Raw genomic sequence first — 113826 nt, 5'->3', positions numbered from 1 at the left:
TGATGACCAGAAGTATCGCAGAACTCGCCGCAGTCGGCGCCCTTGCCCTTATGGGTCTTGGCGTTGTTGCAACCGGAACCGTTGGCTTTACTGGAATCGCCACCATCGAGATCCTCGGTGTTACTGTTTACAATGCATCCTATCTTGGTGCAGGTGTTATTGCAGTTTCATTCATGCTCGGTGCAATCGCTCTCCAGCACCCGTTCAACGCGTGCCTCGGTCCAGGCGAGAAACAGGACAGAACCAACATGCTCGCTATCGAATGCGGTTTCCTTTCCATGATCATCATGGCAGTGATTTCCTTCGTTTTCGTTTCATTAGCAGCAGCTTGGATCTCACTTATCGTGGCCATCATTGGATGGTTCGTGTCCTATGTCAAATATCTCGCCTTATCCAAGCGCGATGCAGCAGCCTGGCTTGATGCCAAGCCGTTCTCCGACGCGGAGGAGTAAGTTAGGAGGAAACAAAAATGGGATATGTATTAGTATTACCGGAATTTGGCCTCGTAGCTGACCCCATAGCAGGTATCGTAACGACTGCCGGTGTATCCTATCAGCCGGTTATCGATCAGGTGGTAGAACTCGAAACAATTGCTGAAGATCTTGTCGGCATGCTTTCGGGTGAAGGCAACTTCTTAAACAGCTTCCCCGGCCGTGAAAAGACTCTCATGAAAGCAGGTATGGTTACCTCTCTCTGGTATGGTCTTGCGGTTGGTCTGTTTGTAGCCTTCGTCCTCGCATTTGCCCTCTACTTCGGAGGTATCTAAAATGGTAGACAAGAAATCCCCGGCAGGCGGATGGCCGATCATTCAGGGTGATTACCACACCGGTGATGCAAACAGCCCTGTTGCTGTCATAACCATGGGTTCACACCTTGACGAGACCGCCATCTGTGTTGCAGGTGCAGCTCTTGCAGGATCCTGTAAGACTGAAAACCTCGGTATCGAAAAGATCGTTGCAAACGTCATTTCAAATCCGAACATCCGTTTCGTTCTGCTTTGCGGTACTGAAGTGAAAGGTCACCTTTCAGGTCAGTCTATCGAAGCAATGCACAAAAATGGTGTTGAAGGCGGAAAGATCGTTGGTTCTACCGGAGCAATTCCGTTCCTTGAAAACCTTGGCGATTCCGATATCAAACGTTTCCAGGAACAGGTTGAACTTATCAACATCATGGAAACCGAAGATCTCAATGTCATTGCAGCAAAAATCAACGAGCTCAAGGCACGGGATCCCGGAGCATTCGGTGCAGACCCGGTTGTCATCCAGTTATCCGATGATGACAGCAGCGGTGGAGCAGGTGCTGAATCCGGCGAAGAAGAACCTTTGACCGGTGAAATGGCCTTAATTACCGCCCGCATCAAAGCGATCCAGATGATGGTCACTGATATCGGTTACCGTAACAGATTCGCATCCGGTCTCTACGGAGGCAAGATCGAAGGTCTCATGATCGGTTTGATCGTCTCTCTGGTTATTCTTGGTGCACTTATCGGTGTTCAGGTGATCTAAAATGGCAGGTTCGATTATTAGAATGGCCGCCATCGACAAGATGGTGGATAATATCAGATACAAGGGCCAGATTCTTGCCAGAACAAACAAGGTCGACTCCGCAATCTCGAGCTCAGGTCTTGTTGGATTTGCCGCAGGTCTCGTTCTTGCTCTCGTTCTGATTCTTGTACCAGTGCTGGTGTTACTCTGAGGTGAAAAAAATGGCAGATAAAAAATCACCAGCAAATGGATGGCCGATCATTCAGGGAGATTACCACACCGGTGATGCAAACAGCCCAGTCGCTGTAATCACCATGGGTTCCCACCTTGATGAAGCCGGAATCTGTGCCGCAGGTGCAGCTCTTGCAGGTTCCTGTAAGACTGAAAACCTCGGTATTGAGAAAGTTGTTGCAAACGTCATTTCAAACCCAAACATCCGGTTTGTTCTGCTTTGTGGTACTGAAGTTAAGGGTCACCTTTCCGGTCAGTCCATCGAAGCAATGCACAAGAATGGAGTTGAAGGCGGAAAGATCGTCGGTTCTACCGGTGCTATTCCGTTCCTTGAGAACTTGACGGCAGAACACATCAAACGTTTCCAGGAACAGATTGAACTCGTTAACATCATGGAGACCGAAGACATGGGTCAGATCTCCGCAAAGATCAACGAGCTCAAGGGACGTGATCCTGGAGCATTCGCTGCTGACCCCATCGTCATTCAGTTAACTGATGATGCCGGCGGAGCAGAAGGCGGTGCAACGGTTGCAAGCGCCAACCCCCAGTTCCTCGAGATCGAGAAACGTCTTGATGCAATCGAGCAAAAGATTGAGTTCACGGACGCAGAAATTGCGATGCGTGTCGGAAGAAAAATTGGCCGTGACATCGGTATCCTCTACGGACTTGTAGCAGGTATCATTGCCTTCCTGGTAATCATTTACTGGATGTCAGGGTTATTATTCATGTAATGAGGTGCCAATATGTTCAAGTTTGAAAAAGAACAGCAGGTCTTTGACTTTAATGGAACGAAGATCGGTGGACAGCCCGGAGAGTATCCGCGTGTGCTTTCACCCTCCATCTTCTACAACAAACACGAGATCGTTTTAAACGATCACACCGGTGAGATTGACAAAGCAAAAGCAGAAGCACTCTGGAACCGCTGTCAGGAACTTTCTGACATTACCGGCAACAAGTACTTCCTCCAGATTCTCGCAGAACACGGCGAGGCTTTCGAGTCATACTTCTCCTGGTTCGACAGTATCGACAACAAGACCGCATTCCTGATGGACTCCTCTGCTCCTGCAGCACTTGTCCACGCAACGAAATACGTTACGGAAGTCGGTCTTGCAGACCGCGCTATCTACAACTCGATCAACGGTTCAATCCTTCCGGAGAACGTTCAGGCACTTGCAGAGTCCGATGTGAACTCCGCAATCGTTCTGGCATTCAACCCAGGTGACTCATCCGTTGCCGGACGTGAGAAAGCACTCGTCGACGGTGGTGTTGCAGGTCAGGCAAAAGGTATGCTTCAGATCGCAGAAGAATGCGGTATCACCCGCCCGATTCTCGACACTGCAGCAACTCCCCTTGGTCTCGGCTCATTCGGTTCCTACCGTGAAATCCTTGCATGCAAGGCAATCCACGGTATGCCTACCGGTGGTGCATACCACAACATGACTGTGTCCTGGACCTGGCTGAAACGCTGGAGAAAGAACATCCACGAGCAGTACGCAGACAAGCCGCTCCTTGCAGAGCAGATGTTCCACCACCACTACGGCGGCATCGAAGGCGTCCGTCAGGCTGCATGGTCTTCACCGGATATCGGCTGTAACATTATGGCAATGACCCTTGGTGCAGACTTAATCATGTACGGCCCAATCGAGAACATGGAAGGTGCCGCAACTGCAACAGCATTCTCCGATATCGTTCTTGCCGAAGCTTTCAGAGACTTCGGTGGAACCATCGGTGTTGAAGACGGTCCGATCAACAAACTCGTATAAAATTAAAAACAGGAGAGGGGACCTTTCCCCTCAAACGTTTTACACTATTTTTGTCAGTTCCTTTTCGCATCAGAAGAAATACATAGACTGACGACTAAACACTGGTAATTATGCGTGTCCGTGAGGGGAACCTAACACAGCAGTACTTCTGCGATTATCTGACATTGTTTGCAGGTGATGCATCCGCAAAGGAATCAGGTGAAGAAATTGTTTTGTCCAATCTGTTTCTGCATCGAATGAGTGTCGATGGCGGATTTCATGCAAGAGTTCTCTCGGCAATTCTCGGACACGAATCAGACCGATTCCTTCTCCTCAGCCTTTTCAAAGAAGTATCAGACGAAGAATACGCTCCTCTTCCACTTGATGAATGGCTGAAGTCAGAGTATAGTTCCGCAGTAAATAACGCTGACGTGAATCGGAAAATCGCTATCGCTGCTCTTCTTCGTTCTCAGATATCCGGCACAAACAAGGCTGCAGAGATCGTTTCCGCGTATGGAAGTCAGTACCCGGAGAGCTGGTGGCAGTTTCAAACCCGCCGCCTGACCGTGGAAGAAATCGAAAACCCGGATATGTATTTCGGCGTCGGCCGTCGGCCGTTCTGGCATGCATTTCCTCTCGATGAATATGCTGCCGTACTTGGGGGTGCCGAAACGCTCCCGCCTGAGATCATTTACGATATCATCATCTGCGTTGCCGGAGCCTGGTTCTCCACACTGACCCGTGAAGAAAAGATCATCTGGCTGAATATGCCAAGGACAACGCCCGATGAATGGGCAAAGTTTGCGGCCCCCCTGCTGACCCTTGAGAAGCCGGGTCCTGCATTATCCACGGCAAACTGGCTGTATGCTTCAGGAAATCATGATGCCGCTCTTGATCTGTACGCAAACATCACGCTTGCTTTCCCGCAGACACCGGTCGAAAAACCGGCCTTTGAACTCATGGGCGCTATTCTGTCCGAGTTCGGCGACTTCGACTATGCCTTCGAATCCTATAAAAGCGCCTTCCTTCTCGCGAGAAACGAAGGTCCCTACGAGACCGCGGTTGGGTTGAAAAATCTCTGCGAAGTTGGAGATGATCTGGGGGAGGATATGCGGGATTATTACATCCGTATTGCGTCGATCGCAGAAGAACTCTCCCCTGACGACCGGGTGAGGCTATACTTCGATCTCGCTTCGTCCGCCAGAAAAAAATACAATTATCTCGATGAGTACGCCTACCTAGAACGCATCATAGCAGAAGAAGGCGCCGAGGAACCGTTCTTTTCCAGAGCGATGTCCCGGATCTCCGAGATGAATCTGGCACTGGACTTTGATGGAAAACCCGACGATTCCGTTCTTCGGGAAAAAGATATCCGAGAACAGGCGGAGATTCTGGCTGCAAGAGGGGATGCCGCCTATTTCGGCTTCGATCCCGTCTGTGCTTTGTTCTGGTATAACAGATCGGATGCAGTGAGCGGTGAAAACTCCTCCGCAAAAAAGTTCCAGGCGGCCGTCGCTGCAGGTTTATACACTGAAGCAAAAGAGTATGCCAGCACGCCTGCAGAAAAAGTCATGGTCATGATTATGGGAGATACGCCGGTACATATCGCGGCCCGCGAACTTCACACAGCAGTCACGGAGGCATGGAAAGCCGGTGCTGATATCCTGCCGGTTGTCAACCCGGTTCTGACAATGCTTTCCCGCGAAGACCGAATGCTGGTCAGCGATATTCTCACTGACCGCTCGACCCGTGATGACGAAAAGGCGCTGGTATGTTCCGGTATTGGGGATTGTTATATCTCCCTTGGAATGTCGGACGAAGCACGTCAGATGTTCCGTCTTGCTCTTCGCGCCAACCCCTCCACTCCGGTTCGTGCCCGAATATTTTCAGAGATCGGGCTACTGGAGTATGAAACCGGCAATTATGATGCATCGTCGGAAGCGTATCTATCTGCATTGAAAATGAACGAACGGTTCCCGGCAGCATGGGCGGGTCTTGCCAAGGCATGCATCTGTCAGGCAAAATATCCGGAGGCTTTGGCAGCACTTGAAAATGCTATCAGACATCATCCAGTCAACACCACTTATCAGGATATGCGTAAAGCCGTTTTGGCAGTGATCGCTCATCCGGTCGATGAAACGGCCGACCGGCTTTTTACTCTCAATGACGCAGCAGGACTGCCTGCAGCGGCAGCTCTCTACTCGGAAAAATCGCCGTCTGGCTTTAAAAAAGAGGCATGGGACGCCGTTTCCGTTGAAGATGTCTTAAAATATAGAAATTAAACCTTTTTTGCATCCACTGCGCGAACAGTGAACAGCTTTTCGTTCGGCGTTTCCTGCATGATCCGAACCATCTCCTGTCTGATCACGGTCAGACGGTCTTTCTCTTCCGGGGTCGCGGTATTTGCCGCCTCTTTTCCTTTCAGAAGATGAAGTTCGCTACTCGTGAGTTTTGTATCCGGGAGTTCGTCAATGAAGAGTTTGCTTCCATCCGTTTTTTCCAAAACATAACTGCCGGTGTTCGTGTTTTCGATTACCAGCCGTTCCGGGTGATTTTTCAGATCGAATGTGTATCTGAGTGCATCAAGTGGACAGCGTGTTGTGTGCGAAAGCACGGTGATGTGCGTTTCGCTGCCTGCCCATTCCGCCGCGATCACTGCCATCTTGTAGCCAAGCGCAATACCTGGACAAATATGGCCATGTGCTTTGGCTACTGAATCAAAATCTGGAATATCTACCATAAGCAAAAAAATGTTAGAGATATTTGTGGGCGCGAAGCCAGTCTACCTGAGGGGTAGTGTATCGATAGATAATATCGCATTTATCATCCTGGAAATCCCAGGGAACAACAATAAGGATATCACCTTCACGAATCCAAACCCGTTTCTTGATTTTACCCTTAATGCGCCCAAGGCGCGTTACGCCGTCTGAGCATCGTACTCTGATGTGGTTTGATCCAAGCATCAGTTCTGCCTGTGCAAATTGTTCTCGTATACGTTTATTCGGCAGTTTTACACGAATAATGCTGCCGTCATCTGATACGTCCTGATTGTCGTTCTCTATTCTTCCCAAGTCATATTTCCCCTATAGTACTTTATTATAGGGTCTGAAACTTGATAAACACTACGGACTTGGACCGTCTCTGACTAAGATCCAGTTTTTGGAGTTGGTTTATATGTAAATGCCAGATATTCCAGCGATACTGCCGTATCTCTGCGATGTATCTGGGGTCGGAGGCATATTTTTTCATGGCTTGATAATACTCTGGTTTGTGAAAACTGTACTATTGGCCCGCTATGATTTCTCACCCAATAAGAATGGGGGGTGGAGAATAAACTAGATCTCTTTCATTGTGGGATATCTTTGTAGTTTGGTGTTAGATCGGATGGATACTGCGATACTTTGCATTCGACCGGTGGAAAGCTTAATGTGTATATACGATATACACATTAAACAAGGTACGAACAGGTGAAGATCCTTATCAGCAATTCGAGTGAAAAGCCGATCTATGAGCAGATAACAACGCAGATCAAATCCATGATCATCAGCGGAGAGCTTATGCCTGAGTCATCTCTGCCAAGTATGCGTCTTCTTGCAAAAGAGCTGAGGATCAGCGTGATCACCACGAAACGGGCGTACACCGATTTGGAACGGGACGGATTCATTGAAACTGTGCCTGGAAAGGGAAGTTTCGTCGCCAAAAAAAATACCGAACTGATCAGAGAACAACAACTCCGCCTCGCAGAAGAACATCTGCAAAAGGCAGTTGATGCGGCGAAAAGTTTCGGCATTGGTAAACAGGAACTTATGGAAATGCTTGAGATCATCTATGAAGGAGAATAAGAATGTCTGACGCAATTTGTGTGCATGAATTATGTAAGGAATATCCCGACTTCTCCCTGCAGAACGTTTCATTTTGTCTGCCTAAAGGAAGCATAATGGGATTTATCGGGGAAAACGGAGCCGGAAAAACAACAACAATAAAAACGATGCTTGGGATCGCCAAAAAAACCAGCGGCTCAGTAAAACTGTTCGGGCTGGATCTTGCGGATCACGAAAAGGAGATCAAGAACCGGATCGGTGTCGTCTTCGATGAATGCAGTTTTCACGACACGCTCACCGCGCTTGATGTGGCGAAGATCCTTGGGAAAATCTATGCGGATTGGGATGATCCACTCTATATCAAATATCTCAAACAGTTTGATCTCCCGGAAAAGAAAAAGATCAAAGAGTACTCCCGGGGCATGAAAATGAAGCTTGGGATCGCAGCGGCTCTTTCCCATCACCCGGATCTGCTGATCCTTGATGAACCGACCAGCGGACTCGATCCGGTCATCCGTGAAGAGATACTGGATATCTTCCTTGAATTTATTCAGGATGAGGAGCACTCGATCCTTCTTTCCTCGCACATCACAAGCGATCTCGACAAAATCGCCGATTACCTTACCTTTATCCATGAGGGAAAGATCGTGCTTTCCAAATCCAAAGACGAGATCCTGGAAGATCTGGGTATTCTGAAATGCAGTCTCGAGGAGTTTGGTGCCCTTGACAAAACATCATTTATCACCTACCGAAAGAATCAGTTTGGCTGTGAGGTGCTGATCAAAGACAAAATGAACTTCATTTCACGGCACCCGGATATGATCGTAGATCCTGTTTCGACGGAATCGGTTATGGTGTTTTATGCAAGGGGGAAAACCGTATGAAACAATTTCTTTCCGGCCTTCTGCTGAAGGATCTGCTGAACCTTCGCCCAATGACCAAGACCCTGGTCTTTATGTTTCTTATCTTCGGGATCGTTTTCATTCCGATGGGAAACACCATGACCGTGTACTTCCTGCTAATGATCTTTGCCGCTCTCCTTCCGATGACGTCCCTCACGATGGATGATATGGCGAAGTGGGACAGATACGCCTTAACGCTGCCGGTCACGAGAAAGGATATCGTTACGTCCAAGTATCTGATGACGATCATATTCTTCTGCGTCGCGATCGTGATTTCGGGAATCATTGCCGGTGTTTCGTATTATCTGACGCCGGAAACGGCGACCCCGTTCTGGTTCATCGTTCTCGTCGGTTCTCTCGGCTTATTCTACGGTTCGCTTCTGTTTCCGCTTCTCTACAAATTCGGTTCGGAAAAAGCCAGATATATGATGTTTGTTCTGATGGCCGTCATCGGGATCCTTCTGGTCGGCTGGTTTGCGCTCTTTGGAGAATCGCTCACCGGGAACCTTCTCATCTATATTCTGATCACGGCGGTGGGCTCGGTTGCGGCATTCATCGCTTCGTACTTCGTGTCGGTCAGGCTTTATGAGAAAAAGGAGTTTTGAATGGCAGCTTCACCGATGCAGAATCTCAAGGAGTTGGAGGAGGAGCTTGTCCTTCTCAAAAAGTATCCAAAAGAGGATCTGGAGCGAATCATCAAAGAGATCGGTTTTTCCTGTACCTGCTGCGGGAAATGCTGCACAAAAGCGTTCAACGGTCATGTGTTTCTTCTTGCTGAGGACACCCGCCGTCTGAAAACGTTTTCGCCGGAGTCAATGATCCCGGCACCCGATTTTCCCTACTCGGATCCTTCCGGGAACTTCTATGTGTCGGGCTATGCTCTCAAAACACGGGAGAACGGAGACTGCGTGTTTCTGGATGAAAATCGACGATGCAAAATCTATGATCAGCGGTTTGCCATCTGCCGGGTGTATCCGTATATGCTTCACCGCGAACCGGATTCCAGGGGTAAAATCGACTGGCGGCAGATCTCCGGTCTCGATGAACACGGAGAGTATGACTGTATCATCTCTGATGAGGAGTGTACAGAAATTGCCCGGGAGACAATTTCGTATGAGACTGCATTTCTGGAACAGGAGATCGCTTTCCACAAAGCGGTCCTGCAGAAGTTTTCCGACGAAGGTATCCGGTTCGTGAGAAAGGATCACGATCTTCGTGTCCGTGCATTTCTGAAATCAGGAAAAGCGACGGTGTTTGTCTGGGACGGATCGAATCTCGTAAAAGAAGAACTGTAAATTAGACTTAGGCGGTGTTGGGTGTGGAAACCTAAGAAAAAAACCAACGTGAATCTCCGCGAATAAACGCCAATCGCATTTTCCTTACGCCCGGGTGCTCTGCTCCGGCTTATCGCCTACGCAGAATCGCACCCTCTCTTGAAAAATGCTGTTTGAAAAATCCGCGTGCGGATTTTTTTGTTGTTTCATTATTTTTCGATTACACACAAAGAGAAGTTTCGGAGAGAAAAACCGGCAAGCCGGTTTTTCATATAGCACTTTTCCAGACGGCGTGCGATTCTGCGTAGGCGATAAGCCGGAGCAGAGCACGGCGGCGCAAGAAAAATGCGATTCGCGAAGATTAGCGGAGATTAGCGGTTAAATTATCTCGTGTGTCCAAACCCAACCATACCCTTCCCGAATTGGGGCCACGCCCGCATCGCGTAACGTATCTTAAAAAAATTAGTTGATTTTTGCGACGTCGGCGAGGAAATTCTCTATGACGTCGCGGGTCACGTGTGGCATCACGACAAATCTGAGATGGCCTGCACGGGTATGCGAGACGATCCATCCCTTCGGCACCGGTCCTGCTTCGAACGTCGCGACATTCATCACCGGATCGACGGCACGGGTGTAACCGAATGCCTCCATCCCTTCGATAAGACGGCGTGTGTTTTCCATACAGCCGGCTACGACCGCACGGAATCCTTCGCGTCCGAGGAGTTTGATGACGGCATAGGCGCCCGCGACATCCGCCCCCGGTCTGGTTCCGGCAAGGGTGCATTCCTTCTTTACGGTCAGATACGGAGTATCGACGTTGAGCGTTCCAAACTGCTCCGGTTCACGGAGAAGCAGACATCCGCAGGGGATCGTGCTCATACCCATCTTGTGCGGATCGAGCGAGATCGAGGAGACGCCAGGAACTTCGAAGTCGAATGGTGCAGGATTTGGCAGGAAGGGGATCACCATACCGCCGAACGCTGCATCAACGTGGAAGAACAGATCGTTTTCGAGGGCAATCTTTGCGATTCTCTCGACATCGTCGATCATACCGTACTCGGTCGTTCCGGCGATCGCGGAAACCGATATCGTATTTTTATCGACCATCTCGGCCATCTTATCGCAGTCGACGGTGTAATTTTTCCCGTAAGGAACCGTCCGCATCTCAAGTCCGAGAATGTCGCAGGTCTTGTCGAATGAAAAGTGTGCCGATGCCGGAACAACAATGTTGGGGTTTTTGATCTCTGGCTTCAGTTTTTTTGCGATACGGATCGCCTGAAGATTCGACTCGGTCCCGCCCGAGGTCGCATATCCTCCGGCTCCCGGATGATGCATGAGTTCACCAAGCGAATGAACCAGCCGGTCTTCGATTTTTGTTGTGCCCGGAAAAAGTCCCGGATCGCCAAGATTCGTTGCACTAAACATTCCATGTACGAAAACCGCCATTTCGTGCGGAATCGTACACATCGAACTGAGGATATGATCGTGATGCAAATCCTCTGCCCGATATGCGGATAGGAGGGAGATGACCTCCTCCCTTTTGCATCCTTTCTCCTCCATGAATAATCACGCTGAAAAGTTGTGGGGTTAGTTTTTCTTCAGAGCCGCGTTGAGCAGGATCTGTTTTTCCGTTTTTGCAACGGTCTCTCTGATCTTCTGGATGGCGTCGATGTTTGCCGAAACGCTGGAGATTCCCTGGTTTACGAGCCACTTGACGAACTTTGGATCGGAGCCTGCCTGACCGCAGATGGAACACTCCACACCGGCTTCTCTGCACTGAGCGACACAGTTTGCGATCAGACGCATGACCGCCGGGTGTTCGGGTTCGTACATCTCGCCGATCAGACCATTGTTCCGGTCAACCGCGAGCGTGTACTGGACGAGGTCGTTTGTTCCAAAGGAACAGAAGTCGATGCCTGCTTTGATGAACTCGTCGATGATGATCGCCGATGCGGGGATCTCGACCATGATACCAAGATCCATGTTTTCCACATCGATACCCCATCCGCGGAATGCTTCTTTTGCAGAGAGGAACTCGCGCGGGTGCTGAACGAGGGGGAACATGATACCAAGGTTATGGTAGCCTGCTTCCCAGAGACGGCGGAAACATTCAGCCTGCATTCTGAGCTGCTCCTTCTGGCGAAGGTCCCGGCGAATACCGCGGAATCCGAGCATCGGGTTGTGTTCGTGGGGCTCGTCTTCGCCGCCTTCCATATTGAGGAACTCATCCGTCGGCGAATCGAGGGTTCTGACCCAGACCGATTTTCCGCGGAATGCATCGAGAACCGTTCTGATACCGTCCATCAGTTCGGTGATGAACTGTTCCTGTTTATTGTGTTTGATATACCAGGAAGGGGTTTTGTTCATGCCGATGATAAGGTGTTCGATTCTGAGGAGACCTACTCCATCTGCTCCGGTAGCTGCAGCACGGGCTGCGGCTTCGGGCATAGAGACGTTGACCTTCACCGAGGTTGCGGTGATGATCGGAGATGCGACGATCGCCGGGCCTTTGGGCGAGGCTCCGCACTCTTCGGTCACGGCAAGTTTTCCATCGTAAATGAGACCTTTTTCGCCGTCGATCGTGACGATCTGACCCTCTTTCAGAAGGGAAGTTGCCTGTTTGGTTCCAACGACCGCCGGGGTGCCGAGTTCGCGGGAAACGATTGCTGCATGGCAGGTCATTCCTCCTTCATCGGTGATGATACCCACGACTTTTTTCATTGCCGGGACCATGTCGGGATTCGTCATGGTCGCTACCATCACATCTCCCTCCTGGACTCTGGAGGTGTCTTTCACGTCATTGACGATGATGACTTTTCCGGAAGCTACACCTGGTGATGCTCCGTATCCCTGAAGAATGATGGTCCCGGAAGCCGCTGAGGCAGGTGCCTTGGTTTTGGAATTGTTTTTCTGGATCGTCGTGATCGGGCGTGACTGGAGGATGTAGATCGTGTCGCCGACCATGCCCCACTCCATATCCTGGGCACTCTTGTAGTGTTCTTCGGATTTTATTGCGAACTCTGCAAGTCTGAGGATATCTTTTTCGGAAAGGACCTGGGCATCCTGCCGGTCTTTCGGCACTTCGGAAACCTTGGTGCCTTTCTTTCCGTCCGGAATGATTTCTACGGATTTGGTAGCGATGGTTTTCTGGACGATCTTCCTGCCTTTTCTGTCATAAACATAGTTGTCGGGAGAGACGGTTCCGGAAACGATTGCTTCGCCAAGTCCCCAGGATGCTTCGATCATCACGGTTTTTGCACCGGAGACCGGGTGGGACGAGAACATAACACCGGCTTTTTCTGAGAAAACGAGCTGCTGGACAACGACCGCGATATTCACGCTGCGGTCATCGAATCCATTCTTTGAACGGTAATATATTGCACGGGCGGTGTAAAGCGATGCCCAGCAGTTCTGGACTGCTTCGAGCAAGTCTTTCTCGCCGAGAATGTTTAGATAGGTGTCCTGCTGACCGGCAAAGGATGCATCCGGCAGGTCTTCCGCCGTTGCACTCGAACGTACGGCAACAACAGTTTCATTTCCCATCTTTTTGTAGGAGTCAAGAATTTCATTTTTGATCTTTGCCGGCATTTTTGCCGTGCTGACCATTGCCTTAACTTTGTCGGAAGTGGCGTTGAGTGCATCATTGTCGTCAACGTCGAGTTTTTCGAGAATGGAAAAGATGGGTTCTTCCATTTTTGTCAGCTGTAAGAACCGGCGAAATGCTTGGGCTGTAACTACAAACGCCTGGGGGACAGGCAGACCGACATGGGTCATCTCCCCAAGGGAAGCGCCTTTCCCGCCAACTGAGGGGATATCAGTGTTGCGGATTTCAGTCAGCCAGAGAATATTGGGTGATTTGTCCATAGATACTCACTATATCATTACTCTCTTAACAATAATAGATTATTGGAGGGGCTTACTTTTGGCGTTGGAGCGGTCCAATGGGAGATATGGATTTTTGTCCGGCAGTTTTCAGCAAATCGGCGGTGTTTTTTTCGCATGCAGGAGGGGTTTTTGGTCAGCACAGAAACATACTAAACGGGTGAATACCAAATAAGTACTCGATAATCCGTGAGCTTCAAAGTACTGGTATCTGATCCTCTTGCAGCAGAGGGTATTGCTATATTAAAGGATTTTTGCGAAGTCGATGAGAAAGCTGATCTCTCTGAAGACGAACTCGTTAAAATCATCGGTGAATATGACGCGTTGATCGTTCGCTCGGGGACCCAGGTTACTGCCAGGATCATCGAAGCGGCTGATAAAATGAAGTACATCGGCCGTGCCGGTGTTGGAGTCGACAATATCGACTGCGAAGCAGCGACCAAAAAAGGCATCATTGTTTCCAATGCGCCGGAGGGAAACACTCTCGCAGCGACCGAACACACGATCGCGATGATGATGGCAATGGCGAGAAATATCCCGCAGGCAAGCGCGTCCCTGAAAAAGGGCGAGTGGAAACGCTCCAAATTCATGGGCAACGAAATGAACGGCAAGGTCCTCGGCGTTGTCGGATTCGGACGTATCGGCCGTGAAGTTGCAAAGCGTGCCCAGGCCCTTCAGATGACGGTCATCGCCTACGACCCGTTCATTCCGGCAGAAGTCGGAGCGGCAATGGGCGTCGAAATGATGAGCGTTGCCGAGCTCTTCACGAAAGCGGATGTCATCACGGTCCACACCCCCCTTATTCCGTCAACGACCCATCTCGTGAACAAGGAATCCATCGCGACGATGAAGACCGGCGTTCGGATGATCAACTGTGCCCGCGGCGGAATCATCGATGAGAAAGATCTCTACGATGCGATCGTCTCCGGGAAAGTTGCCGGAGCCGCTCTTGATGTATTCGAGACCGAGCCGCCGACGGAGTCCCCTCTTCTGAAACTTGACTCGGTGATCGTTACTCCGCACCTTGGAGCAAGCACGGTCGAAGCCCAGAAGAATGTGGCTATCTCCGTTGCCCACCAGTGCATTGATGTTCTGAAAGGCGGCTCTGCGAAGAGTGCGGTGAATGCACCGTTAGTAACGCCGGAAGTCAAGTCGAAGATCGATCCGTATGCGCTTCTCGCCGAGAAGATGGGAAGCCTTGCTGCCCAGATCGCCGACGGTGCGATCACGGAAGTGGAGTTTGCCTATCTCGGTGAGATCGCCGACCTTAAGCAGAATCTGAAGTATGTGACCCGGCTTGGAATCAAAGGTATGCTTGAGCAGGTTCTTCATGAGCCGGCCAACATCGTCAATGCCGAGATCATCGCCCAGGGACGCGGTATTACGATCTTCGAGAAGACCTCGAGCGAAGCAGGCGATTACAAGTCTCTGGTGACGCTCACGTTCAAGACGGAAAAGGGCAGCGAGTCGATCTCCGGTATCGTAACCCGTGCAGGCCCCCGCATCCTTTCGATCGGCAAATACGCGACCGATCTTGTCCCAAGCGGATACGTTATCCTTGCTGATCATGTGAACCGTCCGGGCGTTGTCGGTCCGGTCGGCATGATCCTCGGCAAGCATAATGTGAATATTTCCAGCATGCAGGTCGGCGGCAGAAATGTCGGTTCCGAGTCTCTGATGATCCTCGCAGTTGACGATATCGTCTCGCCCGAAGTTATGCAGGAAGTCGCGTCAAGTGACGGGATTACTGCAGCAAAGTTCGTACGGCTGTAAATGCAGGGGATATCCCCTTCATTTTCCGGAACAAGTTAAAAAAATTTATATGTGTCCGGTGACAATCTAGTAAGGCACACAGGTGCTTAATCCTGGACTCGTGGTCTAGTTGGCTATGACGTCGCCTTGACATGGCGGAGGTCCTGAGTTCGAATCTCAGCGGGTCCACTGTTTTTTTGTTTTTAAAAATACGTAATACTTACATTCTTTCTTCTTTATCATCAAAAAATGGATTTATAGTTTTCCACACTCAGTCATCAGTGCCAAAAACTGATTTGCAGTTAAATTATTCAAATCAAAAATTGGCAAAAGTATTTTGTTCCTGCTGATGGTCGTGATGGAATGTATCTGCTGCCCCTGTACTCAGGCAACTAATATTTCCCCTGACGAGATCGGTTTTCCCTCTGAATCGTAGATTGTATACATCAGATGTTTACCTTTGGATACAAGGAAATTCTCTATTTTAATCGTAGTTCCGTTATTTTCACCAAGTATTTTGAACCTGTCTCCAAGAGAAATGATCCTACTGTTTGTATAAGACTCGAAAGAATCACCTTTAAGGATAATGTATTTGTCCGATTCCTCACGAATACCAAGTTTGATACTAATCATGTCAAGAGAAAATGAGTCTCCCGAAATAAGTTCCAAAATAACATTCCCGTCATCGATATCGGTTGCCACAACATTTGCCGTAATGGGCTTTTCCGTAGTTTCGACTGAATTATTCATGATGATAGCAACACTGCTGACCAACAGAATCGTAACGGTGAGCATTAACAGCACTCCCACAACTTCTGAGACCCCATTCTCTTTTTTGAAATTCATGTTTCCTCCAAAAGGATAGTTGACTGATAAATGATTGTAGAAGACGGCAGATGATAGATTTTGATCTCAACCGGGGTGGATACATTTGCAGCTAATTTTAACTCATCAGCTGATATTCCTAAAATATCTGAAGTTTTCGTGATATTTTCCGTCGTGAGTATCTCTCCGGCAGTCCATGCCGTCTCGTCTGTAAGTTCAGTAAGCATAAATGAACCACCATAATCATCTTTATCTGGATTTTTCACCAAAAATGAAATTTTTATATCGGCAGGTGTCAATCCATTCCCGCTTTTCTGTTCAAACAGCAGTCTGAGATTGTCTCCCGAGCCGTATGACGATACTGAGAGATCTACCGAAGGTGTTGGTTCTGAAACTGACCCGATCCCTCCTGCAAATGCTGCAAGAACGCCGGCTGCGATAATTGTCATCGAAAGTAAAAGCATTATCCCGACAACAGGGGAAACTCCATCATTTTTCATTCTGCACTCACCGTTATATTCAGCCATCTGACGCTCAGATTCATATTACTCGAACTCGGTACTTCGGGATATCTGAAAACCGAAGTGCTGTTTGTGTCGAAAATTTCGATACATTCTCCTGCTGCAAGCTGTATGTCTGCAATCGGCGTAATTGACGCATTCATCAGAATGTTTGCATTCCCGCTGCCGGTCATACTGTTTTTCTCAGTAATGCTCATCTTTGGTATCGTTACCGTGGCATTGTTGTTTCCGTCGGTTGCTATGGTGATGTATTTCCCGGAAATCCTATCTCCTATAATGCTTTCTTCTCTGGAGATTCCTTCTTCTATTGTTAGTATCGTCTGGGATGCCGGTGTTCTTTTGGTATCTTTGGTGATCCATACAACACCGTTTTCATAAGCATATCCCTGTTTTTCCCAGGAAGTAAATGACGGAGCGTATGTGAGATTCACCTGTGTTATTGTATAATCGGGTTTTCCCGGAATTATGAGCGTTCCGATTACGTAATTTTCTGCCTCAACGGTTCCACTCGATTTTACCGGCGAGAGAAGAATATTCCCTCCTCCAAGTGCAAATGTCTCGGTAAACTGCGCTGGTTTTCCAAGACTGTACATATTATCTACATCCGATGCAAATCTGTCAAAGACGAGTTTTACATCCTCGCTGTGGATAATTTCAGATTGTTGTTTTAGTCCGGGAACGTAGGTTGTCGTATACACCGCTATGCAGGTTGAAAGAATTGCCAGAATCAGCATCATAGCAATTACCGTTGAAACCGCTTCTTCCTGTGTTTTTTTCATGAAATCACCAACCCGTCTTTTGCATAAATGACATTTTCTGCCGTTGTCAGCCGTAAACTGTAGCTTTCGGACGGAACTGTCGAGAGGTCGACTGCATAACACCCACCCAGATCAAAAACTGAAGACTCATTTCCAAAACAGTCGGTGAGGGAAATCTTCTCAAGAACAATTTTCTCTCCGCCGTTGGTCGGGGTTAAAACTGCGGTAAGGTCTTTTCCTTCAACCCAGTCCCCTCCTTTGTGCCAGAAATAAAGTGTGTCGGCTGATGTATTCATCGAAACATCAACAACCGTCTCGCGTTCGCCCGGCAACAGATTAAATGCTGACACAGCAAACAGGGACACCAGTATGAGTATCAGCGCCAGAATCAGCATCTCTCCGGCGACCGATGTGATTCCCTCATCTTTTTCAGTTAATTCCATGGATTTCACCTAGATAATATATACAAATGTTATGATCGTTGCAATAAGCATGATAATCGAATGTTTGAGTCCGCAGAGAACACTGTTTGACGACATCTGTCCTGCCATGATTCCTGAGAAAAATGCCAGAATGATTCCGATGTTAAACATGTCAGTTTTGTTTGACGTCAGGTCGAAGGTTATGTCAAAAGACGTGAAACTTGAGATAAATGCAACGTTCATCTGATATGCCGAGTAGAGATAAATTCCAAATGAGAGGTAAATGACCGCAAGATAGACAAACGAGACATTCAGACGCTTGCTTTTCATCTTTACATAATGTTCCAGATCAGAGATGGCGATCGTTAAGATCTCCCTGACGTAATCTGTAACCTCACTTGCTTTCACTAATAACGAAATTGCTCTTTTTACCGAAACAAGACCGATACGTTCTTCCATCCTGACTAAAGCGTTTGAAAGATGCGCCCCGTATGATAACTCCTTTGTTACGATTTTGATTTCCGATGAAAGAACGCCGGTTTTATTTCCGGAGATCATTGATATGGCTCCCTGCAGTGTCATGCCGATATCACGCATATCGGCAATCTCCCGCAAGAATTCCGGAAGCTGTTTTTCCACTTTGGTTACATAGCGTCTTCTGATCTCATACGCCATCATCAGCGGAAGGGAAGCTGCGATAATGATGATGCAAACGAGAACTTCCATTGTCATTGACGGAAATATTTTTGCAAAGGTTCCGGTAATCCAGGATACGCCGACCAGTGATGCAAGCAGCACACCGATGATCCCGGGGATTGTATAATCCGAGATGAAAAATTTAATTGGGTGCCTTAGGATATTGAGATATTTTATGATATTTTTTCTTGCGTTGATCTGTTTGATGAACTCGGCATCCGGCTCAGTATTAGTCCCTGATTCTAGAAGGTCTGGTCCATATTCACTGTCTCTGATTTCCCTGCTGGCAATTCCAAGGTTGTCCGGCGGCAGGAGAATATACAGGATCACAATCAGTATTACTGCGCCAAGCGGCAGGAAAACCATCATGATCGGCATAATATTTCCCATGGTATTCTGACCCGAAAGGTTCTGGGCAACAAGCATAATCATAATGGCAATCGGGCCTGCGACAAATGCCGTAACATAGACCTCTGCAATCATTTCCAAAAACTGTAAGAGAGCATCCAGCTGCTGTCTGGCAATTTCACGGTAGGACTCTGATTTGGAGTTGAAGAAGTTCCTCATATTCCCGCCGCTCCGGTAGACAAGGGCAAGATCATTCAATAATTCACGGAAATTTTCCGACGGCGTTATTTTGATGGTGTTTTCTATTGCCGTCAGCAGATCTTCGCCGAAAAGCTCTACATCTCTTACAATGAGTCCGCATTCCCGTGAAACTTCTCCGTAAAGGTCAGCCGCTTCATACACGCTTCGAAAAATCTCATACAGGGTGATTGTCGAGGACAAGGCCTGCATGTAGGTTATTGCAAAGGGAAGATCCTGTTCGATTTTATTTTTCCTGCCCTGTGCCTCCAGAACCGGGTAATAATAAAAGCAGATGAAGACGCCGATTGGAATAAGTATACAGCTGATGATAATCAGTATCCATACCGGCAAAAAGGAGATGACGGGAATTGTAATGCCCATAACCGTTATGAGGACCCCAATTAGCGCAGTCATAATGCCGGTAAATACGGTTACCAGTATCGTAAGCATCATGTACTGGTCTACAGGAACGGTAATGTGTGCCGAACGCAGGGCATTTTCCAGTTTTGTGTTGAAAAGGATTTTATCGAGTATATCGGGATTCTGTCTCATGTTCAACTCTCAGGATTGCTTTCGTTCGCGCAGAATCGTCTCAATTATTGCTTTTTCCACTGCATCCGGGTTGGTTTTTCCCGAAGCCGCCATCTCATCGAGAGCTTGTATTTTGCTGTTGATTCTCTCCTGCATCTGTTCATCGGTCCAGCCGTTCTGATAGGCAATGCTGTCGAAAACTGCGGAACGGGTATAAACTTTATCAAACCGGTCCGTTGTGTGGTTCCACTGAAACAGGGGTGTCCATGCAATTGTATCATCATTGACCATGATCTCGTTTAAGGATAAACAGCGCCTGAACCCTTTTCCTTCTCCGTAGAGCAGACTTTGAATGACGACAAGATTAAGTGCGCCAAACATTGCCGCGGGCACATTAATTGGATCATTTACGAGCCGGTTAATCGCCTCTTTGACGTTTCCGGCATGCAGGGTTGAGTAGGTTGTATGTCCGGTGTTCATTGCCTGAAATAATGTCTGGGCTTCTTCGCCCCTGACCTCTCCGACAATGATGTACTCAGGTCTTTGTCTAAGTGCAGCTTTTAACAGGGAGAACATACTGACGTTTCCAACACCGGAAATATTTGCGGCACTCTCACGCGTTTTCATCGGGAGCCAGTTGACATGGGGCAGCTGAATTTCCCGGGTATCTTCGATTGAGACGATTTTGGCAACCGCCGGAATAAAAAACGACGCTGCATTCATCGTCGAGGTTTTACCACTGGCCGTTCCGCCGGCAATAATCATACTTTTTCTGTTTTCTACAGCGAGCCAGAGGTGTGCCATGAGTTCACTGCTGTAGGTATTCGAGACGACGAGATCCGCCGGGGTCATTGGTTCGGCTTTGAATTTTCTGACGGTAAAGGAACTTCCTTTGGACGAAATGATGTCAGAGTAGGTCAACTGGACACGCGAACCTTCCGGCAGCGCTGCATCAATGATCGGCGATGTTAAGGACAGCTGTTTGTCTCCTCTCTGAGCAAGTTTCAAAACGTATTTGTTCAGTTCGGTCGAGTCAAAAAGAATGTCGGTTTCAACGTTGGCAAATCTTCTGTGATAGAGGAAGATAGGAATGTCTGCACCATTACAGGTGATATCTTCGATTTTTTCATCATGCATAAGGGGGTCGAGTTTGCCGTATCCCAGAAAGTTTCTGTTGAGATAATAAATGAGCGTGTCGCGCCTTTCCGGCGTTATGTCCGGGTCAAAGTTGGTTATGACTTCCCTAAGAAGGTACGGGTCAAGTTCAAGCTCACCGCGTTTTCGCACCGTGTCGTAGACAAGCATGCTCCTGAGATGTTCGAACGTTTCCTCTAAGACAACGAGTTCTTTTTCATTGAGTTTCGGCTCTACCATCTGGTAATGGACATTGTCGTATTCATCACGGTAAATGTTGGCATATGCATACGGCGGGGTGAGCCAGTATCTGTCGAGGATTTCAAATTCAGTTTCAAACGGCGGCAGGTGGAGAACCTGCGGCGGCTCTTCAAAGACGGTCTTTTGTTCAGGTTTTCCAGACAGAAGAGATTTGATGCTGAAGGTGGTTTCTTTCGCTTCGGCAGATTTTTTGTGGTTTTTTGTCTTCTTCAAACGTGCAGATGGTTTTTTTCCCTCTTTCTTTATGTTCATGGGGGCTTGGTTTTTTTCTGCTGAACTCGTCATATTTTCCGAGAAGATCTCTTTGATAACTGCGGACTCATCATCTTTCGTCACAGAAAGTACGGTAGTTGTTTCATCCGTTTTTTTGAATGAGGGAAGACGCATCAGATTCCTCCCGCATATGCCGTATTTTCGTTTTTGCCTGAGAATTCGATTACAACCGAGGCATATACATTTCGGGAAAATATGCCTATCGCATAATGTCCCGGCGGATACATTCTGCTTGTATCATATGTATCGGCATTTGCGTGTCCCTGCCATCCGGTAATTTCAACTAATGAAATACTGCCGTCATCGCCGATTTTATAGACTGCGATGTTCAGATCGGCATACGGCGTCATATAGTCCATATCCGTATCAAGAACGTTCTGATCATATATTCCGTCGATAGTGTAGGTTATTCTCCAGGGTGTTTCGATTACCTGCTCTGCTGTCCCTGCCGGGGTATACAACGTTCCCGGAGTTCCTTTTACTGTCAGGAAATGTTCATAGAGTTTCCATTTGTCGTAGAGGACATCCCATGAGATGCCTGACGGATACCACGTGCTTTCCAGATATTTCTGTGCATTTTTCTGCTGTTCGATCCCCAGGTAATAGTCGGCATTCATTTCCGAGACATAGATCGGCGAGTAAACCGGATGGCCTGCCGCCCAGAATTTTCCCCCGGTAAGAGTTGAGTCTGTTGTTGGAAATTCTGTTGACAGGTCCAGATCAAGGAGTAATCCGAGGTCAAGTTGGTCTTTATGTGAAGAGTCGCATGAGTTCATGCTCCAGAGTATGTCGGTCTGAATAACGACCGGTGTCTGTGAATTATACGCAGAGACCGGTGTCCCTTTCGAGGCGGTATCTGCAATCCAAACTGTTTTTACCGGCACGGTCCACGAAGCATTTTCTATCGTGTAGGTAATTTTTTCGTTGGCGCCGATGTTTTTTGGGAAGTCAGGCGTGAATTCTGCCGAGAAGGAATTGGATGACGGAACATAGAGTGCATATCCAAGTGATCCGGACAGATTATCTATATTCCAGGTTCCATTCCCTGCATACCATCCTTCGGTATCTTTGCCGGATGGATTTACTGCGTTAGTAACTCCGTATAGTGGATATGTGGACGTTTTTTCAGCGCTGACACTGACTGTCTGTTTAGGATACGTCGTGTTTACTCCGTAGATCATTCCGTTTTCCGGGTCTGTTCCAATCAGTCCAAGGGCTGTTGCATCCGGAATTATTGTGAGGCGGTCATATTTCAGCGGGTAATACAAAAGTGCCGATGCGTATCCCATCTCTTCTAAAAGAGCCGATGCCAGAATAGACAGATCTTCGGAATCACCTGTTTCATCTGCAAGGGTAACTGCCGGTGCCCGGGGATACTTCGATGAATGTCCTGTTTCGCTGTCCGTCTGGTAAGAGAGAGACTTAACAAATGAAAGCACGAGATTTATCGTTTCTTCGCTGTCATATGCGTTATTCACTGCAATATTGGAAAACTGCCGTGCTGTATCGGCAATACAACCCCCGTCTCCTGAGATGATGATATAGTTGCTCAAATCATTCGGGATATCTGTCCCTCCGAAGTCGGTGTTGTACATGTTGTATGCATCTTTGGTTACCAGCACTGTTACGATGTTTTCATTACCGTTGTACTCCCATTCAAAGGTTTTCATTCCCCAGGGTCCGGTCTGTTCCGTTATGTTTTCCGGATTATCTGCGTGTTGTTCCGGTGTAAATTGGGAAAATCCTCCGTTTCCAAAAAATATGATGGCGGCAACCGTTATTAATATAACAATTCCCATTCCAATGATCAGATTCTGGAATGTTTTTTTGCTAAGCTGTATGGATGCCATTCACTTCCTCCTGAGATAGGGGATAAGTCCCGCAAAAATTGCCGGGACAACGTAAATAAAGCCGGATGATTTCGTCTGGGTAGGGATAGGTGTTGAAACCGGCAGATTTGTCTGCACCGGTTCCGGTGTCTGCTGGGTGGTTAGGGCTGGATCGTATGTTTCACCGGTAACCGTTGAGTCAACTTCCGATTCTCCTCCAACGGTAAACGTCATGGCGGTTGTAACGCCGGTGTCGATGTTGGTGACTTTTGCTTCATAGGTTCCCGGGAACCAGGTTGACGTATCAATTTCACCAAACGAGAAGGGACGAGACATATACTTTGCATAGGGTGATACAGATGACGGTTTTACCCGTTCAGTTGGAACCATCATTGCTATGTTGTTGTCCGGATTTTCAAAATCAAGTCTCTGGATCTTCAGACTGAAGGTGTCATCGGTGTAGTAATTCGTGGTTCCTTGAATTGTTATGGTGGTCCCAATGGGGGTGTTTCCCAATTGGGTTATTTCGATCCTTGGTTTTTCAATAGTAAATTCCGTGATAACATACAGATCATCAGATTTGGCATCAGAGATCGCATTTGTTAAGGTATATGCAGCATTATCAGACTGCTGTGTTCCAAGATTGGCACTGCTGCCCCAGGCTGTGTTAATTACACTGAAAGATCCTCCGGTTATATCCGGCGTTACGTCAAATACAGCGTTTGGACCGGGATGCTGGAGGATAAGATAGTATGTTCCCGGACCGAGATCATAGGAAAACGACCGGTTGTATTCAAAACTCGTTGTTCCCTGAGGGGCAAAAAGTCCGAACATTGAGGTGTCTTCGATAAGCAGATACTTTGATTTCATATCCGCATATCTGAAGTTTGATCCAATGATGTACCAGCGGACGTCACCATACATACCTCCCTTTGTTCCCGGACTCCCTCTCGCAGAAATATTATAGCGGACATGATCGCCCTGGGCAAAGTAGCCGCTGTTGGTCTCGTCGGATTTTGCGTGAATGCTCTGGTCACTTATCACATAATCGTGGGAAATATCACTGCTGTATCCCTTCCCCTTCGGTGTGCTGCTTTCTATGTATCCGTAGGGTTGGAGATTGGCATGTATCGTGTAGGTTCCTGGTTCGAATCCGCTGGTGATCCACCCTCCCTCCCATAAATTAAGCACTATATTGTAGGTGAATATGGTGAATGTTGACGGGTCTCCGTCAACGACGGGTGTTCCAGTCAGGCTCGCACCATTTTCAGGAAGGTTTGGTCCGGTTATATAGAAATAAATATCAACATTGGATAGTGCACCTTTTACCGTGCCGGAAAGTTTGATGTAATCGCCTTCTGCAAAGAGACCAGATACGGCATCACTTGGCGGAGCATCAAATATCAGCGAAATGGTGGTTGCAGCAACAGTAATTGATGCACTTTTTACTGTACCCGATCCCGAGGCAGTTATCGGATAATTGCCGGCCGATGCATTGGCAGGTACCGTTATTGGAAGGGACATAGTCCCGTTCCATCCCGGTGTCGCGGTAATTGTATGAGCATCAATGATGACTACACCCTCTGCAGGATTGAAATAAGGTGCGTCGCTTCTGGTTTCAGAAAGAACAACAGAATATGCAGTAAAGGGGATGCCGGTCAATACAGCCGTGCCGGTGTTGCCTGCAGCAATATTTGCTCCGGTAAGACTGAACGTACTTTGTACTGCAGTAAAGGAGTATTGAATGTGTGTTTTTTGTGTTGAAAGACCGTTCAACTCTATGTTAAATGAGATCGTGACCGGTGTTGAGTCGCCGGCAGGGATCAGGGATTGGTCAACCAGTTTAAATGCATAATTCGCATTGGTTTTATCGGTCGGATCGGGTACATTCCTGAGTGACTGAGTGCTGCCCCCGATATTTGTAATCTCCTGCGTCTGAACCCCCGTCTGGGTATTTGTGATAGTGAATCCATTCCAGTTTCCATTTAGTTGGTCCGGGTGGAGATTACTTCCGGAAATATAAAAGACAACTTGAGCAGCTTTTGAGATCGAGTTCGGATTCGAGTCGGTAACGGTAGTTGCATAAGGCGTTACCGCAATTTTCCCAAGATTAAGTTCCGCGATAGTGCATACTGTATATCCGAGTCTGCCAGCGGAATTATTCCATGCCCCATATGTTCCCGGAGCCTGTGTTTGTCCAACTGAAGCGATCTGATTTATGAGGGCAATCTGATCTCCGTCAGTTACATGCTGAAGGTAGTCAACAGTATAACCTCCGCTTGAAAATGCTGAAAAATCCAGATTATTCTCTCCTCGATACACCGTATCACTTAGATTTATGCCTGCATTTTCGCCCGATGCAGTTGCATATCTTGCCGATACCGTTCCGGTAAACAGGCAAAATATGATTACTGCAAGGAGTATAATTGAAATAATATTTTTCGTATTCACTGACATTTACCTCCTGCCTCCGATGTAAAGATGCATATGACCTGCATCAAAACACACAAAGCAAATTAATTTAAGTTTGCACCATTTATTGTGAATTTTATTTTATTAAGTATTTGCACGTTAGGTGTGCTTTGCATATCTGAAATCGCATATGATATACATATTAAATCATCATATCTGGTTTAAATCCTGATTTGCAATTTATTTATATTGTTTTTCATCTAATATGTGTCTGCAAAAAATTATTTTATTTATACTCAATTAATATGATTTAATTGGGTGGGGAAAATCGTATGAAAAAAACAAAGATGTTGAAAAAACACAGATCCGATCGGGATTCTGCAGTATCTCCGGTAGTCGGAGTTATGCTGATGCTGGTTGTAACAATTATTGTTGCAGCCCTCGTCGCAGCATTTGCCGGGGGTATTGGAACAACAACGGAAGCTGCACCTACAGCCTCACTTGATGTTTCTCTCTTCATAGGACCAGGGTCTGCCATGATTGAAAACATTGCCGGGGATACTCTGCCGACGAAAGATTTGCTGATCACTGTATCGTATGACGTTCCGGTAAAGTTTGCCAATAAGAATTTGGATCACGGCGGGGAAACCATCATCCACACGATTGACGGCGGACTCGAACCAGTAGCTGAAAACGATCTTGATACAACTCTGGCAGGCTATCCGTTTGTGTATCAGATTACGAACAACAATGCGACCGTCAGTAAACGAACGGTAAACAATCAGCTCTTTGGTCAGGCTGATTTGGTTTCAGGAAGTTCCATTGCTTTTGATTTGAATTATTTCACTGGTTTCGATACTAAGAAAGCATTAACCTATGGAATTGATACTGGAACGACATTCCATGTAACGATCGTTCACATTCCAACCAGCACCGTCATTTATGACAAGGATGTGAGAATCCAATGAAGTCTAAAAACAAGGAATCTGGGGTCTCCCCGGTTGTCGGCGTTATGCTGATGCTGGTTGTAACGATTATTATTGCAGCAGTTGTGGGAATGGTTGCAGCCAACTATGTAGGAAGTACGGAGGCATCGCCGATGACAAGGATCAACTACCTTGGTTCTGTTCAGGGAAATGATTTTGAAAACGGCTTTTTAGGCGAAGTCGGTCTTCTTTTTGAAAATATCGGTGGTGAAAACATTGTTCTGACAAATCTGGAGCTCACTCTGCAGGAAAATACCCGTGGTGTTGTGAATGAAACGACAATTACGTTTAATGACGCCCCCTCAACCGCGATTTCCGGCATCCTGACACCCGGAGAAGCCCGTCTGTCTATTACACCATCAGCCAAAAAGGTTGACTACCGGATGAAAAAGGTAGGCGTCACCATGAAATACGGGACGTATCTTGCTTATCAGACCATTGAGCCGGGAGAACGTTTCATCATTTATACCGACCGGATTATCCAGAGTGACACATCAAAGTATAGTCAGCTCTACATGGCCGCAACGAGAGACGGCACATACTCGGAAGGATTTTTCGAGATTGGTCCGGGAACGGTTTACACACTTAAAGATACATCAACGGGCAATGTAATTGCATCGGGTGATCTGTCCGGAAAGGTGTATGATTATATCTGAAACAGGAGTGTTGAACAATGAACATTATGAAAAAAACACATAATTCACAAAAAAACAGCGCAGTATCCCCCGTTATCGGTGTTATGCTGATGCTGGTTGTAACCATCGTTATTGCTGCATTTGTGGCAACATTTGCCGGGGGTCTGTTTTCAACATCTGAAGCAGCGCCGGTTGCATCGATCGACGTAAAAATTCTCTACAACTCCGGATATACCGGAAATGATTGTGTCATGTATATCGAAAATTTAGGTGGAGATTCCATCCCCACATCAGATCTGCGGATCTTGACCTATTATACATCCAAGACCGGTTCAGCGGCTGGAACTATCAAGGGTGATCGTACAGCAATGAATACCAGATCAATTACCGTTACCAATTCAACTGGGGTAACTGGTCAGAAAATCGTTGTACCGATTCTCTTAAATGCGGCATATGGTGACGCTGCAACTGATAACACTGCCATAAACTTCGGCAACTACAACTTTGCACCCGGGACGATAATGAGTACCTACAGCAACGAAGGAACTGCCTATATTCTTATGGGTCAGACAAGTTCAGCGAATCAGCTGAAATACCTTAACAAATATGATGGTGATACCATCAATGACGGCTATACTGACTTCAGCATCGGATCAAACGTGCATGTTGAAATCATCCACACTCCTTCGAACAGTGTTTTGTACAGCAAGGATGTGATCGTAGCATGAAATTCATGAAACATGATTCTGCAGTTTCCCCTGTTGTCGGTGTTATGCTGATGCTGGTTGTAACGATCATCGTTGCAGCCGTAGTTGCCGCATTTGTCGGCGGCATTACGAGCGATGAACAGATCGCGCCAAGCGTCAATTTTGATGTGTCCTATGTAGCAGGTATTTCTGATACCGATACAACGAACAGCGTGCCTGATTATTCTTCATCGGCATCAAAAAACAACGGTTTTGTCTTCAAACTTCTTGGGGGTGACTCTGTTCAGCTTGATAAGATAAAAATCATGTTGACAAGTGACGGGTCTTCGATCACATTTGATCCGAGTATCTATCGTGATGAAACGAGTCCTGTCGTAAATGAGGCAGCTATTGAAGTAATGCCTGGTACAAATAATACGAAGCAGACCTACTTTGCGGTTGCCAATAATCTGGACACCACAATTTCGGTTGGTGAGTCATTTATTCTTCTTGCTGACGGATATTACGACAACACAAAAGATGCATCTGCAGTTAAAATAGGCAAATTCCTTCTCTGGACCCCGTCAACGGGCGGCAGATTTGTCGTTCAGGAACATGTTCCGGTAACCTATACGATATTCGACACAATTACCGGCAAGCAGATCCAGAAAGGAACAATCACCATTAACTGAATGGAGGTGAAGAGAATGCGAACAGATAATGAAAAAAACGATGGGGTTTCCCCTGTTGTCGGTGTTATGCTGATGCTGGTTGTAACAATCATTGTTGCAGCATTGGTCGCAGCATTTGCCGGGGGTCTTGGCTCTGCAGCTACCCCTGCCCCTTCCGCAGGCTTTGACTTCACCATTCATGCCGGCGGCCAAACGAGTTCCTATCCGGGAGTTGTATGTGAAATCCCGGTTGCTACTGGAGAATTCACCTCAAATCAGTTGGAAATTATTACGACTTATGTTGTTCCAGACACCTACAACGGGGTTCCCCTCACGAATGCAGGAAAGACTATCACCCATACTATCACTGGACAGGTCGAGGATTACGGCGTTGATTTAAACGGTGGAACTGCCAGGATCGATTGGGCTTTATCACCACTTTATTCTGCATCTGATGATCCCTTTGTTCCAAAAACACAGGTTTATAATGAGCCAATTGTCGCAACCACCGGAAATGGTTTAACATGGGGCTATGGCATGAATGATTTACTCTACTTTGGCGGTAATGCACCCATCGCAAGCGGTACAATTTGGTGGTTTAAGGAGATCGACCGATTCCTTGGTTTCCCAACTACCGAAAGGACAACCTACGGATTTACCGAAGGGTCATTAGTTCACATAACGGTGATTCATGTTCCCACGGGGACCGTACTCAGTGACCAGGATGTGAGAGCATTATGGTAATTTCAATGAGATCTTCTGGTAAAAAAGATGCAGGTGTATCGCCGGTTGTCGGAGTTATGCTTATGCTTGTTGTGACGATCATTATTGCAGGCATTGTCAGTCTGACTGCTGCCGGTTTTATGGATTCAACCGGTACACAGACAGACGAGCCCCAAATCGAGTTTGTCGGTCTTTATACTGCAGGATACACCGCAGCAACGGTTAGTAACATTGACAAGCAGACATATCAGACAGAAGCAGCGGGTCTTTTGTTTAAGGTAGTCGGCGATAAGCCGGTTGATTTGATGAAAATGCACCTCTATCTTGCAAGCGGCAAGAGTTCCGGCGGCGGGGGGTCTGTTGACCTTGGCTATGATGATCCTGTTTCAACCGCCTATCTTCCCGGAGGCAGTACGTGGAATTCAAGACGTCAGATAATTCTCCCTCCGGAATACATGCGAGGCTACCGTATCGTATTGTTTGGCCTGAGTGAAGATGACCCGAATATTCATAACACGATCGCAGATCCGGGAGATATGTTCGTTGTTTCATGCGAGTATGTCAACCCCTCAAGTCCAAGCCTTGCAATCGGTCTGAGAAAAGATGATGCAGACGGTAACACCGTCGTTAGCGCAGGAATTGGCGCAAACGGCGATGCAATTCTGACACTGAGCAATGCCGAGACCGGGTACGTGTATGTGAGACATACGCTGATCGAATCGGATATGATCGCAACGGTTTAATTCTGATTTGCTCCCAAAACAGATTAACAGGGTGAAGAATGTCCATTCTTCACCAATATTTTTCATCCACAAAAAACTCCACATCCCCTTCACTTATGTGCGGATCTTCCATTCAGGGATGCATGGATGTATTTTACTTTCTGTACGTGTTTCCGGCCGGTATTTTTTTCTTATCAGTAATGGTTGGAACCCTGAACTGTACAGATGGGAGACCTCGGCAAAGTATCTGTGATACCTGACCTCTACATTACTTTGATCGGAACATAAACTGCGCGCACATTATGATAATGCATTGCCCCCTGGTAAATATAATCTATTTAATATTTCTCATATGGTAATCTGAAAATCGTATCTGTTTTCATAAATATTGCCGATACTTCAGTTTTTATGTTTGGTGTATTCATGTGTCTGGTGAAGAGCCATGAGCAATATATATATACAATTAAACAGATATTTTTTATTTAACTAAATATAATTGGATGAGCACTGCGCGATTATGGATACAAATACGGTGAATGTTCCCTCCCCGAGAAATTCAAAAGAATCCGGACTTAATATGATAATGTTTCATTTAAGAAACAGCAAGTTCGGGCTTTCAATATCCGACATTGCAAAAAAAACAGGATTGAACAGAAATACGATATCACGATATTTAACGATACTTGCAACACTGGGTCAGGTCGAGATACGCACCGTTGGTCCTTCACATGTGTATCAGTTGTCCGAACGTCTTCCAATCTCGCCACAGTTTCTGGCAGTACAACCCGAACCCACTATCGTTGTCAATAACGAAGGCATTATTCTTGCATTAAATTCATACATGCGGGAAAGTCTGGGAAATACCCTTGGGATTGATACAGAAAACCTTGTCGGAAAAAATTATAAGGAACTTAACAGTGAGCTATTTAACATAATAACTGCTCTGCCTGAGTATGTGAATGCGCTGAACGGAAAAATGCCTACGGTTGGTGCATGGACATATCTCGAAACTTCAGCTGCCCGTTGCCGGCTCTGGATACTGCCTATCATTTTTTTTGATGGGATTCCCGGAATCATGATTCAGGCGGAGACATGGATATGTCCTGAGGGAAGGAAATAACATGCAATCGTGACAGGATATCTTTCGTCAGATGGCATATTAGCGTAATATCCCTCCAAAAACCCGGAAAAATTATTTTGCCGGTTTCTTCACATGCGTTTTCAGTTTCTCCCAGATCTCCGTATGTCTCAGCGAAACCGAGCCTGGGTAAGCTTTGGCCATACGCCGGCTCTGGTAATGGAATCTGGAAAGAAGCTGATTCTCATCCAGCCCTTCCACGATTTTTTCGTGGAGGGTATCACGGATCTTCGCGGCTTCAACAAGGCCCGTGCCTACCTTGGCGTTGATGATCTCCTCTGCTGCACGAAGACGTTCATTCAGTTTCAGGAGAGAGAATACGGAAACGCAGATATCCAGTAATAATATCAGTAAAACTATTCCGGCCGCGATGTTTATTACTTTGTCCGGAATTTGGGTTGCTGCATGCGTGGTCAGCGGTTCGATGATCATGATAAAGAGAACGGAAAGAAGACCAAAGAACAGAGAACATTTCAAACATATCCTTCCCTTGAAGTTGAATCTGTTTTTGGAATAGTCCCACAATTTCAGATGGAACCATGTTTCCAGTATGGTTGCAACCGTAAATTCAAGAATCGTTGCAAGGAGCATTCCCCCAAGGAAGACGAGGAGGATATTGATGATGGTGAAGTTGAATGCCGGGACGGGAGGGGCAAGAGGCCCCAGTACACTTACGGCAATCATGATCAGGACGGCGCCAAAACCATAGATCGGGATGATCGGGCCGTTTAAAAATCCGCGGTTGATGAAATGTTTTGCTTTCACCGAGCAGTATGTCGTTTCCCATATCCATCCAAGAAAACTGTAAAATACGAACCCGAGAAAGTAGGCGGCAGGTATCATGATGTATTTTAGGTCAAATAAGGTAAAAAAAGATACGGAAGTCGAGCTGATTCTGCTTGGGCCGATCATCGACTCGTTGTAGAGACGCAGACCAAGTTTTTCTCCTCGGGCCTCTAATACTAGAGGAACAAGAATCATTGTGCAGCCATATAACGCCAACCCAATTTGTGACAATATAATCATGATGAATACCCCCATTCAGGATAACGAAACTGTCCTGCAGCAGATCCTCTCCTCATGCGAGGCTTCCCGTCTGCTTGAAACAAAGCAGTTTATGCAGCACGGTGACACGAACGTTTATGAGCACTGCATCGCTGTGGCGCGGGTCAGTTGTCTGCTTGCGGATAAGATGGGCTTATCGGTTGATCGGGAATCCCTTATCCGGGGTGCCCTGCTTCACGATTATTTCTTTTATGACTGGCATGTTCCGGATCCCGGGCACCGCCTGCATGGATTCACCCATCCCAAGCGTGCTTTGCAGAATGCGATGGATGATTTTGCCTTGACCACGGTCGAACAGGATATGATTCTTCGCCATATGTTTCCTTTGACGCCGACTCCTCCAAGGTTCCGGGAGGGCTGGCTCCTGTGTCTTGCGGATAAATTCTGTTCGACTTTGGAAACAGCACGGTTTACCCAAAATTCGTTTGTAAGAGGATTTTATGCGAGCGAGGGTGAGATGCAGTGATCCAGGTCAAGGATTTACTGTACCAAACAAATCCTTCCTATTCCTCAACGATTTTCTGAATAAGTCTCGTAACGCTTGGCTTTTTCTGCCTCTTCACTCGTGAAACTCTGCTCACCGGCGCTGCATTCATCTCCTCGTTCAGCCGTGTTGTGATCTCATCGAAGATCCTCTTGTATGCAGTACAGTGGGGATCGACCCCCTCGAGAGACCCTCCGGTCGGTGCTATTGCATTATATGGACATCCCCCTCTGCAGTACGTGATATGGGCGCAATCTTTACATGCCGTGTCCACAAATTCCTTGAACGCCAGCATCCGTTTTCCTGCGTGGCTCTCCATCAGGCTCTCGATTGACGGAGCATTCCTGACATGGCCCATTACCCATTCCGGCATCCCGATAAACCGGTAACAGGGATAAATTTCCCCGTCCGGTCCAACGGCATACGTGGTTCCCATACAATCCGCATAGGTGCAAACGCTCCCTGCCCGGGTAAACACGCACCTGCAGAGATCATTGATGTTCATGATCTCAAGATCGTCTGCATGTTCGATCGCCTCGTCCAGAAGAAAGACCAGCAACTCGCCGTACTCCTCCGGGGCAAGGGTCCATGCATTCGGATTCTCTCCTTTCAGGGACGGCAGAGCCGGATGAAGTTTCATCACCCAGCCCTGTTCTTTGAAAAAGTTCACGATCGCTTCTTTCTGCTTAACGGAAGAGTTGGTGAACGTACAGATGAACCTGACCAGAAGTCCGTGGTCCACGGCGATCTTGTAGCCGGCGAGGCAGCGTTCAAAGTATTCATCGCCCCGCTGATAATTCGTCAGCTCCTGCGGTCCGTCGATGGAAGATCCGATTGGGACCTGGTATTCTGCAAAGATTTCGGCGAGCTCGTCATCCATCAGCCAGAGATTGGTCTGAATGGCAAACTCGGGCGAGAGATGCGGGAGTCCTTCTGTGATCTTCTTGAACGCCTGCCGGTAAAACTCGGCTCCGGCAAGCAGGGGTTCTCCGCCGTGAAAGGTAAATGTGACCCGCTGGTCTTCGAGCGGTTTGAGCCACGTGACAATATCATCTATCGTGTCAAGCGTCATCCTCGGTGAAGTTTCGTCCGAACTCCAGCAGTATTTGCAGCGCCCGGGGCAGCCGAGTGTCGGAATGATCATGACATGGAACGGATTCTTCATTGGTGTCACTACGTTTGTCATGATACATGTTTATTATTTTTGTCTGCGCACAACTAGATACATGACAGCACAGAAAGTACTTCTTTCCACCAATCACGGGGATATCGTCCTCGAACTCCGTGAGGATATGCCGGTGACCGCCGGCAATTTTGCAAAGCTTGTTGCGGACGGATTCTATGACGGCGTCATCTTTCACCGAATCATTGACGGATTCATGATTCAGGGCGGCGACCCGACCGGTACCGGCCGCGGAGGACCGGGCTACAAGATCCCCGATGAGTTCATGGCCGACAACAAAAACAACAAAGGCACGATCTCTATGGCAAATGCCGGACCAAATACCGGCGGCAGTCAGTTTTTCATCAACCTTGCAAACAACAACTACCTCGACAAAGCCCACCCGGCGTTCGGGAAAGTCATTGAGGGTATGGAGGTCGTTGAAAAACTCGGCAAGGTCAAGACGAACTACTCTGACAAACCCTTAGAAGATGTTGTGATCGTAAAAGCAACTCTTCTCTAATCTTTTTTTATTGGACTTACGCGGTGTTAGTCTCGATTCAATTCAGGAGGGGTATCACTGGGTGTGGAGACAATAAATTATTTAACCGCGAATCTCCGCGAATTAACGCGAATCGCATTTTTCTTGCGCCGTCGTGCTCTGCCCCGGCTGATCGCCTACGCAGGAATCGCACGCCGGCTGGAAAAATGCTAAGTAAAAACCGGCGTGCCGGTTTTTCTCCCCGTTAACTTCTCTTTTTGTGTAATAGAAAAAATAGTGAAACAACAGAAAACCCGCGACGCGGGTTTTCCAGCATTTTTCGTTCCGCCGTCCCGGCTACGCGAAACCGATCAGGTGTAGCGTAGGGACGCGACCGAAGGTCAAGAGGGCGGAACAAGAAAAATGCGATTCGCGATTATTCGCGGTGGGATTACTCATGTATCCACACTTATTCTATACATGAAATCAAAGTAAAGATCATCATTACGTCAGTTTTTTTTTATTTGAGATCACACCGCGTTAGTCCATTAAAAAAGGTGCGTGATCAAACACACTTCAGTTTGATCAGATCCTCTTCGACCGAGGAGCTTGCCTGGATCCCGAATGTTTTCACCAGGACATCCAATACATCCGGCGAAACAAAGTTGGGAAGTGTCGGCCCGAGCATGATGTCTTTAATGTCTAAGTGCAGCAGTGCCAGTAAAACCAAAACTGCTTTTTGTTCGTACCAGGCGATGTTGTAGGAGATCGGCAGATCATTGACTCCGCATTTACATGCTTCTGCCAAGGTGAGCGCGATCACGACAAGACTGTAGGAATCATTACACTGTCCGGCATCCAGAATGCGGGGGATTCCTTCGATGTCGCCAAGGTCCAGGAAATTGTATCGGTATTTGGCGCATCCTGCGGTGAGGATGATCGTATCTTTTGGCAGAGCTTTGGCGAACTCGGTATAATATTCGCGTTTCTTGTCACGTCCGTCGCAGCCCGCCATCACGATGAATCTTTTGATTTTTCCGGCATTCACGAGTTCAAGGACTTTCGGTGCAAGGGAAACGACTGCATCATGGGCGCATCCCGTTAAAAGCGCGGGAGTGTGCAGATCTTCGGGAGCCCGGCAGGTTTTTGCGAGGCTGATGAGGGCGCTAAAGTCTTTGGTTCCGTCGGGATTCTCCTCAATGTGGGGGCATCCCGGAAATCCGACCGCTCCGGTGGTGAACACAAACTTTTCATAGGAAGCTGCCGGCGGGACGAGACAGTTTGTCGTAAAGAGGACGGGTCCGTTGAATTTGGGGAGTTCCGTCCGCTGATTTGCCCAGGATGATCCATAATTGCCTTTCAGGTGGGGATACTTCTTCAGTCCCGGATATGCATGCGCAGGCAGCATTTCTCCGTGCGTGTAGATGTCGATCCCGGTATTTTCCGTGGCTTTGAGGAGGAGCTCCAGATCTTTTAAGTCATGACCGGTCACGAGGATCCCCGGATTCGTCCCGACCTTGCTCGACACGCTGGTGATCTCCGGGATGCCGTAGGTCTGGTTTGCGGAATCCAGCAGAGCGAGGGTTTTCACACCGATCTCTCCACATTCCAGAACAAGGCCGATCCTTTCCTGGATATCCAGGTCCTTGAATCGGGAAGCGAGTGCTTTTCTGATGAACGGCAGAACCTTCTCGTCGGTTTTTCCAAGAACGACCACATGGGAATAGTATGCAGCGAGCCCTTTGATGCCGAAAAGCAGGAGGGAGTAAAGGGATCGGGTATTGATGTCCTCGATTTTGTCAAGACCCGTAAGCCCGGAGGTTACGATCTCCTCTTCGGATTTTGGCGTCCATGCACACTCTTCCGGCTCTCCCGGGACTGTTGGGAGCGCATCTTTGTGAGATGTGATACACGTAAGGTATCCGAGAAACCGGTTTTTATCAAACCCGACATTGGTCAGCGTTGAAAACAGGGCTTCAAGAACGCAGGGTTCCAGATTTTTGTCCGCCGATTCCAGCCGATAAGCAAGTCCGGACAGGGTAAAGAGTACAGCGTCCTGATATGCTGCGATCACGGCGTTTTTTCCACAGACTCCGCCTGATGTGCAGGCGGGAGATTTTGCTTCCTGACATTGTTGACAGTACATCTTTTTTCACCTTAGTATCTTTTTAATATTACATATATTATGTATACAAAGTAATATACGCATGAGTTTCCAAAACAATACTATGGATGAATGCTGCACCGTAAACCTGACCGTCCGGTATCTGACGAAAAAATGGACTCTGCTGATTATTCTGGAGTTGTATAAAGGGGATAATTATACGCGGAGATTCTCGGAACTGAAAGCGAGCCTCCCGGACATAACGCCGAAGATACTCTCGGAACGTCTGCAGGAACTGGAAGCGGAGAACATCGTTTCAAAAAAAATCGATGCATCAATCGTTCCGGTAAAGTCAGAATACACGCTTACCGAAAGCGGCGTTGAACTGATCGGGGTCATTCGGGATATTAAATACTGGGCACTGAAATGGAAGATCGACAACATTCCGTGCGGCAGTCAGGAGTGCAAACTCTGTAAACTCTAAGAGGATCCCTTTCTCTTTTCCTTCGAAAAATTGCATCTAAAATCAGGATTATATACTTTGTAATTCGAAGTAAGCACTATGAATGCAAAAATCTCTTCCCGTACGGTATATCTGATGATTGGCTTTGCCGTACTCTCTCTTCTTGCCGGATTTTTGGGCACAATCGTTACGATCACCGGTCCTGATTCCTGGTTCGCTCTTGAACTGATCAAACCGGCCTGGCAGCCGCCGAACTTTCTGTTTGCTCCGGTGTGGACCACGCTCTATATCCTGATGGGTAGCGCCGCCGGTCTGGTTTTCGCACAGGGCTGGGAGAAAAAAGAGGTTAAGATCGCTACCGTCGTATTTTTGATCCAGCTCGCCCTCAATGTCCTGTGGTCGTATATGTTCTTCGGCTGGCACCTGCTTTTAGGATCGACGATCGAGATCATTGTGCTTTGGATAATGATCTGCGTAACGATGTATCTTTTCTACAAAGTCAAGCCAGCTGCCGCCTATCTGCTGATCCCGTATATCCTTTGGGTGACTTTTGCAACAGTGCTGACCGCCACCATCTGGATGATCAACTAGACGGCAAAAAACTCTCTAATTTTTTCAAAAACGAAGGGCCAAGGCCGGGGGTCGAACCCGGGTCTAAGGATCCACAATCCTAAAGGATGTCCAGCTACCCTACCTTAGCCTGAAATCATGTTTTTGCCGATATGGCCCAAACACTCTATTAGATATGGTGTTTTGAGATATTAACATATCTTTTCTCTGTCACGGAATTTTTCTTAGTCCCCTTTATATTAATAATCCTGCACTGCCAATAGATAATCACTATTTATCTCTGTATGGTCAGTCATCGGAGAATGGGGATTCAATATCATGGAAGAACACATCAGAACTCCCATCGTCTGCGTTTTGGGGCACGTAGATCATGGAAAAACATCGCTCCTCGACCGTATTCGCGGGTCGAAAGTTGTTGCAGGCGAAGCAGGGGCGATTACCCAGCATATCGGCGCTACTCTCATTCCGTTTGATTCTATTGCAAAAATGAGCGGCGATCTGGGCAGGCTCAAAACCTCTGTTCCGGGACTGCTGTTTATCGACACGCCCGGTCATCATGCATTTACCACGCTTCGGGCCAGGGGAGGTGCTCTTGCCGATATCGCGATTTTGGTTGTGGATGTGAATGAAGGGTTCAAACAGCAGACGATCGAAGCGCTTCAGATCCTCCGGACCTGTAAAACGCCGTTTGTTATCGCAGCAACCAAACTCGACAAGATTCCCGGCTGGCGTCCGACACCGAACGCTTCGTTTCAGAAAGCTTACAAAAATCAGAGTGAACGTGTCCAGACGGAGTGCGAAAACAGGGTATATGAACTTGTCGGCAAGCTTTCGGATATGGGTTTCAACTCCGAGCGGTTTGACCGGGTGAGTGATTTCCAGCGCAATCTGGTGATCGTTCCGGTGAGCAGCATGACCGGTGAAGGTATCGGCGATCTTTTGATGATCATGATCGGACTTGCCCAGCGGTATCTCACCGAAGGACTCAAGACGACCACATCGGGCCCGGGTGTTGGAACTGTCCTTGAGGTCAAGGAAGAGAAAGGTCTTGGAACGACACTCGACGTTATCCTTTATGATGGGATCATCAGTGTGGGCGACGAGATCGGTATTGCCGGCAGTGATGGGGCACTGTCGACCAAAGTCCGCGCTCTTCTCCAGCCCCGGCCCATGAAAGAGATCTTAATCGAAGATCAGTTTATGCGGGTCAAATCCGTCGTGGCGGCGGCCGGTGTGAAAATTTCCGCGCCGAATCTGGAATCGATCGTTGCCGGCTCGCCGATCCGCGTGATACGCGGTGATCACGACGAGGTTCTGGCAAAGATCAACGAGGAGATGCAGGAGATCAACATAAAACTCTCCGATGTAGGGGTAAGCGTCCGTGCCGACACGATCGGTGCACTGGAGGCCCTTTCCAATGAACTGGATGCGAAAAACATCCCGATTATGCGTGCGAGCGTAGGTCCCTTGTCCCGCCGTGATCTGATCGATATCAGCGTGATAAAGGAGGATCTGTTCAAAGTTGCTCTCTGTTTCAACGTTCCTCTCCTTCCCGATGCCGAAGCGATGGTCCGGGACGAGGAGGTGGATGTGAAGATCTTTTCCAATCGGGTCATCTACAAACTCCTTGATGATTATCTGGAATGGCGCGATGAAATGATTCGGGCCAAAGAAGCGAAACAGTTCGAGACGGTCGTTCTTCCGGCGAAGTTTTCCATCCTCCCCGGTTGTGTTTTCAGGATGAGCGGTCCGGCGGTCGTCGGCGTGCGCGTTTTAGGGGGTACGCTTCGTCCGAAGGTCAGCATCGCGACCCGCGACGGAAAAATCGTCGGCGAGATCAAACAGATCAAGCTCAACAAAGAGACCATTGGCGAGGCAAAAGAGGGCGCAGAGGTCGCCGTTTCGATAGATGGGGTCACGATCGGCAGACAGATCGATGTCGGCGAAACACTTTATGTGGCGATTCCTGAGCGGCATGTGAAGGTTTTGGAGACGGAAATGCTCTCTCATTTAAATGCTGGCACCGTCGAAGCACTCGAAGAGTACACCGGCATCTTCCGGAAAACACAGCCTTTCTGGGGCAAGTAGTATAAATGTGGAGATACTAAATATATGGGTACTTCGGCATCATAGATATCGAGGAGATGTGTATATACAATGGTAGACTTTAAGGTCGTACTGTCAGACCCGAAAACCGGTCTTTCGTACAAAATAGATGCAGCGGGTGCAGCAGCAGGTGCTCTTCTTGGAAAGAAGATCGGCACAGAAGTTGACGGCGCTCCGTTCGGCATGAGCGGCTATAAGATCACAATCACCGGCGGATCCGACAAGACCGGAACTCCTGCACGCCCGGATCTTCCAGGTAACGGCAGAAGAGGTCTTCTGATCTCTGATGGATTCGGCTTCAATGCAACCCACAACGGTGAGAGAAGAAGAAAGAGCCAGCGCGGAAACGAGATCGCTGCCGACTTCGTTCAGGTTAATGCAAAAATTACCGTTTACGGTGAAAAACCGGTTACCGAGATTTTTGCTGCAGCAGCAGAATAAATCTCAATATCTTTTTTATTCTTCGATTCTTTTGATGAGGTCGGCTTTGTATGGTCCGTAGGGGACGCGATATTTTTTTGCAAGGAGTATGACTGCCGCCTCTGGCCCAATCAGATTGTCGAAATGTTTTCGGATGCGTTCCATCTCGCCGGCGATGTCTTTCTTTTCGATCCTGGCCGTTTCGGCGATGTTGTCTAGGAGTTTTTCCAAGGTATCGATCGTCTGACTTTCATCGATGACGAATATCTCGTCTGTCGGGCGAAACCCGAGCGGAATTTTCACTTCGCGGAGGTCGTCACGAAGCGCGTAGTCTCCAGTGTTTTCTTTTTTGATGAGTCCGGTTTTTTCCGCGATGGAAATCAGTTTTTTTGCCTTGTCCAGACTCATCCATTTTTTATCCTGCGTGTAGTAGAAGATCAGATCAACCTGACGGAGATGATCGGCATTTCTGTGTCGAAAAGGGGCGGCGACTGCGGTCTCGCGTTCAGTCATGCAAAAAGCTCCTGAATGATCTGCTTTATATCAAGGGCAGATACGCCGGGTATCGCCGGGGATTTTGTCACGTAGACTTCCGTGAATGGTCCTTTGTCGATGCCTTTGACGAGGAATTTCTGTTCGTTCTTTGGGACATTACCGCTGGATTTGAGGATCGTGTCGGTGAGGATTATCTGGAAATCGGCCTCGTCCGTGACGTCTTCGAGGTGTGAGGTTTTACGGATCCGTTCAAACCCGAGCCGGTCGTGGGCAATAGATACCGAGATCTCCCGTTTCACCGGCCCGGCCGCGGTTCGGAAATTGTCCTGCCGGTCGGCAAGTTTCGTCATTCCCTGGAGGTATATGGAAAAGGGCTGATAAACGTCAAACATCAGATCGCATGTGTGGGGAAAGAGATATGATACGCGTCGCATACCAGAGTATTCGTTATCCGAATACATGAAGCTGTCTTAAAGAAAAGAAAAAAAATATATTTTTATTCGATCAGGACTGCGTTGATAACGCCATCCTGACCCGGGCGGCTGACGATCTGTGCTTTACCAAGTTCGGTCGTGATGATTGCTCCCTTGGTCATGAGGTTACGACGGACATAGTTCGGGTTTGCTGCATTTTCTGCAACAGAGTTGATCTTGACTTTCTGAACTTTTCCGGTCTTTTTGTCGCTGACGTTTGCAAACTCGCAGCGGAGTGCGCGGACTTTGGTGTTTCCACCGGTTACGCGGATGGTCTTTACACGGGTGGTCCCAATGATGGTATCTGCCGGGGATCTTCCGATCTCGAACCGTTTCTTTCCGCGGGATGCGTGATAGCGACCGCCGGTCGCCTTTCTTACTGATTTACCTTGCCAAAGCATTTTGTTTAATATCTCCTAAATTTGTATCTCTGATTAACGTCCGGGTATCCCGGGCATCAGTCTTTTCCAGAGTCCTATATGTGTTGGTTCTACCGATATTTAAAATCGTTTAGGCAAGGAGGGCGTCGGCAATCTCTTTGACCCCTTCTCCTTTCTTCAGGTTGGTCTTGATGATGAGCATCTCCGGATTGTAGCGTTTGATATCCTGAATCATTCTCTCGACATTGCAGCCGACCGCCTCTGCTAAATCGACTTTGTTTATGATGGCGATCTGACAGTCCCGGAACATCATCGGGTGTTTGTTAACCACATCGTCTCCTTCGGTGGTCGAGATGACGACGATTCGTTTCTCCGCGCCGAGTTTGAAGTCGGTCGGGCAGACCATGTTTCCAACATTTTCGATGAAGACGATATCGACATTGTCAAGATCCATGTGGTCGAGGGCGTGATGGACAAGGTGGGCATCCAGATGGCATTCCTTGCCGGTGTTTGCGTTGAATGCGATTATTCCGGTTTTGATGATCCGCTGGAAATCATCATCGCCGTAAACATCTCCGGCAATTGCTGCCGAGACTTTGCCTCTTGATTTGAGTTCAGGCACGATCTTTTCGATTAATGAGGTCTTTCCTGATCCGATCGCCCCGAGAAGATCGAATGCCCGAACGTTGTGGGCTTTGAAGTGCTCCGCATTGTGCTCTGCCAGACGGTTGTTTGCGCCGTATATTTCGGCTTCCATGTGAACATCCACGTGATGCATACAATACTATTGTGGTTTTTCATGTTTATAGATACGCATATTTTCTTGAGTGTGAGTGAGTCACACGATATTGGAATTTAGTATGTGATTTGGAAGCCCTCCGGTTGGTATATGGGTTCGGACAATCTCTCAGGCACGAAAGCCATTTTGGCTTTCACATCATATACTAGTACTAATGGCAATTCGTTTTCTTTACCCGTGCTATTTTGATGCCTCTCTAACCAGAAGCGAGGGAAGGCGTGTAGCAATGAGTCTGGCTGTTTCCGCTCCGAATATGGCTATGATCTCCCGCGCTGCAAAAGTATGCGGAGTCTCTGTTCTCGATGAGGAACGCGATGCCCATCATCCGGCGCAGTGGTATAAGGCCGGCGGACGTATTCGCGTGGAGTATGCCGGATCCAAAGAAGATCTTCTGAGAAGCGTCGCCGGAAAACTCGGCGGGAAGTAAGCATGTACGATTTCCACTGTCATACAACGATGAGCGACGGCGAACTGATCCCGACCGAACTGATCCGCCGGATGGCAGTTGCCGGATATACGGAGATGGCGATTGCCGATCATGCGGATTTCTCCAATGTGGAATTGCTTATACAGTCTCAGGAAAAAGTAAAGCGGTCTGCAGCATTGTATGGAGTAAGGCTTTTTACCGGTGTCGAGATCACGCACGTACCTCCGGCCGAGATCGCCGACCTTGCGAAGTATGCCAGATCTCTCGGTGCGGAAGTTGTGATCGTCCACGGTGAAACGATCACGGAGCCGGTTGCTCCCGGGACAAATCTGGCGGCAGTGACCTGTCCCGATGTGGATATTCTGGCTCACCCTGGAATGATCTCCGAGGAAGAGGCTTTGCTTGCAGCAAAGAACGGTGTGTTTCTGGAGATCACGTCAAGGAACGGGCACAATAAGGCAAATGGCCACGTTCTTGCGTCTGCGCGCCGCGCGGGAGCCGGTGTTGTGGTTCAGTCGGACATTCACGGCCCGGATGATATAATTAACGAAAAAATGCGCGGTCTGGTCGCTCGAGGGGCAGGTATGAGCGAAGACGAGGCAGAAATGGTTCTTTCCCTCACTTCCGCAGAGATTCTTTCTCTCTAATTTATATTTTAGTATTGTGGGGAATGTATTTATAGTACTTCTTACGCATTATATTATGCATAAATACTCTGTGGTTTGCATTCCACGGGTTTGCTTGACTCTCTATTTGTAGTCATCGAGGTTTGATTTGTGAAATTTGCAGGGAATGTTGTATCCCGTCTTGGGCGACGGTTGCTGATTGTTGAAAGTGATGCTGGTCAGCTTCCTCCGCTTTATACGGAGGTTGCAGATGAACAAAGCAGATCAGTTGGTAAAATTGTTGACCTCTACGGGAGCGTTTCAAGACCGTATCTGACTGTGTTATGCAGCACCGATTCGTCTGCCGGTGTACATGCAGGAGACAAACTGTATGTCATCCCCGAAACCAGGCCTGAAAAACCCAGAAAAACTTCACCTCACAAATATGGCCGCGATATGCGCGCAAATCGGCGTTAATCCGTAGATTAAAAGGATCTTATAATCATGGAAACTGAAATTGAAAAACTGAAACAGCTACGAGCAGATAGAGAAAAAATGAAACAGCGTCAGGAAACGACGCTTGTTACGAGGGAAAAGGAGAAGCAGGGTGGAAACGATGCGACGGCGACGGTCTGTCCGGAGTGCGGGAGCAAGCAGCTCGTTCATGATTATGAGCGTGCAGAGCTTGTCTGTCAGCACTGCGGTCTTGTTTTAGATGACGATTTCATTGACCGCGGGCCGGAATGGCGTGCATTTGATCATGATCAGCGGATGAAGAGATCGCGTGTCGGCGCACCAATGACCTTTACGATCCATGATAAAGGTCTTTCCACCATGATCGACTGGAGAAACCGTGATAGTTACGGGCGTGCGATCTCGTCGAAGAATCGGGCTCAGTTATATCGTCTGAGAAAATGGCAGCGTCGTATCAGAGTTTCCAATGCGACAGAGCGTAACCTGGCATTCGCACTTTCTGAACTTGATCGAATGGCCTCCGCTCTTGGTCTTCCGCGAAATGTTCGCGAGACCGCAGCAGTCGTTTACCGTGACGCCGTCGATAAGAATCTGATTCGCGGAAGAAGTATTGAGGGCGTTGCAGCCGCTGCGTTGTATGCTGCCTGCCGTCAGTGTAATGTTCCAAGAACGCTCGACGAGATCGCTGAAGTGTCCCGTGTTTCCAGAAAAGAGATCGGCAGGACTTACCGGTTCATCTCCCGTGAACTTGGATTGAAACTTCTCCCGACTTCCCCTGGCGACTATGTTCCAAGGTTCTGCTCAGGTCTCGGTCTGAAAGGTGAGGTCCAGTCTCGTGCAATGGAGATTTTAAAACAGGCTGGCGAGCGTGAACTTACGAGCGGACGGGGTCCGACCGGCGTTGCAGCCGCTGCGATCTACATCTCCTCGATTCTTTCAGGAGAACGCAGGACCCAGCGCGAAGTTGCCGATGTGGCCGGCGTAACGGAAGTTACGATCCGTAACAGATACAAGGAACTGGCTGAACAACTGGATATCGAGATTATCTTATAATCTCCTGAATATTTTTTCTCACCGAACTTTACAGGTGACGATACCATAGAGTTAATATGGATTTTATCCTATAGATTAGAGATATTTCCGGGCTCGTATATCAGGGGTAGATAGCTACGTTCGCAACGTAGATGCCGCGGGTTCAAATCCCGCCGGGTCCACTCGGTTTTTCCACGTAATTTTTCATAATATTCGTCTCGGTCTATTTTCATCCCATATCTTCCCTCAAAAAATATTTGTGTTGTAGATTTCAGAAAATACTTATTTTCGGTTTTTGATTTGTGCGTACAATAAAACTGGAATAAAACGAGCGGTTACGCTGGATAAAAAAGGGTTAGATATTTACGGTTGACGCAAGTGCCCATGACGGGAGATCGAGCGTGATGCCGAATGCCCACAAAACAATCGTGAAGACGAAGATGGTGAATACCGCAATACCTATCAGATTGAGGAACCATCCGGCTGTGACCATGTCTTTCATCTCCACATATTCCGTACCAAAGGCGATCGCATTCGGCGGGGTTGCTACCGGAAGCATGAATGCAAGAGATGAACAGACCGCCGCGGTCATCATAAGAACCAGCGGGTTCATAGAGAGAGAAATCGCCGTAACTGCAAGAATAGGCATCATAACCGAAGCAATGGCCGTGTTTGAGGTGAGTTCTGTTAGGAACGTCACTAAAATTGCTATTGCAAGGACAATGAGAAGAACCGGAACTCCGTTTAATACTTCCAGATATCCAACAATCGTCTGGGCCAGACCGCTTTTGATGAATGCAGCTGAAAGACACATACCTCCGCCGAAGAGAAGAAGAATGCCCCAGGGAATACGAACTGCCCACTGCCAGTTCATCGTGTACTCCTGTTTTTTCCAACTTATCGGGAGGAAGAACAGCAGAAGGGCGCCGAAAATGGCAATCGTTGAGTCATTGATACTCGGAATAAGGACATCGAGACCTGGGAGAGTGAAGGCCCCGAAATCTTTGCTTTTTGCAAAGATCCAGCAGAATGCCGTCAGGATAAATACGAAGAGGGTATTTTTCTCACCGCGGGACATCGGCCCCAACTCTTTGACCTCTTTATCCAAAGCCTCTTTTGCATTGGTGAGCACATTTGGCATCTTCTTATAGGCGACTCTGGTGAGCCAGAGCCAGATGATCAGGATCATTACGATAACGAACGGAACACCAAACTCCATCCAGGTAAAGAAGTCGATCGGCGTGCTCTCCGGGAAAATGAGCGCCATCTGTGCGCTTAGAATGCCGTTTGCCGGGGTTCCGATCAGAGTTCCAATGCCTCCAACTCCGGCTGCATAGGCGACGGCGAGAACAAGGCAGCCGGCAAATGCTTTATGGGGTGGCTCCATCTCGGAAAATACTTTTGTCGGGAGGACCGTTGCGACAATCGCGATCGCGATTGGAATCATCATCATCGCGGTGGCGGTATTCGACATCCACATCGAAAGAAATGCCGTCGCGATCATAAATCCGAGGATGAGGCGCCTTGGACTTGTTCCCGTGATATTGATTATTTTTAATGCAATCCTTTTATGGAGTCCCCATCTCTGCATCGACATGGCAATAATAAAACCGCCGAGGAAGAGGAAAATAACCTTATCCGCATATGGGACCGCCGCTTCGGTCGGGGTGAGAATTCCCAGAAGAGGAAATGCAACCAATGGTATGAGGGCCGTTGCCTCAATTGGAATCGGCTGGGTAATCCAAAAAATGGCCATCATAACGGTTACGGCGGCTGCGAGGCGCGCTTCAACCGGTAGAACGGCAGGATCAATTGGGGCAAACAACAGAATAAGAAATGCTGCCAAACCCAGTATTAACCCATAACCTTTTTTCATAACGTATTTTATTGAGCAGGGGATGTAATGAGCGTTACTATTTTTCATGCACGTTTTTTCGCGATTTCCTGACGCGATGTTTAATCACCTTGCACATCTAATAATACACCACATTCTACCGCCGGATTAATACCGGATATTAAAGGGTTGTATATACAATGGCAGAGGAACATTCCCAGCACGAAATCGAAAAGGATGAAGCAAGAAAGCGATATGAGTTCAAAAAATCACTGGAACGACTGGAGGAGAAAGAGGGGTCGGGAACAGAACTGATCTCTCTCTATATCCCCCCGGATAAGCAGATATATGATGTAACTGCCCAGCTTCGCGATGAATATGGTCAGTGCGCGAACATCAAAAGCAAACAGACACGGTCAAATGTTCAGAGCGCTCTCTCTTCAATTCTTGCACGCCTGAAATACTTCAAAACACCCCCGGAAAACGGCATGGCGATTTTCTGCGGAGCAATCAACGTGGGCGGCGACAAAACCGATCTGGAGTCCATCATCGTCGAACCTCCGGAGGTCATCCAGACTTACAGTTACCGGTGCAGTTCTACCTTCGAACTTGAACCTCTTAAGGCGATGCTCGATGACAAATATGTATATGGGCTTTTAGTCATCGACCGTCGCGAAGCCTACTGGGGTTTCCTTCGAGGAACGCACATTGAGCCGATCAACGGAACCAACTCCACCGTTCCCGGAAAACAAAGGAAAGGTGGTCAGTCCAGTGTCCGTTTCGAACGCCTCAGACTGATTGCGATCCATGATTTCTACAGCAAAGTCGGCGAACGTGCTTCGGCGGCGTTCCTTGCCGAGCCCAACTTCTTTGAAAAGTTCAAGGGAGTTTTGATCGGCGGTCCGATGCCGACCAAAGAGGAGTTCGCCTCCGGCGATTTCCTTCACCACGAAGTCAAGAAACGGATCATCGGTCTCTTTGATGCATCCTACACCAATGAATTCGGTCTGCGCGAACTGGTGGACAATGCCCAGGATGCTCTTCGCGGTGTCGGAATAATGGACGAAAAAGCAGAAATGTCCAGATTCTTCAAAGAACTCATCAAAGAGAACGGGGCGGCTGCTTACGGAGAAGACAGTGTTCGGCTCAATCTGGAGGCAGGTGCGGTCGACACGCTCCTCCTCTCAGAAAAACTGAGAAAGGCACGGCTCACCATCAAATGCGGGAACTGTGACTACGAAGAAATCAAAACCATGCAGATCGAAGCTGGGAAAAAGTTCAAAGATCTGCCGTTCGGCCGCTGTCCGAAGTGTCAGTCCTCACTCTTCCTTGAAAAGGAAGCCGATATCATCGATGAACTGACCGAGCTTGCCGATGCGTCAAACACCAGAGTAGAGATCATTTCAGAAGATTTCGAGGAAGGAGCCATGCTTTACTCCGCATTCGGCGGGATTGCAGCCGTCCTTCGATATCCAACGGGGATGTAACATGTATCGAGAATATATTCAGAAAACAATCGATCTGCTTCGCGAAGCAACAGGTCTTGAAGATGTCATGATCACCGACGGAGGAGATCATGCGGATCTTGCCTCGACCGTTTCATTTGCGCTTGCAAAAACGCAGAGAAAGAATCCTGCCGTGATTGCCGGAGAACTCGTTGCCGTGCTTTCGGCAAAACCCGAGGCAAAAGGTATCGAGATTTCTGCGAAAGGACCGTATATCAACTTCATCTTCGGCGGAGACTACGTCGCCGAATCCGTTCATGCGGCACGTAGAGAAGACTACGGAACTCTTCCAGCGAGAACCGACAAAGTCATCATCGAACACACCAGTGCAAATCCGAACGGACCCCTGCATGTTGGCCACATCAGAAATACCGTTATCGGCGATACACTCGTTCGTGCATTCCGGAAAGCAGGCTACCCGGTCGAAGCACAATATTATTTGAACGACATGGGTCGTCAGATCGCGATCGTTGCATGGGGTGTCCAAAATCTCCATTACGACCGGATCCCCGGAGAAAAAGGCGATGAATATATTGTTCGCCATTATGTCGAGGCAAACAAAATCGCCAAGGCAAAGCCCGAGATCGAACCCGAGTTCGATCTGCTGATGGAAAAAATCGAAGCCGGCGACCCCGAGACCGTGAAACTTTTCCACGACTCGGTCGACATCTGCGCTGACGGGATCAAGGAGACCTTGTCTTCGATGAACGTCGTCCATGATAAATTCGTGCGTGAGACAACATTCCTTTGGAACGGCTCGATGCAGGATGTCCTCAACAGAATTGAAAAACTGCCGATCGTACATCACGAAGGACAGATGATGTATCTCGATCTTTCCGACGAAGGATTTGGAAACAGATACGTTCTTCGGCGAAGCAACGGGACCTCGGTGTATGCAGCGCGTGATCTTGCATTCCATCTCTGGAAAAATGCTCAGTGCGATAGAAGCATCGACGTTCTCGGCGCCGACCACAAACTGATCGGGGCTCAGTTGCAGACAACGCTGAAACTTATCGGCGAGCGTCCCCCGGAAATCGTTCACTTTGAGTTTGTCTCTCTTCCGGAAGGTTCCATGACGACCCGTGGTGGTGTTTTCATCACGGCCGACGAGCTAATTGCTGAGACGAAGAAGCGTGCGATGGAGGAAGTCACCGTCCGCCGGCCGGAACTTGGCGAAGACGAGCGTGAAAAAATCGCCAAAGCCGTCGCCGTTGGAGCGGTCCGCTACGATATCGTGAAGGTTTCTGCGGAAAAGTCGACCGTCTTCGACTGGAAGGAAGCTCTCGATTTCGAACGTCAGAGTGCTCCGTATATCCAGTATGCCCATGCAAGGGCATGCTCGATCATGGAGAAAGCGAAGGCCGAAGGCGGGTTTGCCGAGTGTTATGAATATTCGGATCCCTATGAACTCGCTCTGGCAAAACACATCGCCCGGTTCCCGTATGTTCTCGAAAAAGTTGTATGCGAACTTCGCCCGCATCTTCTCGCAACCTACGTTCGCGATCTTGCGGATCTTTTCAACTCCTTCTACCGGTTTGCCCCGGTTCTCAAAGCGGAAGGAAACGTTCGGGATGCACGGCTCACCCTTGTCGATGCCTGCAGAAATACCCTTTATCAGGCCCTCGGCGTCCTCGGCATCGAGGCTCTGGAAAGTATGTAATATCAGGCATTAGGCCTGATTTCTTTCTTTTTTACCCCGATAGAATCTATTATCTCCTCATCCGTGTTAGTATCATTTATGTCAAAAACGAAAGCGGACGATGCGGTAAAACTCCTTGAGCAGCTTGCTCAGGTCGTAAAAGAAGGTGATAACGATGTCAGAGAAGTCAGGATCGCGAAACTTTCCGATGCCGTTTCTGCAGCCGGTTCATTTAATGTTCCGGAGAAACGTGATGCAGAAGCTTTAATCAAAATTCGCGACTGGCAAAAGCTCAAAAAATATCTGGAAGAGATTTAAATCCCTGCTGCAAGTTCCAGAACTCTTCTCACTTTTTTATCGGTGATCTCTTTTTTTGCTGCAAGTCTCAGATGACCGAATGTATTGATGTTGTACTCTTCGCTGCAGACTGAACAGTCCTCCTCCGAAATCGATGCAAAATGGCATGCCTCCCTCATCAGAAGCAGCAGAGCAGGGAGGCCGCCTGAAACTCCTGTCCTGATAATGATGCCTTCCCGCATGCACTTTTCAGCGAGGCGGTCGAGTGACGGGTTGTACATGCCGGCAATAAGGATGGTCTGGTCAAGCTCCTCAATTGGGACCTGTAAAACCGCCTCAACGGTCTCTCCTGCCTCATATCCTTCAATGCCGAGCGGGATCTGGACTATGACGTTGCTTCTGATGCCCGTCATTTGGACGCTCGATCCTCTGGATAATGGAATGGCCGGATACCGGTCTCCGATTTTTGCGGCAGCATAGAGGCTGAACTCATCGAGGCCGCCGTCTGAAGAGACTGCCGAACCGAGAACAACTGGTATTGTTCTCTTTTCGGGTCCGGCCCATCCCCAGCTTTCAAGAAGTTCGGCAACAAGTACTCTCAGAACGGTCTGGGCCGCCAGCGGATATCCAGGGAGTCCGAAGACCGGTTTTTTATTTACAATCCCGAACATCGCTGGTCTCGCCGGTTTCATGGAAAGACCGTGGAAAAGCAGTTTGCCCATGTCGGCAATCACGGATGCAGTGAAATCTTTTGTTCCGGTGGATGATCCTGCCGAGACGATGACGATATCACAGTCATCAACGGCTTTTTCCAATGCTCCGTGGATCAGAACGCGATTGTCCATGACTGGAGGATATCTGATTACGTCGACGCCGAACTGGCGGAGATATGCTTCAGCCATTATCGTATTGCTTTCAACGACTTGTCCGGGTGCGGGGTGTATTCCCGGTGCAATCAGCTCAGATCCGGTTGGGATGATTCCAATACAGATCCGTTTCACTTTGACGGACGTTATTCCGTATGCAGCGATTGCGCCGATATTGAACGGCCTGATCTTTATTCCTGCCGGGAGAATGAGCTGATTTTTCTGAATGTCTTCTCCCGGCGGCCGGATATAAGATCCGGGATTAACGCTTTTGCGTATGACGATTTCTTTCGGGTTTTCACCTTCGAACCAGGCATCTTCAACCTTAACGACCGCGTCAAATCCTGCTTTCACTACATTGCCGGTGTTGACGCGTTCAAAGTGGGTAAGAGTGATAGGCGTCTGGTCACAGGCTGCTGATGTTTCTTTCGAGATGATGGTAAATCCATCCATTGCTGCCGTCGGCACTTCGGGAACGGCGTACTTCGCATACAGAGATTCGGCGAGAATATGCCCGCAGGCTTCAAGGAGAGTGACCTCTCTCGACCCGACGACTTTCGGCGTCTTTCGAACAATCTCCACTGCTTCTTTTAGGCTGATCTGATCCAGATAACGTTTTACCATACAAATACCTCCACAATGTCTCCTTTCTCATATCCGTCCCTTCCCGCCGGAACTCTGATGTATCCGTCGCTTCGAACAAGCGTATTCAGCAGACCGGATTTTCCAAGGACAGGTTCCACTTCCCCGTTTTGGTTGAGTTTGACTCTGACCAGATCCTCTCTTCCTTTTTCCGAGGGGAAACTTATTGCAAGCGGGGCTTTGATCATTCGTGTCTTCTCTGAAGCTTCGGTCATTTTTGCGAGAAGAGGGCCGGCAAAAAGGGTGGTGATCATGTAGGTCGAGGCGGGGTGGCCCGGAAGACCGAGGATTGGGACTTCGTTGATGCTTCCGATGATCGTTGGTTTTCCCGGAGCAACCGATACGCCGTGAACAAGAACTTTCCCAAGTTTTTCGATAACTTTTGTGGTAACGTCCCGTTCATCTTTCGAACTGCCTCCGGAGAGAATCACGAGATCACATTCGGCAGCCGCTTTGGATAGTACCGGCGTTAACGCCTCTGCCTCATCCCTGATGATTCCGTAAAATACGGGGTCGGCACCCCGTTCGATCATGAACGCTCTGATGAGTGTGGTGTTTGTGTCCCGTATCTGCCCGACTGCAGGGGTTTGTGAGGGCAAAACCAGTTCATTCCCTGTTGATATGATCCCAACACGCGGACGTTTTCTGACCCTGACCGGATCGTATCCGAAGGATGCGAGAACCCCTGCTGTTTGTGCCGTAATTTTTTGACCGGCCGCAAATACCATCTCCCCTTTTGAAAAATCCTCGTTGTATTTGAGCACATCAAGCCCCGGGTTCACCGATGCTTTGATCAGCAGCGTATCTCCAAGCAGCTCCGTATTTTCCTGCATGATCACCGAATCGGCCCCGGCAGGCATCAGCCCTCCTGTTGGAATATATTTTGCTTCTTTCTCCCCTATTGACCCGGAGGTATTTTCGCCCATGGCAATTTTGCCCGTCATTTTCAGAAGTTTTGGTTTGTTTTCACCTGCTCCAAGCGTATCTGCAGAGCGGACTGCATATCCGTCTTTGATGGAGCGGTCAAATCCTGGAATGTCTTCTGGAGATGTTATTGATTCTGCGAGAATTCGCCCGCAGGCATTTTCCAGTGCGACGTCTTCTGTTTGGAGAGGTTTTGCTAAGGACAGGAGTGTTTTTTCCGCCTCTTCAACGGATACAAGTTTCAAAAATCTCATGCGCTCCCCCCGAAATTCGGTTTGATTATTGCGTTGTATTCACTCTTCATTCATATGGAGTGGTTTTTCCAAACGCTTAATGTTAGCGTAAGGCGCCTGCTGCCAGAGGTGTTTTGTCTCGGAGATCATCGAAAAACTTGACGAGAATTATCTATCATGATTAATCATGTTAAAAAGAATGATTGATATACTGGTTCCTGCCTAATGAGTATGATCACATCACATTGGGTTTTTCGACTGAATTGTGAAGGGGTAGAATTATGGTTACATTCAGTCCAGCGCAGGTATGCGTGAAAATTGGAACCGCTGGCAAATCCAAGGCCAGTCTTCCTGCATTAAATATGCTTGTACGTGCATTTCTTGCGGGCGCCTATGTTGCAATGGGTGCTACGCTTGCAACAGTCAGTTCCACTGACGTAACGGCCTATTTCGGGCCGGGTATTGCTCAATTTGTTGTTGGTGCTGTATTCCCGGTCGGGTTGATGCTCGTCGTCTTTACCGGGGCTGAGCTTTTTACCGGCGATGCGATGTTTGCTCCGATGTCGATTCTTCAGGGATATATCGGCATTCGAAAGCTCATCTATCTGTGGAGCATCGTCTACATTGGCAATCTTATTGGGTCTGTATTCATGGCATTTCTTGTCAGTTACGGTCCCTACACTTCATGGGATTCTGCCGGTGTTGTGACGGTAACGGCGTTTGGCCTTCGTGCGATCCAGATAGGTTCCGCCAAAGTTGCCTACACCGGGACGATGGGTTTGTTTTCCTGTTTCCTGAAAGGTATCCTTTGTAACTGGCTTGTCTGTCTTGCTCTGTTTCTGGGGCTTGCCGCTGATGATGTGATATCGAAGATAGCCGCTCTTTGGTTTCCGATTATGGCGTTTGCTGCTTCGGGATTCGAGCACTGTATCGCAAACATGTTCTTCATCCCGGCCGCCATCATTACCAATGGCTTTACCGGAAATATTGTTGTGAATTTGAACTGGGTGGGTATGTGGACAAACAACATCATCTAGGTTACTCTTGGTAATATCGTAGGTGCAGTAATTTTCATGGCGATCGCCTATTATTATTGTTACAAAATGGAGATATGTGCGTTGTGCGAAACTGCGTAAGATATGGGGTGTAGAACCCATCTCCTGCCTCCAATTTTTTTTGGTTTCAGTTTATCTTTGACTTGGGAATCTCGTTTTTGAAATTATTTTTGTAACCTGCATCCGTCCTTATTCTCGAGGATATTTTTTGTTCTCTGGTGCTGATATTTTTAAACGCTGAATGTTGGCATATAATAATGAAAAACCCTGATTTTGCTCATCGAAAATCCGCGCCCGTGATGTTGATGGAGGTTTCGTTGATCGGTGAGTTTCTTGTAGGGTCAAAACGGGATTTTATGGGGTGATATTGATCTAATTGCTGTTAATTTGATATATTATTGTATAATCTACTGTGGGATGCCAATGGTAATGGTCATATCACCTTCATTGTTCACTGCTCTTTTCCGCGCATTCGAGAAATTTTCTCAGGTTAAATCTATTTTGTTAACATTTTGGATAACTTTATATTTGTGAATTAACCATCTCGGAAAATCTTCGTTCTGGTTTATCATGAATCTTCATGTCAATTGGTATGATTTAAATAGAAACTACTCCAATCAGAAAATAACGCAACCCGGTTAGGTATTTCCTGATCGGATTGTGAGGTGTTTATTTATGGTCACATTCAGTCCGGCGCAGGTATGCGTCAAAATTGGAGCGGCCGGCAAAACAAAATGCAACCTTCCGGCATTTAACATGCTGGTTCGTGCATTCCTTGCTGGTGCATATATTGCAATGGGTGCTGCCCTTGCAACAGTTGGATCAACCGGAGTCTCCGCAGTATTCGGTGCAGGTATCAGCCAGTTTGTTACTGGTGCACTTTTCCCGATCGGTTTAATTATCATCGTTTTAACCGGTGCAGAACTCTTTACCGGCGACGCAATGTTTGCCCCAATGGCAGTCCTTCAGGGTCATGTCGGCATTGGCAGACTCGTCTATCTCTGGGTTGTTGTTTATATCGGTAACCTTATTGGATCTATCTTCATGGCATTCATGGCCAGCTACGGCCCATACACGTCCTGGAGCGCAGCAGGTGTTGCAACCGTAACCGCCTTTGGTCTTTGTGCAATCGCAATCGGAACCGCAAAAGTCTCCTATACTGGAGCAATGGGCATTCTCTCCTGCTTCCTGAAAGCTATCCTTTGTAACTGGCTCGTCTGTCTGGCACTCTTCCTCGGCCTCGCAGCAGATGATGTAATCGGCAAGATTGTTGCAATCTGGTTCCCGATCATGGCTTTCGTTGCCTCCGGATATGAACACTGTGTTGCTAACATGTACTTCATCCCAGCCGCCATCATTACAAACGGCTTCACCGGAAACACTGTGGACAACCTGAACTGGGTTGGTATGTGGACGAACAACATTATCTGGGCTACCCTTGGTAACATCGTTGGTGCCGTCATCTTCATGGCCATCGTCTACTACTACTGCTACAAGTCAGAAATCTGTGCACTCTGTGAAACAAAATAAGATAAGCCCGGCGTAGGAAATACGCCTCTTATCTAAAACCATCTCTTTCTTTTTTCTGCATTGCAAGACATGCATCTATTTAACCTAAGAAATATCACTATCACTAAAGACCGGTGTCTCTCATGAAAATAAAAGGCGTAAAACTCAGCTTAGCCCCCATGCATTATATTGTGGTGATATTTTTCATCGCACTTTTTGTCTGGTCATTCTTTGCAACCGGGGACGGTATGTTTCTCTACTGGGGAATTCCGCTCTCGCTCTGTTTGCTTGCGATTCCTCTGATAAATAGCTACAGCGTTGGCAGACAGTATGTGAAGCTCCTCCCGGAATATGAAGCTGAATCGAAACCCTGCAGAATTAAACAGCTTGGCCCTGTGATGGAGGGTAAGGCTGTACGTGTCGAAGGTGTCGTTCAGGCGGTAAAAGGGAAATTCATCAACCGTCCGGGCTATAAAATCTTTGACGGATCCGGAACCATTGTTGCACAACGTTCGACTCCTCTTGATATCAGTATTCGCGTGGGAGACAATATTCAGGTTGTGGGTATGGTCGTAAGGAGATTTGCCTTTGCAGGAGATTATGTCGTCCATGCAATCGGCGTGAAAAAAGTTGATACTCTGACCCCGCTTGAAATGGACGAGGCACTTGTCTCTTCAGACACCGTGAAAATCAAAAAATATAATTAACGCCCTTTTTCACACATTTTTTATCAGGAACCAATAGTATTAATCCTTTGAGTGCAGACTCATTGTTATGTTACATGAAGTGGTTGTGTACTCGCTTTCAGGTTGTCCTCACTGTAAAGCATTGAAAACATTCCTTGATAACCAGAATATAACGTACACCAATATCGATGTAGGCGAAGATGAAAAAGCCGCTGCTGAAATGATAAAGATCTCCGGCCAGAGGGGGGTTCCGGTCACGGTCATCGACGGCGAAAAAATCGTTATTGGCGATGATTTGAAAAAAGTCATGGAGTATCTTGACGCTCCGGTTGCGGTAAAAAAGACTCCGGATGTTTCTGCAGATCATGATCTCGTAGTGATCGGTGCCGGAGCCGGCGGTCTGTCTGCAGCCATGTACGGCGCCCGAAAAGGCATCGATATGGTCGTGATCACCGGTGCTATTGGAGGAATGGTGAATCAGAGTTATGTTGTTGAAAACTATCCCGGCATCCCTGATATATCCGGTGCTGATCTGATGAAAAAAATCTATGATCATACGGTAAATTCAGGTGGGATTTTCGTTGAGGATGTTGTGACCGGCATTTCCAAAGCCGGGGATGTTTTTTCCATTGACACGCTTAACGGAGCCCATTATACTGCAAAAGCCGTCATAGCGGCCACTGGAAGGTCTCCACGTCTCTCCGGAGCGAAAGGCGAAACAGACTATCTCGGAAAAGGCGTTGCGATCTGTACGACCTGTGACGGGCCGTTGTACAAAAATAAAGTGGTCGGGATCCTTGGGGGGGGTAACACGGCAGTTGATATGGCGATCGAACTGAGCGATATTGCATCAAAAATCCATCTGATCGTCCGCAGTAAGCTGAAAGCCGACAAGGTTCTGATCGACCGGCTCAAAACGAAGAAGAACATTGTTCTGCACAAAGGATATACTATCGAAGAATTTGGCGGCGGTCAGTTTCTGGAATATGTGATTTTGAAAAAACAGGGCGGGATCACCAGCCTCCTTGGAAAAGGTGAAGAAAAGATCCCTGTCGACGGCGTCTTCCTTGGGATCGGTCTTGATCCAAACACCTCCATCTTTGAGGGTCTTGGAGTAACAATGAATCCAAATAAAGAGATCATCGTCGATATCGACTGCAATACGAATGTTCCCGGATTCTATGCGGCCGGAGATGCGACCTCCATCAAAGCCAAGCAGATCGCATCATCCGTTGGTGAAGGAGTAAAGGCTCTTCTTTCAGCATATGATTACCTGAAAAGGTAACTCTCTTTTTTTCAAAATATAGTCCGTCTCTGGATCTGAGATAACTCTCTCAGAATCGGATCATTGAAAACATTCAGATAAAAAAGATTGGCTGAGAATATTTCTCAGATATGCGGCGTTACTCGTAAAGCTCGGACTCGTCGATCTTAGTATAAGATACGAGTTCGGCAGGAGTAAAGTGAATGCCGATCTCACGGGCTGCACTCTCGGGAGAGTCTGCTGCATGAATGACATTTTTGCCGATGGACAGAGCATAATCGCCGCGGATGGTACCGGGGTTAGCTTCTGTCGGGTTGGTTGCACCGTTCATTTTCCGAACTGTTGCAACAACATTGTCACCTTCGAGGACAAAGCGGAATACCGGTCCACTCGTAATGTATGCTTTCATACCCGGGTAGAAGGGTTTTGCGAGGTGTTCCTCGTAGTGCTTGTCGACAATGGATTCTGCAAGAACACCGAATTTACCGGCAACGATCTTGAATCCCTTGTTTTCAAAGCGGGAGAGAATCTCACCGACGAGACCGCGCTGAACACCGTCGGGTTTGATCATCACAAAGGTGCGTTCCATAAATTAAATCACTCCTTACCGCGTGCCTTGCGACCTGCTGCGGTCCAGGCTACACGTCTGGGAATTCTGCCGAGATTATAATTGCTCTGGCATTTTGATGAGCAGAAATAGAAGACTGCGCCATCTTTTCTCACAAAGAGCTTACCGGTTCCGGGCTCAAGCTGCTTTCCGCAGTAGCTGCAGGTATATGTATCTACCATGCTTTTTACCTCCGGGAAAGTTTCTTTGCTTCGCGTTCCGTTTCAAGGAGCATCAGAATGTCACCCTCACGGATAGGTCCGAAAGTGTTACGGGTAATGATACGCCCCTTGTTTGAGCCATCAAGGACACGGCATTTGATCTGGGATGCCTCTCCGTGCATTCCGGTAAGGCCGATGACCTCAATAACTTCTGCTGGCGTTGCATCATCAGGCATGGAATTATCCTCTCAGTGCCTTGATCTGACCGGCAAGATCTCCTACGAGCTCTTTGCCTTTGCCGACTTTAACGATTGCTACTGCAGTACATCCGACGTCAAGACCGCATGCGGCTCCGATGTCTGCCTGCTTGTTGATGAAAACGAACGGAATTTCCTTCTCGTCTGCAAGTCCGGGGATGTGCATGACGATTTCTTCAGGTGCAACGTCTGCGCCGATTAAGACGAGAGCTGCAATTCCACGCTCGACGGCCTTGGTTGCCTCGTTTGCGCCTTTCTTAATCTTTCCGGTGTCACGTGCAAGCTCAAGCGCTTCAAGTGCTTTGTTCTGAAGTTCTTCGGGGACTTCAAACTTCTGGTAAATCTTTGCCATAATTACTCACTTCACTCGAGAGGTTTTACCCTCTGTCATCGCTCATCAGCGGTCATACTGGTAGGTACAAAACAGTCTCAGAATAAATCCTGAGTAGTTCCCCCCGTACGGGGTAACCGTTGCTGGCGTAACTATATTTATGGGTCTGAATTTGAGATAAAGATATGGATGAACGTCATTGGATAACGTTCATCGCTGATAGCGAAATTCTCTCCTCACCTTTTGACGGACGTAAGGCTGCGGCAAGGTTCCGGAACCAAAAAATTTCATTTTGATCTTAGTTAGCCATTTTAACCTTTATTCTGCCGGAAAATGATTTTCATGGTGGGATGTTTCTTTTTCAGCGAACGGAAATCTATGATCTTTCATCCCGCGTCCCGCGCTGAGGATTCGTAAACCCGAAGAGAGGTGTTTTATCTGATTTGATATACGTCTACGCCGTCAGATGAGAATACGTTTACGAGATCTTCCAGCGGGAGATTGATCGTATACATCTCCTGCTCTACTTCGCCGACGAACAGATACGTTGCTCCGTATTTTTTCATCAGGGAAATCGTTTTGGTTGGATCCTCATAGATGGCACGTACATCCGCCATCCGTGTGGATACATCTTCTGTTTCGTCCATCCCCGTTCTCCATCCGACTTCATGACCGGTCCATCCGATGATCGTGGATAAACCAGTCATTGCCGAAACCCGGGACCCGTACGTATATGATGTTCCCTCTGCTTCGACAACGATGATCGAGGGGTCGTTGAGAGTCTGCAGATATTCTATTCCCTGATAGTCCGCCGGATGCGATACGTCAAGCCAGGCTTCTCCATCCAGATTCCCTCCCGGATAACCCAGATTGATACCTCCGACAACAAATATTCCGGCAAGACAGACAAATACTACGCATGCCGCGGCCCATGCCTTCGTGGAATTTACCGTTGAACCACGGTTTCTCAGCCATTTGCCGATAATCAGCATTGATGAGATCCCAAGGAAGAACCACGCACAAAATCCGAACTTGAAAACGGTATTCATTCGGTAATATGTGTCCCCCATGTAGTCTTTGAGGTAAAAGATTTCAAGAAACACCAGAATGGCAAGTCCTATCACACCGAAGATGGTCTCCGGCAGCCATTCTTTCTTTGCAAGGAGCAGGATTATACAGAACAGGGCAACTCCCAGCGATGCGTAGCCCAAAAGTCCGAATATTATCGGCAGTGCGATCAGCCAGGGATATTTTTTCAGGACCGTGAATCCGGAGATAACGAAAACCACGAGGAAAAACAGATACACTCCAAGGAATTCGATGATTGGAGACGGTGTTGTTACAAGGAAAAATCCCTCTATGCTTGATCCGCCTGTTGTGACCATCAGATATAAAAATGGTGCATAGGATAGAAGCGAAAGCACTGGTACAAGGAGAAACGGCAGAAGTTTGCGAATCTGATGACGGTCGAATCTCCACCAGACCATAAACGCGACGATGACATATACGCCTGCATAGATTATCACATCCCACGAGTTCATGGTGGGCATTGTGCCTAGAGACAGGGCGAGAAGACCGATCAGAAGATACTTGCCCCAGCCTTTCAGATACTGCCATCTTGTTATCATCACCGCCAGAAGACAGATAAACAGGAGCTGATTAAAACAGGCAAGAAGATGTGCATGGGGATCGCCCCATAAAAAGGAGAAGAGCGGGTATTCATTGATGGTTGTCCCATCGCCGATCACCCGGGTTGATGCCCACCATGCATCAATGGGCCCTTTGCCCGTGAATGCATGCCAAACCAGAGCTGCGTTTGGTATGACCAAAACAAGCATCGGGATCCATTGATGGCGTTTGAGAAGCAGAACGCCGATCGCATAGGCGGAAACCGCGGCCAAAGCAAACACGGTAGGGAGCATCAGATTGAACACGACGGAACTTGTTCCCATAGCGAGGATCCCTAAAACACCCATCATCCAGTGTCCGAGATAATAATAGATATTGAGGGTTTCCCCTGCAAACCAGGGATCAAACGGCGTGACCGTCGGGTTAAGCATTATGCTTCCGAGAAATGCTGCGTCCATGAATTTTTCGCCGGAAGGGATGATTCCCGGAGAAAACCAACGAACGATCAGAAGTAATGCGAACGCAGCAAGGAAAATCATGTCCCAGCGGACCATACTTTTCAGATCAGTCAGTTCATACTGTTTTTTGTAGAAAGCAACCCCTCCAAGCAAAGCGAAAAGAATCAAAACAAGCTGGACCGGTAGTCCTGCGAGACCAAGATACCATGATACGATCGTGAGAAGAAGGATGCCGACCGGGTATGCAAGTCCGTAAGAGATTTGGCCGAGTGCTGGTTTGAGATATGGATAGATGGTAATCTGGCAGAATTTAATGATGATGAGCCAGAGAATGACTGTAAGTATCTGGGATTCGATTGAGATCATTGAGTGTCGGATTCCATGCGGAATATTCTATAATTAGTTCTGCCGTCTCCGATAAATAATGCTAGCATCGAAAGAATCCTTTTGTTTCCTATATTAATCAGAGGTATTTAATCCTGAATCTGATGTTTGGATGCACAATCAAACAGCATAAATCACTGTTTCGCAGGGCCACCACGGATACGGCGAGTACTGCCGCAGGTAGAGCGTATACTCTTCATCATATTTCTTAATGAGTTTGGGGATTTCCCAGAGATCGTCCGGTTTATGATACACGCATATAGCGAGTTTTGGATGCTCCGAAGTGATATGATTTTTTGCCCCTTCAAGTGCATCCCGCTCATAACCTTCGATATCCATTTTTATGAATGAAACGGGTTCTAAGATATCCTCATCCAAAGAAACCATCGGAATGGCGGTAGATCCAGTGTCGCTTATGTATGAATCCTCGCTCTCTGCCGCATTGAAACAGGCAGTTCCATTCTCTTTACCGATGCAGCAGTTTCTGAAAACGATCTTGTCGAGAACATCTTTTTGCCATTTGGAAAAATAATCGACTGCGATAGCATAATTTTTCGGGTCAGGCTCATAGAAATATGTCCTGGAAAAATCATTGACGCTGTTGATGAACATCTCCGTAACATCTCCGCGATATCCCCCGCAATTGACAAATACCTCGTGATCGTTCAGCGCTACGATTTTTTTATCGAAATATTGTTTGAAGGCGAAGTCTCCCTCCCGATGATAGGTGATTATATCTTCTGTTAACCGGTATTGGAGCATAGAGATCAGTGTCCGTTGTGATTTGTCATCTGCGAGCTGATCGTAGAGTTCCCGGTACTCCTTCTCGTGAGTAAAGAGCCCATCGCGTGATTCCTGCCAGAATGTCTTCAGGGGGGTGTCAACAAATCTTCGGTCCATGCGGTACTTCGTCACAAGCGGGGCGCAGAGGAAGGTCATCATTTTTTGAGCGTAGGGGTTTTTAGGAAACTGGATATCACGTATCTGTTCTTCAAGAAGCGAAGAGTTTTTTGTTTTTTTCACGGCCGGATGTATACAGCTGTAAAACTCGTCTATCGTCATATCTTTAGAAAACATGTATCACACACCTTTCCTGTATTGTATAATTTGGAGCAAACATAAATATCACCCTTGCTTCTCGGAGAATAATATCAGAGATTATTGTTTTCCTCTCTGATTTTCTTCGTATCTTCTTTGAAAAGCCTCTTCAAAAGGGACACCGACCAGTCACCGAAGTAGTAAAGCGAGAGCATTCCTCCTACAAGTGTTACGAGATTTTTGACAAGATGATCTATAACCGCGATGAGGAATGCCGTAAATGAGGCAACGCCGCCGATCTCGAACACTATGGCAAGGGCCGCTTCGTAAGTGCCTATTCCCCCCGGCGTAATAGGTACCGCTTTTATCAGATTTCCGATAATGATCGCTAGAAGAACGAGCATGAATGGAATGTCTACGGCCAGCATCATGCAGATCAGATAACAGGTGATAACATCCATCATCCAGATAATAACCGAGGTTCCCGAGAGGAGGCCAAGAGCAGAAATCGTAGAAGATACCTGCCTGAACTGTGCAAAGACTTCCAGGATTTTATTGAGGATCTTGTTCTCTGCATGCATCCATTTGGCAAGCAGGAGAATAATGATCCCAACAATCCCGGCGATCAGTACAAAGATGATCAGCCAGACAAACCATCCATAGTCTTCAGGGACCAGACTGATCAAAAAAGGCAGAGAACAGAGTCCGAGAACCGCCAGTACGAGAATATCATACACGCGTTCAACGATCAGTGAAGTGAAACTGTTCGTGTAGGGCATTCCTTTCTCATGTTTGAGAATGAACATCCGGACAAAATCGCCGAGACGTGCGGGAATGATCAGGTTAGCCGTCTGGGATACGTAGATACAGGCCGTGGAAAAGATGATCCCGATCTCCGTTCCAAGCTTTTTGACGATGTATTTGTATCGAAACCCGCGGAGAAACCATCCAAGAACACAGATGCCTATTGCTGCGATCAGCCAGGTTGGGACCAGAGATTCAAGAATGCTGTCGAGATTTCCCTGGAGTTCGTTCCACACACGCATCAGCATGTAACCCAGTAACGCAGCGGCGATCACCGTTGGTATAACAACGGCACTAACTTTTTTCCACATGCAGTCTCCACCACATTTTCAGGATATCTTTGCCCATATTACTCACATCTTTGAATCTGACCGTTGTTCCCGGACCCTGCCGCCATACGACCGGAAATTCATCCACACGCAGCCCCTCTTTTTGCGCAAGGACAAGCGATTCCGTGTCCCAGAACCAATGTGGAGCCTGAATTTTCGGCACGAGTTCGCGGAGAGTCGATGATTTATATGCCTTGAATCCGCACTGATGATCGTTGAGTTTGCTGCCGAGGAACAATCTGACCAGAAAATTATATCCTCTGCTGGCGATCTCGCGGTCCCCGCTTCGAACGATATTGCTGTTTTTCATCAGGCGCGAGCCGGTTGCAGCATCTGCTCCATCTTCGATATGATCGAGAAGTTCTGAAAGATGGCTGATGTCGGTTGCCAGATCAACATCATAGTAACAGAATATCTCTCCACGGGATTCCGCAAGCGCACGGTTCAGCGCTCTCCCTCTTCCCTGACGTTCATCGGAGTGAAGCAGCCGGACCCGGGGATCTTTTCTCTCCCACTCCTCTACACACTCTCGGCTTCCATCGGTACTGCCGTCCTCTGCGATGATCAACTCGAAACTTTTCCCATATGCTTCGAGCGCTTCAATAGATTTAGGAATTGCTGTCTTCAAAGCTTCCACATCATTAAAGACAGGAAGCACTGCGGTGACGGAAACGGGTGTCAACGATTTTTCTCCTCAAGTAATTTTGCAGCATTGAGACCCGCCAGAATCGATCCCTCCATACTTCTCTCGGGATAGTTTTCCGGCGAAAACATTCCGGCGATATACAGATTTTTCCCGAGATCGGCAGGCGGAATAGTATCTTTGTATCCCGTTACGTACACTGGCCCGGCGAATTTGTCGATATACAGGTCTGCATGACTTATTTCACTGACATCTATCGAGAAACGTCTGCAGAAGTCATCAATCATCCGGTCTTTCAGTCCGCTGTCCAGTTCACCCTTGAAATAGGAGGCCAGATAGACGACATGTTCCCCGTACCATTCAAACGGGGCAAAGTTCGTGTGAGTAACCACTGCTCCATAAGGTGCCGGGTCTCCCATATTGGTCCAGTAAATACCGTTCGTCGGGTCGCGGGTGAGACCTAGCGTCATGCATGCTGCTCCCTGATACATCAGATTTGGTAGTTGGATATCTGCATTTTGCAGGAGAGAATTCGTAATCGTTGGCGGCAGTGTTGAAATGACGGCATCAAAATCTTCACCGTTGATCAGCCACTTGTCCTTTTCCCTAATCAACGTGGTGACTGGCGTGCCGAGCCTGATCTCTACATGCATACGCCCCAGTTTCTCAATCATCGCATCGATCAGTTTGTGCCACCCGCCTTTCAGATACCCTAGGCGTTCCCCCTCCGAACCTCTGTCCGAGCGGATGGCGATCCTGCTCATAAGCCAGGCTGCTGAAACATCATCCTTCATCGACCCGAATTTGCTGGTGAGCAGGGGTGCGAAAAATGCATTGTAGATATCCTCTCCCACTTTCTCGAACAGATATTCTTTGGCGGTTACTTTGTCAAGCGGGCGAAGATCGATCTTTCTGGAACTGATTACGAACATCCCCAGTCTGAATTTTTGGAAAAGTGTGAGGCAGGGGTAGCGGAGAATCTCCAGCGGGGTTGTGAGCGGGTGAAGTTTGCCGCCAATATAGTAACCGGTCGAACCTTTCAGCCAGATCAGATCGGATTTAAGACCAAGCGTATCCAGTAGGGAAAAGAGATTTTTGTCGCCGGAAAAACAGTGGTGATAGAGGGTTTCAAGCGTATAGGTATTGTTGTAGGTAAGGGAGGACATGCACCCGCCTGGATTGTCGTTTTTTTCAAAAATGACAACCTCAAATTTATCAGCAAGCTCTAATGCAGCTGACAAGCCTGCGAGTCCTGATCCGAGAATCCCTATCTTCATTGCATTATAAGATAGCTCTGTATGATAAGAAAGTTTTTGGCAGACGTCGTCGTATAGTATGGAAGTCATATATATTCCATGACTTACATATATACCACAACTAAAGGTGTCTACAGTAAATGCGAGTGTTTTTTATAGGATTTGGACAGGCAGGAGGAAAGATCGTGGATATGTTCCTGGCACAGGACAAAAAGTTAGGATCCACGAGTTTCCGCGGTGTTGTAATTAACACTGCCCGAACCGACCTGATGGGTGTGAAGCACATCCCGATGGAGGATCGTCTCCTGATTGGCCAGACAATGGTCAAAGGTCACGGTGTTGGAACCGATAACGTGACCGGTGCCAAAGTGGCAGCAGATGAGATTGATACGATTATCAACGCGATCGACAAACGCGGAACTCACGATGTTGATGCATTCGTTGTTTGTGCCGGATTGGGCGGTGGAACTGGTTCTGGTGGTGCTCCGGTTCTCTGCCGTCATTTAAAGCGTATTTACCGCGAACCGGTGTATGCACTTGGCATTATTCCAGCTCCAGAAGAGGGGCGTCTTTACTCTTTAAATGCTGCCCGAAGTTTATCCACACTGGTCAATGAGGCCGACAATGTCATAGTCTTTGACAACAGCGCGTGGAAGAATGACGGTGAGAGTGTGAAAAGCGCTTTTGACCGGCTGAATGAGGAGATTGTCCGCAGGTTCGGTGTCCTGTTCCGTGCCGGCGAGGTGAATAAATATGGTGTAGGAGAGATGGTTGTCGACTCCAGTGAGATTATCAACACGCTTCGCGGCGGCGGCATCTCTTCAGTTGGGTATGCGATCAGTGAAGCTCTTCCAAAAGGCGGTCGGCCTGCATCAAAGTCAGGCGGCGGTCTCTTGGGAGGACTTCTCGGGAAGAAAGAGAAGAAACAGGAACCCCATATCGATATCACGTCCAGCGAGGATAAATCAGCGAAAATTATCGGTCTCGTCCGTCGTGCCATGCTTGGCCGTCTGACGCTTCCCTGTGATTACTCGACTGCTGAGCGTGCTCTTGTTCTTGTTGCCGGTCCGCCGACGGAGCTTGACCGTAAAGGTGTGGAAAAATCGAAGAGCTGGGTCGAAGAAAATATCGCCGGTGTCGAGGTTCGTGGTGGTGACTACCCTGTTGACAGCGGATATGTTGCGGCTGTCGTTCTGCTTGCAACGATCGGCAATGCGCCCCGTATCCGTGAACTCATGGAACTTGCAAAGGAAGCAAAAGAAGAGGTCGTGAGATCTCGTGAACGGGCGACGTCATCCATGTTTGAGGATGGGATCGATCCCTTATTCGAGTGAGGATATTATGAAGAAAATCACGTATGTATTACTGGCACTTCTGGTCTGTGCAACGTTTATCGGCGCAGGATCAGCATTTACGTATACGAGCGGAGCGGTTGTTGATCCATCGGGTTCCTTAAGTCCCGGCGAGGCTGTGACAGCTTCGATGACCATTGGTCTTCCAAAGGACAGTATCAGCACATCGGGCTCTCTGAAATTGACTACTGCCCTTCGTGACTCAACTCTGTGGACCGTGTATGTGTATAAAGGCACGGTTGTAAATAACCAGACGAGTGAAGATGCTCTTATCACAACTTTCTCCTCCACCAGCTTCGCCTATACAATTTCGGGTTTTGTTCTGGATTATGATCAGCCGGTTACTCTGTATATTGCCCTGAGTGGTCTGGTTCCGGACAGTTTGAAAGGTCAGTCTGTTACGATTCTTAAAATCGATGAAAACTCAGGTTCGGCAACCGCGAGCGGGTATTCAACCTACTCTTCACCATCTCAGAATGTTTATAATCCGGATGATTTTTCCGGAATGGTGACTTCAACTGAAACGGATATTGCATCTCTTGATTCACGCATCTCGACCTATACCGCGTATGGAATCGATGTGTCCTCCGTAGTTACGAATCTGGAATCCGCCAAAACCTCTCTTGCGGCAGCAAAAGCAGCAGGCACTGCCGATATCGCTCTTGCTAATAAAAAACTGGAAGCAGCAACGACCTCATTAAATGCTGCTGAAAAAGCGCTCTCTCTCGCTGGTTTGAATGCCATCAAAGCAAATACGGATGCTGTCGATCTTATAGTTACCGAGCTTTACGGGAAGGGCTGGGATACCGAGGCAAAACTTCTTGCAACAACCAATCAGGGCATCAAAAATACCTATGATGTAGCTGCAATTTCATATAATGCAGGCGGCACTCCTGATGTCGATGAAAACCTTAAAGCCTCGGAACAGGCAGTAGCTGATGGAAATGCTTATCTGGAAAAGGCCTCTGCCTCACCTCTTGCTGCCATCGGCAATATATTACCGATCATCATTGTGATCGTTGTTGCGGTAGTTGTTGTATTCGGTGCAATTATCTTCATTAGAAGACGGAGAGGCGGCTGGGACGAACTTGGATAACTGATTATCATGTGTGAGGAGTCCTTCTCCTCAATGGCACCTTTTTTGAAAAAAATAGTATGATAAGAGTTAGTGGAAAAGTTCGTCCATATACTCTACCGATCTGCCTTCCGATTCTTTCTTGGTGAAGACAGTGATCACATCTCCCGGCATAAAGGTAACATTTCCGCTCGGGATGATCAGTTTACCTCCCCTTCGAATCGCAATGTAGAGCATATCCTTCATATCTGATACATCTTTGACTGTTTTGTTGACGCCTTTTGCTCCTTCGCTTGCCGTCACCTCAAAAATACTCCCTCCCTCGATCGATGCAAGAAGCTGTGTGTCCGGGTTTTCCGACCAGAGATACAAACTGCGTGCCACGATCTCGTCCGGATTTTCACTGATCCGGACGCCAACTTCTTTGAACAAATCAGAGTGTTCTTTTTGATTCACGATAGAGACAAGGGTCTTTACCGCGTATTTTTTTGCAAGCCAGCAGGCCATGAGATTCAGAGCATCATCGCTGGTTGTCGCGACAAGCGCGTCTGCCCGATCGATCCCCGCATCTTCCAACGTTGCTTTATCTGTCGCATTTCCGGCGATTGCCAGGAGATCGTGCTGGGAGAGGATATCTGCACACCGATCCTCATCCTTATCGATTACCACAACACTGTGCCCGTTCTCCGATGCGATCCCGGCAAGACTTCTTCCAATTCCGCCCAGACCAACGATGATGAGATACATAGGAAATCGTATGCGTTCAGGTGGTATTATATCTATTCCCTGAAATATACGTATCCGATGACAATCTGTGGGGTCGATGAGGCGGGGAAAGGTCCGGTTCTCGGTCCGATGATCACCGCAGGTGTTCTTGTATCGGATATGTCCGAACTGGAGATGCTTGGCATCAAAGACTCCAAAAAACTCAGCCCGAAAAAACGCGAGAGCCTGTTTGAAGAGATCACTTTTTCATGGAAGACATATACGGTCGTGCGGACTCCTTTTGATATCGATTCACGAGAGGGGACGATGAATGCATTTACGGCTTCCTGCCATGCAGATGTTGTCCGTGCTCTCTGCGCTGATTTTGTGTATCTTGATGCCTGCGATGTGAATGCAAAACGTTTCGGCGAAAATGTTCTCAGGCTGAGCGGGAGTTCCGCTCACGTATGTTCCGAGCACAAAGCCGATGCCAAATATGCGGTTGTCGGGGCGGCAAGCATCGTCGCAAAAGTTACCCGGGACAGATGTATAGCCGACCTCAAGGAAGAATACGGCGAGATCGGGAGCGGATATCCCTCGGATCCGGCAACGATCTCTTTTCTCACTGAGTATATACGTACACGCGGGGAAGTTCCGCTCTGCGCCCGCAGATCGTGGCAGACCGTACAGGATATCCTTGATCGGGCATCACAGACAGGTCTCTCTGACTTCTTCTAAGCAACCTCTTAACATCCGACCTCCAATAAGTATAGAATGGACTTGAGCTGGCTTATTCCGGTACTCATTGCAGTGATGATTTATGCCTGTATATGTTATGCCATCATAAAATACAATATTCTTCCAAATACTTTTTCATTCATGGGTCCATGTCTGATGATCAAAACGACCCGTACCGGTATTTTTGACAAGCTTTCCCGCTGGAAACGTCTTCTCATAGCTTATGGAAATCTTGGCGTTATTCTGACTGTTATCTGCGGCGTAGTCGTTACGATTCTGTTTGTTTTCACGGCATTTATGAGTCTGGTTGTCGAAACGGAACCGATAGCCCCGCAGAATCTCTTACTGATCCCGGGAATAAACGACTACGTGCCGTCGACGTTTGCCGTATGGTTTGCTCTCATTTTTGCGATGGTCATTCATGAGTTTGGGCACGGTATTCTTTCGCGGGTTGAGAAGATCAAAGTGAAATCCGCCGGAATCCTCGCTCTTGTCATCCCGATCGGTGCGTTCGTCGAGCCGGATGAAGAAGAGATCGCGAAGTCATCGCTTGGAGCAAAGCTCAGAATGTTTGCGGCGGGCATCACGAACAATCTGGTTGTGGGGGGTATCTGTATCCTGGCTCTTATACTTCTTCTCGGGTTTGTTGTTCCCGGATCTTCACCTTATGTATATGGGGTATACGAAGGCTACCCTGCTGACGAAGCAGGCGTTCTGCCCGGAACGGTCATTTTCGCTCTTGACAATACATCAGTTTCCAGCCTTGCCGACATTTCTGCATTTCTTGCAGCGACAAAACCGAATCAGACGATAACTCTTCACGGCGAATATCGGGGAACTCCTCAGACATATGATGTGACTCTGACCTCTATCCCGCCTGATCTTTCCGGTAGTGTTCTTGTGCCTGAATCGGGAGCAGGGTTTATCGGCGTGTCCTTCTCTGAACCATCGGTTCTTGTGAATGCCCTTCATACATTGATGTATCCATCGTCACCCTTAGGGGCTGCCGGCTCACTTCTGACATTTGTGGCCCTGCCCTTCTCCTCGATCGCCGGATCGGAAGCATTGAGTTTCCTGATCGTGGATACGCCGGATCCGGCAATACTGGCTGCCCCCTTTGCCGGTTTCTGGGAAATCATTCACATCCTCTACTGGTGTGCCTGGATCAACATCCTTCTCGGCATATTCAACGCTTTGCCGCTTGGGCCGTTTGACGGCGGGCAGATGCTGCGTGAAAGTCTGCGTTCATGGTTTATCAAACGCGGGAAAGATGAAAGAACCGCATTCAGCATCTGCCGGTCAATATCCTACGTTCTCGTGCTGCTCATCATTATCCCGCTGATCATGCCGTATCTCCTGTAAGGGAAGGTTAATTATCTCTCTACTTCCCACATAACTATCATGAAGCGTATCGCGGTACTTGCATCCGGACGCGGGTCCAACTTCCAGGCGATTCTGGATGCTCTTGCAGCAGGCAAAATCAACGGAGAGATTGTGGCTCTTTTGACGGACAACAGAGATGCCTATGCAATCGAACGTGCAGATGCTGCCGGGATTCCTGCTATTGTTCTCAATTACAAAGATTATCCCTCCAAAGAGGCGTATGAACGCGATCTTCTTACTGCTATGCAGGATATTTGTGCCGATCTTTTTGTTTGTGCCGGATATATGCGTATCATCGGTTCTAAGATTGCCCGGGAATTTTCCGGAAAAATGATAAATATCCATCCGGCCCTTCTCCCTGCGTTTTCCGGTCTCCACGGGCAGCGTCAGGCTCTGGAATACGGGGTAAAAATCGCCGGCTGCACAGTTCATTTCGTTGACGAAGGTCTCGATTCCGGCCCGATCATTTTACAGAAATCTGTCGAGGTTCTGGATGACGATGATGAAGACTCTTTGTCGGAGAGGATCTTAGAACAGGAACACCGGGCATTTCCCGAAGCCGTAGCATTGTTCTGTGCCGATCGCCTGACGGTTGTCGGCCGTCATGTGAAAATACTTCCCGAGGCAAACAATCAATAGGTCTGAACCCTTATTGTATAAGGCATAATCTCTATGGCAAAAGCAGAAAAAGGCGTCTCAGCAAAAAAAATCGCTCAGGAACGGGTCGATATTTTGTTTGAACGTGCAAAAGAGGCACGAGATGAGCCGGAACTCTCTGCTCGCTATGTCTCCCTTGCCCGCGAGATGGCGATGAAACAGCGTGTTCGTCTGGCACACTATCACCGGCGCTCATTCTGCCCGTCATGTCATGCTTACTTTATCCCGGGAACAAATCTCCGGGTCAGGATTCAGCATGGGAAGATCATCTATACCTGCGGTATCTGCGGAGCAGTTACCCGCATCCCCCTCAATAAAAAAACCGAATCAAGGTGAAAAACAATCTCAGATATTACAGAATCCTATATCCAGACCCTGAAACCAACCATATGGGTCGGCAAAAACGGCTACACAGAAGATCTCGTTGCCGAGGTTCGCCGCCAGCTTGACGCACGCAAAGTTATCAAAATAAAATGGCTTCAGAACTCCGATATGAATGCCGAAGAGGTACAGGATCTTGCCAAAGCCGCCTCTGCAGAAGTTATTGCCGCGCGTGGGAGAATGGTCGTCCTTGGTGCGAAAAACCGGGGTCAGGTCTCAAAAACCACACCTTCGAGACGAACGCCGCCGAAAAATCTCTCTGCACGGGATAAGATCAAGTCTTCTTTCCTAGGAAAGAAATAACTCTTGTCTTTTTTCTAGGGAACATATATTATCTTCTGACTCTAATTTATACAGACTGTTAATGTCATCAATCACGGAAATGTTCCGTGAAGCATGTCTCCAACATGCGGCATACAGTGAGGATTGTCAATGACTACAGTGTTTGATATTCCGGCAGACTTACTCATCGCAAAGGTAGCAGACGAACTCAAGAACGAGTCCGTTATTAAAGCACCCGAGTGGGCAGAGTATGTCAAGACGGGAGTACACAAGGAGATGCCGCCGGAAAATCCAGACTGGTGGTATGTTCGTTCCGCAGCAGTGCTGCGTAGAATTTACGTTGACGGCCCAATTGGAGTTGAGCGTATGCGCTCTGTTTACGGCGGTCTGCAGGACCGCGGTTCCAAGCCGTCCCACTTTAGAAAAGGCAGTGGAAGCATTGCCAGAAAAGTCATGCAGCAGCTCGAAGAAGCCGGCTACCTCGAAAAGGTTACCGGTGGTCGCAGTGTTTCTGCAAAAGGCCGCAAATTCCTCGACAACATCGCCTACTCCATTAAGGATCAGGCAGTCGAGACTGCGCCCGGACTCGCAAAGTATTAAAAATAATTACTGACCAATTGAAGGTGATTCAAGAATGGGAGACGATGAACTCGCAGAGATCCGCCGTCAGCGTATGATGCAGATGCAGCAGCAGCAGATGGCGGAACAAGACCAGATCCAGCGTCAGCAGCAGATGCAGGCACAGATTCAGTCTGTACTCATGCAGGTAATGGAGCCTGAAGCTCGTGAGCGGTTAAACACCATCCGGCTTACAAAACCGGAGTTTGCCGCTTCCGTCGAGCAGCAGATTGTATCTCTCGCCCAATCCGGACGCCTGCGTCAGAAAATTACCGATGAACAACTCAGACAGCTGTTAACTCAGATTGTCCCGCAGAAGAAGGAATTCAATATCCGCAGGGTTGGATGAAAGTAGGTGTGCTCTACAGCGGCGGTAAAGACAGCAGTCTTGCCGCGGTCCTGTTGTCACGGGATTATGATGTGGAGCTTTTGACCTTCGTCTTTGACGAAACCCATGCTGTGCCTTCTATCGAGGCGGCGGCAAAGGAAACCGGTTTCCCCTGGAAGAAACTGGTCTTTGCGCCAGGTTTCCTTGATGAGGTCGTGGACAACATCGTTCGCGACGGGCATCCTGCAAATGCCATCAACGAAATCCACCGACGGTCCCTCTGTGCTGCAGCACAGGAATATGAGGTGGTCGCCGACGGAACCCGACGAGATGACCGGGTTCCGATGCGGACACAGTCTGAAGTGCAGAGTCTGGAGATGAAGTACGGGGTAAGTTATATCCGCCCCTTACTTGGCATCGGAAAAACAGAGATCATCCGGTTGGCGGAAAAGTTCTTCGAGATCGCCTACGGCGAAACAGGAACGATTCCAAACGGTGATTTCGAAAACGAGATCAGGTCCGAAATGACTCGGAGAGGAATAGACTTTGTGTCTCTCTTCCCGAAAAATCATGAACAGTCTCTGATCATCAAGAAAAAAATGGTGAATGAACCATGAGCAAACTTACCAAAAGCCGTAAGATTCGTCTTGCAAAGGCAACCCAGCAGAACCGCCGTGTTCCTGCCTGGGTCATGATCAAAACCAAGCGTACCGTTGTGTCGCATCCAAAGAGACGCAACTGGAGACGCAGCACGCTGAAGGTGTAAAAAAATGGTAGAAGTGCAAAAAGAACAGGTATACGTGATCCCGCTCCGCGATGTAAAGCGTGTTCCGTGCTACAAGCGTGCAAACGCAGCTATCAAAGACATCCGTGGCTACCTCGAGCATCACATGAAAAGTGATGACGTTAAGCTCGATAAGAGCATTAACGAACTCGTCTGGGCACGCGGATCCCAGAAACCGCCAAGACGCATTCGTGTTCGGGCAATGAAGTTCGAAGATGGTCAGGTCCAGGCAGAACTTGCTGAGGAATAAATGGACCCGACCCTGTCATTGAATGGTGACCCGAACATCGGCGTGTATGCCCGTGTCTTTGAAGATCTTGCCGTAGTCCCGGTCGAAGCTCCAAAAGAGTTCCGGGACAAAATAGCGGAAGCTTTGGATGTCGAGGTTATTGAAACCTTTGTCCAGGGATCCTCTGTCATAGGTCTTCTTCTGACAGGCAACTCCCGCGGATTTGTCGTTTCCGGTCTCATTCAGGATTCAGAACTCGAAATCCTTCAGGAGTACGGCGACTGTCTGCTCCTTGGAGAAGAGATGAATGCGGCAGGGAACGTAATCCTGACCAACGATTCGTTTGCCGTCGTGCATCCGGACATGTCGTCTGCGATGCGCGAAATGGTGGCGGATTTTCTGAAAGTCAAGATAATCCCGATGTCCTTTGCAGGAGTCGGAACGGTCGGTATGACATGCGCCTGTACAAATACAGGTGTTCTTCTACCGGCACGAAGTACTCCCGAGGAGATCGAAAAACTGGAACGCAGCATCGATGATGCTAACGTGGCTATCGGAACCGGATCCGTCAACATGGGTTCGGGACTTATAGGTACCGGTCTTCTGATCAACAGTAAAGGATATCTGGCAGGTAACGCTACCACGGGCTATGAACTTGGTAGAATCGAAGATGTATTTGGATTCTTGTGAAAAATTTCTATTTTTCACGAGTTGAGCATGCTTTGTAAAAAGTATGCGATTTCTGTGAGGTGAAATGAATGCCGAAATTCGAGGTAAAGGGCACGTTCAAAAATGATGGACAGATGAAGCCCTTCACAAAAATAGTCGATGCACCTTCCGAGAAACTTGCTGGAGAATTCACTCTTGCAACGATCGGAAGCAAGCACAGACTCGAACGCAAGTATATTACCATTGACGCTGCAAAGGCTATTAATGGCGAGTAATACTGATCAGGCATCCCTGGAGCAGGAGGTCCGCTCCCTCCAGGCATATGCCAATGAATATTCCCAGCAGTTTGAACTTCTGACCCAGCAGCTGCGTTTCATCGAATCAGCACGCGGGGAAGCTTTAGCGTCCACCGAGTCGCTTGAAGCTTTCAGCGGTCTGGAAGGAGATGTACCCACTCTTCTGAATCTGGGCGGGGGCATATCAGTTCATGCCATCGTCACCGACACGAAGAAGATCCTGGTTGGGATCGGCGCAGGCATCACGGTTGAAAAACCGGTCGAAGAAGCGATCACGTTCCTTCACGACCGGGTCACTGAGATGGATGCATCCGCAAAACGGCTTTCTGAGTCTCTTGGAAAGCTTCAGGAACAGATGCGGGCCGTTGAGCAGAGAATGCAGGAAATCTATTCTCAGACTCAGCACCGCTGAACTTCTCTTTTTTCCCGTTCCGTTCGCCATCACGCAAAACGCCTAAGTGTTTCAAAAAAAGGCGGGTGTTATCTTCTTTTGATCAGCAGGAAAGCGGCCGCCAGACCAAAAAACATTCCTGCCGGCAGGATCGGTGACTTCGCAGCTCCTGTATCCGGAAAATCCGGCTCTTCGAGATAGAACGCATCGTCATCAAGATAATCGTCGAGTTCGACTACCCAGTAACAATTATTTTCATCCAATGCAGTAAAGACTAAATCTTCTGCCGGATCATCGCCGAATGTGAAACTGTCTGCGGAATATACCGTGGAGATCGACTCCTCTTCTTCGTTGTAGACCTCAAGAAGCGGTGTGAACACATCGCCTGGTAAAAGTTTCGTATCTCCCCAGAGGTTCGTACGCGAATACCAGCCGTCTTCGGATACGGATTCAACAAACAAATAGTTCGTCTTCATCGCGTTCATATCGACAACGGCAGTGATCACCGAAGGATGCGTTATGTCCTTTCCGTTGATCTCTCTCGTTATGTTTCCGTATATCAGATACACATCTTTGACGGACTCGTCTTCAACGACGGAGTATGCATACGTCATTGATACGAGGACATCTGCGTTTTTGCCGTCACTTCTCAGGACAAACCAGGATCCGTCCCAGTCAGGTTCCTCATACTCGCCGGTCGGAACGGAAATCCAGAGGCCGTCCTCGGAGGGAGCGTATATTTCCTCGAGTGGTGTTTGACCGACGATGATGTAGTTCGAATCAGTGTAATACACATAATCGGCAAACGCCCACGTTGTCTCCGTGTCGTCATGAACAACGATCGTTCGGCTGTCGGTATTCCCGCTCTTGTACGAAGCGCTTGGCTGACTTTGGGTGCCGGTTTTGCTCATATAGCTTGAGAAATACTCATACCATCCGTTTCTTCCAAACGCTATGCTTTGAGGGATCGCCTTTGTAAAGTCCTCTTTTGGTGCTGCAATGGATACGCCGTTTGCAGCACTGAAATGGGTGGAGTGGTCTGCTGCGACAACGTAATCCTGCAGTGAGGTCATCAGAGATCCGGCGGCTCTATGCAGTTCGGTTGTATCTTCGGTGTTCGCGTAAATCAGGTCCGCAAACTGATAGAGATCTACCGACGCCACCCTTGATCCATCATCCGACCTACCATAGCCTTGGACAGTTGTGTAGATATCTCCGAGAGCTGCAAGCGAGTCTTCGTTGTTGAGACTGTCTTTTAGCGAAGTCCCGAGTACGTCAAGGGATGCTACTACATTCTTTGCTTTCTGGAGACGGACAAGAGAGAGGGTTTTCCGATTCTCGTTCGTGCCTGATACATACGCAGAAATGATGCTCTTTCCAACTTCCTCCGGGGTCATCGCCGGGTCGCTGGAGAGCGCCTTGCCGATTCCGACGTAATTGAGTCCGATCCCCGGAACATTCTCTTCGGATGCGAGAAGGAAATCCGCGTGCGTATCTAAGGCATCGGCCACTTCAAGGGATGCCATCTGACAGGCATCGAAGATAATGATGTCATAAGGTTTGGAGGCAGCAAGGCCGGTCTGCAGATCATCCACACTCATCCATGTGTCGAACAGTTCGTTCGCACCAAATCCCTCATATCCTCCTCCATGATTCCAGAAGAGGAGATATCTGTTGGCTGAGGCGAGATCATTATCTGCAGAATAGGATTCTGCATACTGCAGACCCTCAGATAATGCACCTGGAGATGAAATGTCCACGTCCGAAATCCGGATAAGAACATATTCTGTCGGGGTCTGGGGATCTTCGTCCGATCCGACGATGCCGTCCTCAAGATCTTTTTTGAGAAGGTCCAGATTTGTTATGGAAAGGCCGTTGTCCCATCCTGTTTGGTCAGCTCCTCCGTATATCACTAATATATCAGTGATTTCCGGATCCAGATTGTTTACGAGATCGTTGAGATTCATGGAAGCAAGATGATCCTCCCCCGATTCCAGGTCGGATCCGACCATGTAAAAGACCAGATAATTTTCACTTGACGCTGAAACCGGAACAATCATCGCAGTGATGAGGAGCAGGAGAATTCCTCCAAGAATCAGAGTTTTTTGGACCACACCGTTTGATATCATTATATTCCAGTCATCAGTCTAAGTTAATATAGCATTCCCTCAGGTCTAACAGAGAGGAATTTATATTCACAGGACCGAATTAATAGATAATGTTTGAAGGACTGAAAAATAAGCTCGGTCTCGGGAAAAAAAAGAACCCGATTCCGGAGACGGAAGCGCCCGTTCCTGCCGCCGTCGAAACAATACCATCACCCCAGCCTGAGGAGAAAAAAGCCCCGGGCTTCCTCAATAAAATCAAAACCCTTGTTGTAGAACACGAGTTTGTCCTCTCCGAAAAAGATATCGAGGAATCCCTCTTCGAACTCCAGATGGTCCTCCTGGAGTCCGATGTCGCTTATCCGGTAGCCGAGGCGATCACCGAACATATGAAAAAAGAGCTCGTCGGCACTCACAGAAAACTTCGCGAATCGGCCGATGATGTTGTCACGAACGCTCTTCGGCATGCAATCGAAGAGGTTCTCGGCGAGGGTTTCGATCTCGTATCCTATGTCAGAACGCATGACCGTCCGGTCAAGATCCTCTTCACTGGGGTGAACGGGACCGGAAAAACCACCTCGGTCGCCAAGATCGCCCACTATCTTCAGAGTCAGGGCCTCTCCGTCGTGGTCGGAGCAGGTGATACGTTCCGTGCCGGGGCCATCGAACAGATCCGTGTCCACTGTGACCGGCTCGGGATCAAACTCATCGCCCATCAGGAAGGAGCCGATCCCTCGGCCGTTCTCTACGACACCGTCGAGTATGCCAAAGCCCACAAAACCGACGTTGTCCTCGCCGATTCGGCAGGAAGATTCCACAACCGGGTCAATCTCATGAACCAGCTTGAAAAAATCAAGCGGGTCATGAAACCCGATCTCGTCTTCTATGTCGATGAGGCCGTTGCCGGAAACGATGCCGTTATTCGTGCCGAAGAGTTTGAAAAAACCGTCTCCACAGACGGGGTCATTCTCACCAAAGTCGACATGGATCCAAAAGGCGGTGCTGCAATTTCGATCGCCTACACGATCGGAAAACCGCTTGTTTTCCTCGGAGTCGGGCAGGGGTATGACGATATGAAACCATTCACTCCTTCGCTGATTATTGATGAAATATTCGGAGATGACTAACATGGGACTTGATACACTTTCCAACTCACTCAAAGACGCGATGAAAAAACTCGCCGGCAAAACTGTCATCGACCGTGCTGCCGTCGACGAACTCGTTCGCGATCTCCAGCGGGCTCTGCTCTCATCCGACGTAAACGTCAAACTCGTGATGGAGCTTTCCAAGCAGATCAAAGCCCGCTCGCTGGACGAAGATCTTCCCAAAGGCATCAACGCCCGTGAACATGTTCTCAGGATCGTGTATCAGGAGCTGGTGAATCTTGTCGGCAAAGAGGCTGAGTTCTCCTTAAAACCGCAGAAGATCCTTATGGCCGGTCTGCAGGGATCGGGTAAGACCACTACGACCGGAAAACTCTGCCGCTACTTCCAGAGAAAAGGGCTGAAAGTAGGGGCGATCGGCGCCGACAACTTCAGGCCGGGAGCGTATGCCCAGCTGGAAACGCTCTGTAAAAAGATCAATGTTCCAAGTTACGGTGATCCAAAGGAGAAAGACGCCGTAAAAATCGTTAAAGACGGACTTGCCGCTCTCAAAGATGTGGATGTCATCATCGTCGATACCGCCGGCCGTCATGCGCTGGAGGATGACCTGATCGATGAGATTACGCAGGTCAACGCATACCTCAACCCCGATCACCGCTGGCTCGTCATCGACGCCGCTCTCGGTCAGGCGGCCCGCGATCAGGCCAAACGGTTCCATGAAGCGATCGGCATCGACGGCGTTATCGTAACCAAGATGGACGGTACGGCGAAAGGAGGAGGCGCCATGTCTGCTGTCGCCGAGACCCAGTCCGGAATCGTTTTCATCGGTAACGGTGAGACGATCGACGATCTCGAACGCTTCGATCCCAACGGATTCATCTCCAGACTTCTCGGTATGGGCGATCTCAAAGCCCTCGTTGAAAAGGCCGAAGAGTCGATGAACGCCGAGGATGTCGATGTCAACGCCATGCTTCGGGGAAAGTTTACGCTGAATGATATGTACAAACAGCTCGAAGCGGTTCAGAAGATGGGTCCGTTAAAGCAGGTCCTCTCCATGCTGCCGATGGGCAACATGAACGTTCCGTCCGACGCTCTGGAAGGAACCGCCGACAAGATGAAAAAGTTTAGGATCATCATGGACTCCATGACCCCTCAGGAACTTGACGAACCTGCTTTGATCAACACATCCAGAATGATACGGGTCGCCAAAGGTTCCGGTTCTTCGGTTGAAGAGGTCAGGGATCTCATCAAATATTATAAGATGATGCAGAAAACCCTGAAAGGATTCAGAGGAAACAGAATGGCGATGGGCAAAATGATGAAACAAATGCAGAAAGGCGGCATGGGACCTATGGGTCCAATGTAAACTCGTTTTTTATTACGATTTCGTATAGCTTATATTATAATTGTCTGTCCCGGTTCCGTCAGGGAGGATGGTAAAGTGGATCAATGCCTCTTCGTAATAATTAATATACGCGTTTTCTTTGTAGGGGTACCAGACCATTTCCCACGGTTTGTCAGAGACTCCATACTGATCCGTCCAGAATGAAAGACCCGTGTAGTTGGCATATATCTCATTTTTTATCGTATAGAGCATCCCGTTGTATTCATATTCGTTAATGGTTTTCCATGTCCCGACGTATCCATCAAGGGGATCTCCCTCTTCCCTGACAAAGGTGCGTCCCTCTTCATCGGTGGCATACATGCTGTCTTCCGAGACGGTTGTTAACCATGAGTCATATGCGTATGCATAGGATCCGTCTTCATTTTGTATCCAGGTCATATTGGAGACGTAATCAGCTCCGTCATCATACACCCAGGTTTCGGTCCCTTTTCCGCCGGGATTGAACATGATTACGATCTGGGTCACATTTGGGGCGGGAAAATCGGTGAGCTTTTCGCTCGTCCAGGTGCCGACGATATTCTGGGATGTGCTCACACACCCTGCCGAACTGATCATTACTATGATAACGGCAAGGATGAGCAGCAGATTTTTCATCCATACATCTGGTATCTATGGTATCTTATATGTGTCGAACGTATGGTGTCAGCCGTGATAATTTCTACCAAAAATGAGTTTTTACCAAAAAATGATGTGAAATCAAGCAGATAATCATGTTATTCACCTTTTCTGCCGATCTCCTCCCGTACCCCAAACAAATACTCCTGGGCATACCCCGCATACTGACCGAAATGTTCTCTGGCAAATGATCCTGCCCTCTTATAGGAGAGTTTTCGTGTTCCGCCGAGATACTTTGTCCTAAGGATACGTTCGATCCACACATCGACAGGGAACGCCTCGTATTTTTCAAAGCCAAACAACAGTACGCAGTCTGCCACCTTTGGCCCGACTCCGTTCAGCCTCATAAGCTTCTCATGTGCCTCGGGATAGGGCATGCCTGCAATTTTCTCAGCCCAGTTGGCATCGGATGCAGCCATTTCTGCCGCCCCGCAGATGTATGCGTCGCGATATCCCACTTTACATGTCCGTATCGAACACATCTCCTCTTCAGCGAGGCGCTTTGCGTCTGGAAACGTGTGGAACGTCATTTCGTCCATTTCGATTTTGTTACCGTATCTCTCAGAGAGATTCTCTATTCGCATCATAATGCCCGGAATATTGGCACAGGTCGCGCAGATATACGAAATCAGACACTCCCACGGATCCTGCCTGATAATCCGAAGACCCAGGCAGCGGCGGATCGCTGCGTGGATCAGGGGGTCCCTGTCTATATCCGTTAGGATATCGTCAAGGGGGATATCAAGACCAAAGTATCTGATGAGTTCTTTCTCGGTCGGTCCATCATACAAAAGAAGATCTCTTTCCTGTCTGATCTTCCAGATTTTGTCTCCGACAGGGGCATACCAGAATCCGTTATACTGCCGCCACCGAAATGCCTGTCCGCAGGAAACCGTCAGATCAAGCTGAAATGGGGTGTCTTTGAGAGAAAAAGTCTGCATAAAAAAAGTTATTCTTTGAGCATCAGAATGCCCAGAAGGATTGCACCAAGACCGCATAAGGCAAGAACAAGTCCGAATCCTCCGAGTACGAACTGAATGAACAGATCAAGGTTGAACCAGATCCCAAGAATGCCGAGAGCAAGAAGAATAATACCTACAATCAGAGTGATAAGTCCTGTTTTATCCATATAAGTATGTACTCGGTTTTTGCTTATATGCATTGCGCCACGGTTCATATTCCTTATCCAGAAGTATTCTATAGTGTTCACAGCAAAACTACACAATAATCATAATTTAGGCACTATGAATGCGCATACAGCTGATGACGGCGTCGCCGAAGTAATTGGATTTATCCTGATTATCGCTTTGATCGTGGCAGTTGCGGCTGTGTGGATTCTCGTGTATATTCCGTCACAAGGAAATGCGGTCGAGACGGAACATGCCCGTGTGGTCACTGAAGAAATTGCTGACATCAAATATGGGATTGATCTGCTCTGGACAACGGAACAGACCGGCATAAATGTAAGTCGTGTCCTCTCTCCATCTCCTGTGGAAGGGACGGAGTTGTCAGGTTTGTTGTTTTTATCCCCGCCTGTTGGTACCGGGACGATCACTGTTAGCAACGGAACGGCGTTTTGGATCAATCAGACTCTGCCGACAGGTAGTACGCAAACTGCGGTTTCCGCTCTCAAAATAACCTATAACTCTGCAAACTATTATGCTCCGGATATCCGTATCGTCTATGACGGCGGAGCGGTTTTCCGTGGAAAGAAAAATGCGGCGCCGTATGTTTTTCTTCCCCCGTCTGCGGGATCTTCGGACCTTGTCCTTGTGACCGTCCCTTCGAACTACGGTGAACAGCAGATCCTTGGAAATATTCCCCTGAGTCTGACATACAAATATCTTGACTATGAGATCTACCCTGATGCGACTGTAGCATTATACCAGCCAGATCCGGATAATCCCTGGAACGATTTTGTCGGAACATTCGATACCGTTACCGTGGTCAAGTATGAGGTTGCGGCAGGAGGTCCTCAATGAACAAAAATGCCGATTCCGGTCTTTCGGAAGTTGTCAGTGTGGCGCTGATTTTAACCGTCCTTATTCTTGTTATAATAATGTGGGTGCTGATTGCTTTTCCGATAATGGGAACTAATGCCGAACAGGTGCATAACGGTGATGTTTTTCTTGAGTTTGCCCAGATGAAAGCTGATGTGGATACCGTCTGGTTGTCGAACTCCACTGGTATCACCCGGCAGGCGGTTTTTACGCTATCCCCTGCAGCTGATCGAACCGAAGTCACGGTCTTTCCAAATCTTTTGCTGGCCGCGTCATTTGGCACGGTAACTCTGCAATACGGCAGTATGTATACGCGTGGAAGCGAAACGTATGCTACAGTGGAGATCCTCTACACTTCTTCTAACATGTATGCTGAAGAAATCAATATCCTCTATGACGGCGGCACTCTTTCTCAGAATGATCGTGTTATTCTTTCCGGTTCTGATTTTGGATCGGGGAGCTATGTCGTTGTAGTTAATACTGCCGACGTTCCCGAGACAGTCATCGGCGGCTCTGGTGTTGCCACGTTGAATTACCGGCTGAAAGAAATCATCGATCCGACCCCGGGTTCTTCAGATGTAGATCATTTATGCGTATTTACTATGGGGTTGCAGTGATGATGGCCACAAAAAATGATTCCGGTCTTTCCATGGCGGTTGGTTTTGTGATGGTCTTATTGGTCATCGCGATGATCATCGGGATGTGGGCGGTCATCGGCGTGCCTGAGCAGATCAGGGATGCGGAGGATTATCATGCTATTGAGGTGACGAATTCTTTCCTTGACTACAAAATTGCTGTTGATAATCAGCGTGTTCATGACATGACCGGATTGAACATCAGTATGCTGATTCCTGCCGCATCTGCCTATGCCGACGGGGCCCTCTTTATGGAGGAGGATGTGGGGACTCTCCGTATTCTGCTTGGCAGCACCGAAAATACATATGATATCAGCAGGTTGTATACAACATTTGGGACGACGAATACCCGGGTCGGTTACGAAGGGGGCGGCGTATTTCGAAACGATTACGGCTCCGCTGTGTGGGTGACACCGCCATCAATCAATATAGATAAAGACGGGTCTGATCTTGATATCACAATGATAGTTCCGGAAATGCATGGTGTTTTTGCTGTTGGAAGTTCCGAAGGAATTCCGGTGGAGACAGGTCTTGTCTCTTCTATCTCAACCTATGTGAATGCGCCGCAGGATCAGATGCTCACTATAACTTATACCGCTGAAAAGCAGTGGGATGCTGTCCTTTGGAGCACCTTTTTCAACGAAACACAGATACTATATCAGAGCGAAGGTGTATCTATCACAAGTACGATGCCGTCACCGATAACAGCTACTCTGCAAATAACTCCGCCGCCGGGAGGGGTGATTTATCTTACGGTCATCAAGCCAGTCTATGATGTCGATGTCAGGAGATATTAGATATGAAAAATGAATTCGGTGTTTCCAGTGTTGTCGGTGTTGTTCTTCTCTTGCTTCTGGTTGTTCTCGCAGCTTCCGTTATCGGTCTGACCCTTTCGGCAGCTACGCAAAACGCTGTTGAAAGTACGCCGAATGTTCAGTTTATCCCTTCGGTTGATCCCCAGATGCTGTATCACGGCGGTGGTGATGTTCTGTACAAGGATCGATTGAAATTATATGCTAACGGCGTTGATATAACAGACACCGTCAGTATTGATTCCATGACTACCTGGACCGAGTGGCGTACTGGTCAGGCGATCGAACTGCCTGATGACTATTATGTTGCAAACCTTACGATCATCGCTCTAGATACGTTGGGCCGTGACCAGTTGTTGTATCGGGGTTCGGGCGTTGCCGTGACACCTTTGCCGACGCCCACCACAACCTCCACACCAACGGTAACTCCGACACCCACTCCGACAACTCCTACTCCAACGGTAACGCCCACGCCGACTCCGGAACCAACTCCCAACCCGTATTATACCGTCGGCAGCGATCATGCTGATGGGTTTGCGACGGTTGGGGAGTTGGTTGAGTCGCTCAACAACTGGTCGAACGCATTGTACGGGGCGGATGTGGCCTTGACTTATGGCGGCAATCAGATCGGTTTCTTTGGTGCTGTCCCGATTGGGCGTGAACCGATTCTTATAACGGAGGGGATGGGGACGGTCACCCTAATTACTTATGGTGGGACGGGTACTCTTACAGAGGTACCGTTTACCCGCGCTCCTGGGTATGAGGGAGAGCTTCTTGTGATATCCTCAGATGCTGAGCTGGTAACAGCCGGGGCCAATCTCAAGCTTGATGGAATGGGTCATGGGGCTGCCCCTCTTCTTTCAGTAACCTCCAGCGGGTCTCTGGATGTGCATGGCCATATTACACTGATAAATAATACCAACCCGGCAGGGAATGGAGGTGCCCTTCATAATGAAGGTTCGGTTTATGTTAGCACAGGACTGATAATCTATAATAATACTGCAAATAATGGCGGCGGTATATATAATATTGGTGCGATCACACTATCTTCAGATAATATTATCAGAGATAATGTTGCCTTGGAAAAAGGCGGCGGTATTTATAATGCTGGCTTGAGCGGCGTGTCGATTAAAGGTCCAATAACAAATAACTCTGCAAAATATGGCGGTGGTATTTATAATGACGGGACCATGACGACAACCGGTACTATCTCAGGAAATTCCGCATCAATATCCGGCGGGGGGGTGTACAATGCAGGTACCTATACATTTTCCTGGACATCTACGGTTTCTGATAATCAGGCTCAATATGGCGGTGGTATCTATAATGAAGGAACCATCCCCTTTTTTGGGGGAGCTATATCCGGGAATACCGCTACGATAAATGGTGGAGGACTCTTTAATTCAGGAAGCTATACTATGGGTGGGAACTCTATTGCCGGGAATACAGCGGGGAATATTGGAAACCAGGTGTATGCAACCATTGATTCAACAAATTCCATTCCCACTTGGATAATTACTCTTAAGAAGCATGGGAATTCTTATTATTATGCGGATTAATAATCCCCTTCCCTCTATCGAGTATGAAAATATCTCTTCCATGAACCAGCTCTGAGATATTTTGAAGCCGCACTTCTCGAATGCCTGAGGTCTGCCTTGCCTATTACATATACTCCCGATGATGAGTGGAATTTACGGATATAGTATCTGTTTTTCATCAAAACAAAAATACTATGTCAAGTTGAAGGCATAATCTATCACAAGTAATATGTCCTTACTAACAGAAGCCAGTATGGAAATAACTCCGCTGTCAGATGAGCAGATATATTGTACTATCATCACGCCAATGTGTGGTGTTGATGACAGGTGGTGCTGATATGCCCAATAACTCAGGAGTATCCAGTGTTATTGGAGTCGTTATTCTCTTGCTTCTGGTCGTTCTCGCAGCTTCTGTAATCGGTCTGACCCTCTCGAAAGCCACCCAGAACGCTGTTGACAGTACGCCGAATGTGCAGTTTATACTGTCAGCTGATTCTCAGATGCTGTATCACGGCGGCGGGGATGTTCTGTATAAGGATCGATTAACGTTTTATGATAACGGTGATGATATCACCAATGCGATCCAAATAGATTCTGATGATACGTGGACTGAGTGGCGAACAGGTCAGGCGATTACACTACCTTGGGATTGTGTTGTTACAAATCTAACCATCTTGTCCTTAGATACTCTTGGTCGAGAACAGTTGTTGTATCGGGGTTCAGGTCTCGTGGTCCCTACTCCCACTGAATCTCCTACTGAAACTCCCACTCCCACACTAACGCCGACCCCCACTCCTACTCTGACCCCAACCCCAACCCCCACACCCACTCCGACACCGTCCGGTTTGCCCGATGCAACATTTACGTGGGAGGTAGACTTTGGTTCTGAGGTCCCGCATTCAAGTCTTCCGTCCTGGCTCACTGCTGATGCGTATGTCATTACTGATGAGGGATGGATATGGTGGCCTTGGTGGTGGGATCGGTATACTGATGTTGAGTTTACTGCAGTCGAGAATGGCGCCGATGTTACCTATTTCTGGTCATCAATCGGAGTTGATGTTTCAGATCCTTATGACAGGGTTACAGAAATGCGGTTTGACGATACAGGATTGTATCCCGTCACGCTGACCGTGACAAATAGTTCCGGCACGAATAGTTCTACGAAGACGTTCAGCGTAAGAAATCCGGGAGTTACCGCGATGACGTGGGTTAAAAGCGATAGAACCTCTCGTACCGGTGTGTTTGGAAGCAATGCGAGCTTGGGCTCGTATCAATGGAGGTTATTGATTCCCTCGAGCATACAAGGATATAGTATGCAGATATATACGGATGATTGGTGGGGTTCTGAGACCGTCTATTCATATGTTCGCATTCCAAAGAAAAATACCTGGTATCACGTTGCCGGAACATACGAAGAGAATGATGCGTCGGATAATCTCATAATTTATTTTAATGGAGAGAAAGAAATGGGCGAGGGTGCTTCCGGTACATTATTGGATGTCAATGGAGTAACTACATGGAGTGAAACCAACCGCTTTTACTGTGATGCCTCGTATGAAATCCCGTTTGCACTTACATCAGCGGAGATCGCTACAGTTTATGATGATGAAAAATCTGCTTATGGGTGGTAGTTTCTGCTATCTGTATTACGGGGTAATGTAACATATTTTCCAAGATACTTGGGCGTTTGTTTTTTAAGGGGAAATAGTGTGGACTATATTTGACTTTTTGCTGAATGCTGTGAACAAAAAATGATACCCTATGAAATCTGGGAACGGCAGGAGGTGCATCTAACAAACATATTATTCTTGGAAACGCGTGACCCTCTCTTTCCGGCAATGAAGCCCCCGCTCCTTCCCCGAATGGTATGGGAGATCAGTACTATGCTATACTAGGGACAAAAAATCAGTTTAGTAGTTACCCCAGTCTAAAAACCGGTCCGAATAATTACTACATAGATTAACTCTCTTCAAACGTATTGGTGGATAGGTACACCTGATGTGATTTGATTGACTATCACTTTTTCTCATAGTTTTTGATAGGATGTTATCTGAGTTGTTAGAACCTTCTCCGATGGGGATCAGACGATCTATACCGGCACGATTAACCTCGTGTAATTTCGCGAATGGGTATCATCCATATCTTGGATGACTTCTTTTTTTCAGGGTTAGCGGTCCGGTCATCATAACTATTATGGGTAACTTCTCATCATTGATGTTCAAATCCGTTATTTCCACGAAAAATCATGATAATATTACAGTTATTCTGGATGTTACACGAGGGATACCTTTATCATCAATTCGATACAAAACTAAATTGCATATTATGAAAGTAAGTACAAAGAAAAATGACGGAGTTTCCCCGGTTATCGGTACGATTCTCCTTGTGGCAATCACCGTTGTGCTTGTCGCAATCATCTCGGCTGTCGTAATGGGCATGACCGGGGACATTGGCTCAAGCTATGTCGTTGGTGTGAAAGTAACCCAAAATGCAACTTCTGATGGTTATGCCTTACTCACCATTACTGGTGGACAGAATACTGGCGATCTGAAAGCCCTGTATGTTTACAATGGGACATCCTCCACACCGATTACTGCAACTAATTTGGCTCTGAATGCTACACCAGTTGTAGGTATCCCGTATAACTATTATGTTGGAACTGGTCAGGTTGCCCTTTCAGTTGTAGGTAATTTTGCAGACGGTACTAACCAGACCATCTACACTGCAACTGTGAACTACTAATCTTACTAACGTAGATTATTCAGAAATCCCGCAAGGGGTTTCACACCTTTATTTTTCTCATCTTTTCTTAGCTCTGTTTTTCCGATCTATGGATTTTATCCTGTGCAAACCATAAATAATACTGAAAAACTGCATTTTTGGCATTTCGGAGATTATTATTTGGGAGTTACACGGTGTGATATTAGCCGAAAAAACAGAAGCAGTAATGAGATGTATCTCAATTTTGTGTACGGCATTAGTGTGGAAAAATAGAAAAATATCCCGCAGGAAGAGGTGAAATCACCTCTGTCCTGCAAGAAAACTCGCAAACCTTTGGTTTGCTCTCCGACTCGGGTCTACGACCCTCGTTTGTCGGCTCACCTCGCCCCTTCTACAAGTTTCCCAAAAAGCATTATGAGAAACCCGAGGAAGAGCATGATGAGCTTCCTAAGCCGGCGGGAGATCTGCATCTCCGCACCTCACGTTAGTTCAGGGCCGGCTTGGTGTCTGCCCAGGCGTCGACCGCTGCAAGGGTGGCGTCATCGGCATAGCCGGAGACGGTCATGGAGTCCCGGTTGAGGCTGATCTGGAAGGTGTCGGTCCCAAGCGTTGCGGAAATGCGGACGTTCCAGGTCGCTTCGGTACCGATTTCGGAGGTCTCTGCCGTACCGCCATTCCCGAATGCGGTCTTGAGATCCGCACTGCCGGTGAGGGCGGTGATTGCCGCGGCATACTCGGCCCGCGTGTATGCCGTAACCTGAACCTTGCCGTTCATTTCGGAGGTGTTCGGGTCGAAGTAGCCGACATAGGTCTTGTAGGTCTGCTTCCCGAGTTCGACTTCGGCAAGGCCGAGGGGGTTATCCACGCCGGTAATTTCTGCGACGATCGCATCATACGCGGCGGCGTTCGTAAACTCTGCGGTGAAGGTCCGCTTTGCGGACTTCGAGATTGCTGTCTGAATGAAATCTGCTGTCATGGTGGAGGGGATCCATCAAGGCCGCTGAAGGCGGCCGAGATGATGAGCAAATCTATGATTTGCGAGCGGGCAACCCCATAAGGGGTGGCCTTAGCCAAGCAAATCTTTGATTTGCGACCCGTCGAGGTCATCAAAGATGGCTAAGACAAGGCGCTTGTCGATAGACTTGCCGTACATATGCAGAACACACGTGATTTTTCTATCCTATTTGGAGGGGATCGTTGATCGGAATTCACGTGCCGTTTCACACATGCTATATGATTATTGGACAGAAAAGAATAAAAAATAAAGGAAATTTGCTCTCGCTTCGACAAAAACGAGAGATGATCTCACAACTCTGATGGTTCGAGAATCTTATCCGCCATACAGCTAGACGGATACTTGATCCCGTGACGATGAAGGGCCGTCTCCACCGAATGCCGGCTGCATCCGATTTGAAGAGCCACGGCAGAGACCCTCTTATGCTTCGCGAGCAGAGCCTTCAGCTTCTCCTTATCCAGAAGCTCAGGATAACTATACCAGTACCTCATCGGTCAGCCCCTCCTTCGGATCACTCTTTTCACAATATACCCTTTCGGGGTCGTCTTCATCGTAATATACTCCGGACGCTCCGCCACCGGCAGTCTCGCCTCCAGATCATCCACATTTACCGCTTCATACCTCTTGATCCGATCCCCGATCTGCGTCTTCACCGCCTCATAGATGAAACGGTTCGAGAGAAGTTTTACTGCGTCAGGAGCCGGGATATGCACAACCTCCGCAAAAAGATCCGGAAGACCGCTTCGAAGCGCCGGGATATCGACCTCCTTTTTCTGGGATTCCTCCAGCACCAGAACAAAATCCTCAGAAAGAAGACCGCCTGCCTTGATCTCATCAACGGTCTCGTTAAACCGGCGCTTGTAGACTTTCGCCAGATCATTTAAGGAACCGGCCATCAGCTGACAGTAGAACGCATCTTCGTATTCGTCCATTGGCACGGGAAACGCCGTCTCCAGAGCCACCCGGATCTCGTCAGCATTAAAGATAGTCATAGGTATCCTCCTGCAGTTCATTGATCCGTTCAATGATTGTCCTTCGCATATCGAGGTAGGCGAAGAACTGGATGTCGTCATCCGGAGAATCGATCCGCAGCGTCGGCGACCCACAGACCGGGCAGTTCACAATCGCTTGTTTCAGATCGCTGGTATCCTCGACCCAGACCTTTTCCGTAACCGAGTTCAGGCACACCGGGCAGGAGAACTTGATCCTCCGAAGGTATTCCGTTCCGGGTTTGCTCACAGGCCCACCTCCGAATAGGTTCGTCGGGAAACGATTCTGTGGATCGTGCTCTTGTTCACACCGAACGCCGCCGCAAGGATCCGCGGGGGTTCGCCTTCCGCGTATCTTCGTCGGATCTCCCCCACCTGCTCCTCCGTGAAGATTCGCTTTTTTCGTCCCGAAAGCGGATGGTTGTTGTCCCAGAACGGGATGAGCCGGAGGTTTGCAAGCCGGCAGTCCTCGATGTTCCCATTGATGTGATCGATCTGGAGGTTCAGATCGATCGGCAGATCGTCCATCGTTTTGCAGGTTCCGGCGATGTAGACGGCCCGGTGCTTGGTGACGTTGACTACATATCCCTTGTATCTGACCTGTGCGGACAGATATCCGTTGTTTTTTGGGAGGAAACAGAGAGGCTTTCCGGTGCTCCGGGAAATGATCTCGCCGTTTTCAGAATCGACACGCCAGGTTCCGGCAAGGATCTTCGAGAGGATGACCCGGTCGGCGATCCGCAGACCCAGGCAGGTTTTATGTTCCAGGATCATGCCTCCTCCGGGACTTCGCTGGCAAATCTGATGGTGAGGGTAAATGTTTCACCGCTGATGGCGGCAAAGGGAATACCATTATCTCTGAGTTGATCAGTGATGAGAGACGCAAGGTAGTTGTGCGTTCCATTGATGAGTCGAGCAGCACGATTGTTCCTTTTTGGATCGAAGGAGGTGATGATCGAATCGAGATAGGGCGATGCGTCGTAATCGGCTCTGCTCCATATCTGGTTTTTTGGCCCCCGGGTCATGGTCCACCTGTCGTGGGGGCGGTTGTTTTTTCTCTTTGCAGTGCACATTGTGTATTGCCTGTTCCCTGATTATGTTTACCGACAGTCATAGGGCAGGCATGTTGTTTTTTCATCATTTAGCAACTCCAGTGATTTTCGCGAAGTTTGGATGTTTTTGTTTGAACTTTTCTATGACATCACCTGAGATGTCCGGGTATTTCCTGCTGTGTTCTGCACACCGGTTGATGACGGCGGCTTCCGCGCTTTTTCTTCCGCCGAGAAGTCGGGCGAATTCACGTTCGTTGGTTATGTCGCCGAAGTAGAGGTCGTAGATGCGGGCGGTTTTTGCTTTCAGGTTTTCGGGAGCGGCCACATTTCCAGTCAGGGATTCTTCCATGAAGTTTACGATCATGGGTGATCCTTCTTTGCCGAACTGTTCTTTGAACTGATAGATGATCCCGGATTTGGATTCAGGGACGTAGACTCTGAATTCAGGCATTTGTCAGTGTTCCCCGTTTCATGTGTTCTCTGATGAGAGCGAGGATAACTTTCGAGGTCCTCGGGTTTGGATACTTTTTCGTGAATGCAGCGAACATCTTTTTGTCAGGGTCGCTGATCGTGAGGTTGAAATGGTTTTTCAATTTTTTATCACATCCCCTCTTTTACAGAGGTTTTTCCAGCAGTTTCACCGGGGTCATTTCCCCCTCGGCTGCATACAAAATAATTATTTTTCTATGCATATTAGTGTATGTTTTTTTGAAAAACGAGAGATTATTTCAATAATTGCAACATAATTTAGGGAAGTTATGGGGGCTGAGGTAACGTCGAAGTTGGGGGAAAGATGGTCCTTTTGGCCGGTCGGATTATGGTCGGCGGTTTGTTGATTTTTTTTCTTGGTATCACGCTTTTTTTGGTGGTTTTGGTTTTTCGGGAGATGTCTCCGAAATATATCTATTGTTGGATTGTGAGTATTTATACCTCCAACCACGCGGTGCGATAATGCCCCGGATTTTTGCAGATACGGGGTGGTCAGTGAGTGAGAAGAGGGTTTTACGATGCAAAAAATGAGGTTGGGAAGGCGGGGTGGACGCTGAAAGCGGACGCCCTCAGCTGAGGCGGATTGACGGCGCAGCCGGCGATCTTAGCTGAGCAAGTTTTCAAAGGAAACTTGCGAGTAAATCTTTGCCTTGCGAGGGTCGAAGACCCGAAGCGGAGAGCAAATCTCTGATTTGCGGTTCGCGCCGATTCGCGGTTGGTTTTTATCCTCATGTGTTCACACCCAACAAACTCCTTCCCGAATTGGTTTGAGATTAACACCGCGTAAGTCCTATTCAAAGTTGACGGGATTATTTGAAGTGTACAATTCTCGCAAATCTAACGATTTGCTCAGCTGAGGTCGTCGACTTGTTCACAAACCTTCGGTTTGCTCTCCTACTCGGGTCTACAGCCCTCACTTGTTCGCCACCCCGCCTCAACGCCGGAGTCGCGGCCCCACACCCCGCATAAAAAAATCTCCCGTTTTTCCACCCCTGTCCCCCTTTTCGTGAATTAAGTTGCTTTTCGTGCGATTCGGTGTTGGGGGACAGGGGAGGGCACTACATCTATCCCGCCCAACCGAATCTTTCTTTTTCGTGTTTTCGTGGACGTTTTCGTGAATTTCGTGTGAGGGCCGCTGATAGCAAGTCTGTCAACTAGCTCAGCTGAGGGCGGTCGAGTTCCACACCCAGCCTACCCTTCCCGAATTGGATTGAAGGTTTCCGATATCTTTTTTGAGACCCCTCTCCCGTGATCAATTTTCGATCATTTTTCCACTCGCAAATAGGCTTTTCGATTCCATTTTGACCTCCCGGGAACCATTTTTGATGAATTTTCGATGATGATTTTCGGCGGGTAAAAAATGAAATCGGCAGGATTCGGCGTATTTTGGTTTTCATTCGTTCATAATATATAAATTGATAGGGGGGCGCCTGGAAAAAACGATGCCCCTGGAAAAACTACCTACCTAGGTTGGTAGTACTTTAAATAGTAGTAATTTTTATTTTGATTCTTCTCTCTCTCTCTCTCTTCTGTACTGTACATAAAATAATAATACCTCTAGGCGCCTAAAAAAAAAGTGATTGATGAGAGATTTTCTTCCGCTCTAGGTCACTACCTAGGTAGGTAGTCTGGCAGGGGTCATCGTTTTTTTCAGGCGCCTGGGGTTTTCTTTATATAGTTTTGCTGTTTTGCCGGAGAAATCGGCAGCATCGGCGTATTTTTTGTTGGGTGATGGTTTTTTGCTGGTCAAAAGATGGGTGTTTTTGATCGGAGGAGGGTCATTTTCCAATCGAAATGATTGTTTTCGAGTGGAGGCGGAGGGGGATGTGGGGGTGTTTGGACTGCAGATATTCTCTCCATCTTACCCTGACATCAGGTATTTCGGCCAAGAACCCCCTCGTTACCGCGGATTTTCCATCTCGGCAGCATAGACCGCGGCGATCTCAGCACCATTCAATGGGAACGGCACTTCGGAGTATGATGACACATTGAATGACGGATTTTTATGATGGTCGCACTCGCTGAAGCAAGATATCTCTTCCTGACATGCTGCATCTTCTTCACAAGGGAGTGTATTTCTTTTTGATCAGGATATGTGTCCGAAAAATAATTGTCTTCTCATCAGATAGTTAAATCCTATGAACATATTTGCCTCTGTTTCAGATTGTGATGTGGTTTCAAATTGATTAGGAAAATGCCTTTTTTTTGTCAAGATTTTCATCCCCTTATCATAAAGAGTTAACCTTAATTTTTGTGAAGAAATGAGTAACTATAGTTATTGTATCTCTCTCATTTTGGAAATATGAGATAGATTCCATACATGACCAGTTCATGTCTGCTATTCTGTATATCCTCCACTTTCAAGAGTGTGGATTGCCGTAATTTCCTCGGAGGTCAGCGGGAAGTCAACCTCGTGCTGCATTTCTGTCGTAAAATTGCCGTTTTCAATCTTCCAGCGGGTAACATCGTAACGTGATCGTGTAGGGGTATTGAGAGGCAGATTCTCATTTATCGGCCCGCGTATAGTGCCGCTATTCCTGCCGTAAATATACAGTTTGGATCGCTCCTGCGGAGATGTGCCTCGTTGGTCATACACACCTGTTATATGATACCATTTTCTCTCAAGACTCGAAACATGGTATTCAACCTGTGTGGATGGAGTTTCACCTGTTTTTTCAAAATAGAAGACCATCTGAAAACCATGAGTAGTTGGGTTTGAAAATTGCAGTCTCCATACTCTGTCGGTATATCCAGTGCCGCCAACACCATCGCTATACCCGCGTCCTGCAATGGGCCACACATTAGTTGTATAGGTTTCATTACTCTTCACCCACGCCATCGCCGTAACCCCCGGATCTCTTACTGCAAGTATCATCGAGCTTGTTCCAACCTCTCCCGAAGTAACATTCCGGATATCCAGCCGAACCGTGTATGTTCCAGCGGTATTATACACAAACGACGCCGCTTGCGTATCGGCCGTCTGTCCATTTCCGCAGGTCCAGGAAAACTCCAGGTCAGGCGAACTTTCTTCGGCCGTGAACTCCACCGTCGTTTGGTCGGAATCTTGATCGAGAACGACCCACACATCGGCAAGATCCGCAATCACGTCGGGGAGAGGTTTTGCACCCGACACGCCGACCTTCACCTGACTTGTCGCATTCTTTCCCTCCGTTACTTCGGCCGTAAATGCTGCATTTATCCGGGAGGTATTGATTGAGTAAAACTGTTTTTCGGCAATAACGACAGCCCCTCCACTCCCGGTATATATGACGGACACCAAATTAAGGGGCTCTGTTGTCCCTCTGTCCCAGACAAGTGTTGTGCCCGGAGAAAAATCCACAACATCTCCCTGAAATTCCCGGGTCTGGTCAACAACGTTTACCAAAATTGCATATTCTCCGGCAGGAAGCGTATCTCCCGAAAAATGGGTCAGAGTGATAATACCGTTCTTCTCTGAAATGGTGATTCCGGCAATTGGCGCAGAATCTACATTCCCCAGAGAAAAAATCCCGGCTGCAAAAATGCCAATGAGAAGTATCGTGAGCGCAAGAATCAATAGTGCGGCGATAACGGGAGATACCCCGTTGTCTTTCATGCCGCATAGCCGAATCATAACACACTGTATTTCTCTCCGAATCATATACTCCTTTGTGAAGGAATCTTTTCTTCTCGGGAAAATATATAACTGCAACATACAAATTACTGTTAATCTTTATCTCTGCAGCAACGTGTTGCCGGGATGCATGCAGGAATATGGCTGATGTTTGGCAGAAAGAACAAGGAAGAGGCACAAGAGGAAATACCTGACACCCTCCCGGAGTATGATTTCGAACGGGACGGGTCTTTAGTCTCTCCCAAACTCCGTAAAACGGACGAAATTCTCGAAGCCTACTGGATAGAGCCGGGTCTTACCCGTGTCACCATCATCAGAACCGCCGAGTATGAAAATGTCTATATCGCCCATGAACCTGCTCTGACGCATTTCGAAGCCGAACTTCTCGAACGTCTTCAGCCTGCCGTTCGTGATCTGCTGATCATGAAGGATATCGAACTGAACGATATGATGGAGGTCCTGTATGAATCGATCGACCTCCTTCTCGATTCCTATGATCTGAATATTACCAATGCCACCGTATATAAGATGCGGTATTATCTGAAACGCACGTTTTTCGGGTGGGGGCGTGTTGATATCCTTCGCGGGGACCATGACATCGAGGATATTTCCTGTTCCGGGTATGATCTGCCGGTCTATCTGTATCACCGTAAATACCGGGATATCAAGACCTCGATCTTCTTCACCGATCCGCGGGAACTGGACAGTCTCGTTGTTCTGTTTGCCCAGAAAGCAGGAAAACACATCTCCCTTTCCAATCCAATCGTGGATGCTACCTTGTCCGACGGATCGCGTATCCAGCTGACCTACAGTACGGTGGTCTCGACGCGCGGGTCTTCCTTTACCATACGTAAGTTCAGAAAGAATCCGTTCTCGCCGATCGATCTTCTGGTCAACAACACGTTTACGATCGATGAGATGGTCTATCTCTGGATGGCGGTCCAGTATAACTACTCCATTCTGATCGTCGGAGGAACGGCTTCCGGCAAGACGACTACGCTGAATGCTATTTCCCAGTTCATCCCCGCTCTTTCTAAAGTGGTGTCCATCGAGGATACCCGCGAGATCATGCTGGAGCATGACAACTGGATCGCGAGTCTCGTGCCGCTTTCATCGGGTGCTGTCAGCGCCGCACAGCGGGACATCACCATGTTCGATCTGTTAAAAGCTGCGATGCGTCAGAGACCCGAGTACATCCTTCTTGGCGAGGTCCGCGGTATCGAGGCCCAGACGCTTTTCCAGGCGATGAACTCGGGACACACGACGTATTCCACTCTGCACGGCGGTGACGTGGCAATGGCGATTCACCGTCTGGAGAACCCCCCGCTGGATGTGCCGAAAGCAACGATCGAAACCCTCGATATTGTGTTATGTCAGGGAAGTATGTTTAGGAACAAGAAGCAGGTTCGCCGGTGTAAGGAGATCACCGAGATCGTGGGTATGACCGATAAAGGCGAGCTTGAGATCAACACGGTGTTTCTGTACAACTTCCAGAGAGATACCCCCAGTTTCTCCGGCACGTCCCAGGTCTATGCATCGATCGCTGAAAAGACCGGCATGAATATGACAACGATGGGCGATGAACTCCGTAAGCGTACTGCCGTTTTACAGGCGATGCTTGATCAGGATATCAGGGATTACCGGGATTTTGCACGGATCGTCTGGCTGTTTCTCTCAAGACCCAAGTATGTCATGGCGAACGTCGGCGATCTTGTTCAGATTCTTCCAGGGAAGTGCAAACGTCATGAGTCTCTGGCCAACCTCCCGATTCCGAAAGATGAGTATCCGGAGCTGGTGGATGGACCTTCGGAGTCCGATGCAGCATACGGGGTTGGTTCCTCTGTCTCCGATCGCGAGACTAGTGTCGATCCATCCGGTGTCTGCTATATCCCGCAACCCGTGGGGCAGGCTGACGAACCTGCGAAAGAGACTATGCCCCTCACGAAAACAGTGCCCGTTTCCGGCGAACAGACGCCGATCGTTCGTTCCGTGCCGATTGATGATTCCGGCGCTGCCGGGTTAGAGTCCACCCCCGAACCTAAGGAGCCTGCTTTCACACTCCCCCCCAAACCCGTTCCCGAATCCACTGAGCCTGCATTCGTTCTTCCCCCCAAGCCTGCAGATGAATCCGGTGAACCTCTGGCCGATCTTTCCACCGAATCCACCGAACCGGGAGTCGACTACCTTCCCGAACCTACTTCCGAATCCACTGAGCCTGGAGTCGATCTTCCCCCAGAGCCGGCTCCTGAATCAACCGAGCCTGAAGTAAAGGAAGAACCAGTTGTAGAAGAGCGGCTTTTCTATGACGTCCCGGTCGACACCCCCTCCGAAGAGGAGATATTTGGCCCGGCGGAACCGGATCCGCTCTTCGAAGTTGCCCCGGACAAAGATATCTCATCCTTTGATCTGTATGCAGATGAACAGACCTCCGGGTCAGCCCCGGAAAAGAAGCAGCAGTAGGCCATGAGAAATCCCTTAACTCCATCTCCGGAACGCATTCGAGCTCTTGAAAAGGAACTCTTTTCGGCCCGTATCGATATCGATGTCAAGGGACTCGTTCGTTATGCACGGGTATTTGGTTTCATTGCCAGTATTCTCATTGTTTTCGCCCTCATCGTTATCGATGTTTTCTTCTTTCCGGTTGCAAATCTGTTCACGGACCCGGAGTATATCATCTTCACGTATCCTCTGACGGCCGGGATCGCTGTTCTTGCTAATGTTGCCGTCTATTATGCCATTATCTCCTACCCGAAGCTGGAAATGCGGAGCCGGAAACGGTTCATCGAAGCATCCATGTATGAAATGGTATCGTTCATGTATGCTCTGCACCACTGCGGGGCAACCCTGTATGCATCCGTTCATTCCATTGCCAAGTATGCGGATTTCTACGGCGATGCAGCAAAAGAGTTCCGTCAGGTAGTTTCCGATATGGATTTCTGCGGCTATGACCAGTTCACTGCCATCCAGCGGCTTGCCGATACCACGCCTTCCGACAAACTTCGGTTCTTCCTGTCGGAATTGTCTTCAACGTACCGGTCGATCGGTAATGCCGAAGTGTTTCTGCACGGCAAACTTCAGGAGATGCAAAAAGAGAGCGAGGTAGCTCAGAGAAGCTACCTCTCCTCGCTTGGGGCGATCGCCGAGATGTATATCACCCTTTTCGTCGCGGGTCCTCTGTTCGTGGTGATCGTTATTATGGTCATTGGGCTCATCTCGGGGTCGGACCCGATGATCCTTGCGATCGTCGTTTATCTGATGCTTCCGATTGGAACGGTGATTTTCCTCCTTCTTCTGGATGCTCTCGGCCAGACCTACATCATCAAACGCGTTCAGATGCCAAGGTCAACAGTGCCTCTGTATCCTCAGCTTACAATAGTGGAAGCAGAAGAGGATGAAACACCCCTCTTTGAAAAACTGAAAAAATACGACAAACGCCTGAAATACATGGAGTTCATTCGTCACCCGCGGCTGGCTATTCGTGAGGAACCGGCGCTTGTTTTCGTGTTCAGTATCCCTCTGTCGCTGATAACGGGTGTTGTTCTTTACGTTTCCACGGTAAAGGTATTCTTCAATCCGTATATGATCTATCAATGGGGTATGGCCGTCGATGACGTGGTCGTGGTCATGCTTTTGGTAGCTCTCATGCCGTATGCAATAAGCTACCGGAATTACGTCCGCAGAATAGATAAGGTGGAAGGCGCTCTTCCCGATTTCTGCAGGCAGCTGAGTTCTCTGGTAAAGTACAATATGACGCTGACCCACGCCATTGAACTCACCGCACAGGAAGGAAAAAGTTACATACAAGAGGATATCCGCATTCTTTCCCGTGATCTTCTGTGGGGCGAGAAGCTTTCTTCCGCATTAAAGCGGTTTGCGGACCGTATGAAAAATCTGTCCGTCGACCGTCTGGTCATTCTCCTCTCCCAGACCGAGCATTTCACAAATGATCTATCGCTTACGATCGACCTGCAGTATCATGAAGCGAAGGCCCGCGAGTCTCTGAAAAGGGAAAGAAAGAGCGACATGGGCGTGTATGTCGTCATCGTTTTCATGGCGTTCGCGGTATTTGTGTTCGTTCAGGTCATCATGTCGGAGGTTTTTCTCAATATTATGATGGAAAATTCCGAAGCTCTCTCGTATCTCAGCTCCAGTTCGGGAGCCGGGTTTCCCGCCCAGACGTATCAGATGATCATTTATCATTCGATCCTTATTCACGGATTCTGTTCCGGGCTTGTGGCCGGTATGATGGGTACGGGCTCTATTAAAGGGGGTATCCAGTATTCGTGTATTATGCTCGCTCTTGGAGCCATCGCATTTATCGTTATTAGCATGGTTATGTAGGGTCCGAGTCCAAGTAATAACCATTATGTTCGTATAAAACAATGTAATAGGGTGCTAAAGTGTAGCATGACACACCGTGTCATGCCCCCATCTGCAGAGGACTTAACCATATGTTCTGGAATGAGAAGATGGAAACCCTGTCCGGCCAGGCTCTTGAAGAGCTTCAGCTCAAACGTCTCAAGGAGACGGTTGCACGGACGCAGAATATCGGTTTCTACAATACCCTGTTCAAAGATGCGGGAATAACCCCGTCTGATATTAAATCACTAGATGATCTGGCAAAGATTCCGTTCACGAAGAAAGCGGATCTCCGTGGGGGATATCCGTTTGGCTTTTTAGCGGTGCCAATGAATCAGGTCAACCGTATTCATACAACATCCGGAACGACCGGGAAACCGACGGTCGTTGCCTATACGAAAAACGATCTCAATATGTGGTCGGAACTTATCGCACGGAACCTGACGATGGTGGGGCTTAGAGCCGGCGATATTTTCCAGAATGCATCGAACTACTCTCTTTTTACCGGCGGGCTCGGCATCCATATGGGGGCTGAGAAGATCGGCTGCGCTGTTGTGCCGTCAGGCGTCGGCAATACAAAACGGCAGATCGAGATGATCCAGGATTTCAAGGTCAAGGGTCTTCACTGCACGCCGAGCTATGCGATGCATCTGACCGAGGTGGCTGAGGAAATGCATGCGGATCTTGCTTCGCTTGAGATCGGCTGTTTTGGTGCGGAAGCCTGGTCGGAGAATATGCGCCGCGATCTGGAGAACCGTCTCGGTCTCAAGGCCTACGACAGTTACGGGATGAGTGAACTTTTCGGTCCGGGCGTTGCCTTTGAATGCCCCGAACAGGACGGTCTGCATATCTGGCACGACTGTTATATCGTCGAGATCATCGATCCTAAGACCGGCGAGGTGCTCGGTCCCGAAGAGAAGGGAGAAATGGTCGTGACCCCGATCGTGAAGGAGGCCATGCCTCTCTTAAGATACAGGACCGGCGATATCACGATGCTCATGGAGGATGAGTGTCCGTGCGGCCGTGGTCAGAAGATCGCAAGACTGCTTGGAAGAAGCGATGATATGCTGACGGTCCGTGGGATCAATGTTTTCCCGAGTCAGATCGAGCATGTACTGAAAAACATCCCCGAAGTGGGCGATCAGTTCATAGTCTACATCGATCGGGTGAACCATCTTGATGAGATGATGATCGAGGTGGAGATGAATAAAAACATCTTCTCGGGAGAACTTCAGGATCTCTCGAAGCTGCAGACGAAGATCATGAAGGCCCTGCAGGACACGCTTACGCTGCGTGCCAGAGTCGAGCTTGTAGAGCCGGGGTCTCTCCCCCGCTTTGAAGGGAAAGCAAAGAGAGTCGTTGACCGGAGGGTCATTTAAGTATGGCGTATTATAACGAAAAGATCGAAACGATGCCCAAAGATGAGCTTTCGAAGCTCCAGTATCAGGAACTGAAAAAACTGGTCACGCGTCTCTACGATTCATCGGCCTTTTACCATAAGAAGATGGACGAGACGGGTGTGAAACCCGCAGACATCACCTCCATTACCGATATCACGAAGCTGCCTTTCATGAAAAAGACGGATCTCCGTGATAATTACCCGGACGGACTCGTCTGTGTCCCGCACGAAGATCTGGTCAGGTACCATGTTTCATCCGGAACGACCGGCAAGCCGACGGTCGTTGCCTACACGCAGAATGATATCGATCTCTGGAGCGAGTGTGTTGCCCGCTCGCTTGTTTCGTGCGGGGTCGGAAGAAAGGACGTTTTACAGGTCTGCTACGGATACGGTCTTTTTACCGGCGGTCTCGGGCTGCATTACGGTGGAGAAAAAGTCGGTGCGACGGTGATCCCGGCATCCACCGGAAACTCCGAGCGGCAGATCGAGCTTATCCAGGATCTTAAAACGACGGCGATAGCCTGTACTCCTTCTTACTTCATCCATCTGATCGACGTTGCCAAAAAAATGGGTGTCGACTTCAGCAAAGACACGGTTCTTCGAACAGCAGTTCTCGGCGCCGAGCCGTGGACGGATGCGATGCGCCGGTATATCTATGCCGAGTCCGGCGTTACGGCACATAACATCTTTGGTACGTCCGAGATTTCCGGCCCGATGTTTACGGACTGCAGCGAACTGAACGGTATGCATATCTGTGGAGATATCGCATACACCGAGATCATCGACCCGAAGACCGGCGAGCAGCTTCCCCCCGGAGAGAAGGGAGAACTGACTATCACGGTCCTGAAAAAGGAGGCGATCCCGATGATCCGGTATCGGATCGGGGATATTACATCTATTATTGAAGGAGATTGTGCCTGCGGCAGAACTTCCCCGCGGATCGACCGTCTGCAGGGCAGGGTCGACGATATGCTGATCATCCGCGGGATTAATGTCTTCCCGTCGGCTATCGAGCATGCCCTCTTGAAAAACCCGTATCTCACGAGCCATTTCATGATCGAAGTGTTCAGAACGGGCCCTCTTGATGATATGCTCGTAAAGGTAGAATTAAAGCCTGATGCGATGACAGATAGTATTAACGGTCTCATGGAGATGCAGATGCGTACCGAGCGTGCTCTTCGGGATGCTTTGAATGTCTCTGCCAAGATCGAGCTCTGTCCGCCGAACTCCCTCCCGCGTTTTGAGGGTAAAGCAAAACGTGTAATCGATCATCGGGTGATCTAAATGACGGAAAAATACATCATCAAACAGTTGTCGATATTTTCAGAGAATAAGGCTGGAAAACTTGCCGCGATCGCGAAGATCTTTCTTGACACGGGCGTATCCATCCAGGCTTTCAATATTGCCGAAGCAAATAACTTCGGTGTCGTCCGGGCGATCGTGGACAAGCCGGAGATCGCGTTCAATGAGTTTGCCAAGCAGAATTACGCTTTGCAGTACACGGATGTCCTCGCAATCAAAATGAAGGATGTGCCGGGCGGCCTCTATGAAGTGGCAAATCTTCTCGGCGGTCTAGGCATCAACATCGAGTATGCGTATGCATTCCGTTCCGGAGACTACGGCGCATTGATCGTGAAAGTGACAAATCCGCGTGAAGCCGCATTAAAAATCGTGGAAGCCGGCATCGAGCTGCTTCCGGCGAAAGACTACAACTTCTGATCTGAATACTTATTCTCTATTTTTTATTCAGAAATAGGACTTACGCGATGCGATCTTAACCGGAAAAAACAATAGTTCTTATGAGATGTACTTCGATTTCGTGTACGGTATTCGTTTTGACACAAGAGAAAAATCAACCGCGAATCGGCGCGAATCCGCCCTTCGGGCGAGGCGAATCGGATTTGCTGATCCTCACTCTCGCTCGTTGGGTCTAGTCGCAAGGCAAAGCCTTGCTCCGCTAAGGTCGTCGACTTCGTCGCCAACCCGCTCGACCCAACGGCTCGTCCCTTTATCGGGAACGTTCGGGCAAATCCTGTCGCCGCCCCAGCGGCTCCCGATAGTAATTTTTCCCCCTCTTTTTCATTAAAAAAACTCCCTGAATATTTCCCTCAGGAGGCGCTGGGGCGCCGACAGGATTTGCCCGAACGTTCCCGATGAGGGATGAGAAAGACAGCGAAGTTGGATTGTGAAAGTGAGGCACAGTAAATCCGATTTTGGGAGCAAGCCAACGGCTTGCGGGATTCAAGCGAGGGGCGAAGACCCGAAGCGGAGAGCAAAGCAAAGCTTTGCGGTTCGCGCCGATTCGCGGTTGGTTTTTTCTCATGTGTCCACACCCAGTAATACCCTTCCTGAATTGGATTAAGGAGAACACCGCGTAAATCCTACTAAAAAAAAGAATGAAGGGTTCTATCCTTTCCGCACCGCATCGCGGTTCTGCCGGTAGGCTTTCTCTTTTGGATCAAGTTTCATTGCCTGCTCGAATGCAGAGATTGCATCTTCTTTCCGGCCAAGATACGCAGAAGCCGCGCCTTTCAGGCTCCAGCTTTCGGCATCGTTTGGATCGAGCAGAAGGACTTTTTCTATTGATGCAAGACCTGCTTCAAAATCTTCGCTTCTGATCAGGAGATTTGCCTGCAGTTTCAGCAGGCGGCCGTCATCCGGCACTGATGAAAGCCCGGTTTCCATGGTTTCTTTCGCCTTTGCCGCATTCCCGAGTAGGGATTCTGCGTGAGCTTTGTGCAGATAGGCAAGCGCACAACCCGGATCGATCGCGAGGGCCTGTTCTGCCGTCTGCCGGGCTTCGTCTGGGTTACCTGCAAAGATGAGGTAACCTGCTTTGTTTGCTAAGAGGGTCGGGGAGTATGGGGCACTCGCTAAAGCATCAGATGCCGCATTCACTGCCTCGGTGTATTTCCCGGATTCGGCAAGAAGTCTGGCACGCTCTGCGGAAAACCGGTAATCTGCGGGAAACAGTTTTCCGGCCGTGATGTGTGTTGCCAGTGCTTCTTTTCTTTCGCCGGTCTTTTCAAAGAGCCGGGCAAGATTATACCAGACATCAGGAATACCCGGCCGAAGTTTGACCGATTCCTGATAGCAGAATATGGCTCCTTTCTCATCGCCGGAGATCATCCGTTGGGCTGCTTCCTTACACCAAAGAACCGGGTCAGATGGGTTAGTGACACTAGGTTTTCTGCTCACTTTTTCTCCCACCGGAGAAGCTGCGAGAGACTGCCGAGCGTCCCGCCTCTCCGAATCTCTTCACGGATCCTGACCTCGGTTTTTTGGACTTCGACCGCACGCCGTGCGACCTCGTATGCCCGTTCCCGTGGAATAACGACGACACCGGACTGATCGCCGATCAGCCAGTCTCCCGGCCGAACGGTTTGACCGCAGCAGGAGATGTCGGCGTTGATCTCGCCGAATCCTTTGGGTTCGCCTGCATTTGGCTGGATACCCGTTGCATAGACGGGAGTTTCAAGCGTGACGATATCATCCCAGTCACGTACGGCCCCGTCGATAATGATCCCCGCGACCCCTTTGTTCTCAGCCGAACGCGTGGCAAGTTCGCCCCACGGCGCTATGTCGGTTCTTTTGTCATTGCTGATGACGAGAACATCTCCCGGTATGCATTCATCGATCGCCTGGACCGGTTTGGACCAGTCGCCGCCGAATGTCTGTACGGTGACCGCTTTTCCGATCATCTTCTTTGGAACATACTGAACGGTAAGACCGCTCATCGCTCCTTTTCGGTAGAGGGCATCCGTAACGTTCGGGGCCGAGACCTGTTCGAGAAGTTCGCGGATCGTGTCATCCAGACTGGTTTTCACGGTCGTTCCTTCTGCAGGATGATCAATCGCATCCCGAACATTTCGGGCAGCTTTGGTGACGTCGGCTGCTTTGATGATCGACCCGCCAACGATCACGATGTCTGCTCCCCTTGCCGCAGCCTTGGATGCAGTTTCTGCATTCAGTCCGCCGGCTACGGCTATTTCGAGCGGAAGATCCCCGAGTTTATCCAGAATATCCAGCGGATCTTTCCCCTCCATCTGCTGGTCGATACCTACATGGGCATTGATGATCTGGACTCCAAGGTCGGCGAGCTCTTTCGCACGTGTAACCACGTCCTCGACATTCATCATGTCTGCCATGATCTGCACTCCGTAAAGGGATGCCCCGCGAAGGGCGTCGATGATGACCGCGTTATCCGTATTTGCAAGGACGCAGACGATATTTGCTCCGGCCTTTGCTGCCATCTCGACTTCCATGCCGCCGGTATCGGCTGTTTTCAGGTCGGCGACGAGTGTTGTGGTCGGAAACTGCGCCCTAAGGGCGCGAACTGCCTGCATTCCTTCGCTTTTTACCAGGGGGGTGCCTATTTCTATCCAGTCGGCACCGCCTGCCAATGCCTCTTCTGCTATTTTTTGGGCCCGGGTAAGCTCGGTTACGTCAAGGGCCACCTGGAGGATAGGGCTTTGCATGGAGAATAGTTTGGAAGGAGAAGGGGATAAGGCTGGTGGGTGAGTAAAAGATATCCTGAGGTTTCAGCGGCGCAGAATTCCCGTCATATCCTGAGAGGGTTCTGTTTTATCGAATCATCATTTTAAAAAAGGAGGAAGAAATGTGACAGGGTCACAGGTATTACAGCAGAATTTTCCTATTTAACGGTATCTTTTTTCAAGAAGGAAACACCGTGCATTGGAAGTTTCGGGAGAACACGATTCTTGTACTGTTAATAATTTTGAAAGTAGTGACGCCACAGGTATCTCACACCCTCCCTCGTAGAGCTCTGCCGTGTCGGCATTACACGTCGGGCGTTCCGGATAGTGATAAGGGATATGATTTTCCCTGGTAAAACTTGTCCGCTTTAGTTCGGCGATTACATTTGTCATTTTTCATACATCCCAGTGTCATTAAGCCCCTGAGTCCTGAGTTCAGAGACAATAGGTAATATATATGTTATTATATTTAAAATATTCTTTTTTAAAAAATTATGTTATATTTATACTTTATTATTAATTAGCGTTTTTGGATGAAAAATAGGATAATTTAGGTTCACTGCTCCGATGCCGGGCTGCGTCTTTCCGGCGCGTTTTGCTCGTCATGGATATGTATCTCGTCTCTTCAGAATCTTCCAAAAATAGTCTGACAACTCATGTTAATTGAACAAAAAATGTCCCTGACATACTGTTATGAATATTAAAAACAAACTATACATCGTACTTGAGGATATGACCCCGCAAATCTATTCCGATACCCAACTTGTCATGAACGGGAAAATCTACAATTCTGAAGAGAATTGTTACGGGAACGGCTGGAACTGGGATGCGGGGTCTCGTGTTCTTTCACTGAATTCATATCATGGATCCGGGATCGACTGTTATGGGGATATCTCTATCATTGCCTCGGGTGCAGAAAATACCATCATTGGGAAACATCGTCCGGGGATACGTGTGCGAAATGGTGGTCTGACTATTTCGGGTGAAGGATCGCTTATCCTTTCCGAAAGTGAAACCGGCATATGTGTTGATTTTGGAACATTATCTATAACGTCGGTATATGTGGGCATCACCGGGGTGGCCTGCGGGATCCATGCCAAAAAAGGCATCGCGATCTCCGGCTCGACCATCAGTATACTCTCTAAAGATACCGGTATCAGATCCGGTGCCGGCATAACTGCGGATACATCTTCTCTAAAGATTATTGCGGCCGGCACGGGTATAGAGTGTTTTGGCGGCCTCGAACTGGATGGGGGCACTCATCTCATTGAGGCGCCGGACGGAATGGGGATACATGTGCGTGATGGTTCATGTACCCTCAAAAACTGTTTCCTGCGGGCAGCTTCCCGAAAAATCGGGATCATCTCTGAAAAGGGAGATCTTCATCTCTCTTCTGTCACCGCAGAGATCGGTGCCGGAACCGGCATTTCAGTTGGTGGATCCCTTATCGGAACGGATCTTCATCTCTTCATCAACGGTGAGGATGCCGGGATTCTCGTTGAAGGGGAAATCTGCCGTCTCTTTGATGGGAGTTGTGCGGTTTTTGGCAATTCGGCATTATCCTTTTCACATGACGCTGTATTTACGCAGATGAATGTCACGGTCGAAGGAGAAATCACCGGGATCTTGATCGGTGCGGGCTTTTGTTTGGAAGACAGTTCCGTTTCCGTCATCAGCGGAAAAGAGATCGGCGTTCGTGTCGGAACAGATATGCACTTTTCCGGCAGGAGTCTGGAGATACGTGGTCGAACCGGCCTTGTCGTTAACGGAAATCTCGAGGTTTCGAACGGAACCCTCACATCGATCAATGAAGGCACCGGGATCGATGTCAAAGGGACATATATCCAAAACTCCGGCATGATCTGCGGCACCGGTATGGCCGGGGATGGAATATGCGTCGCAAAAAAAATGACTGTGTACGGCGGGAAGATCGAGGCAACCGGCTATACGACCGGTCTTTATGTTCATGATGATCTCAGGCTTACGTCGGGCCTGCTGACCGCTTCTGGAAAGACCGGGCTGAAGATAGACGGATCCATCGAAGATCTCGGGGGGTATCTTACCGTCTTTGGTGATGAATTTGGTCTGTACGTTTCCAACGGTGCCGCCAGTTTTAATGATGCCGTCGTTGATATTGCCGGGGATGTTGCATTGTATGCCGGGAATACCGTCAACATTTCCGGCGGAGCGGTTCAGATTTCAGGTCGTTACGCAGGCATTTTCTCCTGCAGCGGCGACATTCAGATCCACAGCGGCATGCATGACATTTCTGCAGATATCTACGGGATACTGATCACCTCGGGTTCGATCTATGCAAAAGGGGGATCTCTTCAGATCAGAGCAACCGACATCGAAGAAAATTCCTCTGGTATATGTCTTGGAAGCGGCGATCTTATCGTTTCCGGGACTCATCTGGATATTGTTGGCGGCATGTACGGGGTGAAAGGCGAACAAAGTACTGTAACGGTCGCGAATTCCGGTCTTGATGCCGAAGGGGCTATCTACGGGATTGCCGTAAAGCGTCTTTCATTCACGGGGTGCAATCTTACCGCCTATGGTAAAAAAGCCGCTCTCTCTCTGGAAGATGCCACGACGCTCGGTGAAAAAGATACGATTGTCACCTGTGGTAAATCCATGGGTGGTGCCGAACCCTGCCCGTATACCGATCAGAAGTATGTTCACCTCTATCCGAGGCATTTTGCGCGGCTCATCATCCCGGCAACGGTCGAAAGTCTGGAGCAAATCGTCGAATGGGTGGATACTGCTCTTCGTCCAAACGGTGTTGCCGAACCCTTCATCTCAAAGATGACGCTGGTGATCGAAGAATTGTTTGTCAACATCGTCAATTATGCCTACCCGAATGAAACCGGTTCAGTGACCTTTATGATGCATATCGGCCCTTGCCTGAAACTGATCATTACTGATCTGGGGGTGCCGTTTAACCCGCTTGAGTATGCAGAGCCGGATGTTACGCTGCCGATCGATGACCGAAACGTCGGCGGCTGGGGTATTTTCCTGTCCAGAAAACTGACCGACAGAATCACGTATGAACGTGTGAACGGGACGAATGTTCTGACTGTATACAAAAAAATCTACTCTTAGTGTCTAAAAATGGGGGAACTACATCTATGAAAATCATAAAAACTGTTAATGAATCCAACCTGATCCTTGAGCTGGATGGGAAACTGGATGCCCGAAACGCTCCTGAGTTTCGGAGGTGCGCAGAGTCGTCCCTTGACGGGATAACTACCATTACGCTCAATTTTGCAAAACTCACCTACATGTCCAGCGTTGGTCTTTCGATCATCCTGACCTTGAAAAAGAAGCTTGGTCCGAAAGGGACCCTGCAGATAATCAACGCACGCGGTCTGGTCCGCGAAGTTTTTGAGATCTCGGGGTTTGACGATCTTCTGGTAAAAGAGTAAAGAGAAAAAAACTGTGTTTTGGGATTTCATTCCCATCTTTATTCTTCTTGGGTGTATCTGACAGCGAGCATCGTCATATCGTCCGTCTGTCCACGGTTCCCGGTGAAAACGTTTACATCATCGATTACTGAATTAATCATAGTTTTTGGATCGTCTGATTTTTCAACGATCGAAAGGAGCCGGTACACTCCATACATTTCGCCATGTTTGTTTTGCGCCTCCGTTACTCCGTCGGTGTACATACATAGCGTATCATTTCGCTTCAGAACAGTTCGCTGATCGATATATTCGTGGTCCATGATTCCAAGTCCGGGTGCTTTCTCGCATACAACCAGGGTGCAGATTCCTGCTCTGCAAAGTATCGGCGGATTGTGTCCGGCACATGCGTAGGTAAAACGACCACTTTTTATGTTGAGTATCCCGAGAAAAACCGTGACGAACCTGCATGCGTCATTATTTTTCATGATTTCTCGATTAACGATCGTCAGCATTCTGCCGGGCTGCGTGAATAATGTCCGCACTGATATTTTGATCATGGTTTTGACACGCATCATCATGAGTGCTGCGGAAATCCCCTTGCCCGATACATCGGCGATGACAATCGCAAGATGATAGTCCCCGATTCTGATAATATCATAGAAGTCTCCGCCGACCAGTTCTGATTCAGAGATGGCTGCGTGTATTGTTACACCGGTGATGTTTTCGAATAAATCCGGATCCGGAAGTATGCTGGACTGTACATCCTTTGCAAGGCGCATCTCTTCATCGATATGGATCTGCTTGATGGCCTTATGTATCCCGTAAAAAACCTGCATATAGAGCAGGATAACCATGATGATGAAAATGATTCTGGTGGTGATCTCCGGAATGAAAAATACGGTTCCTTCCTGACTATTCCACAGACAGGATAGTACGGCATAGGCCAGATAGACCGCGATAGGAATGAAGAGAACATCTCGAAAATCCCCCTGCAGGTCTCTGTTTGTTTCCTGGATTGTTTTGATCTGGAAACGACTCACCAGCATCAGACCAATGGTCAGAGCGATCAAAATCAGAATGCAGGCTGCAAACTTCAGCTGATAGAGATCCCATGGGAACATCATGTGAATGATGCTAAAAGAAAGGTCACAGATGCTTAAGCCGATAAAAAGAATATAAGATGCTATAAAGAGCTTGGAAGATGAGGTTCCCCGGTACATCTTCCAGGATACAAAAACAAACCAGACACCGACGACGGTCACAAACAGACAGTCGGCAAGTAAAGAAATAAAATCATATCCGCTTGGTATAAGAAAGACACACGCCTCGTAGACAACATCCACAAAAGAGGTGAGAACGACCAGCGTCAGGAATCCTCCAATCCAGAGTAATGCTGTGTGCAGACCGGAGTATTTTCGTGTCAGGGTCAGATTCACCATGACCGCACAAAAAATCCAGACGAGGGCAATCATGCACATGGAGCTTACCCAGTTCAGGAGGAAATCATTCATACGCTATCAGAATATACAATAGGTATGGTTAACACATAATATTTTACCTCCATATTTTTAGAGAAAAATCCATCAGAGGACTCGTCATTTTTTGGTATGGATTCTGTCATCCGGCAGTTCCCAGATCCTGTTTCCAAGAAAAAGGAAAACGATCCCTCCAAAAAATAATCCGGCTACTGCCGCCAGTCTCCACATATTCTCGCCGTACACCTCATCCACGGGAAATCCAAGGCCGATAAACAGCAAAAGAAGCAGAGATACGGTCAGGATTCCTGCCCCGCAGATGCTGATGATCCGTTTTTTTGTCGTTTCTGAAAAGCGTACCGGATAATCCAGAATCAGCAGAATCAGCATCAGGGATGAAAGACCGTAGATCCATTCTGAAATCGATAAGAGCTCGTGAAGATACATGGTCCCAAAATAATTCGCCCATGGCCCGGTAAGAAACAGATCCCAGATGAGATATTTTACGAGAAGTATGGTTCCGGCTCCCATCAGAATCATCCCCGTTCCTGTCAGGATCCGTTTAACCATCTTCCCCTTGGCGAGATACTGACCCAGATAACGGTATAAAACGACTATCACTGCCGTTCCTGCGATCACTGCCAGTATCCATGATGCGAGATACAGATAGGGAAGATACCCATCGGGTATCGGAGGATAGACCTCTGATGACGGCGGGAAAGGTCCGAGAAACGGCCAGAACCAGTTTACGGGTGTTTCCCACATGACATCTCCGAGCTGATGGATAAGAACGCCCGCTCCTATGCAGAGAAGCAGGATATTTTTCCGGTATTTGTACCAGATCAGCAGTCCGATGATGATCAAAATCACTGCCAATGTCAGTGTATGGGCATAGATCCGTCCATAGTTTATACTGTCGGAAAGAAGGATCTGTCCTAGCGGTTTGTCTAGAAGATCCGGTATAATCGCTCCGACCCCTGCGTAAAGCACGGCCCATTTATTCGAAAGAAGCACGGCGAGGATTATTCCTGCGGCCAGACCGAGAAATAGATGATGAAAAATCAGCATATCTTCTGCATAAGATCCGGCGTTTTCTTCAGCTCAAAAATTGGTTTTGTGGATATTTCCACGAATTACTGGTATTTCTCTTCGAAGACCAGCCTGTCCAGCGGCAGCTTTTCTGCGAGCGTGATGCCGCCCACATCCGGAACGCCGGCTGCTACGATTGAAACAAGCTTGAATTCTTCCGGGACATTGACGAGTTTACGCACATCCTCCGCGTACTCTTTTTTGTCGCCGGCTATCCAGCATCCGCCGTATCCATAGGCATGGAGGGCCAGAAGCAGGTTTTCGGTTGCTGCCGAGCAGTCTTCGATAACATACTGCCAGTCGGCTTTCCCGAATACGAGGAATCCAACTGCAGCTCCCTCGATGAATTTTCCATTTGGTGCGAGACCGGCAATCTTTGCCAGGGTCTCTTTGTTCTTCACTACAACAAAAATCCACGGCTGGATATTTCGTGCAGTCGGCGCTTTAGAGGCACACTCGAGTGCTTTTCTAATGAACTCCTGCGGGATCTCAGCGTCTTTAAATTTTCGGACACTGTGTCTTGACTGAATGATCGTCACACCGAAGTTTGCAATACCCGGATTTCTGGTATTCATGATTAACCTTATGTCTGACAGGTAAAATAGTCTTTCTCTCAGGTCCGCACAGTTTATTACCGTCCGCCTGACATTATTGTATATGTGTGCCGAAAAACCGGATTTTATCCGGATGTGGGATGAACAGATCGCACGTGCGTTCGAACAGAAGAGAAAGGCGGGTGAAGACAACGGAAGTTTCTGGGACAATCCGGTCAATGTGGAGAGGTATGTCAGAAGACTGCAGAATGATGACCGGGGAAGAGTCAAAAAGCAGCTTGACTCTATGAATATCCTGCCTGGATCTTCGGTTCTCGATGTCGGGGCAGGACCAGGTACACTTTCTGTGCCGCTTGCGGCATCGGGTTGTTCTGTGACCGTTGTCGAGCCTTCCTCCCCCATGATCCGGGGGATGGAAGCATATCGTTCACTCACGAACGCTCCGCCAATTCGAACTATCCAAAAGACATGGGAAGAGGCTTCGCCTGATGAGATAGGCAAACATGATGTGGTGATCGCTTCCCTCTCACTCATGATGGCTGACATTGGTTCCTGCATGAAAAAAATGGATGACTGTGCAGAATCTGCGGTCCATCTCTTCTGGTTCCTCCTCCCTCCCTCACTTTCGCGGGGAAACAGCGATCTTTGGCCGATGCTGCACGGTGAACCGTACAACTACGAACCAACTGCCGATATTCTCTGGAATGTGTTGTGTCAGCTGGGGATCTATGCAAATCTTACCGTAGAATCACGAAATACCGGGCAGGCATACACGTCTGCTGCAGAGATGCGGCAGGACTATTATACCCGTCTTCTGGCAAACACCGATGACCAGAAACGTATCGTGGATCAGTATTTGGATCAGCGCCTCCTCAAAACCGATAAGGGATATATCCTCCCCGGAACGTCAAAGACCGCCCACATCTGGTGGGAAAAATAATTTTTTGAAAAATAAAACAGATTTTAGATCCAGCCGGTCAAAAACGACCAGAGATTGGCAAATCCGGTTATTAGAATATCCTTCATCATATCAAGGTCCACCCCTAAGAGCGGGGTCAGGAAGATAAAGAAGGCAAATGTTGCGATCGTGCTGCCGATATTTGCTGCCGCTGCGACAAGGAGGATCTTAAACAGCGGAACCGAAAACATATCGTGAATCGATTCGGCTTTTGCGATCGCCTTGAAGTCGCCTGCCGTCGGCGGCCGCATTCTGGCCTCCACGATCGCCGCAAACCATCCGCAGGCAAGGAACGGGTTTAACGAAGTCATCCACGCGAGTCCCGCAGCGGTCGCCGCGGAAAGCGGGTGGCCTCTCACAAGTAATGTCGCAATGCCGGCGAACAGTCCGTTCAGAACCACCCAGTAGATGATCGCCCAGATAAGAAGATCGGTTGCCCCGGAAAAGGCGATCGCGAGAATAATAACCGCAAACATCGCAATGAATACACTGCCGATGATCTTCCCCCACGGATATTTTTTCGGCATTTCATTCAGGTTTTTCATGGAGGGCAGTGTTTCAGGATGTTCCCGGAATTTGCTGATTCCCGGAAGGTGTCCGGCACCTACCACGACCACTGCCCGTTCGAACGAACTGTGCTCCAGATTGATGATGCCGTGAGCAAGATAGGCATCCCTTTCCGTGATCAGCGCATTTGCGCCGGTTGGGGAAAACTTCTGGAACTCGGCAAGGGCAAGTTCGATCATGTCGGGATTTGTCAGAGACTCGACCATTTCGGTGTCGATACTCTCTGTTTCGTCATCCGTTCCGACCATCGAACGGATAAGGACCCAGACGAGTTTTATCTTCTCGAGGAATTTCATGTTTCCCCAGAACCTGGCGAGGGTTATGTTGATGTTCCGGTCGATGAGAAGTATCCTGATATTTCTCTCTTCGGCGATTTTTATCGCCTCTTTCATCTCGGCTCCCGGCTCGACACCGACGTTCATACCGACTTTTCGCTGAACATAGGCGAGGATCCACTGAACGAGCATCAGAGTAAAGTTTCCCTTTAAGAGACTCTTCACCTCGGGGGCTTCTGTTTTGCCTTCTTCTTTTGGCAGAATCCCATTTTCCCGATCCTCTGCCTCCTTCATCTGCTGTTTCAATGCGGCAAAACGCCCGGGGTCAAGTTCTATCGCGATCACATCGGGGTTCACTGCGTCCACGACTTCATGGACTTCATCGATGCTTTTTTGTGAAACATGGGCTGTTCCAACGATGTGTATTTCCGTCATTGTTATTTGTGCTGATGAGCTCCCCTGCTGTCGAAGATGATTGTT

At 48.4% G+C, this 113826-nt stretch carries 119 protein-coding genes and 3 tRNA genes (2 of these 122 cut by a window edge); 69 read left to right on the top strand and 53 right to left on the bottom strand.

What is annotated here, in order from left to right; genetic code table 11:
- The 7 genes from mtrC to MLAB_RS08220 form a co-directional block, all read left to right on the top strand.
- Positions 1 to 452 carry the 3' portion of a tetrahydromethanopterin S-methyltransferase subunit MtrC gene (gene mtrC / locus MLAB_RS08250; RefSeq protein ID WP_011833925.1) on the top strand. It extends 394 nt beyond the left edge of the window, so 452 of the gene's 846 nt are visible here — the last part of the coding sequence; the start codon falls outside the window, past its left edge; the stop codon is at positions 450 to 452.
- 17 nt (positions 453 to 469) lie between these two features.
- Positions 470 to 766 carry a tetrahydromethanopterin S-methyltransferase subunit MtrB gene (mtrB, locus tag MLAB_RS08245; RefSeq protein ID WP_011833924.1) on the top strand — a complete coding sequence of 99 codons (297 nt, stop codon included), beginning with the start codon at positions 470 to 472 and terminating at the stop codon, positions 764 to 766.
- A 1-nt stretch (position 767) separates the two neighbouring features.
- Positions 768 to 1505: a tetrahydromethanopterin S-methyltransferase subunit A gene (gene mtrA, locus MLAB_RS08240; RefSeq protein WP_011833923.1), complete on the top strand. Its 738-nt coding sequence runs from the start codon at positions 768 to 770 to the stop codon at positions 1503 to 1505.
- 1 nt (position 1506) lies between these two features.
- The gene (locus tag MLAB_RS08235; RefSeq protein ID WP_011833922.1) at positions 1507 to 1695 is read left to right on the top strand and encodes a tetrahydromethanopterin S-methyltransferase subunit F; all 189 of its coding nucleotides are present in this window, start codon (positions 1507 to 1509) and stop codon (positions 1693 to 1695) included.
- A 10-nt stretch (positions 1696 to 1705) separates the two neighbouring features.
- A complete protein-coding gene (mtrA, locus tag MLAB_RS08230) occupies positions 1706 to 2446 on the top strand; it encodes a tetrahydromethanopterin S-methyltransferase subunit A (RefSeq protein WP_011833921.1) in 741 nt (246 codons plus the stop codon).
- Positions 2447 to 2458: 12 nt separating this feature from the next.
- Positions 2459 to 3478 (top strand): tetrahydromethanopterin S-methyltransferase subunit H, encoded by a 1020-nt coding sequence (gene mtrH / locus MLAB_RS08225; protein WP_011833920.1) that lies wholly within the window; start codon positions 2459 to 2461, stop codon positions 3476 to 3478.
- Between the two features lie 110 nt (positions 3479 to 3588).
- A complete protein-coding gene (locus tag MLAB_RS08220) occupies positions 3589 to 5739 on the top strand; it encodes a tetratricopeptide repeat protein (RefSeq protein ID WP_011833919.1) in 2151 nt (716 codons plus the stop codon).
- Here the strand turns inward: MLAB_RS08220 and MLAB_RS08215 are convergent.
- Together MLAB_RS08215 and eif1A are read right to left on the bottom strand one after the other, a co-directional pair.
- Positions 5736 to 6197 (bottom strand): FmdE family protein, encoded by a 462-nt coding sequence (locus tag MLAB_RS08215; protein WP_011833918.1) that lies wholly within the window; start codon positions 6195 to 6197, stop codon positions 5736 to 5738. The two genes, MLAB_RS08220 and MLAB_RS08215, sit on opposite strands and share 4 nt — an antisense overlap.
- 13 nt (positions 6198 to 6210) lie before the next feature.
- Entirely contained in the window at positions 6211 to 6528 is a 318-nt protein-coding gene (gene eif1A, locus MLAB_RS09655) for a translation initiation factor eIF-1A (protein ID WP_011833917.1), read from the bottom strand.
- A 396-nt stretch (positions 6529 to 6924) separates the two neighbouring features.
- Here eif1A and MLAB_RS08205 point away from each other — a divergent pair, with 396 nt between their 5' ends.
- Genes MLAB_RS08205 through MLAB_RS08190 form a run of 4 tightly spaced genes read left to right on the top strand, consistent with a single transcriptional unit; the run spans position 6925 to position 9475 of the window.
- A complete protein-coding gene (locus tag MLAB_RS08205) occupies positions 6925 to 7299 on the top strand; it encodes a GntR family transcriptional regulator (protein ID WP_011833916.1) in 375 nt (124 codons plus the stop codon).
- A gap of 2 nt (positions 7300 to 7301) precedes the next feature.
- Entirely contained in the window at positions 7302 to 8162 is an 861-nt protein-coding gene (locus MLAB_RS08200; protein ID WP_011833915.1) for an ABC transporter ATP-binding protein, read from the top strand.
- The gene (locus MLAB_RS08195; RefSeq protein WP_011833914.1) at positions 8159 to 8785 is read left to right on the top strand and encodes an ABC-2 transporter permease; all 627 of its coding nucleotides are present in this window, start codon (positions 8159 to 8161) and stop codon (positions 8783 to 8785) included. Before MLAB_RS08200 ends, MLAB_RS08195 begins: the two co-directional genes overlap by 4 nt.
- Positions 8786 to 9475 (top strand): zinc/iron-chelating domain-containing protein, encoded by a 690-nt coding sequence (locus MLAB_RS08190; protein ID WP_011833913.1) that lies wholly within the window; start codon positions 8786 to 8788, stop codon positions 9473 to 9475.
- Positions 9476 to 9916: 441 nt separating this feature from the next.
- Here the strand turns inward: MLAB_RS08190 and mfnA are convergent, their stop codons facing one another.
- Positions 9917 to 11014 (bottom strand): tyrosine decarboxylase MfnA, encoded by a 1098-nt coding sequence (gene mfnA / locus MLAB_RS08185; protein ID WP_011833912.1) that lies wholly within the window; start codon positions 11012 to 11014, stop codon positions 9917 to 9919.
- Between the two features lie 27 nt (positions 11015 to 11041).
- Entirely contained in the window at positions 11042 to 13318 is a 2277-nt protein-coding gene (gene ppsA / locus MLAB_RS08180; protein WP_011833911.1) for a phosphoenolpyruvate synthase, read from the bottom strand.
- Between the two features lie 207 nt (positions 13319 to 13525).
- On the opposite strand from ppsA, the gene serA reads away from it, so the two are divergent.
- Together serA and MLAB_RS08170 are read left to right on the top strand one after the other, a co-directional pair.
- Positions 13526 to 15109: a phosphoglycerate dehydrogenase gene (gene serA / locus MLAB_RS08175; protein ID WP_011833910.1), complete on the top strand. Its 1584-nt coding sequence runs from the start codon at positions 13526 to 13528 to the stop codon at positions 15107 to 15109.
- Positions 15110 to 15203: 94 nt separating this feature from the next.
- Positions 15204 to 15277: transfer RNA gene (locus MLAB_RS08170), tRNA-Val, on the top strand.
- 195 nt (positions 15278 to 15472) lie between these two features.
- Here the strand turns inward: MLAB_RS08170 and MLAB_RS08165 are convergent.
- Genes MLAB_RS08165 through MLAB_RS08130 form a run of 8 tightly spaced genes read right to left on the bottom strand, consistent with a single transcriptional unit; the run spans position 15473 to position 25383 of the window.
- Positions 15473 to 15934, bottom strand: coding sequence for a type IV pilin (locus MLAB_RS08165; protein WP_011833909.1), 462 nt, complete (start codon positions 15932 to 15934; stop codon positions 15473 to 15475).
- The gene (locus MLAB_RS08160; protein ID WP_011833908.1) at positions 15931 to 16413 is read right to left on the bottom strand and encodes a type IV pilin N-terminal domain-containing protein; all 483 of its coding nucleotides are present in this window, start codon (positions 16411 to 16413) and stop codon (positions 15931 to 15933) included. Before MLAB_RS08160 ends, MLAB_RS08165 begins: the two co-directional genes overlap by 4 nt.
- Positions 16410 to 17213: a hypothetical protein gene (locus tag MLAB_RS08155; RefSeq protein WP_011833907.1), complete on the bottom strand. Its 804-nt coding sequence runs from the start codon at positions 17211 to 17213 to the stop codon at positions 16410 to 16412. The genes MLAB_RS08160 and MLAB_RS08155 overlap by 4 nt, the downstream gene beginning before the upstream one ends.
- Positions 17210 to 17635: a type IV pilin N-terminal domain-containing protein gene (locus MLAB_RS08150; protein WP_011833906.1), complete on the bottom strand. Its 426-nt coding sequence runs from the start codon at positions 17633 to 17635 to the stop codon at positions 17210 to 17212. Before MLAB_RS08150 ends, MLAB_RS08155 begins: the two co-directional genes overlap by 4 nt.
- Before the next feature lie 9 nt (positions 17636 to 17644).
- Positions 17645 to 19450: a type II secretion system F family protein gene (locus MLAB_RS08145; RefSeq protein ID WP_011833905.1), complete on the bottom strand. Its 1806-nt coding sequence runs from the start codon at positions 19448 to 19450 to the stop codon at positions 17645 to 17647.
- Between the two features lie 9 nt (positions 19451 to 19459).
- Positions 19460 to 21211 (bottom strand): type II/IV secretion system ATPase subunit, encoded by a 1752-nt coding sequence (locus MLAB_RS08140; protein ID WP_011833904.1) that lies wholly within the window; start codon positions 21209 to 21211, stop codon positions 19460 to 19462.
- The gene (locus MLAB_RS08135; protein WP_011833903.1) at positions 21211 to 22947 is read right to left on the bottom strand and encodes a hypothetical protein; all 1737 of its coding nucleotides are present in this window, start codon (positions 22945 to 22947) and stop codon (positions 21211 to 21213) included. Before MLAB_RS08135 ends, MLAB_RS08140 begins: the two co-directional genes overlap by 1 nt.
- Positions 22948 to 25383 (bottom strand): hypothetical protein, encoded by a 2436-nt coding sequence (locus MLAB_RS08130; RefSeq protein ID WP_011833902.1) that lies wholly within the window; start codon positions 25381 to 25383, stop codon positions 22948 to 22950.
- 287 nt (positions 25384 to 25670) lie between these two features.
- Between MLAB_RS08130 and MLAB_RS08125 the strand changes: the two genes are divergently transcribed.
- The 7 genes from MLAB_RS08125 (at position 25671) to MLAB_RS08095 (ending at position 30881) form a co-directional block, all read left to right on the top strand.
- Positions 25671 to 26306 carry a type IV pilin gene (locus MLAB_RS08125; protein WP_011833901.1) on the top strand — a complete coding sequence of 212 codons (636 nt, stop codon included), beginning with the start codon at positions 25671 to 25673 and terminating at the stop codon, positions 26304 to 26306.
- Complete coding sequence (locus MLAB_RS09895) at positions 26303 to 26980, top strand: type IV pilin (protein ID WP_011833900.1); 678 nt, start codon at positions 26303 to 26305, stop codon at positions 26978 to 26980. Before MLAB_RS08125 ends, MLAB_RS09895 begins: the two co-directional genes overlap by 4 nt.
- A gap of 26 nt (positions 26981 to 27006) precedes the next feature.
- On the top strand, positions 27007 to 27687 hold the full coding sequence (locus MLAB_RS08115) for a type IV pilin N-terminal domain-containing protein (protein ID WP_048062310.1): 681 nt from the start codon (positions 27007 to 27009) through the stop codon (positions 27685 to 27687).
- 5 nt (positions 27688 to 27692) lie between these two features.
- A complete protein-coding gene (locus MLAB_RS08110; protein ID WP_083755087.1) occupies positions 27693 to 28337 on the top strand; it encodes a type IV pilin in 645 nt (214 codons plus the stop codon).
- A gap of 15 nt (positions 28338 to 28352) precedes the next feature.
- On the top strand, positions 28353 to 29060 hold the full coding sequence (locus MLAB_RS09890; RefSeq protein ID WP_011833897.1) for a type IV pilin: 708 nt from the start codon (positions 28353 to 28355) through the stop codon (positions 29058 to 29060).
- A 5-nt stretch (positions 29061 to 29065) separates the two neighbouring features.
- Positions 29066 to 29782 (top strand): type IV pilin, encoded by a 717-nt coding sequence (locus tag MLAB_RS09995; protein ID WP_052289002.1) that lies wholly within the window; start codon positions 29066 to 29068, stop codon positions 29780 to 29782.
- 496 nt (positions 29783 to 30278) lie between these two features.
- Positions 30279 to 30881, top strand: a complete 603-nt coding sequence (locus MLAB_RS08095; RefSeq protein WP_011833895.1) for a winged helix-turn-helix domain-containing protein — start codon at positions 30279 to 30281, stop codon at positions 30879 to 30881.
- A 72-nt stretch (positions 30882 to 30953) separates the two neighbouring features.
- On the opposite strand, the gene MLAB_RS09460 is transcribed toward MLAB_RS08095, so the two are convergent.
- Complete coding sequence (locus MLAB_RS09460; RefSeq protein WP_052289001.1) at positions 30954 to 31880, bottom strand: putative ABC transporter permease; 927 nt, start codon at positions 31878 to 31880, stop codon at positions 30954 to 30956.
- Between the two features lie 43 nt (positions 31881 to 31923).
- On the opposite strand from MLAB_RS09460, the gene MLAB_RS08085 reads away from it, so the two are divergent.
- Positions 31924 to 32430, top strand: a complete 507-nt coding sequence (locus tag MLAB_RS08085; RefSeq protein WP_048062117.1) for an HDIG domain-containing metalloprotein — start codon at positions 31924 to 31926, stop codon at positions 32428 to 32430.
- Between the two features lie 37 nt (positions 32431 to 32467).
- Here the strand turns inward: MLAB_RS08085 and MLAB_RS08080 are convergent, their stop codons facing one another.
- Positions 32468 to 33613 (bottom strand): TIGR04083 family peptide-modifying radical SAM enzyme, encoded by a 1146-nt coding sequence (locus tag MLAB_RS08080; RefSeq protein WP_011833892.1) that lies wholly within the window; start codon positions 33611 to 33613, stop codon positions 32468 to 32470.
- 61 nt (positions 33614 to 33674) lie between these two features.
- Here MLAB_RS08080 and MLAB_RS08075 point away from each other — a divergent pair, with 61 nt between their 5' ends.
- Positions 33675 to 34133 carry a peptidylprolyl isomerase gene (locus tag MLAB_RS08075; protein WP_011833891.1) on the top strand — a complete coding sequence of 153 codons (459 nt, stop codon included), beginning with the start codon at positions 33675 to 33677 and terminating at the stop codon, positions 34131 to 34133.
- A gap of 63 nt (positions 34134 to 34196) precedes the next feature.
- Entirely contained in the window at positions 34197 to 34325 is a 129-nt protein-coding gene (locus MLAB_RS10010) for a hypothetical protein (protein WP_281034007.1), read from the top strand.
- A 331-nt stretch (positions 34326 to 34656) separates the two neighbouring features.
- Here the strand turns inward: MLAB_RS10010 and hcp are convergent, their stop codons facing one another.
- The gene (hcp, locus tag MLAB_RS08070; protein WP_011833890.1) at positions 34657 to 36237 is read right to left on the bottom strand and encodes a hydroxylamine reductase; all 1581 of its coding nucleotides are present in this window, start codon (positions 36235 to 36237) and stop codon (positions 34657 to 34659) included.
- 82 nt (positions 36238 to 36319) lie between these two features.
- Here hcp and MLAB_RS08065 point away from each other — a divergent pair, with 82 nt between their 5' ends.
- Positions 36320 to 36679 carry a winged helix-turn-helix transcriptional regulator gene (locus tag MLAB_RS08065; RefSeq protein WP_048062116.1) on the top strand — a complete coding sequence of 120 codons (360 nt, stop codon included), beginning with the start codon at positions 36320 to 36322 and terminating at the stop codon, positions 36677 to 36679.
- Between the two features lie 78 nt (positions 36680 to 36757).
- The gene (locus MLAB_RS08060; protein WP_011833888.1) at positions 36758 to 37249 is read left to right on the top strand and encodes a TspO/MBR family protein; all 492 of its coding nucleotides are present in this window, start codon (positions 36758 to 36760) and stop codon (positions 37247 to 37249) included.
- A gap of 36 nt (positions 37250 to 37285) precedes the next feature.
- Here the strand turns inward: MLAB_RS08060 and MLAB_RS08055 are convergent.
- Positions 37286 to 37358, bottom strand: a tRNA-His gene (locus tag MLAB_RS08055).
- A 188-nt stretch (positions 37359 to 37546) separates the two neighbouring features.
- On the opposite strand from MLAB_RS08055, the gene infB reads away from it, so the two are divergent.
- Both infB and MLAB_RS08045 read left to right on the top strand, forming a co-directional pair.
- A complete protein-coding gene (gene infB, locus MLAB_RS08050; protein ID WP_011833887.1) occupies positions 37547 to 39316 on the top strand; it encodes a translation initiation factor IF-2 in 1770 nt (589 codons plus the stop codon).
- A gap of 69 nt (positions 39317 to 39385) precedes the next feature.
- On the top strand, positions 39386 to 39775 hold the full coding sequence (locus MLAB_RS08045; protein ID WP_011833886.1) for a 30S ribosomal protein S6e: 390 nt from the start codon (positions 39386 to 39388) through the stop codon (positions 39773 to 39775).
- 15 nt (positions 39776 to 39790) lie between these two features.
- On the opposite strand, the gene MLAB_RS08040 is transcribed toward MLAB_RS08045, so the two are convergent.
- The 4 genes from MLAB_RS08040 to hypB form a co-directional block, all read right to left on the bottom strand.
- A complete protein-coding gene (locus MLAB_RS08040) occupies positions 39791 to 40267 on the bottom strand; it encodes a DUF2240 family protein (protein ID WP_011833885.1) in 477 nt (158 codons plus the stop codon).
- Positions 40264 to 40599, bottom strand: a complete 336-nt coding sequence (locus MLAB_RS08035) for a hypothetical protein (protein ID WP_143702795.1) — start codon at positions 40597 to 40599, stop codon at positions 40264 to 40266. Before MLAB_RS08035 ends, MLAB_RS08040 begins: the two co-directional genes overlap by 4 nt.
- Positions 40600 to 40745: 146 nt before the next feature.
- A complete protein-coding gene (locus tag MLAB_RS08030; RefSeq protein ID WP_011833883.1) occupies positions 40746 to 41123 on the bottom strand; it encodes a 30S ribosomal protein S8e in 378 nt (125 codons plus the stop codon).
- 109 nt (positions 41124 to 41232) lie between these two features.
- Positions 41233 to 41880 carry a hydrogenase nickel incorporation protein HypB gene (hypB, locus tag MLAB_RS08025; protein ID WP_011833882.1) on the bottom strand — a complete coding sequence of 216 codons (648 nt, stop codon included), beginning with the start codon at positions 41878 to 41880 and terminating at the stop codon, positions 41233 to 41235.
- A gap of 175 nt (positions 41881 to 42055) precedes the next feature.
- Between hypB and MLAB_RS08020 the strand changes: the two genes are divergently transcribed.
- From MLAB_RS08020 to MLAB_RS08000, 4 genes are all read left to right on the top strand, one after another.
- Positions 42056 to 42328, top strand: coding sequence for a signal recognition particle subunit SRP19/SEC65 family protein (locus MLAB_RS08020; protein ID WP_011833881.1), 273 nt, complete (start codon positions 42056 to 42058; stop codon positions 42326 to 42328).
- 2 nt (positions 42329 to 42330) lie between these two features.
- Positions 42331 to 42975, top strand: a complete 645-nt coding sequence (locus tag MLAB_RS08015) for a histidinol phosphate phosphatase domain-containing protein (RefSeq protein ID WP_011833880.1) — start codon at positions 42331 to 42333, stop codon at positions 42973 to 42975.
- Between the two features lie 462 nt (positions 42976 to 43437).
- Positions 43438 to 44460, top strand: coding sequence for a transcription initiation factor IIB (locus MLAB_RS08005; RefSeq protein ID WP_011833878.1), 1023 nt, complete (start codon positions 43438 to 43440; stop codon positions 44458 to 44460).
- Positions 44461 to 44549: 89 nt separating this feature from the next.
- Positions 44550 to 44621, top strand: a tRNA-Ala gene (locus MLAB_RS08000).
- A gap of 173 nt (positions 44622 to 44794) precedes the next feature.
- Here the strand turns inward: MLAB_RS08000 and MLAB_RS07995 are convergent.
- Positions 44795 to 46315 (bottom strand): SLC13 family permease, encoded by a 1521-nt coding sequence (locus MLAB_RS07995; RefSeq protein ID WP_048062115.1) that lies wholly within the window; start codon positions 46313 to 46315, stop codon positions 44795 to 44797.
- Positions 46316 to 46473: 158 nt separating this feature from the next.
- Between MLAB_RS07995 and prf1 the strand changes: the two genes are divergently transcribed.
- The 3 genes from prf1 to MLAB_RS07980 all read left to right on the top strand — a co-directional run bounded on the left by prf1 (position 46474) and on the right by MLAB_RS07980 (position 49735).
- Positions 46474 to 47760, top strand: coding sequence for a peptide chain release factor aRF-1 (prf1, locus tag MLAB_RS07990; protein WP_011833876.1), 1287 nt, complete (start codon positions 46474 to 46476; stop codon positions 47758 to 47760).
- Between the two features lies 1 nt (position 47761).
- Positions 47762 to 49438, top strand: a complete 1677-nt coding sequence (gene argS, locus MLAB_RS07985) for an arginine--tRNA ligase (protein ID WP_011833875.1) — start codon at positions 47762 to 47764, stop codon at positions 49436 to 49438.
- A gap of 78 nt (positions 49439 to 49516) precedes the next feature.
- Positions 49517 to 49735: a hypothetical protein gene (locus MLAB_RS07980; RefSeq protein WP_011833874.1), complete on the top strand. Its 219-nt coding sequence runs from the start codon at positions 49517 to 49519 to the stop codon at positions 49733 to 49735.
- Here the strand turns inward: MLAB_RS07980 and MLAB_RS07975 are convergent.
- Together MLAB_RS07975 and MLAB_RS07970 are read right to left on the bottom strand one after the other, a co-directional pair.
- On the bottom strand, positions 49732 to 51204 hold the full coding sequence (locus MLAB_RS07975) for a molybdenum cofactor synthesis domain-containing protein (protein ID WP_011833873.1): 1473 nt from the start codon (positions 51202 to 51204) through the stop codon (positions 49732 to 49734). The genes MLAB_RS07980 and MLAB_RS07975 overlap by 4 nt on opposite strands.
- The gene (locus tag MLAB_RS07970; RefSeq protein WP_011833872.1) at positions 51198 to 52400 is read right to left on the bottom strand and encodes a molybdopterin molybdotransferase MoeA; all 1203 of its coding nucleotides are present in this window, start codon (positions 52398 to 52400) and stop codon (positions 51198 to 51200) included. The genes MLAB_RS07975 and MLAB_RS07970 overlap by 7 nt, the downstream gene beginning before the upstream one ends.
- Before the next feature lie 260 nt (positions 52401 to 52660).
- On the opposite strand from MLAB_RS07970, the gene MLAB_RS07965 reads away from it, so the two are divergent.
- The 4 genes from MLAB_RS07965 (at position 52661) to MLAB_RS07950 (ending at position 56914) form a co-directional block, all read left to right on the top strand.
- Complete coding sequence (locus MLAB_RS07965; RefSeq protein ID WP_011833871.1) at positions 52661 to 53416, top strand: formate/nitrite transporter family protein; 756 nt, start codon at positions 52661 to 52663, stop codon at positions 53414 to 53416.
- A gap of 693 nt (positions 53417 to 54109) precedes the next feature.
- Positions 54110 to 54964, top strand: coding sequence for a formate/nitrite transporter family protein (locus MLAB_RS07960; RefSeq protein ID WP_011833870.1), 855 nt, complete (start codon positions 54110 to 54112; stop codon positions 54962 to 54964).
- 122 nt (positions 54965 to 55086) lie between these two features.
- Positions 55087 to 55650: a hypothetical protein gene (locus MLAB_RS07955; RefSeq protein WP_011833869.1), complete on the top strand. Its 564-nt coding sequence runs from the start codon at positions 55087 to 55089 to the stop codon at positions 55648 to 55650.
- Positions 55651 to 55717: 67 nt separating this feature from the next.
- A complete protein-coding gene (locus tag MLAB_RS07950; RefSeq protein ID WP_011833868.1) occupies positions 55718 to 56914 on the top strand; it encodes an FAD-dependent oxidoreductase in 1197 nt (398 codons plus the stop codon).
- A 118-nt stretch (positions 56915 to 57032) separates the two neighbouring features.
- Here MLAB_RS07950 and ndk read toward each other — a convergent pair whose 3' ends face one another.
- The 9 genes from ndk to MLAB_RS07910 all read right to left on the bottom strand — a co-directional run bounded on the left by ndk (position 57033) and on the right by MLAB_RS07910 (position 64811).
- A complete protein-coding gene (gene ndk, locus MLAB_RS07945; RefSeq protein ID WP_011833867.1) occupies positions 57033 to 57482 on the bottom strand; it encodes a nucleoside-diphosphate kinase in 450 nt (149 codons plus the stop codon).
- A gap of 8 nt (positions 57483 to 57490) precedes the next feature.
- Entirely contained in the window at positions 57491 to 57682 is a 192-nt protein-coding gene (locus MLAB_RS09650) for a 50S ribosomal protein L24e (protein WP_011833866.1), read from the bottom strand.
- A gap of 5 nt (positions 57683 to 57687) precedes the next feature.
- Positions 57688 to 57897, bottom strand: a complete 210-nt coding sequence (locus MLAB_RS07940) for a 30S ribosomal protein S28e (protein ID WP_011833865.1) — start codon at positions 57895 to 57897, stop codon at positions 57688 to 57690.
- A 4-nt stretch (positions 57898 to 57901) separates the two neighbouring features.
- The gene (rpl7ae, locus tag MLAB_RS07935) at positions 57902 to 58270 is read right to left on the bottom strand and encodes a 50S ribosomal protein L7Ae (RefSeq protein ID WP_011833864.1); all 369 of its coding nucleotides are present in this window, start codon (positions 58268 to 58270) and stop codon (positions 57902 to 57904) included.
- 413 nt (positions 58271 to 58683) lie between these two features.
- Positions 58684 to 60702: a DUF2298 domain-containing protein gene (locus tag MLAB_RS07930; protein ID WP_011833863.1), complete on the bottom strand. Its 2019-nt coding sequence runs from the start codon at positions 60700 to 60702 to the stop codon at positions 58684 to 58686.
- 138 nt (positions 60703 to 60840) lie between these two features.
- Positions 60841 to 61797, bottom strand: a complete 957-nt coding sequence (locus MLAB_RS09455) for an FkbM family methyltransferase (protein WP_011833862.1) — start codon at positions 61795 to 61797, stop codon at positions 60841 to 60843.
- Positions 61798 to 61871: 74 nt separating this feature from the next.
- Positions 61872 to 62873: a lysylphosphatidylglycerol synthase transmembrane domain-containing protein gene (locus MLAB_RS07920; protein WP_011833861.1), complete on the bottom strand. Its 1002-nt coding sequence runs from the start codon at positions 62871 to 62873 to the stop codon at positions 61872 to 61874.
- Positions 62857 to 63573, bottom strand: coding sequence for a glycosyltransferase (locus tag MLAB_RS07915; RefSeq protein ID WP_011833860.1), 717 nt, complete (start codon positions 63571 to 63573; stop codon positions 62857 to 62859). Before MLAB_RS07915 ends, MLAB_RS07920 begins: the two co-directional genes overlap by 17 nt.
- Positions 63570 to 64811 (bottom strand): NAD(P)/FAD-dependent oxidoreductase, encoded by a 1242-nt coding sequence (locus MLAB_RS07910; RefSeq protein WP_048062114.1) that lies wholly within the window; start codon positions 64809 to 64811, stop codon positions 63570 to 63572. Before MLAB_RS07910 ends, MLAB_RS07915 begins: the two co-directional genes overlap by 4 nt.
- A gap of 119 nt (positions 64812 to 64930) precedes the next feature.
- Here MLAB_RS07910 and MLAB_RS07905 point away from each other — a divergent pair, with 119 nt between their 5' ends.
- The gene (locus MLAB_RS07905; protein ID WP_011833858.1) at positions 64931 to 66124 is read left to right on the top strand and encodes a tubulin/FtsZ family protein; all 1194 of its coding nucleotides are present in this window, start codon (positions 64931 to 64933) and stop codon (positions 66122 to 66124) included.
- Positions 66125 to 66131: 7 nt separating this feature from the next.
- Positions 66132 to 67238, top strand: a complete 1107-nt coding sequence (locus MLAB_RS07900) for a hypothetical protein (RefSeq protein ID WP_011833857.1) — start codon at positions 66132 to 66134, stop codon at positions 67236 to 67238.
- A gap of 69 nt (positions 67239 to 67307) precedes the next feature.
- Here the strand turns inward: MLAB_RS07900 and MLAB_RS07895 are convergent, their stop codons facing one another.
- Positions 67308 to 67964 carry a potassium channel family protein gene (locus MLAB_RS07895; RefSeq protein ID WP_011833856.1) on the bottom strand — a complete coding sequence of 219 codons (657 nt, stop codon included), beginning with the start codon at positions 67962 to 67964 and terminating at the stop codon, positions 67308 to 67310.
- Positions 67965 to 68021: 57 nt separating this feature from the next.
- Here MLAB_RS07895 and rnhB point away from each other — a divergent pair, with 57 nt between their 5' ends.
- From rnhB to pfdA, 13 genes are all read left to right on the top strand, one after another.
- Positions 68022 to 68660 carry a ribonuclease HII gene (gene rnhB, locus MLAB_RS07890; RefSeq protein ID WP_011833855.1) on the top strand — a complete coding sequence of 213 codons (639 nt, stop codon included), beginning with the start codon at positions 68022 to 68024 and terminating at the stop codon, positions 68658 to 68660.
- 36 nt (positions 68661 to 68696) lie between these two features.
- Positions 68697 to 70022 (top strand): site-2 protease family protein, encoded by a 1326-nt coding sequence (locus tag MLAB_RS07885; protein ID WP_011833854.1) that lies wholly within the window; start codon positions 68697 to 68699, stop codon positions 70020 to 70022.
- A 39-nt stretch (positions 70023 to 70061) separates the two neighbouring features.
- Positions 70062 to 70682 carry a phosphoribosylglycinamide formyltransferase gene (purN, locus tag MLAB_RS07880; RefSeq protein ID WP_011833853.1) on the top strand — a complete coding sequence of 207 codons (621 nt, stop codon included), beginning with the start codon at positions 70062 to 70064 and terminating at the stop codon, positions 70680 to 70682.
- A 33-nt stretch (positions 70683 to 70715) separates the two neighbouring features.
- On the top strand, positions 70716 to 71036 hold the full coding sequence (locus tag MLAB_RS07875) for a ribonuclease P protein component 4 (RefSeq protein ID WP_011833852.1): 321 nt from the start codon (positions 70716 to 70718) through the stop codon (positions 71034 to 71036).
- Between the two features lie 6 nt (positions 71037 to 71042).
- The gene (locus tag MLAB_RS09645) at positions 71043 to 71384 is read left to right on the top strand and encodes a YhbY family RNA-binding protein (protein WP_342606844.1); all 342 of its coding nucleotides are present in this window, start codon (positions 71043 to 71045) and stop codon (positions 71382 to 71384) included.
- Between the two features lie 129 nt (positions 71385 to 71513).
- Positions 71514 to 71963, top strand: a complete 450-nt coding sequence (locus MLAB_RS07865) for a 30S ribosomal protein S19e (RefSeq protein ID WP_011833851.1) — start codon at positions 71514 to 71516, stop codon at positions 71961 to 71963.
- Positions 71964 to 71997: 34 nt separating this feature from the next.
- Positions 71998 to 72330 (top strand): DNA-binding protein, encoded by a 333-nt coding sequence (locus MLAB_RS07860; protein WP_011833850.1) that lies wholly within the window; start codon positions 71998 to 72000, stop codon positions 72328 to 72330.
- Positions 72327 to 72926 (top strand): alpha hydrolase, encoded by a 600-nt coding sequence (locus MLAB_RS07855; RefSeq protein ID WP_011833849.1) that lies wholly within the window; start codon positions 72327 to 72329, stop codon positions 72924 to 72926. Before MLAB_RS07860 ends, MLAB_RS07855 begins: the two co-directional genes overlap by 4 nt.
- Complete coding sequence (locus tag MLAB_RS07850; RefSeq protein ID WP_011833848.1) at positions 72923 to 73075, top strand: 50S ribosomal protein L39e; 153 nt, start codon at positions 72923 to 72925, stop codon at positions 73073 to 73075. Before MLAB_RS07855 ends, MLAB_RS07850 begins: the two co-directional genes overlap by 4 nt.
- Before the next feature lie 4 nt (positions 73076 to 73079).
- Complete coding sequence (locus MLAB_RS07845) at positions 73080 to 73343, top strand: 50S ribosomal protein L31e (protein ID WP_011833847.1); 264 nt, start codon at positions 73080 to 73082, stop codon at positions 73341 to 73343.
- The gene (locus tag MLAB_RS07840) at positions 73344 to 74012 is read left to right on the top strand and encodes a translation initiation factor IF-6 (RefSeq protein ID WP_011833846.1); all 669 of its coding nucleotides are present in this window, start codon (positions 73344 to 73346) and stop codon (positions 74010 to 74012) included.
- Between the two features lie 68 nt (positions 74013 to 74080).
- Positions 74081 to 74266, top strand: a complete 186-nt coding sequence (rpl18a, locus tag MLAB_RS07835) for a 50S ribosomal protein L18Ae (protein ID WP_048062112.1) — start codon at positions 74081 to 74083, stop codon at positions 74264 to 74266.
- Positions 74256 to 74699 (top strand): prefoldin subunit alpha, encoded by a 444-nt coding sequence (pfdA, locus tag MLAB_RS07830; protein WP_011833845.1) that lies wholly within the window; start codon positions 74256 to 74258, stop codon positions 74697 to 74699. The genes rpl18a and pfdA overlap by 11 nt, the downstream gene beginning before the upstream one ends.
- A 68-nt stretch (positions 74700 to 74767) precedes the next feature.
- Here the strand turns inward: pfdA and MLAB_RS07825 are convergent, their stop codons facing one another.
- The gene (locus MLAB_RS07825) at positions 74768 to 76807 is read right to left on the bottom strand and encodes a clostripain-related cysteine peptidase (RefSeq protein WP_011833844.1); all 2040 of its coding nucleotides are present in this window, start codon (positions 76805 to 76807) and stop codon (positions 74768 to 74770) included.
- Positions 76808 to 76896: 89 nt separating this feature from the next.
- On the opposite strand from MLAB_RS07825, the gene ftsY reads away from it, so the two are divergent.
- Complete coding sequence (gene ftsY / locus MLAB_RS07820; protein WP_011833843.1) at positions 76897 to 77910, top strand: signal recognition particle-docking protein FtsY; 1014 nt, start codon at positions 76897 to 76899, stop codon at positions 77908 to 77910.
- 1 nt (position 77911) lies between these two features.
- The gene (locus MLAB_RS07815) at positions 77912 to 79252 is read left to right on the top strand and encodes a signal recognition particle protein Srp54 (RefSeq protein WP_011833842.1); all 1341 of its coding nucleotides are present in this window, start codon (positions 77912 to 77914) and stop codon (positions 79250 to 79252) included.
- Between the two features lie 12 nt (positions 79253 to 79264).
- Here MLAB_RS07815 and MLAB_RS07810 read toward each other — a convergent pair whose 3' ends face one another.
- The 3 genes from MLAB_RS07810 to MLAB_RS07800 all read right to left on the bottom strand — a co-directional run bounded on the left by MLAB_RS07810 (position 79265) and on the right by MLAB_RS07800 (position 81035).
- Positions 79265 to 79885 carry a hypothetical protein gene (locus tag MLAB_RS07810; protein WP_011833841.1) on the bottom strand — a complete coding sequence of 207 codons (621 nt, stop codon included), beginning with the start codon at positions 79883 to 79885 and terminating at the stop codon, positions 79265 to 79267.
- A 119-nt stretch (positions 79886 to 80004) separates the two neighbouring features.
- A complete protein-coding gene (locus MLAB_RS07805) occupies positions 80005 to 80847 on the bottom strand; it encodes a DNA glycosylase (protein WP_048062111.1) in 843 nt (280 codons plus the stop codon).
- An 8-nt stretch (positions 80848 to 80855) separates the two neighbouring features.
- Positions 80856 to 81035, bottom strand: coding sequence for a hypothetical protein (locus tag MLAB_RS07800; protein WP_048062110.1), 180 nt, complete (start codon positions 81033 to 81035; stop codon positions 80856 to 80858).
- 115 nt (positions 81036 to 81150) lie between these two features.
- Between MLAB_RS07800 and MLAB_RS07795 the strand changes: the two genes are divergently transcribed.
- The 6 genes from MLAB_RS07795 to MLAB_RS09990 all read left to right on the top strand — a co-directional run bounded on the left by MLAB_RS07795 (position 81151) and on the right by MLAB_RS09990 (position 87633).
- A complete protein-coding gene (locus MLAB_RS07795) occupies positions 81151 to 81888 on the top strand; it encodes a hypothetical protein (RefSeq protein ID WP_011833839.1) in 738 nt (245 codons plus the stop codon).
- Positions 81885 to 82523 (top strand): hypothetical protein, encoded by a 639-nt coding sequence (locus MLAB_RS07790; RefSeq protein ID WP_011833838.1) that lies wholly within the window; start codon positions 81885 to 81887, stop codon positions 82521 to 82523. Before MLAB_RS07795 ends, MLAB_RS07790 begins: the two co-directional genes overlap by 4 nt.
- Positions 82496 to 83338, top strand: a complete 843-nt coding sequence (locus MLAB_RS07785) for a DUF7289 family protein (protein WP_143702794.1) — start codon at positions 82496 to 82498, stop codon at positions 83336 to 83338. Before MLAB_RS07790 ends, MLAB_RS07785 begins: the two co-directional genes overlap by 28 nt.
- A gap of 2 nt (positions 83339 to 83340) precedes the next feature.
- Complete coding sequence (locus MLAB_RS07780; RefSeq protein ID WP_011833836.1) at positions 83341 to 84912, top strand: type IV pilin; 1572 nt, start codon at positions 83341 to 83343, stop codon at positions 84910 to 84912.
- 299 nt (positions 84913 to 85211) lie between these two features.
- Complete coding sequence (locus MLAB_RS07775; protein ID WP_048062108.1) at positions 85212 to 86522, top strand: type IV pilin; 1311 nt, start codon at positions 85212 to 85214, stop codon at positions 86520 to 86522.
- Between the two features lie 694 nt (positions 86523 to 87216).
- Positions 87217 to 87633: a type IV pilin gene (locus MLAB_RS09990; protein ID WP_048062107.1), complete on the top strand. Its 417-nt coding sequence runs from the start codon at positions 87217 to 87219 to the stop codon at positions 87631 to 87633.
- A gap of 463 nt (positions 87634 to 88096) precedes the next feature.
- On the opposite strand, the gene MLAB_RS07765 is transcribed toward MLAB_RS09990, so the two are convergent.
- From MLAB_RS07765 to MLAB_RS07725, 9 genes are all read right to left on the bottom strand, one after another.
- Positions 88097 to 88588: a hypothetical protein gene (locus MLAB_RS07765; RefSeq protein ID WP_011833833.1), complete on the bottom strand. Its 492-nt coding sequence runs from the start codon at positions 88586 to 88588 to the stop codon at positions 88097 to 88099.
- A 329-nt stretch (positions 88589 to 88917) separates the two neighbouring features.
- Positions 88918 to 89118: a hypothetical protein gene (locus MLAB_RS07760; protein ID WP_048062106.1), complete on the bottom strand. Its 201-nt coding sequence runs from the start codon at positions 89116 to 89118 to the stop codon at positions 88918 to 88920.
- A 3-nt stretch (positions 89119 to 89121) separates the two neighbouring features.
- Entirely contained in the window at positions 89122 to 89619 is a 498-nt protein-coding gene (locus MLAB_RS07755; RefSeq protein WP_011833832.1) for a hypothetical protein, read from the bottom strand.
- Positions 89606 to 89866 carry a hypothetical protein gene (locus MLAB_RS07750; protein WP_011833831.1) on the bottom strand — a complete coding sequence of 87 codons (261 nt, stop codon included), beginning with the start codon at positions 89864 to 89866 and terminating at the stop codon, positions 89606 to 89608. Before MLAB_RS07750 ends, MLAB_RS07755 begins: the two co-directional genes overlap by 14 nt.
- The gene (locus tag MLAB_RS07745; protein ID WP_011833830.1) at positions 89863 to 90390 is read right to left on the bottom strand and encodes an HNH endonuclease; all 528 of its coding nucleotides are present in this window, start codon (positions 90388 to 90390) and stop codon (positions 89863 to 89865) included. The genes MLAB_RS07750 and MLAB_RS07745 overlap by 4 nt, the downstream gene beginning before the upstream one ends.
- Positions 90387 to 90641 carry a hypothetical protein gene (locus MLAB_RS07740; protein ID WP_143702793.1) on the bottom strand — a complete coding sequence of 85 codons (255 nt, stop codon included), beginning with the start codon at positions 90639 to 90641 and terminating at the stop codon, positions 90387 to 90389. Before MLAB_RS07740 ends, MLAB_RS07745 begins: the two co-directional genes overlap by 4 nt.
- A 112-nt stretch (positions 90642 to 90753) precedes the next feature.
- Complete coding sequence (locus MLAB_RS07735) at positions 90754 to 91119, bottom strand: hypothetical protein (RefSeq protein ID WP_011833829.1); 366 nt, start codon at positions 91117 to 91119, stop codon at positions 90754 to 90756.
- Positions 91112 to 91261: a hypothetical protein gene (locus MLAB_RS09885; RefSeq protein WP_187146116.1), complete on the bottom strand. Its 150-nt coding sequence runs from the start codon at positions 91259 to 91261 to the stop codon at positions 91112 to 91114. The genes MLAB_RS07735 and MLAB_RS09885 overlap by 8 nt, the downstream gene beginning before the upstream one ends.
- Before the next feature lie 2234 nt (positions 91262 to 93495).
- The gene (locus MLAB_RS07725) at positions 93496 to 94770 is read right to left on the bottom strand and encodes a type IV pilin (protein ID WP_187146115.1); all 1275 of its coding nucleotides are present in this window, start codon (positions 94768 to 94770) and stop codon (positions 93496 to 93498) included.
- A 126-nt stretch (positions 94771 to 94896) separates the two neighbouring features.
- Between MLAB_RS07725 and MLAB_RS07720 the strand changes: the two genes are divergently transcribed.
- The 5 genes from MLAB_RS07720 (at position 94897) to MLAB_RS07700 (ending at position 102247) form a co-directional block, all read left to right on the top strand.
- The gene (locus MLAB_RS07720; RefSeq protein WP_052289000.1) at positions 94897 to 97230 is read left to right on the top strand and encodes a type II/IV secretion system ATPase subunit; all 2334 of its coding nucleotides are present in this window, start codon (positions 94897 to 94899) and stop codon (positions 97228 to 97230) included.
- A gap of 3 nt (positions 97231 to 97233) precedes the next feature.
- Positions 97234 to 99111, top strand: coding sequence for a type II secretion system F family protein (locus MLAB_RS07715; RefSeq protein WP_011833826.1), 1878 nt, complete (start codon positions 97234 to 97236; stop codon positions 99109 to 99111).
- 110 nt (positions 99112 to 99221) lie between these two features.
- Complete coding sequence (locus tag MLAB_RS07710) at positions 99222 to 100508, top strand: phenylacetate--CoA ligase family protein (protein ID WP_011833825.1); 1287 nt, start codon at positions 99222 to 99224, stop codon at positions 100506 to 100508.
- 2 nt (positions 100509 to 100510) lie between these two features.
- Complete coding sequence (locus MLAB_RS07705; RefSeq protein WP_011833824.1) at positions 100511 to 101812, top strand: phenylacetate--CoA ligase family protein; 1302 nt, start codon at positions 100511 to 100513, stop codon at positions 101810 to 101812.
- Complete coding sequence (locus MLAB_RS07700; protein ID WP_011833823.1) at positions 101813 to 102247, top strand: ACT domain-containing protein; 435 nt, start codon at positions 101813 to 101815, stop codon at positions 102245 to 102247.
- A 687-nt stretch (positions 102248 to 102934) separates the two neighbouring features.
- Here MLAB_RS07700 and MLAB_RS07695 read toward each other — a convergent pair.
- On the bottom strand, positions 102935 to 103726 hold the full coding sequence (locus MLAB_RS07695) for a tetratricopeptide repeat protein (protein WP_143702792.1): 792 nt from the start codon (positions 103724 to 103726) through the stop codon (positions 102935 to 102937).
- Positions 103723 to 105006 (bottom strand): bifunctional hexulose-6-phosphate synthase/ribonuclease regulator, encoded by a 1284-nt coding sequence (locus MLAB_RS07690; protein WP_011833821.1) that lies wholly within the window; start codon positions 105004 to 105006, stop codon positions 103723 to 103725. Before MLAB_RS07690 ends, MLAB_RS07695 begins: the two co-directional genes overlap by 4 nt.
- Positions 105007 to 105756: 750 nt before the next feature.
- Between MLAB_RS07690 and MLAB_RS09450 the strand changes: the two genes are divergently transcribed.
- Positions 105757 to 108126: an ATP-binding protein gene (locus MLAB_RS09450; RefSeq protein ID WP_187146114.1), complete on the top strand. Its 2370-nt coding sequence runs from the start codon at positions 105757 to 105759 to the stop codon at positions 108124 to 108126.
- Positions 108127 to 108152: 26 nt separating this feature from the next.
- Positions 108153 to 108449 carry an STAS domain-containing protein gene (locus MLAB_RS07680; RefSeq protein ID WP_011833819.1) on the top strand — a complete coding sequence of 99 codons (297 nt, stop codon included), beginning with the start codon at positions 108153 to 108155 and terminating at the stop codon, positions 108447 to 108449.
- 38 nt (positions 108450 to 108487) lie between these two features.
- Here the strand turns inward: MLAB_RS07680 and MLAB_RS07675 are convergent, their stop codons facing one another.
- The 3 genes from MLAB_RS07675 to MLAB_RS07665 all read right to left on the bottom strand — a co-directional run bounded on the left by MLAB_RS07675 (position 108488) and on the right by MLAB_RS07665 (position 111567).
- On the bottom strand, positions 108488 to 109939 hold the full coding sequence (locus MLAB_RS07675; protein ID WP_048062103.1) for a PP2C family protein-serine/threonine phosphatase: 1452 nt from the start codon (positions 109937 to 109939) through the stop codon (positions 108488 to 108490).
- 84 nt (positions 109940 to 110023) lie between these two features.
- Positions 110024 to 110971 (bottom strand): metal-dependent hydrolase, encoded by a 948-nt coding sequence (locus MLAB_RS09445; protein ID WP_011833817.1) that lies wholly within the window; start codon positions 110969 to 110971, stop codon positions 110024 to 110026.
- A 65-nt stretch (positions 110972 to 111036) separates the two neighbouring features.
- Positions 111037 to 111567: a nitroreductase family protein gene (locus MLAB_RS07665; RefSeq protein WP_011833816.1), complete on the bottom strand. Its 531-nt coding sequence runs from the start codon at positions 111565 to 111567 to the stop codon at positions 111037 to 111039.
- 82 nt (positions 111568 to 111649) lie between these two features.
- On the opposite strand from MLAB_RS07665, the gene MLAB_RS07660 reads away from it, so the two are divergent.
- Entirely contained in the window at positions 111650 to 112486 is an 837-nt protein-coding gene (locus tag MLAB_RS07660) for a class I SAM-dependent methyltransferase (protein ID WP_143702791.1), read from the top strand.
- 23 nt (positions 112487 to 112509) lie between these two features.
- On the opposite strand, the gene MLAB_RS07655 is transcribed toward MLAB_RS07660, so the two are convergent.
- Both MLAB_RS07655 and MLAB_RS07650 read right to left on the bottom strand, forming a co-directional pair.
- The gene (locus MLAB_RS07655; protein ID WP_011833814.1) at positions 112510 to 113781 is read right to left on the bottom strand and encodes a TraB/GumN family protein; all 1272 of its coding nucleotides are present in this window, start codon (positions 113779 to 113781) and stop codon (positions 112510 to 112512) included.
- A gap of 2 nt (positions 113782 to 113783) precedes the next feature.
- Positions 113784 to 113826: the 3' end of a YkgJ family cysteine cluster protein gene (locus MLAB_RS07650; protein WP_011833813.1), read on the bottom strand. 476 nt of this gene lie beyond the right edge of the window; the window shows 43 of its 519 coding nt (coding positions 477-519); the start codon falls outside the window, past its right edge; its stop codon occupies positions 113784 to 113786.

Source organism: Methanocorpusculum labreanum Z, from assembly GCF_000015765.1.
Taxonomy (GTDB): Archaea; Halobacteriota; Methanomicrobia; order Methanomicrobiales; family Methanocorpusculaceae; genus Methanocorpusculum; species Methanocorpusculum labreanum.
This window is presented reverse-complemented; position numbering and strand designations above follow the sequence as displayed.

Coding starts and splice junctions, on each gene's coding strand:
- mtrB (WP_011833924.1), top strand. CDS start 470: ATGGGATATGTATTAGTATTACCGGAATTTGGCCTCGTAGCTGACCCC.
- mtrA (WP_011833923.1), top strand. CDS start 768: ATGGTAGACAAGAAATCCCCGGCAGGCGGATGGCCGATCATTCAGGGT.
- MLAB_RS08235 (WP_011833922.1), top strand. CDS start 1,507: ATGGCAGGTTCGATTATTAGAATGGCCGCCATCGACAAGATGGTGGAT.
- mtrA (WP_011833921.1), top strand. CDS start 1,706: ATGGCAGATAAAAAATCACCAGCAAATGGATGGCCGATCATTCAGGGA.
- mtrH (WP_011833920.1), top strand. CDS start 2,459: ATGTTCAAGTTTGAAAAAGAACAGCAGGTCTTTGACTTTAATGGAACG.
- MLAB_RS08220 (WP_011833919.1), top strand. CDS start 3,589: ATGCGTGTCCGTGAGGGGAACCTAACACAGCAGTACTTCTGCGATTAT.
- MLAB_RS08215 (WP_011833918.1), bottom strand. CDS start 6,197: ATGGTAGATATTCCAGATTTTGATTCAGTAGCCAAAGCACATGGCCAT.
- MLAB_RS08200 (WP_011833915.1), top strand. CDS start 7,302: ATGTCTGACGCAATTTGTGTGCATGAATTATGTAAGGAATATCCCGAC.
- MLAB_RS08195 (WP_011833914.1), top strand. CDS start 8,159: ATGAAACAATTTCTTTCCGGCCTTCTGCTGAAGGATCTGCTGAACCTT.
- MLAB_RS08190 (WP_011833913.1), top strand. CDS start 8,786: ATGGCAGCTTCACCGATGCAGAATCTCAAGGAGTTGGAGGAGGAGCTT.
- mfnA (WP_011833912.1), bottom strand. CDS start 11,014: ATGGAGGAGAAAGGATGCAAAAGGGAGGAGGTCATCTCCCTCCTATCC.
- ppsA (WP_011833911.1), bottom strand. CDS start 13,318: ATGGACAAATCACCCAATATTCTCTGGCTGACTGAAATCCGCAACACT.
- MLAB_RS08165 (WP_011833909.1), bottom strand. CDS start 15,934: ATGAATTTCAAAAAAGAGAATGGGGTCTCAGAAGTTGTGGGAGTGCTG.
- MLAB_RS08160 (WP_011833908.1), bottom strand. CDS start 16,413: ATGAAAAATGATGGAGTTTCCCCTGTTGTCGGGATAATGCTTTTACTT.
- MLAB_RS08155 (WP_011833907.1), bottom strand. CDS start 17,213: ATGAAAAAAACACAGGAAGAAGCGGTTTCAACGGTAATTGCTATGATG.
- MLAB_RS08150 (WP_011833906.1), bottom strand. CDS start 17,635: ATGGAATTAACTGAAAAAGATGAGGGAATCACATCGGTCGCCGGAGAG.
- MLAB_RS08145 (WP_011833905.1), bottom strand. CDS start 19,450: ATGAGACAGAATCCCGATATACTCGATAAAATCCTTTTCAACACAAAA.
- MLAB_RS08140 (WP_011833904.1), bottom strand. CDS start 21,211: ATGCGTCTTCCCTCATTCAAAAAAACGGATGAAACAACTACCGTACTT.
- MLAB_RS08135 (WP_011833903.1), bottom strand. CDS start 22,947: ATGGCATCCATACAGCTTAGCAAAAAAACATTCCAGAATCTGATCATT.
- MLAB_RS08130 (WP_011833902.1), bottom strand. CDS start 25,383: ATGTCAGTGAATACGAAAAATATTATTTCAATTATACTCCTTGCAGTA.
- MLAB_RS08125 (WP_011833901.1), top strand. CDS start 25,671: ATGAAAAAAACAAAGATGTTGAAAAAACACAGATCCGATCGGGATTCT.
- MLAB_RS09895 (WP_011833900.1), top strand. CDS start 26,303: ATGAAGTCTAAAAACAAGGAATCTGGGGTCTCCCCGGTTGTCGGCGTT.
- MLAB_RS08115 (WP_048062310.1), top strand. CDS start 27,007: ATGAAAAAAACACATAATTCACAAAAAAACAGCGCAGTATCCCCCGTT.
- MLAB_RS08110 (WP_083755087.1), top strand. CDS start 27,693: ATGAAACATGATTCTGCAGTTTCCCCTGTTGTCGGTGTTATGCTGATG.
- MLAB_RS09890 (WP_011833897.1), top strand. CDS start 28,353: ATGCGAACAGATAATGAAAAAAACGATGGGGTTTCCCCTGTTGTCGGT.
- MLAB_RS09995 (WP_052289002.1), top strand. CDS start 29,066: ATGAGATCTTCTGGTAAAAAAGATGCAGGTGTATCGCCGGTTGTCGGA.
- MLAB_RS08095 (WP_011833895.1), top strand. CDS start 30,279: ATGGATACAAATACGGTGAATGTTCCCTCCCCGAGAAATTCAAAAGAA.
- MLAB_RS09460 (WP_052289001.1), bottom strand. CDS start 31,880: ATGATTCTTGTTCCTCTAGTATTAGAGGCCCGAGGAGAAAAACTTGGT.
- MLAB_RS08085 (WP_048062117.1), top strand. CDS start 31,924: ATGATGAATACCCCCATTCAGGATAACGAAACTGTCCTGCAGCAGATC.
- MLAB_RS08080 (WP_011833892.1), bottom strand. CDS start 33,613: ATGAAGAATCCGTTCCATGTCATGATCATTCCGACACTCGGCTGCCCC.
- MLAB_RS08075 (WP_011833891.1), top strand. CDS start 33,675: ATGACAGCACAGAAAGTACTTCTTTCCACCAATCACGGGGATATCGTC.
- hcp (WP_011833890.1), bottom strand. CDS start 36,237: ATGTACTGTCAACAATGTCAGGAAGCAAAATCTCCCGCCTGCACATCA.
- MLAB_RS08065 (WP_048062116.1), top strand. CDS start 36,320: ATGGATGAATGCTGCACCGTAAACCTGACCGTCCGGTATCTGACGAAA.
- MLAB_RS08060 (WP_011833888.1), top strand. CDS start 36,758: ATGAATGCAAAAATCTCTTCCCGTACGGTATATCTGATGATTGGCTTT.
- infB (WP_011833887.1), top strand. CDS start 37,547: ATGGAAGAACACATCAGAACTCCCATCGTCTGCGTTTTGGGGCACGTA.
- MLAB_RS08045 (WP_011833886.1), top strand. CDS start 39,386: ATGGTAGACTTTAAGGTCGTACTGTCAGACCCGAAAACCGGTCTTTCG.
- MLAB_RS08040 (WP_011833885.1), bottom strand. CDS start 40,267: ATGACTGAACGCGAGACCGCAGTCGCCGCCCCTTTTCGACACAGAAAT.
- MLAB_RS08035 (WP_143702795.1), bottom strand. CDS start 40,599: ATGACGAAACTTGCCGACCGGCAGGACAATTTCCGAACCGCGGCCGGG.
- MLAB_RS08030 (WP_011833883.1), bottom strand. CDS start 41,123: ATGCTTTGGCAAGGTAAATCAGTAAGAAAGGCGACCGGCGGTCGCTAT.
- hypB (WP_011833882.1), bottom strand. CDS start 41,880: ATGCATCACGTGGATGTTCACATGGAAGCCGAAATATACGGCGCAAAC.
- MLAB_RS08020 (WP_011833881.1), top strand. CDS start 42,056: ATGGCAATTCGTTTTCTTTACCCGTGCTATTTTGATGCCTCTCTAACC.
- MLAB_RS08015 (WP_011833880.1), top strand. CDS start 42,331: ATGTACGATTTCCACTGTCATACAACGATGAGCGACGGCGAACTGATC.
- MLAB_RS08005 (WP_011833878.1), top strand. CDS start 43,438: ATGGAAACTGAAATTGAAAAACTGAAACAGCTACGAGCAGATAGAGAA.
- MLAB_RS07995 (WP_048062115.1), bottom strand. CDS start 46,315: ATGAAAAAAGGTTATGGGTTAATACTGGGTTTGGCAGCATTTCTTATT.
- prf1 (WP_011833876.1), top strand. CDS start 46,474: ATGGCAGAGGAACATTCCCAGCACGAAATCGAAAAGGATGAAGCAAGA.
- argS (WP_011833875.1), top strand. CDS start 47,762: ATGTATCGAGAATATATTCAGAAAACAATCGATCTGCTTCGCGAAGCA.
- MLAB_RS07980 (WP_011833874.1), top strand. CDS start 49,517: ATGTCAAAAACGAAAGCGGACGATGCGGTAAAACTCCTTGAGCAGCTT.
- MLAB_RS07975 (WP_011833873.1), bottom strand. CDS start 51,204: ATGGTAAAACGTTATCTGGATCAGATCAGCCTAAAAGAAGCAGTGGAG.
- MLAB_RS07970 (WP_011833872.1), bottom strand. CDS start 52,400: ATGAGATTTTTGAAACTTGTATCCGTTGAAGAGGCGGAAAAAACACTC.
- MLAB_RS07965 (WP_011833871.1), top strand. CDS start 52,661: ATGGTTACATTCAGTCCAGCGCAGGTATGCGTGAAAATTGGAACCGCT.
- MLAB_RS07960 (WP_011833870.1), top strand. CDS start 54,110: ATGGTCACATTCAGTCCGGCGCAGGTATGCGTCAAAATTGGAGCGGCC.
- MLAB_RS07955 (WP_011833869.1), top strand. CDS start 55,087: ATGAAAATAAAAGGCGTAAAACTCAGCTTAGCCCCCATGCATTATATT.
- MLAB_RS07950 (WP_011833868.1), top strand. CDS start 55,718: ATGTTACATGAAGTGGTTGTGTACTCGCTTTCAGGTTGTCCTCACTGT.
- ndk (WP_011833867.1), bottom strand. CDS start 57,482: ATGGAACGCACCTTTGTGATGATCAAACCCGACGGTGTTCAGCGCGGT.
- MLAB_RS09650 (WP_011833866.1), bottom strand. CDS start 57,682: ATGGTAGATACATATACCTGCAGCTACTGCGGAAAGCAGCTTGAGCCC.
- MLAB_RS07940 (WP_011833865.1), bottom strand. CDS start 57,897: ATGCCTGATGATGCAACGCCAGCAGAAGTTATTGAGGTCATCGGCCTT.
- rpl7ae (WP_011833864.1), bottom strand. CDS start 58,270: ATGGCAAAGATTTACCAGAAGTTTGAAGTCCCCGAAGAACTTCAGAAC.
- MLAB_RS07930 (WP_011833863.1), bottom strand. CDS start 60,702: ATGATCTCAATCGAATCCCAGATACTTACAGTCATTCTCTGGCTCATC.
- MLAB_RS09455 (WP_011833862.1), bottom strand. CDS start 61,797: ATGTTTTCTAAAGATATGACGATAGACGAGTTTTACAGCTGTATACAT.
- MLAB_RS07920 (WP_011833861.1), bottom strand. CDS start 62,873: ATGTGGAAAAAAGTTAGTGCCGTTGTTATACCAACGGTGATCGCCGCT.
- MLAB_RS07910 (WP_048062114.1), bottom strand. CDS start 64,811: ATGAAGATAGGGATTCTCGGATCAGGACTCGCAGGCTTGTCAGCTGCA.
- MLAB_RS07905 (WP_011833858.1), top strand. CDS start 64,931: ATGCGAGTGTTTTTTATAGGATTTGGACAGGCAGGAGGAAAGATCGTG.
- MLAB_RS07900 (WP_011833857.1), top strand. CDS start 66,132: ATGAAGAAAATCACGTATGTATTACTGGCACTTCTGGTCTGTGCAACG.
- MLAB_RS07895 (WP_011833856.1), bottom strand. CDS start 67,964: ATGTATCTCATCATCGTTGGTCTGGGCGGAATTGGAAGAAGTCTTGCC.
- rnhB (WP_011833855.1), top strand. CDS start 68,022: ATGACAATCTGTGGGGTCGATGAGGCGGGGAAAGGTCCGGTTCTCGGT.
- MLAB_RS07885 (WP_011833854.1), top strand. CDS start 68,697: ATGGACTTGAGCTGGCTTATTCCGGTACTCATTGCAGTGATGATTTAT.
- purN (WP_011833853.1), top strand. CDS start 70,062: ATGAAGCGTATCGCGGTACTTGCATCCGGACGCGGGTCCAACTTCCAG.
- MLAB_RS07875 (WP_011833852.1), top strand. CDS start 70,716: ATGGCAAAAGCAGAAAAAGGCGTCTCAGCAAAAAAAATCGCTCAGGAA.
- MLAB_RS07865 (WP_011833851.1), top strand. CDS start 71,514: ATGACTACAGTGTTTGATATTCCGGCAGACTTACTCATCGCAAAGGTA.
- MLAB_RS07860 (WP_011833850.1), top strand. CDS start 71,998: ATGGGAGACGATGAACTCGCAGAGATCCGCCGTCAGCGTATGATGCAG.
- MLAB_RS07855 (WP_011833849.1), top strand. CDS start 72,327: ATGAAAGTAGGTGTGCTCTACAGCGGCGGTAAAGACAGCAGTCTTGCC.
- MLAB_RS07850 (WP_011833848.1), top strand. CDS start 72,923: ATGAGCAAACTTACCAAAAGCCGTAAGATTCGTCTTGCAAAGGCAACC.
- MLAB_RS07845 (WP_011833847.1), top strand. CDS start 73,080: ATGGTAGAAGTGCAAAAAGAACAGGTATACGTGATCCCGCTCCGCGAT.
- MLAB_RS07840 (WP_011833846.1), top strand. CDS start 73,344: ATGGACCCGACCCTGTCATTGAATGGTGACCCGAACATCGGCGTGTAT.
- rpl18a (WP_048062112.1), top strand. CDS start 74,081: ATGCCGAAATTCGAGGTAAAGGGCACGTTCAAAAATGATGGACAGATG.
- pfdA (WP_011833845.1), top strand. CDS start 74,256: ATGGCGAGTAATACTGATCAGGCATCCCTGGAGCAGGAGGTCCGCTCC.
- MLAB_RS07825 (WP_011833844.1), bottom strand. CDS start 76,807: ATGATATCAAACGGTGTGGTCCAAAAAACTCTGATTCTTGGAGGAATT.
- ftsY (WP_011833843.1), top strand. CDS start 76,897: ATGTTTGAAGGACTGAAAAATAAGCTCGGTCTCGGGAAAAAAAAGAAC.
- MLAB_RS07815 (WP_011833842.1), top strand. CDS start 77,912: ATGGGACTTGATACACTTTCCAACTCACTCAAAGACGCGATGAAAAAA.
- MLAB_RS07810 (WP_011833841.1), bottom strand. CDS start 79,885: ATGAAAAATCTGCTGCTCATCCTTGCCGTTATCATAGTAATGATCAGT.
- MLAB_RS07805 (WP_048062111.1), bottom strand. CDS start 80,847: ATGCAGACTTTTTCTCTCAAAGACACCCCATTTCAGCTTGATCTGACG.
- MLAB_RS07800 (WP_048062110.1), bottom strand. CDS start 81,035: ATGGATAAAACAGGACTTATCACTCTGATTGTAGGTATTATTCTTCTT.
- MLAB_RS07795 (WP_011833839.1), top strand. CDS start 81,151: ATGAATGCGCATACAGCTGATGACGGCGTCGCCGAAGTAATTGGATTT.
- MLAB_RS07790 (WP_011833838.1), top strand. CDS start 81,885: ATGAACAAAAATGCCGATTCCGGTCTTTCGGAAGTTGTCAGTGTGGCG.
- MLAB_RS07785 (WP_143702794.1), top strand. CDS start 82,496: ATGCGTATTTACTATGGGGTTGCAGTGATGATGGCCACAAAAAATGAT.
- MLAB_RS07780 (WP_011833836.1), top strand. CDS start 83,341: ATGAAAAATGAATTCGGTGTTTCCAGTGTTGTCGGTGTTGTTCTTCTC.
- MLAB_RS07775 (WP_048062108.1), top strand. CDS start 85,212: ATGACAGGTGGTGCTGATATGCCCAATAACTCAGGAGTATCCAGTGTT.
- MLAB_RS09990 (WP_048062107.1), top strand. CDS start 87,217: ATGAAAGTAAGTACAAAGAAAAATGACGGAGTTTCCCCGGTTATCGGT.
- MLAB_RS07765 (WP_011833833.1), bottom strand. CDS start 88,588: ATGACAGCAGATTTCATTCAGACAGCAATCTCGAAGTCCGCAAAGCGG.
- MLAB_RS07760 (WP_048062106.1), bottom strand. CDS start 89,118: ATGAGGTACTGGTATAGTTATCCTGAGCTTCTGGATAAGGAGAAGCTG.
- MLAB_RS07755 (WP_011833832.1), bottom strand. CDS start 89,619: ATGACTATCTTTAATGCTGACGAGATCCGGGTGGCTCTGGAGACGGCG.
- MLAB_RS07745 (WP_011833830.1), bottom strand. CDS start 90,390: ATGATCCTGGAACATAAAACCTGCCTGGGTCTGCGGATCGCCGACCGG.
- MLAB_RS07740 (WP_143702793.1), bottom strand. CDS start 90,641: ATGACCCGGGGGCCAAAAAACCAGATATGGAGCAGAGCCGATTACGAC.
- MLAB_RS07735 (WP_011833829.1), bottom strand. CDS start 91,119: ATGCCTGAATTCAGAGTCTACGTCCCTGAATCCAAATCCGGGATCATC.
- MLAB_RS07725 (WP_187146115.1), bottom strand. CDS start 94,770: ATGATTCGGCTATGCGGCATGAAAGACAACGGGGTATCTCCCGTTATC.
- MLAB_RS07720 (WP_052289000.1), top strand. CDS start 94,897: ATGCATGCAGGAATATGGCTGATGTTTGGCAGAAAGAACAAGGAAGAG.
- MLAB_RS07715 (WP_011833826.1), top strand. CDS start 97,234: ATGAGAAATCCCTTAACTCCATCTCCGGAACGCATTCGAGCTCTTGAA.
- MLAB_RS07710 (WP_011833825.1), top strand. CDS start 99,222: ATGTTCTGGAATGAGAAGATGGAAACCCTGTCCGGCCAGGCTCTTGAA.
- MLAB_RS07705 (WP_011833824.1), top strand. CDS start 100,511: ATGGCGTATTATAACGAAAAGATCGAAACGATGCCCAAAGATGAGCTT.
- MLAB_RS07700 (WP_011833823.1), top strand. CDS start 101,813: ATGACGGAAAAATACATCATCAAACAGTTGTCGATATTTTCAGAGAAT.
- MLAB_RS07690 (WP_011833821.1), bottom strand. CDS start 105,006: ATGCAAAGCCCTATCCTCCAGGTGGCCCTTGACGTAACCGAGCTTACC.
- MLAB_RS09450 (WP_187146114.1), top strand. CDS start 105,757: ATGACCCCGCAAATCTATTCCGATACCCAACTTGTCATGAACGGGAAA.
- MLAB_RS07680 (WP_011833819.1), top strand. CDS start 108,153: ATGAAAATCATAAAAACTGTTAATGAATCCAACCTGATCCTTGAGCTG.
- MLAB_RS07675 (WP_048062103.1), bottom strand. CDS start 109,939: ATGAATGATTTCCTCCTGAACTGGGTAAGCTCCATGTGCATGATTGCC.
- MLAB_RS09445 (WP_011833817.1), bottom strand. CDS start 110,971: ATGCTGATTTTTCATCATCTATTTCTCGGTCTGGCCGCAGGAATAATC.
- MLAB_RS07665 (WP_011833816.1), bottom strand. CDS start 111,567: ATGAATACCAGAAATCCGGGTATTGCAAACTTCGGTGTGACGATCATT.
- MLAB_RS07660 (WP_143702791.1), top strand. CDS start 111,650: ATGTGTGCCGAAAAACCGGATTTTATCCGGATGTGGGATGAACAGATC.
- MLAB_RS07655 (WP_011833814.1), bottom strand. CDS start 113,781: ATGACGGAAATACACATCGTTGGAACAGCCCATGTTTCACAAAAAAGC.